Source organism: Dyella lipolytica (assembly GCF_030160075.1).
Taxonomy (GTDB): domain Bacteria; phylum Pseudomonadota; class Gammaproteobacteria; order Xanthomonadales; family Rhodanobacteraceae; genus Dyella_B; species Dyella_B lipolytica.
Genome location: NZ_BSNQ01000002.1, coordinates 57,672 through 173,014, shown reverse-complemented (window position 1 = coordinate 173,014; position 115,343 = coordinate 57,672). Strand labels below are relative to the sequence as shown.

Below are 115,343 nucleotides of genomic sequence, written 5' to 3'. Positions count from 1 at the left end.
ATCGCAGTATAGCCAAGCTGCCCAGATGCCAACGTCGTACCCGTTATCATGCGGGCCTTACCGCATAGGACGTGCGGCACGTGGAGTACCCGATGAACTGGAATGAACTACTGCGTTTGCCCACCACGCTGCTGGCCATTGCGGCCGCGGTGGTCCTGCTGCTTGCACTGATCCAGCTGGTGGCGGCGCGTCAGCATGTTCGCCATCGTCGTCACCTCGCTGCCAGTGGGCACGCCTTGCTGCTGTTGGTCTTTATGCTGCTGGGGTTGTTTCTGGCCGGCTTGGCCGTTTCGCTGCGCGGCTATCGTTTTCTCAGCGAGGAAGCACCGGTGGTGCAGGTCGACTCGCGCATTCTTGCTCCGCAGCGATGGGCCCTCGCGCTTACTTGGCCGGATGGCGACACCCGCATCGTGATGCTCGCGGGCGACGACTTCCAGATCGAGGCGGTCGTGCTCAAGTGGAAACTGCCCGCCATCCTCGCGGGGTTGCCGCCCTTGTATCGACTCGACCGGATTGCCGGGCGCTACGACGATGCAACCCAGGAAATGAGCGCACCTCGCACCGTGATCGATTTCAGCCACGCTGGCCGGGGTGATCTGCTGGACCTCAAAAAGCAATACCCGCGTTGGTTGCCTGGGGTCGACACGCTGTTCGGTAGCGGCGCCTATCTGCCGCTGGTCGACGGCGGCCATTACAGCGTGGATCTGATGCGCACCGGCGCACTGGTCGCGCGCCCGGACGAGGCGACCACCCAACGCATCGGGCAGCCGCTGGGCGGATGAGCGGTCACGCCTAACTGCGGATAAATCGCAAGAAATCTCTGTAGGCGCGCAGTCATTGCGCGCTGCTAGATTCGCGCCACCATCCACCCAATCATGAGAGACACGCATGAAGCGCATTGCAACTGCAGCAGTTATCGCCGGCCTTGCCATGACCACGGCTGCTATCGCTCAGCAGATGCCGGTCCGCGATGTCAGCGGCAGGCGTCATCCGAACATCGCCGCGGCACAGCGCCTTGTCGATCAGGCGTACAAGCGCATCACCGACGCGCAGCAGGCCAACGAATTCGACCTGGACGGTCATGCGCAGCGGGCGAAGGAACTGCTCGATCAGGCCAACCAAGAGCTCAAGCGGGCGGCCGAGGCTTCCAACGAAGACCACGACCACGATCGTCACTGAGTTTTTGCATCAGCGACGCGCAAGTCCAAAGGCCTCCCGATCAGGGAGGCCTTTTTTATGCCAGCGTCTTGGCGTACCGGAAGGCGTCCGAACCGTCCTCGTAGAACCCTTTTTCGACCGGACCGATGCGGCGATAGCCCAGCCGCTCGTAGAGACGGATCGCACTCTCGTTGTCGATGCGCACCTCCAGCCGCAGCGACTGGCAGCGCCTTTGCCGGGCGGCCGCCTCAGCGGCTTCGATCAACGCCGTACCTACGCCCTTGCCGCGCGCCTCGGGCAGGCTGGCGATCGAGTACAGCCGCGCCACCCGGCTGCCCTTGCGGAAAAACACCAGCGCCGTTCCAAGGAAGCGGCGATGGTTGGCGCTGGCCACCAGCACCCGCGCGCTGTCGCTGTCCAGATGGCGGCGGAATTGAGCGCGACTCACCAAATCGTGGTCGAAAGTGGCTTGCTCCAGCGCGACCAGATCATCGAGATCGGAAAGTTCGGCTCGGCGCACCCGCACGGCGGCGGTGGCTGGCGATGGGGTCATCAGGGGTTCTCGTCGGAACGCGCCGGTGGCGGGCCGGACGCGGGTGCTAAGGGTTTGAAGTAGCGCGGCACTCTAGTCCACTGCGCGCAGGAAAGCATCCCGCCAGGGTCACCGGCTGCACCTTTCGGAGCGAACGTGTTTAGTCCAGCTTCAGTGCTTGCCCTTGTGCACCTCGCCGAGGTGAAAGACACTGCCGCCTTGCGCTGCGCCGCCTCGTTCCCCTACGCGACGACGTCCTCTTCGTTGTTGGTCTACTGAGGTGTCATGACCCGACTCGTCATTGTCGTCGAGAAAGCTTCCGACTGGGGCTCCTACTATCCGTCCGTCGACGTGGTTACCGCGATGGACTACCTGCGCGAACCGGTGGGCGGCGACGATGAGCGCACCCATGTGATCAACCTGTGCCGCAGCTACAAGTACCTGGGTACGGGCTACTACGTGTCGCTGCTGGCCGAAGCGCGCGGGCACCGCGTGATGCCCTCGGTGCGCACGGTGAACGATCTGCGCCGCCGTTCGCTGTACGGCCTGGCGATCGACGATCTCAACGCCAAGCTCACCCACTTCCTGCCCGCTGGCGGGCGCGACACCACTGACTTCGGCACCCTCGTCTACTTCGGCGAGACCGCTTACCCGGCGCTGCAGGATCTGGCGCGGCAGCTGTTCGAAATGTATCCCTGCCCGCTGTTGCGCATCGAGTTCGAGCGCGAGCGCGTGTGGCAGATCGCCTCGATCAAGCCGGTAGGCCTGCACACATTGGACGACGCGCAGGAAGACGCCTTCGCCGCCGAGCTGGATCGCTTCTCCAAAAAGCTGTGGCGCAAACCGCGCACGCGCAAGCTGTATCGCTATGACGTGGCGATGCTGGTGGATCCGAACGAAGCCATGCCGCCTTCCAACAAGAAGGCGCTGAAGTCGTTTATCGCCGCCGGCAAGGAGCTGGGTATCGAAGTCGATCCCATCGGCAAGAACGACTACCAGCGCCTGGCCGAATACGACGGCCTGTTCATCCGCGAGACGACCGCGAGCGACAACCACACCTACAGCTTTGCGCATCGCGCCGAGCGTGAAGGCATGGTGGTGATGGACGATCCCAGTTCGATCCTGCGCTGCACGAACAAGATCTTCCTCAACGACTTGATGGTGTCGCGCAAACTTGCCGTGCCGCGTACCGAAATTCTTTATCGCGACGACACCAAGGGTCTGAAGGAAGTCGCCACCCGGCTTGGTTTCCCGCTGGTACTGAAGATCCCCGACGGATCGTTCTCGCGCGGCGTGGTCAAGGTGGAAAGCGAAGATCAGCTGGAAAAAGCCACCGGCGAACTGTTCCAACACAGCGCATTGCTGCTGGCGCAGGAATTCGTCTACACCGAATTCGACTGGCGCGTGGGCGTGTTGAATCGCGAGCCGTTGTACGCGTGCAAGTACTACATGTCGCGCGGTCACTGGCAGATCTACAACCATGGCGCGAAAGGCACCGCCAAATCCGGCGGATTCGAAACCATTCCGGCGCGCGACGCACCCGCTGAAGTCATCAAGCTGGCGCTCAAGGCCACCAGCGCTATCGGCGATGGCTTGTATGGCGTGGATCTCAAGCAGGTCGGCGAGAAGCCGGTGGTCATCGAAGTGAACGACAACCCGTCGATCGATGCCGGTGTGGAAGACGCTTATCTGGGCGAAGATCTTTATCGCCGCATCATGCAGGAGTTCCTGCGTCGGATGGAACGCAAGCGCCTAGGCATCATCACGTAAGGGTCGTTCCGGCCCACCCATCCATGGGTGGGCCGGAACCACTGCGCGATCCCTTGCGCTGGCCGCCGGCAAGCGACCGTTCCATACCGAGCCGGCGACGCCCACGTACGGCACTCCGGCCGTACCGACTCCACTGCCAAGCGGATTTCGTCGGTTTAGTTCCAGATCACATGCGATGCAGCCCGGCGGCGCGAACGGCGTAGCGCCAAAAGCTGTCGCGGCAACCTGGGCTCCAGCGTCAGCGTCACCGCGAGCGGCGCCCCCAACAACCAGAACATCGGCGCCCATCCAAATAATTCGGTATGCGCAGGCACCAGCGTGCTCAGCATCAGCAGGCTGCCGCCGAGCAGCCACAACAGGGACACGGCCAGCAGCCGCGAACGACGATCGGAATCATTGACCTGCGGACGCATGGGAAACTCCGGAAGAGGCGATGGACAAAGCCTGCGCGTCGGCGATCTCATAGGCTGCGATTGCATCGAGATCTGGTTCCATCAAGCACGCCGGAGCAAAGCCGATACGGCGCGAGCGCGATCGAGCACTTACACTAAACGGCTGAATGCAGGAGCTTGCACATGCCACGACCCGCCCAGTTCGCCGTGTTCGGTCATCCGATTGCGCATAGCCTTTCGCCGCAGATCCATCAGGCGTTTGCGCAACAGTTCGGCATCGCACTGGAATACCGCACGATCGATGCCGCACCCGCGGCATTCGCCGACGCCGTGCGGCGCTTCTTCGACGACGAAGACGGTCGCGGCGCGAATGTCACGCTGCCGCACAAAGCCGCCGCGTTCGCCTTGGCTGGCGAACGCACGCAAGCGGCCGCGCGCGTAGGTACTGCCAACGTGCTGACGCGTCTTGCCGACGGCCGCATCGCCGCACACAACACCGACGGCGCCGGTATGGTGCGCGACCTCACCGATCGTCACGGCATCGATCTTCGCGGTCACGATGCGTTGATGCTCGGCGCGGGCGGCGCCGCGCGCGGTGTGGCGTGGTCGCTGCTCGACGCGGGCGTAGCGACGCTCACTATCGTCAACCGTTCGCCCGAACCGGCCGATGCACTGGCCGACGCGATCGGCGAACCGTCACGCGTGCACACACGCTACTGGGAAGACCTCGACAACATCGGCAGTTACGATTTGATCGTCAACGCCACGTCGGCAGGCACCTTGGGGCAATCGCTCACGCTACCCTTTTCCCTCGCCGCGTCACGGGCGCTCTGCTACGACCTGGGCTATGGCAAATCCGCCATCGGCTTCCTCGCCTGGGCACAGGCAGCCGGTGCGCGCTACGCGTATGACGGCCTAGGCATGCTGGTGGAAACCGCGGCCGATGCGTTCGAACTGTGGCATGGCAAGCGACCCGATACCGAACCGGTGTACCGATCGTTGCGCGCTCGCAGCGTCTGAATGTGAACTGCTGCGCCATCCGAACCATTTGGCATCTCTAAATTTCGGGTCGTGCTAGCTTCAGCGGACAGGGGTAACACTTGCGGGGAGCTAGACATGTTACCGAAGGGCAGTTTCCGTCGTTGCCTGGTTGTGGCCGGGCTTGCACTGTGTTTCGCCGGCGTTGCGGAAGCCGCGCCGGATACGAGTAGTCCAGTCGGTTCGGCCAATGTCACCGTGGCCGACCCCACCGTGCCGCGCCCGCCGGGCCAGCCTTGTGTGGTGCAGCTTTTCAGCAATGACACATTCAATGACTACAGCCCACGACCTTTCAGCTATACGCCGCCGGCGAGCTGCGGTACGAGCTGGTCGAAAGTGGTGCTGGAGGGTGATTTCTCCGTTTCTGCCGGCGAGCAGTACGACCGTACCGCCACCATCTTCCTCGGCGGTGTGAATCTTTATTTCGGTACCACACAGGAACCCGCCTCCACCGAGGGACGGAGCTGGCATGTGGAACGCGATCTGACGGATTACAGCGCGCTGTTTCGCAACGCGGGTCAGGGCCAAGTGTTCATTGGCAATATCGTCAACAGCACCTATACAGGTGTGATCTATGGCAGCGCGCGTTTGCTGTTCTATCCGGCATCCGTCGTAGCACCTGCGGCGAAAGCACCGGATGCGGTGTACCCGCTGAGCAGCGATCCGATCGGCAGCACCGTGACCTTGAACAACTCCAGTAGTCAGATGGCCGCGACGTTGACGTTGCCGCGCAATGTCGAACGCGCGTATCTGGATGTGTTCACGCAAAGCCAGTATGCCGATGAGTTCTGGTACACCTGTGTGCCGGATCAATATGCCGCGGAGACCAGCGAATGCGGCGGCGGTAATTTCCGCGAGGCCGAGGTCAGCATCGATGGCCAGCCAGCCGGCGTGGCGCCGGTGTATCCATGGATCTACACCGGCGGCATCGATCTTTACATCTGGAAACCGACGCCCGGCGTGCAGGCGCTCAACTTCATGCCGTATCGCGTCGACCTCACGCCGTTCGCTGGCATCCTCAGCAATGGCTCGCCGCATACGGTCGCCGTCAACGTGCAAGGCGCGAACAACTACTTCTCGGCCACCGCGAGCTTGCTGGTTTATCAGGATGCCGGTGCCAAGCAAGTGAGCGGACAGCTTGTCAGCAATACCCTGGCAAATCAGCCGCCCACGCCAACCATCGGCAGCACGCTGAGCCAGGATGCGTCCGGCAATGTGACCGGCAACATCACCACGGATCTGAGTCGCCACTTCACGATCGAAGGTTACGTCGATACATCGCACGGCCGCGTGCATACCACGGTGGACCAGACGGTCGCTTTCGCCGATACGCAAGGCTTTACGATCCAGGGCAGCCTCTACGATCAGACCAGCGACCAGCTGACCAGCGTGGAAGGTGTGAGTCGCAGCCGAATCGGTACGTTTATCAGCGGCGAGTTCAAGGAGCGTTTCCGTTATCCCTTGCACGTGGACTACAACCAGACCACGTTGTCGAGCGGCGGTTACTCGATCCTGACCACCATTCGCCAGGGTTACGAGCAGCACTCGGGCGTGAGCATCGACGGTTTTCCGCTGTACTCGGCCGACGTGCATAACAAGGTGGAAGGTTCCGATACGCTGGTTCTGAACTCCGGCTTTCAGATCGTCAGCCATAGCGGCCAGCAGACCAAGCAAACCTATGCGTTTAGCGACTCCCTGGGTGGCTGCTATAGCGGCAGCGTGAGCTCGGCGAACGACGTCGTCACCGCCTACAGCAGTGGGCAGGGCTGCCCGGGCCAGCGCAACCGGGTGTTCTGGTTCACCCACCCGGACGGTTCGCCGTATCTCGGCGACGCCGCGCTGGGCTGGTAAGGAACGAGCGGTACCCCCTCATGGTCTGAGGGGGTACCGGCATGCTAGTTTTATCGGCTTATGACAGAGCACCCCGCTCCATGGAGTCCCTACCGATGCGTACCCGTCTGCTTGCACTTTCCATTCTTGGCGTGGCCGTCGCACTCGGCGGTTGCCATCACGGTACGCGTCCGGACGGTTCACGCATTTCCAAGGCTGGGGTGACCGACATGGCAGGCTTCGAGGCCTTCATCGCCACGCATCCTACGCAACAACAGTTCAAGGCGATGTATCCAGGCGTGCTGCTGATGCTGCCGGGGATGATCAGCACGATGGAAATACGCTACGACAACAGTCGCTTCTTTCCCCAGATGGACAAGGACGGCCGCATCATCGGCGGCGATTTTCATTAAGCGCATCACGGCACTGTCATAATCGACAGCCCAGGTCATTTTACTGACATGTTGCACGACTAATCTGGCGCGGTAGCGGCAGTCGCCTCGGTTCGAGAGCGGCTGCCTTCGATACCATTGCTAGCGCGCGGGTGCCATGTCCTCTTCAACTTCCACCGCACCGGATCGGCGCGGGTTGATTTTCGTTGTGTTGGCCGCCGTCGTGGCGATTGCCGGCGGCGGGTTTTGGTACGCGCATGCATCGATGAGCGCCAAACCTGTCGGCCATACGGCCAACGACGGCAGCGACGTAGGCATCCTGCTCGGGCTGGCTGACACGGCCTATCACGATAAGCAGCTGGTCGCGCCGGTCGGCAGCAATGTGTACGAGTTCTATTTCAGCGTGCTGCAGGCCGATCCGAACAACGCGATCGCGGTGCAGCGCATGCGCGATTCCTTCAAGCCTGCGTGCGACGTGGTTGAAAGCACCATCAACAGCGGCGATCTCGACGAGGCGCAGCGCGAGCTTTTGTTGCTGCGCATGTACGATCCGCACAACTACAAGCTAGCCCTGCTCGGCAGTGTGCTGGATGCGCAGCTCGTGATCGAACGTCGTCAGCATGAAGCCGAGGCTGCGCGTATTCAGGCGCAGCAGGCGTCGGGCGGGCAGAGCGCCAACTAAGCGCTCGCTATGTCGGCGAGGTAAGCGTCTTTCAGGCGCACGTAGTGATCGGCGGAGTAATGCAGCTGCTCGATCTGCTTGTCCGTAAGCAGTCGTATGCGCTGCGCCGGATTGCCCAGCCATAGCTCACGCTCGCCTACGATTTTGCCGGGCGGCACCACACTGCCCGCTCCGACGAAGCCGTACTTCTTCACTACTGCGCCATCGAGCACCGTGGCATGCATGCCGATCAGGCAGTAGTCCTCGATCGTGCAAGCGTGAATCACCGCGGCATGCCCAATAGTCACGCCTTCACCGACAAGGGTGGGGAAGCCGCCGGGCGAATATGGACCATCGTGCGTGACGTGGACGATGGTGCCGTCCTGCACATTGCTGCGCGCACCGATGCGGATGTAGTGCACATCGCCGCGCAACACGGCACCGGGCCAGATCGACACATCGTCGCCCAACACGACGTCGCCAATGACGGTAGCGGCAGGATCGACATAGGCGCGGGCGCCCAGCGTGGGCGCGATGCCCTTGTAACTGCGTAAATGGTTCATCGGCGTATTTTAGCCGGCAACCGTAATGTTCTCGTTGCCGGGCGGCAGACCGTCGCGTTCGCGCGCTTCCAGCACGCGCAGGGTTTCTTGGTAGCCGGAATCCACCGCAAGCTGCCAATCCTTCCAGTCGAGCATTCCCACATGCTCCAGCGGTGGCGTGATCAGCAGATGCGCGCGCTCCAGGCAGTGCAGGCTGGTTTCCTCGCTGTTGACCATCGCCGCGCGGGTCAGCGTGGACACCAGTCCCGGCCAGCCGGTGCCGCGGCGCTGGCGCATCCATAGCCGCCACCACGGCGGCGTGGCGAATTCCTCCGCCTGAGCGCGCAGTTCGATGTCGGCGCGGATGCTCACCGCGGTGATGTGCGCGATCCCGTCTTCGGCCATCACATCGGTGGGCAAGTTGTCGACCAGCGCACCGTCCACGAAGACATGTCCGTGATGCAAGACCGGCGGCAGGATGCCGGGGATCGAGCTACTCGCGCGCAGCCACAGCCACAACGGCCCGTGGCGATGCACCACCCTGCCCTCGCCGGAAAGATTCGTCGAAACGCAAAAGAAAGGGCGTTCCAGATCCTCGATGTCGAGCGCCCCGAACGCGCGCCGCAGCATCATCGCCGCACGTCGGCCACGCGTGAGGGCGACGAACGGTAGTGTCCAGTCCGACAGCGGTTTGCCGCGCACGAAGGCTTCGTAATAGATGCGCATCATGTCGTCGGTGTCCCACATGTTGGCGACGCCAGCACCGATGATCGCACCGATGCTGGTGCCACCCACCGCATCGAATGCGTGTCCGGCCTCACGCAACGCACGCAACGCGCCAAGATGGGCTAGCCCGCGTGCACCGCCTCCCGCGAGCACCAGCCCGTTGGCATGGCCGCTGATCAGCCGAGCGATGCGCGGGATATCGTTCTCGCCGCAAATGTGGTGATGCTGCAATTCGCCGCTGAATTGCGAGCGCCAGCGGCGCGCCGAACCGGATAAAACCCGATGTGCGGGATGTATCAGCAGCAGATGGCGCGGGCGATGACGCACGCGTGCTGGATGCCCAGGTGCTGCTTCGGGCCAAGGCCGGGCCTGTTGTGCGGCCAGCGCAGGCAGCAACAGCACATCAGCCTGACGCAGACAGCGCAGTCGCCACGAGGCATCGCCGGTGCTGTCCAGATAGATCACGAAGCGCGCCTGCGCTTCGCGTTCGGCAAACCAGTCGCTGCCGCGGTTGGCACCGTGCTCGGCATCGATCACTACGCAGTTGCCATAGGCTTCCAGCGCCTGCGCCAGCTGCATGGCCAGGCCGCGCACCGGCACGCCATTGTCGACGGGCAGGATCGCAAACGTACGCGGCTTGTCCGGCGCTTCCACATGGCGCTCGCGGCGCAGCAGTCGGTCCATCGCCTGCCGTGCCACGGCGAGCATGGCGCGCGGATGGCGTTCGATCAGGTGTTCGAACAGATCGCGATCCAGCCGCAGCAATTCCGAATCGCGCAGGGCGCGCACGCTATAGCGCAACGCTTCGCCGCTGAGCAGGCCGATCTCGCCCACGCAATCGTCCGCAGAAACCTGGCGAATTAGGCTGGTCGGGCCGTCAAACACGCCCAGACTTCCGCTGCGCAGTAAATACAGCGCCTCCGCGACCTCACCTGCTTTGAACAGGTACTGCCCGCCGGGCAGGCAGATCCAGCGCAGACTTCCGGCCAGCGCGGTTCGTTGCGCGTCGTTCAGATGCGCAAAAAGCGGAATGCGACCGATCAGGGCGGGGATATCGGTGGGCAGCATGCACGCGATGGTACGACGCCGGTGGTGACACGGTACGCGTCGTCTCCCAAACAGCCACCATCCCGCTTGATTTCGGTGCGGGGCGCCAGCACGCTGTCAGGCCTGAAGGAGTTTCCATGAACCAAGACAACCCGCTACTGGCCGACACCGCGCTCCCCGCGTTTTCGCAGATCGAGCCCGAGCAAGTGACGCCTGCCATCGATGCCCTGCTGGCCGACAGCCGTGCTGGCATTGCCGTATTGACCGCACCCGGCGCGCCACGCGATTTTGCCTCGGTGATGCTGCCCCAGGAACGGCTCGATCAGCGCATCGCGCAGGCCTGGTCGCCGGTGTCGCATCTGCACTCGGTGGCGGACAGCGAGGCACTGCGCAAGGTTTATGGTCCTGCCGAAGAAAAGCTCACCGACCACGCCATTGAAGTGGGTCAGAACCGCGACCTCTACGCTGTTGTACAGGCCGTGGCCGATGCACCTGAATTCGCCAGGCTGTCGCGCGCGCAACGCGCCCTGGTCGAGCACGCGCTGCGCGACTTCAAGCTCTCCGGCGTCGCACTGGAAGAACCCGCACGTTCGCGCTTCCGCGAAATCGGCGTGGAGCTGAGCAAACTATCGACCGAATTTTCCAATGCCGTGCTCGATGCCACCGATGCCTGGCGCCAACACATCACCGACGAACGCGATCTGGCCGGCATTCCCGAATCCGGCCGCGCCGTGTTGCACCAGTACGCCAAAGAGCAGGGTTTGGATGGCTATCTGGTGACGCTCAAACAACCGAGCGTGCAGGCGGTGATGACCTATGCCGACAATCGCCAACTGCGCGAGCGCGTCTACTGGGCATACCAGACGCGTGCTTCCGATCAGGGGCCGAACGCCGACAAATACGACAACACCGCGCGCATCGAGCGGATCATGGCATTGCGCCACGAAGCGGCACAGTTGCTTGGCTTCGCCAACGCTGCGGAAGAGTCGCTGGCCACCAAGATGGCTACTGCATCTTCCGACGTGCTGACCTTCCTGCGCGATCTCGCGGCGCGCGCCAAGCCGGTCGCGCAAAAGGAACTCGCCACGTTGCGCGACTTCGCGTCGACCGAACTCCAGCTCGACAACCTCGAATCCTGGGACGTCGCCTACGCCTCCGAAAAGCTGCGCCAGAAGCAATACGCACTCGACGAAGAACAGCTCAAGCCTTACTTCCCGCTGCCCGCAGTCATCGACGGTTTGTTCGGTTTGGTGCATCGGCTCTATGGCATCACGCTGAATCCTCGCGACGGTGTCGACGTGTGGCATCCGGATGTTCGCTACTACGACGTCACCGACGCCGACGGTCGCGTGTTCGCCGGCGCGTACATCGATCTCTATGCGCGCAGCGGCAAACGCGGCGGCGCGTGGATGGATGTTTGCCGCGCACGCTTCGATGACGGCGAGCAGTTGCAGTTGCCGGTGGCCTTCCTGACCTGCAACTTCGCACCGCCCACCGAAGGACGCCCGGCCCTGCTCACGCATGACGACGCGCTGACGCTGTTCCACGAATTCGGTCACGGCTTCCACCATCTACTCACCGAAGTCCCGTTGCCTTCCGTCGGCGGCATCGACGGCGTGGAATGGGATGCGGTGGAACTGCCCAGCCAATTCATGGAGAACTTTGGCTGGAACCGCGAAGCGCTGGATCTGTTCGCCAAGCATTGGGAAACCGGTGAGCCACTGCCCGAGGCGTTGTTCGACCGCATGTTGGCGGCGCGGCATTTCCACGCGGGTCTATTCCTGGTGCGTCAGCTCGAATTCGCGCTGTTCGATTTTCTATTGCACCTGGAATACGACCCGGCGAAGGGTGCGCGCACACTCGAAGTGCTGGAAGAAGCGCGACGCGAAGTAGCGGTGCTGCATCCGCCCGCCTGGCAGCGCTTCCCGCATGCGTTCAGCCATATTTTCGCGGGCGGGTACGCCGCGGGTTACTACAGCTATCTCTGGGCGGAGTTGCTCAGCGCGGATGCCTTCGGCGCCTTCGAAGAGCGAGCGGCCAGCGGCAACAGTGTGATCGACGCGGCCATCGGCGAGCGCTTCCGCCGCGAGATCCTGGCCGTGGGTGCCAGCCGTCCCGCGCTGGAAAGTTTTGTCGCCTTCCGCGGCCGAAAGCCGGAGCCGGAAGCGCTGCTGCGTAGCCACGGCCTGGCCTGAATGTATAGCGACCCTTCACCTCGGTGAGGGGTCGCACGCAGGTGGCAAACGGGATCACAATGGGGCGAGGTTCGCCCTGTCACCATCGTTGCCGGCAGTGCGGAAACCGCTACCGAAACGACAACAGTGTGGACTGGGGAGTCTGCAATGAACGGCATCACTAACCTGTCGCCCGAATGGCGCAACTGGATCCGCGAAAACCTGGCACGCGGCTGCGCGCCACAATCGCTGGTCGACGACATGGTGCGCAACCGCTTCGATCCCGTGTTCGCGCGGGCAGCGGTCAATGGCGTCATGACCAACAACGAACCCGTCGCGGCACCTTTTGAAGTGAAGCCGAAAGTCGGGACCGGTTACGTCTACGAAATGCCACGCTTACCCGCTGGAAATATCATTCGCACATCCGACCGCGACGTGCGCGTGGTGACACGCGTGAATCGTCCGATGATCGCCGTGCTCGAAGGCGTACTCAGCGACGAGGAGTGCGACCAGCTCATTCGTCTCTCCGCCGACAAGATGCATCGTTCCACCACGGTCGATCCCATCAGCGGCAAACATGAAGTGATCGCCGACCGCAGCAGCGAAGGTACCTTCTTCGCCCTCAACGCGGATCCTTTCATCACTCGCCTCGATCGCCGCATCGGCGAAGTCATGCACTGGCCGGTCGACCACGGCGAAGGCCTGCAGGTATTGCATTACGGCACCGGCGGTGAATACAAACCCCACTTCGATTATTTTCCGCCGGAAGAACCCGGCAGCCACGTGCAGATGACTATCGGTGGTCAGCGCGTCTCCACGCTCGTGATGTACTTGAATGACGTGGAAGAGGGCGGTACCACCATCTTCCCCGAGATCGGCCTGGAAGTCGTGCCGAAAAAAGGTTCGGCCGTCTATTTCGAATACACCAACAGCCAGAACCAGCTCGATCGCCTCACCTTGCATGGTGGCTCACCCGTGACGCGCGGCGAGAAGTGGATCGTCACCAAGTGGATGCGACAGCGGCGTTATGGAGAAGCACTGTCGCCTGCGACCGCAACGAGCTGAAGAGCCACCAAGCATTTTCGTCCCGGCTCGACCAGCTTCGCTGTCGCGAAGCGCCTCGCCGGGACGACGAACTCAGCTTTGCGCCCCGTCCGCTTCACGGTGGTAATGCGTGGCGATCTCGACTTCCTTTTTCGAGCCAAGAAACACCGGCACGCGCTGGTGCAGCCCGGTGGGTTGTAGCTCAAGAATGCGCTCGCGCCCCGTGGTCGCCGCGCCGCCGGCTTGTTCGATGATGAAGGCCATCGGATTGGCTTCGTACATCAGGCGCAGCTTGCCGCCCTTGCTCTTGATCTTTGCATCGAGCGGGTAGAAGAACACGCCGCCGCGAGTGACGATGCGGTGCACGTCGGCCACCATCGAAGCGACCCAACGCATGTTGAAGTCCTTGCCGCGCGGGCCGTCCGTGCCGGCCAGCAGTTCGCCGATGTAGCGCTGCATCGGCGCTTCCCAGTGGCGTTGGTTGGACATGTTGATGGCGAACTCGCCGGTTTCTTCCGGAACGCGCACGTCGCGGCGGCTGAGCAGGAAGCTGCCCACTTCGCGATCCAGCGTGAACTCATGCGTACCGTGGCCGAAGGTGAGCACCAGCACAGTCGCGGGGCCGTAGACCACATAGCCCGCGGCCAGCTGAGTGGTACCGGGTTGCAGGAAGTGTTCGACCTTGGGTTCGGTGATGCCGTCGGGGCAACGTAGTACGGAGAAGATGGTGCCCACCGAGATATTCACATCGATGTTCGAACTGCCGTCGAGCGGATCGAACATCAGTAAGTGATTGCCCTTCGGATACATATCGGGGATCGGCTGCGGATCTTCCATTTCCTCCGATGCGCACGCGGCAAGATGACCGCCCCAGGCGTTGGCTTCCAGCAGGATCTCGTTGGAGATCACGTCCAGCTTCTTTTGCGCCTCGCCTTGCACGTTGTCGCTGCCGGCATTCCCCAGCACCCCGCCCAACGCGCCCTTGTTCGTGGCCACCGCGATGCGCTTGCAGGCGCGCGCGACCACTTCGATTAGCAGGGAAAGTTCGGCGTTGATGCGGCCGGCACGGCGTTCCTCGATCAGGAACTGGATCAGCGAAATGGGCTTCATGGCGAATCTGCAGGCAAAGGGATAGCCATTTTCCCGGGTCTGCCCGCGGGATGCCAGCCGTAGGCCTGAATGGACCGCCAGGCTTCCTGCTGACAACACGCTGGCAGCAGGCGGGGCGCAAGCTCACATCATCGAAAGGGAGAAACGATCATGCGCGACACAGTTTATGTGCTGGTTTTTGACGGATTTGCGGATTGGCAGGTGGCATTGGCCTTGAGCGAGGTCCGCCGGCCCGGGGAGTGGGAAGTACGTACCGTCGGTTTCTCCCGCGAACCGGTGACATCGATGAGCGGGCTGCAGGTGTTGCCGGATGGCAGCGTGGATCAGCTCGATCTGGATGCCGCGGCGTTGCTCATTCTGCCCGGTGGCCACCTGTGGTTGCCCGCACAGGTCGATCAAGTCGCCGCACTTGCACGTCGCGTGCACGACGCTGGCGCTCCGGTCGCTGCCATCGATGAAGGCGTGCTGGCGGTGGCGCGTGCCGGGCTGATCAACCGCTGCCGCCATACGGGTAATTGGGCGAGCCAGATTGCCCGCGAAGTGCCGAGTTATGCCGGGCACGAGCAATACGACGCGAATGTGCTTGCCGTGAGTGACGGTGGCGTGACGACCGCCAGTCATCTGGGCAGCGTCGAGTTCGCGCGCGAAGTCATCCACACGCTGGAACTCTACAACGCCAGCGACCGCGAGCACTGGTACCGCCTGTTCAAGCACGCCATTCCCCCGCCGTGGTTTCCCGGTGTGGCTACTGAAATCGTTCGAGCTGCTTAGGGAGTTCGTTATGAACAACGTGATCGATCGTGTACTGGCCGCTTATCGCCCGCTCTATCTCCGTGGCTTGCTGATGGATGGCCAGTACCGTCTGCCCAAGCCGCCGCAAGCGCCGCCGACAAAGGGCAGCAAAGCCATCCATCTGACGCCCGCTTTCAAATCCGGCCCTCGACGCGTGTTGGTAACCACCACAAACACTCCCGCGGGTTTGCACGCGTTTTCGGTGACGGCCAAGTCGTTGGCGGAACGCGTACGTCGAACCGCCGCATCGCTGATTCATCCATCACGGAGGCATGCATCATGAGTCCGAGAATCACCTTCTATCACGCGCCGAACAGTCGCTCCGGCGGCACGTTTTCGCTGCTCGAAGAACTTGGCGTGGATTACGACTTGCATCTGGTCAACCTCAAATCCGGCGAACAACGTCAGTCGGCGTACCGGGCGATCAACCCGATGGGCAAGGTGCCGGCGATTCGTCACGGCGAGGCATTGATCACCGAACAGCCGGCGGTATTTCTGTATCTAGCCGATCTCTATCCGGAAGCAGGACTGGCACCGGCCATCGACGATCCACTGCGCGGTCCCTACCTGCGGTGGATGGTCTATTACGGTTCCTGTTTCGAGCCAGCAATCGTCGACCGCTCACAACAGCGTGATCCGGCGCCGCCTTCCACGTCGCCTTACGGCACTTGGGACGATGTGCTCAACACACTCGCACTGCAGCTTGCCAAGGGCCCGTATCTGCTCGGCGAACGATTCACCGCGGTAGATGTGTTGTGGGGTGGCGCCTTGCATTGGACCACGATGTTCCATCTCGTCCCGGAAACCCCGGAGATCCGCGCGTACATCGATCGTGTGATCACACGTCCCGCCATGCAGCGTGCCGCGGCCAAGGATGCCGAATTCGCCGCGCAGCAGGCGGCGTGAGCGCAGCGGGCGAGTCGAGACCATGCATCAACACGGCTCGCCCATGTCTGTCTCACGCATTGCGACTGCGGCGCATGACTTTGGGTGCTGGCCCGCCATGGCTGCGTGGGCGATCATGTACCCATGCGCCGAGCCGACCGTCTCTTCCTCATCATCAACGCCCTGCGCGGACGCCGCACAGCTTTGCAGGCGCGTCAGCTTGCGGAAACCTTGGGCGTATCGCTACGCACGGTCTACCGCGACGTGGCCGACCTGCAGTTGTCGGGCGTACCGATCGAAGGTGAGGCCGGCGTCGGCTACGTGCTGCGCAAGGGCTCGGACATACCGCCGCTGATGTTTACCGCCGACGAACTCGAATCGCTGGTGGTCGGCACGCGCTTCGTCCGCGCTTTTGCCGGCGAGAGACTGGCGGCTGGTGCCCAGGCGGCGCTGGTGAAAATCGAAGCGGTGCTGCCGCCCGAATTGCGCGAACGCTCGTCGCGTACGCGCATCTACGCGCCGATCTGGCGCGACGAGGAATCGGTCGCCTTCGCCGCCCGCATCGATCAACTGCATGCGGCGATCGAAGCGCAGAACGTATTGCGGCTGCTTTATCGCGACGAGGTAGGTCGCGAAAGCGAGCGTGAGGTGGAACCGCTGTGTCTGGCCTTCTGGGGCGGCAAGTGGACACTGGGCACCTGGTGTCGCTTGCGGCGGGATTTTCGCAACTTCCGCCCGGACCGCATCGAGCGGATCGAGCACACGGGCGAAATATTCGAGAGCGCCGCGGACCGCAACCTGGCTTCCTACCTGCAAGCCATGCGCGGCTATTACTCCGGATTGGAATAGGCGCGCCGTTTCTCCGCTTCGGGTACCCTGCGCAAACCAGAGCCACCGCAGGAGTCATGTCATGTCCACAGGCGTGCGTCATCCTCTGTTGTCGATTGCACCGGGTAAGTTGCGCCCCACCCAGATGACGGTGGGCAAGGCCGAAGTGGCGCAAAAACGCGTCCAGTGGGAAAAGCTCGGCAAAAAGAAGCGCAAGGAACTGCTTTCCCAGCACTGGTTCCCCGGCGTCTTGGGTCCGAAGAATCAGGTCTATATCGTCGACCACCATCACCTTGGGCTGGCCTTGTATGAAGAAGGCGTCAAAGCCGTACCGGTGATGATCCAGCGCGATTTCTCCTGGCTGGAAACGCCGGTGTTCTGGCACACCATGGAATTCAACCGCTGGGCGCATCCGTATAACGAGCACGGTCAACGGCAGGAATACGACGCGATTCCGCGCAGCCTCACCGGGATGGCGGACGATCCATTCCGCACACTCGCCGCGCGCGTGCGCATGGCTGGCGGTTATTCCAAGGACGCCACGCCGTACTCGGAATTCCTCTGGGCCGATTTCTTCCGGCGACATATGAAACTCAAGAACGGTCGCGTCACCGCCAAGCAATTCCAAGATGCCTTGCTATTGTCGCACTCGCATGAAACGGCTTATCTGCCGGGCTGGAGCGGCCACATCCAATGAGCGCGACGCCAGCGTCGTCGTCGGCACGCGTTGCCGACGTGCTGGCGGGTCTGGCGATCGCTGGCTTGCTAGTGCCCGAAGCGGTGGCGTATTCGGGCATCGCCGGCATGCCGCCGCAAGCGGGTGTGATCGCGCTGTTCATCGGTCTGATCTGCTACGGATTGCTGGGCCGCAGCCGTTTCGCCATCGTCTCGTCAACCTCCTCCTCGGCGGCCGTGTTGGCGGCGGGAACGATTGCGTTGGCGGGCGGTTCCATGGCTGCGCGCGTGGCTATCGCGGCCACGCTGGTGTTGTTCGGCGGCATCTGTTTTCTGATCGCGGGCTTTGCGCGGTTGGGCGGCCTGTCGCATCTCATCGCGCGCCCGGTGTTGCGCGGATACACCTTTGGCCTGGCCATCGTTATCGCGCTGAAGCAGCTGCCGCATCTGGGCGGCTGGCCTGAGTTGCATGGCGATTTCGTGCCGCTGCTGATCAAGGATCTGGTGCAGACGTCGAATCAGGTGCAGGTCGTTACGCTCGGTGCGGGTGTGTTGGCGTTGGCCTTGTTGTTCGTGTGCGAACGCATACCGCGGCTGCCTGGCAGTCTGCTGGTCATTGCCCTCGGTGTCATCGCCTCCGGCTGGCTGCAGGCGCGCGGCGTGCCGCTGACCGGCGCGATCAATCTGCATATGGATCTCGGCATGCCGACCTGGCCGGCGAGCGGCCAATGGATGCCCAGCGTGGAACTGGCAGCGGCGTTGCTGTTGATTCTGTACGCCGAGTCATACAGTTCCATCCGCGGCTTTGCGCTCAAACATAACGACCCGGTGGAACCGAACCGCGATCTGCTCGTGCTGGGTCTCGCCAATGTGTTGTGCGGCCTGTTGCATGGCATGCCGGTGGGTGCCGGTTATTCCGGCACGTCGGCCAACGAGGCGGCCGGTGCGCGCTCGCGTCTGGCGGGTTTGATCGCCGGTGCCAGCGTGTTGCTGATGGTCTTGCTGCTATTGCGCTGGATCGAACGCATCCCGCTCGCGGTGTTGGCCGCCATCGTGATTCATGCGGTGAGCAAATCGTGGCGGCTGTCGGTATTCCGGCCTTATCTGCAGTGGAAACGCGATCGCCTGCTGGCGCTGGCTGCGGTGGTGGCAGTGTTGTCACTGGGCATTCTCAACGGCCTGTTGGTCGCGATCGCCTTCAGCCTGATCCTGCTGCTGCGCCAGCTCGCCGTCGCGCGGCTCAGCGTGCTTGGCCGTCTCGCCAACGGTCATGATTTCGTCGATATCGCGCAGCATCCGGATGCCGTACAGCCGCCGGGCATCTTGATCTTGCGCCCGGAAGAGCCGCTGTTCTTCGCCAATGCGGAGTCCGTGCTGGCACTGGCGCGGCAGCAGGTGGAGCAACGTGCGGATCTCAAGCAGGTGGTTCTGAGTCTGGAGGAATCGCCGGATCTCGACGGTACCGCCCTGGAATCGCTCAGCGATTTTTCCAGTTGGCTGCAATCGCGCAGCGTGGGTTTGCGCGTCGCACGCTTGAAAGACGATACACGCGCCCTGCTGTTGCGCGCCGCGCTGCCCCAGCTTTCGCCACAGGCGCTCAACAACTGGAGCGTGGAAGATGCCGTGTCGGCATCCACCGCCGCGCTATCGTCCACGGGGAATCAAGCGCAGTGAACAACGCAACACGTAGGGGATGCATGGCCTTGGGCCTTGCTCTGGCGATGCCGGCATGGGCGCAACAGGATGCAGACTTGCATTTCAAGCAGATCTACCAGCAGGAGTGGGCGTGGCGTACCGGACAGGCCGGCGTCAGCGCATCGGGCGAGTCGCAGCCCAACAACGGCCGGCTGGATCAGGTCGATGCGAAGAGCCAGCAGGAGCGCCTCGATCTCTGGCGCAAGGTGATGAGCCAGCTCGATGCCATCGATACGAAGCAACTCACACCCGCCGATCAGGTGAACTACGCGGTGTATCGCGAGCAGATCCGCAACTTCATCGCCGATCAGCAATTCAAGCAGTGGCAGATGCCGTTCAATAGCGACTCGGCGTTCTGGAGCGAACTCGGCGATGATCTGAACAGTGAAGGATTACGCACCGAAAGCGACTATCGCCATTACGTGGATCGCCTCGGCCAGGTGCCGGCGTATTTCGACCAGCAGATCGACAACATGCGTGCCGGCTTGCAGCGCGGCTTCAGTGTGCCGCGTGCCGTGCTGACCGGGCGCGATGTATCCATTGCATCCGTAGCCAATGAAAAAGACCCCACGCAGACCAGCTTCTACGAGCCGCTGCAGCACATGCCGTCAACCATACCTGCGGCGACGGCGGCAGCAATACAGGCCGACGCACGCGAGAAAATCACCCACGAGGTGATTCCCGCCTACGCGAAGCTGCTCTCCTTCTTCCGCAATGAATATGTGCCGCATGCGCGCACCACGCTGGCGGCGGAGGCGCTACCGGACGGTAAGAACTACTACCGCCAGCAGATCCACGAATACACCACGCTCGATCTTGATCCCGACACCATTCACAAGATCGGGCTGGAGCAGGTGGCGAAGATCCACGCACAAATGCTGCAGACCATGCAGGAAACCGGCTTCAAGGGCAGCTTCACCGACTTCCTGCATTTCCTGCGCACCGATCGGCAGTTTTACGCCAAGACGCCACAGGAATTGCTCGATCGCACCGCTTGGGTCGCTAAGGAAGTGGATGGGCAAGTCGGCAAATTCTTTGGCCACCTGCCGCGCAAGCGCTTCACCATCGAGCCGGTGCCGGCGGATATCGCGCCGTACTACACCTCTGGCCGCGGCGGTCCGGACGTCTATCTGGTCAACACCTACGACCTACCCTCGCGTCCGCTCTACAACATGCCGGCGTTGACCTTGCATGAGTCGTATCCCGGCCATGCTTTGCAATTGGAACTGGCGGAAGAAGAACACGATCAACCCGCGTTCCGCCGCAACGGCTACATCTCCGCCTATGGCGAAGGCTGGGGCCTCTACTCGGAGTACCTGGGCAACGAGATGGGCATCTACAAGACGCCCTATCAGCGGTTCGGTTTTTTCACGTATCAGATGTGGCGCGCTTGCCGACTCGTGGTCGATACCGGTATCCATCACCTGGGTTGGACACGCCAGCAGGCGATCGACTACATGACGCAGAACACCGCGCTATCGGATCGCGAAATCGCCAATGAAATCGATCGCTACATCAGCTGGCCCGGCCAGGCGCTGTCGTACGAACTCGGGTATCTGAAGCTGCTCGATCTGCGCGCAAAAGCCGAGAAAGCGCTTGGACCGAAGTTCGACATTCGTGCATTCCACGACACCGTTCTCGCGACAGGGTCGGTGCCCTTGCCCGTGCTGGAGCAGCGGATCGACCGATTCATTGCGGAAGGCGGCCCGGAGCCGGATGTCGGCGATGACGCGGCGAAAGGCGGTAAGGCACCCTAGGGTCCGGTTGCTTAAAACTTCACCAATGAAGTAGAATGGCCTCAAGCTTTATTGGGAGAGTTAGCCATGACAGCCCATGCCCTATCCCTGACAGCACCCGCCGAAGACCTTGGCGGCCCTGCCCTGCGCACGTTCTTCAAGCTCGCCGAGCTCTGGAACCTGCGCATTGCCGAGCAGCGCAAGCTGCTGGGTGATCCGCCGGAATCCACCTTCTACAAATGGAAGCGCCAGCAGGATGGCGTGCTGGGGCGCGATACGCTGGAGCGCATCAGCTACCTGCTGGGTATCTACAAGGCACTGCAGATCCTCTTTCCGGATCCGGAGCAGGCCGATGCCTGGCTGCACAAACCCAATCAATCGGCGCTGTTCGGCGGACACTCCGCGCTGGAGCGCATGCTGTCGGGCAATGTCTCCGATCTCTACGTAGTGCGGCAGTATCTGGATGCACAGCGCGGCTGGAACTGAGTAAACGGTGCCGGCCGTCGCAGTCGGCGAGAACACGTTTCGGCAGACTCTGCAGGCAAACAGGGAAGAACAAAAAACGGCACGGCTTGTGCCGCGGGATACGCCCATGCCTATCGACATGCCCCCCATTCGACGGATCCGCTGGAGCCAGGCTTATCGCATCGTGCCGAGCCGGTTTCCGCCTGCCGGCTTGTTCGACCGCATCGCCGATCCCGCCGATCTGGATGCCGTGTTCGCGATCGAAGCGCTGACCAACCCGCGCCTGCGCGAAGAAGCCAACACCATGCAGCTGGTGCCGAAGGAGCGCCGCATCAGCGGCCCGGGTTCGACGCCGGTGATGGCCGCGTTCACGCATCTCAACCCGGAAGGCAGCCGATTTTCAGATGGCACGTGGGGCGTGTTCTATGCGGCGCGCAGCGTCATCACGGCCGTGGAGGAAACGGTCTATCACCGCGAGCGCTTTCTCGCCGCCACCGCCGAGCCGGCCTGCGATATCGAAATGCGCTGCTATCGCACCAGCGTCGACTGCAAGCTGCACGATCTGCGCAACGATTGGCACGAAGCCCATGATCCGGATAGCTACGTCGCAAGTGTCAAACTCGCCCGCGTGCTACGCGCCGACGGCTCCAACGGCATCGTCTACGACAGCGTGCGTCATCGCGGTGGCGAATGCCTGGCGGCGTTTTATCCCGATGTCGTCGCACCCTGCGTACAGGCCCAGCATCTGATCTACCGCTGGGATGGCAAACGCATAGCGAAAGTGCTGGAAGTGAGCGAGTTGAAGCGCAGCTGATGTCAGGCGCGGGCGTGTCGAACGCGAAGCGGGACTATCATGGCCATCATCTACGCCGGCTGTTGCTGGCTATAGAGCTATCCCCGGGAGCGTCATGAGAATTCTGTTATCGCTGTTGTTCGCACTGACATCGTGTCTTGTTTGCGCGACCGAAACCGGCCATGCGCAATGGAATTCAGCGATGGATGCCTTCGAGGCTGCCGATCGCGCTAACCCGCCGCCGCAAGCTGCGGTGTTGTTCATTGGTAGTTCGTCGATCGAGCATTGGAAATCCGTCGCGGAGGATTTTCCGGAAGTAAAGACGATCAATCGCGGCTTTGGCGGTTCGGAGCTGGGCGATTCCACGTATTTCGCCGACCGCATCGTGGCGCCCTATCATCCGCGCGCCATCGTCATGTATGCCGGCGACAACGATTTGCAGGATGGACATCGTCCGGAGCAGGTGCGCGACGACTTCGCCGCCTTTGTGCGTAAAGCGCGATCCGTCGATCCAGGTGTGCCGATCGCCTTCATCGCGATCAAACCAAGCATGGCGCGCAAGGTGTTGTTGCCGAAGATCAGGCAGGCCAACGATCTCGTTCGCAGCTATGCGGCGACTCAGAAAGAGGTTGCCTTCCTCGATGTGTTCACCCCGATGTTGGGCGCGGACGGTCAGCCGCAGCCCAAGTGGTTTGTCGAGGATGGCTTGCACATGAATCGCACGGGCTATGAACTGTGGATTGGCATCATCAAGCCGTGGGTCGATGCGCACGCGCGTTGACTGCTCGCGCGATATGTCCGCGCCGTCATTCCGGTCTTCGCCCGAATGACGGTCGGCTCGCTCACGTATCCGCGTTGCTGGCGAAGCCTTCGCGCGTGCCGCGATTGAACACGCGATCGCTGTCGAGCACATCGGCAGCGGTATGTGCGGGAAGCTGCTTAAGCTTTTCGTAGATCGGCGTGAAGTCAGGTCGAGTCGCATCGAACAGCTGCTCGAAACTGTCGATCACAAAGTAGGTCTGCTGGTAGGTGTCGATGCGGTAGCGCGTGCTCATCACGCGCTCCAACCCGAAACCGATGCGATTGGGCGCGGGCGAATCCAGGCAATAGATCGACTCGCCTTTGGAGCTGACGATGCCCGCACCATAAATGCGCATGCCTTCGTCGGTGTTGATCAGGCCGAATTCCACCGTGTACCAGTACAGGCGCGTGAGGTTCATCAGCGCCTCGGGCCCAATGGCGAACGCCTTCATGCCACCGCGGCCGTAAGCCTGCATGTAATCGGCAAAGATCGGATTGAGCAGCAGCGGCACATGGCCGAACAGGTCGTGGAACAGATCGGGCTCGCTGAGGTAATCCAGCTGCTCCGGCTTGCGGATCCACCAGCTGACCGGGAAGCGGCGATGGGCGAGATGATCGAAGAATACCTCGTCCGGAAGCAGACCTTCGACCGCGACCAGCTCCCAGCCGGTCGTCTCGCCAAGCACCTTGTTGAGGTCAGCGAACTTCGGAATGCCGCCGTCGCCGAGGCCGAAGCGCTCTACGCCGGCCAGGAATTCCTTGCAGGCCCGTCCGGGCAGCAGTTCGCGCTGGCGCTTGAACAGCGTGTCCCACACCTCGTGATCGGTGCGGCTGTAGTCGGCCCAGGGCTGCTCAACCACCCCGGTGGCATAGACCGGTACGTAGCCACGATCGGTCTGATGGTGCTCAACGCGGCGAGGGGTGTTGTTTTCCATGGAGGCTCCGGGCTACGCCATTCGATACCCGGCGAGGACCGGGCGGCAAGCAAAAGCATACGACGCAGACCATGCACAGTGGTTGTTTTATTGTTGACTTTACCCTCATGTGTGCAATATTCATTCAAAGATCAGAACATTTATAGAGGAATCGTGCATTGGCTGATCTAGATCGCACCGATCTGCGAATGCTGGCCGTGCTACAGGCCGAAGGGCGGGTCACCAACGCGGAACTGGCGGAGCGAGTCAATCTGTCGCCGTCGGCCTGTTTGCGCCGTCTGCAGCGGCTAGAAACCGAGGGAGTGATCAGCGGATACGCGGCCCAGATCGATCCCCAGGCGGTGGGCCTGGGCTTGCAGGCGTTCGTGCGGGTGCAGCTGGCTCGCCACGAAGGGGCGGCCATCGAGCGATTTGTGGAGCGCGTGGCCGGCTGGGACGAGGTGGTGGCCTGCCATGCCCTCACCGGCGATATGGACTACCTCATGCAGGTCTACGTGGCCGACCTGGAGCACTTCTCGCGCTTCCTGCTCGATCAGCTGTTGAACGACGCCGGGGTCGCCGATGTCAATTCCAGCTTTGTACTGCGCACCGTCAAGCGTTCGCCTTCGCTTCCTTTGGGCCAACTAGAGCGTTGAGCGGCGACTAACGTTAAAATGATGTGCTGATGAGTATAGAAGCCGTATCCGTCCCGGACCGAGACCTGCTGCGCCCGCTGCGTTACTTGTGGCGCGTTCCGTTGTTGCTGCTGCACATCGTGCTCGGCATTTTTTTGTGTGGATTCATCCTCACCTGGAACCGCCATGCGGTGATGAAGAACGGTCGTGAACCGTTTACGCATCGCATGATCCGCGCGTGGTCCACCGGATTGATGCGCGTGTTCGGCTTGCGGTCCGTGCGCGTCGGGCAACCATCGGCAGATCCGGTACTGTTCGTCGCCAATCACACGTCATGGATCGACATCGAGCTGCTGCACAGCCAGCGCGCCGCGTGCTTTGTGGCCAAGGCCGAGATCGCCAATTGGCCCCTGGTGGGCTGGCTGGCCGCCAGCGGCGGCACGATCTTCCATCGTCGCGGCAGCAACCATTCCCTCGCGGCGGTGATGCAGGTGATGGTGGAGCGTCTGCGTGAAGGCCGTTCCGTCGCCGTGTTTCCAGAAGGCGGCACCGGCCACAACGGTGTGCTGAAAGTGTTCCATGCGCGCATCTTCCAGGCCGCGGTAGATGCCGGGGTACCTGTGCAACCTGTCGCATTGCGCTTCGCGCGCGGCGGCAAGCGGGTGATCGATGCGGGTTTCCGCGAGCACGAAAACTTCATGCAGAACATCCTGCGCATGCTCGGCGGCGCGTCGATGGATGCCGAGGTGCACTTCCTCGAGCCGGTCCAGACTTCCGTAGATGGCCGGCGGCGAATGGCCGATCTGGCGCGCGAACGCATCGCTGCGGCGCTCGAGGATCGCGCGGCATGACCCTACCGCAAGGACGCGATTTCCGTCCTCCTTGGCCGCTCAAGAGCGGCCATATTCAAACCATGCTTTCCTCCAGCGGCATACGCCGCACGCTGCTTCCGCGCTACGCCTACAACGTGTTGGAAGGTGCGCAACCGGTGGTGGTCGATGGTGGCGAAGGCGTGCGTCTGACCGGCGCCTTCACCGCGCAGAAAGCGCAGGCCACCTCGCGCGGTCTGGCCGTGCTGTTCCATGGCTGGGAAGGCAGTGTGGATTCCACCTACGTGCTGCAAACGGGCAGCCGTTTGCTGGCGGACGGGTGGGATATCTTCCGGCTCAATTTCCGCGACCACGGCGACAGCCATGCGCTCAACGAAGCGCTGTTCCATTCGTGCCGCATCGATGAAGTCGTACATGCGGTAGGCGATATCGCGCGGCGCTGGCCGTCGCGCGCGATGGCCTTGGCAGGATTCTCGTTGGGCGGCAATTTTGCCTTGCGCGTTGCGCTTCGTGCGCCGGCGGTGGGCATTCCACTGAACTACGCATTGGCGGTGTGCCCCATCATTGATCCTAGCGAAGGCTTGTTTTCGCTGGAGGAATCCGCGCCGTGGTTCTACCAGGCGTATTTCATGAGCAAGTGGCGGCACTCGCTGCGCGCGAAGCAGGCGGCGTTCCCGCAACGCGAATACTTCGAGCTGCAGGAACTGAAACAAAGTCTGCGCGGACTTACCGAGGCGATGGTATTGCGCCATACCGATTTTGATTCGCTCGAAGCGTATCTGAACGGGTATTCGGTGGCCGGTCGCGCGCTGGCTGCCATGCAGATCCCAGCCACTATTCTTACCGCGCGCGATGACCCCGTGATTCCGGTAACCGCTTTTGAAAAGCTGGAGCTACCCGGTAGTGTCGAGCTCGATATCGCCGACTACGGCGGTCACTGCGGCTTTATCCGCGGCTGGGATATGACGAGTTTTTGCGACGACTACATCGCCGCGCGCTTCAACGCGAACGCCGGCGGCTGACGTTTTCTTTCTCCGTAGGGAGAGAAGTCAACGCGCACGCTATGCTTGAAAGATAGCCGTCCTGGCAAGGTCCAAGCATGCGATCCGCCCATATCGTCATCACCACCTTCGGCTCGCTTGGCGATCTGTTCCCGTTCCTGGCGGTAGGGCAAGTGCTGCAAGCACGCGGCCATCGCGTGACCATCGCCACGCACACGACGCATCGCGCGACGGTGGCACAGGCCGGTCTGCGCTTCGCCGATGCCAGCGGCATGCCGGAACCGGAAGATCGCGCGCAATTCACCGCGCGCGCGTTTGATCATCGTCGCGGCCCGCACTTCGTAGTGCACGACCTGGCGGCCGGCGACGTGCGCGCGAGCTACGCCAAGCTGAAGACGATCTGCGACGACGCGGATGTTCTCATCACCTCAAGCCTTGCCTTCGCCGGCCAGATACTCGGCGAAACTCTGAGCGCCGCGGGCAAGTTGCCATGGATCTCGGCGGTGCTGGCGCCCGCCAGTTTCGTTTCCGCGTATGACCCGCCCACGACCGGCATGGCCTGGGTCGATGCGCTGACGCGCGATGCGCCGCGACGCGTTCGCGTCATACGTCACTTATTCGAGTGGGGCACGCGGCACTGGACGGCGCCGGTGCGCGCACTGCGGCGAGAGCTCGGCCTGCGGGCTGTTTCCTCGGGCGGCGATCCGTTCCATCGCGGACAGCATTCGCCGGATGGCGTGTTGGCGCTGTTCTCCCCGTTGATCGGTAAGCCACAGTTGGATTGGCCAGCCAACACGCACGTCACGGGTTTCGCGCACTATGCGCAGCCGGGCGCAAAGCTCGACGCGGAGCTGGATAACTTTCTGCGTGAAGGGTCGCCACCGCTGGTGTTTACGCTGGGCTCGGCAGCGGTGCATATCGGTGCCGATTTTCTGCGTGCGAGCATCACCGTGGCCGAACGCCTGAATCGGCGCGCAGTGTTGTTCACCGGTACGCCCGCCGTGCGAGCGCAATTGCCGGCACCATTGCCGGCAACGATACGCGCCGTCGATTACGCGCCGCATGCGGCGGTATTCCCGCACGCCGCCGCCATCGTGCATCACGGCGGCATCGGCACGAGTACCGAAGCCTTGCGTGCCGGACGCCCCATGCTGGTCGTGCCGCACGGATTCGATCAGTTCGACAACGCCGCCAGGTTGCAACGCCTGGGCGTGGCGCATGTCCTGCACGCGAGCAGTTACAGCGTCGAAGCGGCGACGCCGTTGTTACGCGAGCTGCTCGACGACGCGCAGTACGGCCAGCACGCTTGGCGCTGCGCTGAAGCGGTGCGAGCCGAACACGGCGCGACAACTGCCGCCGACGTGATCGAAGCAACGTTGCGCCGCTTCTAAACGACACGTACGCGGCAACCCCTGCCAAGAGACACCCTCATGACGTGACTTCCTGCAGGTGGAGGTGACGAGTTACGCGCGTAACGTGCGCCGCATTGCCCAGGTATATCGCCGGGCGCTGTCAGGGAAGTCGAAATGGAACGTCGCATCGACCGCAGTATGTTTTCCGTGTTTCCGGTTCTGCTGGCGCTGGCATGGACGACGCCGGCACTTGCCGCGAACTTGCCGCAAGACGGTGACGCCGTGAGAGGAGGAGGGCGCCCGGGTTGCGATCACATCGACGCCAAAGCCTGCGTCGAACAAGCCATCGATGCCATGGGCGGGCAACAAAAACTGACCAACATTCGAAGCGCAAGCTACGAAACGATTGGCCACGCGCTGATGCCGGAGCAATCGTACCGACAACAGCCGTTCATTACGGCGTACGAGCGCGACAAGGTGACGGTGGACTTCGACAAGCAGCGCCTTGTCCGCGACGTACACATCACTTGGCCCGAAGCGGATCCGCATAGCTCAGATCTCGCTCTTACGCTGATCGCCACGCCGCAAGGTGGCGTCTATCAGAGCAAAGAGGGCGATTCGCCTTGTTCGCTATCGGACCTCGACGATACGCGCGACGCGTTGGCGCTTGGGCCGGAGCGTTTGCTGCTCAACGCAGCGGCCGCCACCGACCTGCATTACGCACCATCGCAATGGCTGCGCGCCACGCCGCACAGCGTGGTCGAATTCACGTGGCAGGGCGTGCCGGTGAAAGTGCTGCTCAACGCCTACAACCATCTGCCTGATGCGCTGCAACGCACGCGCCCCTTCGAGGATTACTGGTTCGTATGGGGCGACGTCGATCAGCGCATCTATTTCGACAACTGGCATGTGGTGCAAGGTGTGGTGTTTCCGACCAATCGCATCGATCAACGTAATGGCATGTGGTACGCCTCCACCCAGCTGCTCGATCCGGTTTTCAATGTCGCCGTCGACGAGAAAATGTTCGCGATGGATGCTGCCGTCGCCGCCAAGAGTGCGCAGTCGAAAGGCTGGAATCGCGTATTCAGCGACAAGCAGCACGTCGAGCTTGCACCCGGCGTTGAACTCTACCAAGGCGCGTGGAATACCACCCTGATCAAACAAGACGATGGCGTGCTGGTGCTGGAGGCGCCGATCTCCAGCAACTACGTGCAGGGCATACTCGCGAAGGTGCGCAACGACTATCCGGGTGTACCGATCAAAGGCGTGCTCAGCACCTCCGATTCCTGGCCGCATATGGCCGGCGTAAGGCAGGCGGTGGCCGAAGGTGTGCCGGTCTATGTGCTCGACCTCAACAAGCCGCTGCTTGACCACCTGGTAAGCGCGCCGCACCGCTTGCAGCCGGACGCGCTGCAGGCCAACCCCAAAGCAGCGCATTGGGTTGTCGTGGGCGATCGCGTGGAGGTGGGCCAAGGCGCAAATCGCGTGGTGCTGTATCCCTTGCGCGGCGCATCGACCGAGCGCCAGTACATGGTGTACTTCCCCCAATACAAACTGCTGTACGCCAGCGACACGCTGGCCAGAAACAGCGATCATTCGCTCTACGATCCTGACCTGATGTATGAAGTGATGCAAGCCGTGGCACGTGAGCACCTGCAGGTCGATACGGTGTATGCCATGCACGAAGGTCCGACGCCGTGGGTGGACGTGCAGCGTCTGGTCGATCAGGCGACGTCACCCACGACAGGCGGTAAACCAGCAGGTTGATAGGCGTGCCGGCGTTTAATCCGCCGGCACGCAACGTCCGTTCGCCCAGGCGCGCAACGCGGCAACCTGTTCATGCATAAGCACCGAAAGCGGCTTGGTCACCTGCAGTGCGTTGAGCAGAGTCGGCTGATCAAGCGCCGCACCGTTGCCGCCGGCATCGTAGAGCGCGCTGACGATCGCTTGTTCGATCTCAGCGCCCGAGAAACCGTCGCTCGCTTCCGCCAGCGCATTCAAATCGAATGACTCGACCTTGAGTTTGCGTCGCGCCAAATGCATGGAGAAGATCGCTGCGCGAACTTCCGTCCTGGGCAAGTCGACAAAGAAAATCTCATCGAAGCGCCCTTTGCGCAGCAACTCTGCGGGGAGTTCGTTCACCGCATTGGCGGTCGCGACAACGAACACCTTGGCCTTGCGTTCGGCCATCCAGGTCAGCAGATAACCCAGCACGCGTCGCGATACGCCACCATCGTCGCCGCCACCCGCCAAACCCTTTTCGATCTCGTCGATCCACAGCACGCACGGCGCCAGCACCTCGCAACTGGAAAGCGCTTCGCGCAGGTTCTTCTCCGTTTCGCCCTGGTATTTGTTGTACAGCGAACCGAAGTCCAGCCGTATCAAGGGCACACCGAAGCCACCGGCGATAGCCTTGGACGCCAGGCTTTTGCCGCATCCCTGCACGCCCAATAACAGCACGCCCTTGGGTGGGTCGAGTGCGGGCGACGGGTTGGGGTCGAGAAAGACCGCGCGCCGCCGTTGCACCCAATCGCGCACATGGCTGACGCCGGCCACGTCGGCAAAGCTGGCGGTAGCGTATTCGTAATGCAGCAGGCCCGAGCGGTTGAGCAGGTCGAACTTGGCTTGCATCAATTCGGGCAAGTCGTTGGCGTTGAGTGCGCCGTCGTTGTAGATCAGCTTGCGCACGATGCGTCGCGCGTCCTGCGCCGTCAGACCTACCAAGTTGCGCACGATGGTGCGCGCCGCATCGTTGTCCACTTCCAGCGGGCGATTGTTCTGGCGCTGCCACGCTGCGGCCTCGCCGCGCATGATACCGGCCAGTTCCTTGACGTCGGGTAGCGCAAGCGGCACGCGTGTGGCCAGCGCGTCCAGTTCCTGCGGAAGTTCCACTTTTGCGCCGATCAGCACCAACGTATGCGGTGCCGAGCGTTCCCGTTGCACGATCTCGCGCATTTGCCGCTGCGTCATCGCATATTGCAGGCAGGGCTGGAAATCGAACAGCAGGTAGATGCCGGGCTGCTCGGCCTCGCGAATGGCCGTCATCGTCGCGGTGGCGTCCGGTGCGATCTGCTGATCCCGCGGACCATTGAAATCGAGCCGCTCCAGCCCGTCGGTAAGCGTCCAGCGCCAGAGCGGATGGAGCGCCTGGGCGATCACATGCTGAAAGCAGTCGATCACCCGCTGTTCGTCCACCGTTTCGATCACTAGCAAGGGTGTTGCGGCCCGCACCAGCGTGTTCAGATCATCCAGTTCGCTCATGCATCCTCCTGCGAGATCGCTACGTTAGCAGAGCCGTTGCGAAAGGATCATGGCGATGGGCGTAAGCTAATCGTCTCAACTTGCGGCGCGTCCTGCGTGCCCCCAAGTGAAAGGCTTCCGATCCCGTCCCCAGGAGATTTTCATGCAGCTACGCAGCGATAACTTTCAGCACGGCAAGCCGATCCCGCCGGCGTGCGCGTTTGGTAAACCGGGCAAGCCTGTGGCGTTATCGGACAACCGCAATCCGCACCTGGCCTGGAAGAACGCACCGACCGGCACCCGTTCCTTCGTGCTCACCTGCATCGATCCCGACGTGCCGAGCAAGCCCGACGACGTCAACCAAGAAGGCCGCAAGGTTCCGGCCGACTTGCCGCGGATCGAATTCGCGCATTGGCTGATGGCGAACATTCCGGCCGAATGCGGTGAACTGTCTGAGGGTTCGTGCAGCGACGAAATCACTCCGCACGGCAAAAAGGAACCCTTTGGACCGCCCGGCAGCGTACAGGGCGTCAACAACTACACCGACTGGTTTGCCGGCGACGCGGACATGGGCGGTACCTACCTCGGTTACGACGGCCCCTGTCCGCCGTGGAACGACACGCTGGTGCATCACTATCATTTCCGTATCCATGCGCTGGACACAGAAAACCTATCGCTGAAACCGGGATTTACCCTCGCCGAGTTGCGCGCGGCGATGACGGGACATGTGCTGGCCGAGGCAACGCTTACCGGCACGTACAGTCTCAACCCCAGTGTGCCGGCCTGAAGGCGTCACCTTCACGCGCAGACGGCACGATATATGGCACATGCCGTGGTCTATGCTTCCGACGCATTGGCTGAACGACGCGGTCTCGGTTCAGCCAACGGCTCGTTAACCGGCTAGAGTGAATACCTCGCAATCGGAGAACGTCATGAACAAAGAAGTCCAGACGAACGAAAACGCTACGCATGGGCGTATCGAGCAGCATGCCGAACGCGTCAAGCAAGCCACATCCGAAGCCGTGGCCAGCAGCAAGGAAAAATTCGACCGTGCTGCCGACCATGTCGAAGAAGGTCTGCATCGTGCCACCGACAAGGCGGCGCATGCGGCCAACCGCACTACCGAAAAGGTGGCCGAGGCCAAAGAGCGCAGTCGTGCCGCTTACGATCAGGCCAAAGACCGCGCCGACGAATGGCTGGACGAAGTGCGCGAGTTCGTGCGCGAGAAACCCGTGCAGGCAGTCGCTATTGCGCTAGGTGCGGGCTGGTTGCTTGGCCGCATCCTGCGTCGCTGAAGTGCAGACCTTAGGCACGGAGGCGGGCGATGCACGATACCGTGCGCGATGACGAAACGGCCGGACCATCCGAGCCACCCACCGGGCCACCGCCGAGCGGCCTGCTCGACGAACTCGGCCAGCTTGCGCATGCGGTGCGCCACCTGTTCGGCGCGCAACTGCAGCTGCTTGCCGCCGAGCTGGGGCTGGCACGCAGCGCCGTATCGTGGATGCTGGTGGCCGGTCTCGCCGCCACCGTAACAGGCGTCGGTTTTGGCTTGACCTTGCTGGGCTTGATCGGGCTGCTGCTGGCGAAGTGGTTCAACTCCTGGATCCTGGCGTTCGTGGTGCTGGCGGTGCTGGAAGCGTTGTCGTTATTCGGCGCGATCCTGCTGTTCCGCCGCTGCATGCATTGGATGAGCCTGCCCGCCACGCGGCAGGAATGGCGTGCGATCATGCGTGACACACTGAAAAAAGCCGACGAGGATGTCGAGGCCAGCAAGGGGGAGGGCTAGATGAGCTTGCTCAGGCAACTGGAAAAGGTCCGCAAAGCACGCGAGCGCGTAGCGTCGCATCGAAACGAAATGGTAGTGCCCGCCGCGGCGCTGCTGGAGCGCGGCCATCGGCATCCGCTCACCACGGTGGGTACCGCCGCAGGCGCGGGTTTTGTGCTGGGTAGCCTCGGTGTGGGTGCGTTGCGCGTACCCGGATTAGCCTCGATGCTCAGCGGTGGTTTGGCGCAACTCGTGGCGGAAGGCACTCGGCTAATCGCCGAACTGGGCATGGACGACGGCAGCAACGACAACGACAGCAGCGATACATGACCGGTATCGAATCCGCGGCGCCGCCGAGCAGCGCGCCAGCAGCCGGAACATCGCCGGGTCCACCGGTCACCCCCCTCATATCCAAACAGGTCAAGCAAGCCACGCAAAGTGTGTATCGCCTGCGCGGGCATTTGCGCGCGATCCGCATGCTGCTCAGCGCCTTGCTGATATTGGCCTTGCTCTACACCATCACCATCGTGCGCGAGCTGGTGATCCCGCTGTTGCTGGCCGCGTTTATCGGGCTCGCGTTGAACCCGATCGTCGCCGCCGGTACGCGTCATCGCATCCCGCGCTGGCTCGGCGCCAGTGTGCTGATGATTTCGCTGATTGCCGCGATCTCCACCGGCATCAGCATGCTGACGCAACCCGCGGTGACGTGGCTGCACGATGCACCATCCGCCATTCGCAGCTTTATTCCGAAGCTCGAGCACTTTACCCGGCCGCTGGAGGCCGCGGGCCGCGCGACGCAGACGCTGGTCAACGGCCATCCGGCGCAGGCCAATGCCGGGCAGAATCCCGGCGATGTCGCGATCAGCGTGTGGGATGTGCTGGCCAACGCACCAAAAGCGCTCGCGGCGATACTCACCGTCCTGCTGCTGGTGTATTTCTTTCTCGTGTATGGCGACCTGATCTTGCGGCGCCTGGTCGAGATCGCGCCGAACTTCGGATACAAGCGCCATGCGGTGAGCATCGTGCGCAGTATTCAGACCGAAGTGTCGCGTTACATTCTCACTACCGTCGTGATCAACGCGACGCTGGGCCTGACGACGGCCTGCCTGCTGTTCCTGCTGCACATGCCCGATCCGCTGTTATGGGGAGCGGTCGCGATGTTCGCCAACTTCATTCCCTATCTTGGCGCCATCGTCACCACCACCACGTTGATGCTGGTCGGCTTGATTCATTTCGAAGATGTGCCGCACGCGCTACTGCCGGCATTGTGCTTTGCGTGCATCACCGCCTTCGAAGGCAACCTGATTACGCCAATGATCCTGGGGCGGCGCATGCGCATCAGCCCTATCGCCATTTTGATCTGGCTACTTATCTGGGGCTGGCTATGGGGCATTCCCGGTGCACTGCTGGCGGTGCCGATGCTGACCAGTGCCAAGCTGATTGCCGAGCGAGTACGTGGCTGGGGATGGTTTGCACGGATGGTGCAGCGCTAAGGCCGCCTGCTCTGGCTAGAAAAGAGTAACCAACGTCGTGTGATACAGCGCGCGCTTCCTTCAGTGGCAATAGAGAGAGGTGTTTCCTGCGCGAGCAAACGATGTGAATGTATCCTGGGACCTTTAATCGAGCACGCCCTGGAGTCTAAGCAGCTCAATTAGTTTCGCTTTACCCGTGCTAGGCGACCAACCCACATGCTTTCCAATAACGACCCCATCTCGATAGAAATAGAAAGTCGGGCTAAATGAGAAGTCCACACCCATCCAGGCAATGTTGTCGTAAGCAATGGCTATAGGTTGAGAAGGGAACGATTCACTCCACTCCTTCAATTTTTCGATATCAAGTTGCTCGCCTGCACTACTAAGCCATACAGCATTTCCCTTCTTGAAGGCGCCAGATAATGTTTCGTCGCCTAGAATTGCCGATGCCGCATCTCTTGCGACATGACATTGCGCTACTACAAGAATGAAATATCTCGAATTAACGTTTACATTGCGAAGCATCAGTCCATTCTTTTCGCCAGTTAAGCTATACAGACCTGGCTTGGAAGCATTGAAATCGCTTGCTATGTCGATTCGGGGGAGTTCCGGCAACTTGATGTTCGGATGCAATTGCCGGAGGTCCTCGGCGTCTTCGAATTGCCTGCCCGCGACAAGATTCAAGTACTGTTCGCTAACTTCGATGCTCGTCAATGCTTTTCTTTTATCAAGCTCTATTGAATACATCTTTAGATCATTTAGGTACATAAGCTTTTGCCCTTCATTTGCCGCCTGCGAATAAAAATAGGTCATACTTGATACGATAAATGCAGCATGTAAATCAGAGTTGCTGAGCCTAGATAAGTTTTCTCGAATCGGTGAAATGCGTTCACCGTATAACTTAGCAATCGCCCTTGCCTTTTGCTTTGCATCCATCACTCCATCGGAGCTGATTGCTGAGAAGTCTGATAAGGATGCAGCCGGTGAGAGCAGTGGACGCCCTGTCAGCGCGAAACTTAATACTGTAAGAGCCAGCATGGGCACGTGGTAATGATTAATAATGGTTGGAACTACTCGATGCATCAGCGTCATAGCAACGCTGATGCATGCTCGGCCTACGATCGCTTAGCAACCTTCCATGCTTAGCAACCGTCCATGCACAATGAACCGTACTTGCTCGCACACCCACTGCCATTAGGCCCAACGTGACACACCTGATCCTTGGGCTGTGCCATTGGATGAACGAAACCACTTGTCGATTCACTTTGTGCTCTATCGAGGATGGACTGATCTAGTGCGGAATCCGTCCGCAAGTCGGGGATGAAGCCAACCGTTGATTGCGCACCAAAAAGGCTCAATATGCTGTATGCATCGGATACTGGCAGTCCTGCCAGGTCGATATAAGAGTAGGAAGCAAGACCTCGCTGCGTGAAAACAAGCGAATTCAGAAAATTGAACCGTGCACTTGGAGACAGCTTATTGATGGGTGATGTTGGCGTCGAAGCCAAATGTGCCTGCAACTGTTCTTTGGATGCAATCGGGGCGGTAGCCAGGTCTATTTGACCGTTCGTCATTTTCGGTTCATCAACTACCGAGGTCTTCATATTGACACTATCTTGTGAAGTATTCGCTGCGACGCTTCCTGCTAGAGCAAAACTGATGCCGAAGATGGCATATGCCAGAGCTTTCATATCTGTTCCTCCGTTTATAGATTTTGGCTACTCCAATGAAGGTTGAATCGTATTTGGGCCAAGATAGACCTTTATGTAGGTACGCTGCGATTACTTGATCGGACATTGCCATAAGCTGCGTACGTGCCGCCTGACAAGAAAGCACTCGACATACATAACGAAACTGAAGGGGCACTCTGACTCTGGAACTTATGGGCGAATTTCATTTCGCACGTGAGCTCGATTTTCACCACTACGCTGTTGCTGGCAAGCCTGATGCATTTCCACGATATGCAGCACGCCTTGCTGCCGACGCCATGCTTCGAGGAGATCAACGCGGTCGAAGGCAACCTCACTCCCGATGATCTTTGGGCGGCGTATACGCATCAGTCCGATCAAGATCCCGATTGGTTGTTGATCAGGGCTAGCCGTGGGGTGGTTCTCGGCACACTGCTGGCGGTGCCGATGCTGACCAGTGCCAAGCTGATTGCCGAGCGGGTGCGAGGCTGGGGATGGTTTGCACGGATGGTGCAGCGTTGAGCCGCTACGTCGTCCCGGCTGGCGCCGGGACGACGTAACTTACGTTACGGTGCAGTGGCAACAGACTCCGCCACTTGCGTGCAGCGTGCATCGTTACACGCCTGCCAGCCACCGCCGAGCGCCTTGTACAAAGCCACGGCACGGGTGTCGATCGCGCTTTCCGATTGAGCCAGATCATCCTCGGCCGCCAATTGCACACGTTCGGCATCCAGCAGTTCGAGATAACCCGTAGCGCCTTCCTGATAGCGGATACGCGCCAGATCGGCAGCACGGCGGCTTTGCTCGCTCTGCGCGATCAACTGCTCGACGCGCGCGTGCTCGGCGTTGTAGCCGACCACGGCATTGTCGACATCCTCGATCGCCTGCAGCACGGTGCGCTGGTAATTCGCTTCGGCTGCATCGGCACGCGCTTCGCTCGCGTGCAAATTGGAACGCACGCGCTCCACATTGAGGCCGGACCAGGTGATGCTGGGTCCGAACGACCATGCGCGCGATGCGGGACCGCCGAAGTCGTTGCTTTGACCGGCCAGAAAGCCGAAGAAACCGCCCAGCGAGATATGCGGGAAGAAATCCGCCTTGGCGACGCCGATGCGCGCGTTAGCGGCGGCGTATTGCCGTTCCGCCACACGCACATCGGGACGACGCGACAATACATCGCCCGCGTCGCCGATCGGCAGCACCGCAGCGATCGGCTTGAATGACGTCGGCGACACATCGACATCCAGCTCACCGGGGCGCTCGCCGACCAGCACCGCAAGCCGGTACTCGTAGGCACGGGCCTGCGAATCCAGCACCGGCAGCTGCGCCTTGGCGGCGCTTAGCTGTGCGCTGGCGCTCGCTACGTCCTGTTCCGACGCCGTACCGATCTCGGCACGTGTCTGGATCAGTTTCAACGTATCGCCCTGATTGGCGATATTGCGCTGTGCAATGGCCAGCCGTTGCTGTGTACCGCGCAACTCGAAGTAATTGCGCGCCACCTCGGCAAACAGGCTCACTTGTGCATCGTGCAGCGAAGCTTCGCTGGCGCCGAGATCGGCGCGCGCCGCCTCGACGGAGCGCCGCACGCCGCCAAACAGATCCACTTCCCACGAAGCATCGAAGCCCGCTTCGTAAGTAGTGATGGCGACGCGTTGCTTAGTGAAGCCGGGTTGTTGCTCCATCGCGCGACTGTAAGCAAGGTCAGTGTCGATCGTCGGCAACTGATCGGACTTCGCGCTGCCGAGCAGCGCACGCGATTCGTGAAGGCGTGCCGCCGCAATGCGCAGATCAAGACTGCCCTTCGCAGCGTGCTGGATTAACGCATCCAGCACTGGATCATGGAATTGCTCCCACCACGTAGCTTGGAACTGCGCGGCGCTTTCGCGCGCCGCGTCGATACCCTGCACGTTTGCCGTTTGCGTCGCCGGCGCTTTGTAGTCCGGTCCCACGCTGACGCATCCGGCCAGCGCGAGTGCGGCGAACAGGGCGGTGTTACGAATAAAACGTGTCATCTCAATGGCCCTCCAAAGCGGGCAAGGCGGATGCATGCTGCTGCTTGCGTGCCTCGCGGCGTTCGACCACCGCGCGGATCAGCACGTAGAACAGCGGCGTGTAGATGAGACCGAAGATGGTGACGCCGAGCATGCCGGAGAACACCGCCACGCCCATCGCATGACGCATCTCTGCGCCCGCGCCGTGCGAGGTCACCAGCGGCACCACGCCCATGATGAAAGCGATCGAGGTCATCAGAATGGGGCGCAGTCGCAGGCGAGCCGCTTCCAGCACCGCGTCGTGACGGCTCATGCCTTCATGCTGGCGTTCGCGTGCGAACTCCACGATCAGGATAGCGTTCTTGCACGCTAGGCCGACGAGCACGATCAAGCCGATCTGGGTAAAGATGTTGTTGTCGCCACCGGACATCCACACGCCGGCAATCGCGGACAGCAACACCATCGGCACGATCAGGATGACCGCCAGCGGCAGCGACCAGCTTTCGTACAGCGACGACAGCACCAGGAACACCAGCAGCACGCACAGCGGGAACACCAGAATCGCCGTGTTGCCCGCCAGGATCTGCTGATAGGTCAGCTCGGTCCATTCGTAACTCATGCCGTTGGGCAGGTTGTCCGCCGCGAGCTTCTCCATCGCCGCTTGTGCCTGGCCGGAACTAAAGCCCGGTGCCGGACCGCCGTTGATTTCCGCCGTGGCGTAGCCGTTGTAGTGCATCACGCGCTCGAGGCCGGCCGTGCGCCGCACGGTAACGAACGAACCCAGCGGCACCATGTCGCCCTTCGCGTTACGCGTCTTGAGCTGCAGGATGTCCTGCGGTTCATGACGGGAACCCGGTTCGGCCGAAACGTTCACCTGATAGATGCGTCCGAAGCGGTTGAAGTCGTTGACGTACAACGAGCCCAGATAGGCCTGCATGGTTTCATCCACGTCGGCCAGATCCACGCCTTCCGCTTTCGCTTTTTCGCGATTCACATCGGCGTCGATCTGCGGCACGCTCACCTGGTAGCTGGAGAACAGGCCGGCCAACGCTGGCGTCTTCTGACTCTGCGCAATCAAGTTCTGCGTTTGCTTGAACAACTCATCGAAACCAAGCTGACCACGGTCTTCGATCTGGATACGGAAACCGCCGATCGTGCCCAGGCCCTGTACCGGCGGCGGTGGGAAGATCGCGATGTACGCATCCTGGATCGATGCAAACTTCTGGTTCAGCGCACCGGCAATCGCACCCGCCGACAAGGACGGATCACGCCGTTCCTCGAACGGCTTCAGCGTCACGAACACAATGCCCGCGTTGGTGCTGTTGGTGAAACCGTTGATCGACAGGCCGGGGAAGGCCACCGCGCTTTCCACACCCGGCTGCTTCAGTGCGATAGCCGACATGCGTTGGATCACGTCTTCCGTGCGATCCAGCGATGCTGCATCCGGCAGCTGCGCGAATGACACCAGGTACTGCTTGTCCTGCGCCGGCACGAAGCCCAGTGGCACATGGTTGAAGCCGAACCAGGTCAGGCCGATCAGGCCGGCATACACCACCAGGGCGACCGGACCCTTGCCAACGATGCGCCGCACGCCGCCGACGTAACGTTCCGAACCGCGATGGAACAGCTTGTTGAACGGACGGAACAGCCAGCCAAACGCGCGATCGATCAGCAGAGTGAAGCGATCCTTCGGCGCATCGTGGCCTTTCAGCAGCACAGCGGCGAGCGCCGGGCTAAGACTCAGCGAATTGAACGCCGAGATCACGGTGGAGATCGCAATCGTCAGCGCGAACTGGCGGTAGAACTCGCCGGTCAGGCCGCTGATGAAAGCGGTGGGGATGAACACCGCACACAACACCAGCGCGGTCGCAACGATGGGGCTAGTCACTTCATTCATCGCGCGTCGCGTTGCATCGCGCGGCGAATAGCCGAGTTCAATATTGCGTTCGACGTTTTCGACGACGACGATCGCATCGTCCACCACGATACCGATTGCCAGCACCAGGCCGAACAGCGACAGCGCGTTGAGCGAGAAGCCCACCAGGTACATCACCGCGAACGTGCCGATCAGCGACACCGGCACCGACACCAGCGGGATGACCGATGCGCGCCAGGTCTGCAGGAACAGGATCACCACCAGCACTACCAGGAAGATCGCTTCCAGCAGCGTGTGCGCCACTGCTTCGATCGAACCGCGCACGAACACGGTCGGGTCGTACACGATGCTGTAGTCGACGCCTTGCGGGAATTCCTTCTTCAGCTGCGCCATGGTGGCGCGCACTTCGTTGGAAATCTGGATCGCATTGGAACCAGGACGCGCAAAGATCGGCACCGCCACCGCCGGCTGGTTGTTGAGCAAGCTGCGCAGCGCGTACTGGTTGGAACCTAGTTCCACTCGCGCGAGATCACTCAAGTGCACGACGCTGCCGTTTGCGTCCGTGCGCACGATGATGTTGCGGAAATCCTCGACCGTGCTCAGACGTCCCTGCGTGTTGATGTTGAGCTGGAAGTCCGTGTTGCTCCGTACTGGCGGCGCATTCAGTGCACCGGCGGCCACGGCAACGTTCTGCTCCTGAATCGCATGCACCACATCGCCGGTGGTCATGTTGCGCTGGGCCAGCTTCTGCGGATCCAGCCACACGCGCATGCTGTATTCGCCTGCGCCGAAGATCTGCACGTCGCCGACGCCGTCGAGGCGGGCCAGCTGGTCTTTCACATGCAGACGCGCGTAGTTCGACAGATAGAGCATGTCGTAACGCTTATCGGGCGAGGTGAGATGTACCACCATGGTGAGATCAGGCGAACTCTTCTGCGTGGTCACGCCCAGCCGCTGCACTTCTTCGGGCAGCTTCGGCAAGGCCTGTGACACGCGGTTTTGCACTTCCACCTGCGCGTTGTTGAGATCGGTGCCCAGCGCGAAAGTCACGGTCAAGGTCATCGTGCCGTCGCTGGTGGCCTGCGAGGCGGTGTAGAGCATGCCTTCCACGCCGTTGATCTGTTCTTCCAGCGGCGTGGCGACGGTTTCGGCGATCACCTCGGGGTTGGCGCCGGGATAGCTGGCGTGCACCACGACGGTGGGCGGTACGACTTCGGGGTATTCGCTGATCGGCAGTTTGAACACCGCGATGCTGCCGGCGATCACGAAGATCAGCGAGAGCACCGCGGCCATGATTGGCCGGTCGACGAAAAACTGTGCAATGTTCTTCATGATTTAGCCTTGCGGGCGCTTCGGTGCAGTCGTAACGGCCTGCGCCGTGCGCGCGTCATTTCCATCGGGATCGGTCGCGGCGGCATCCACCAGCGCCTTGTCTTGCGGGTCGAGACGGGCATCCATCGCCACTTGTTGCGGTACCACTTCGGCGCCTGGGCGCACGTGTTGCAGACCGTTGATCACCACCACGTCACCAGGATTCAAGCCGCTGTCGATCACGCGCAGTCCGTGAAACAGCGGGCCGGTGTCGACCTTGCGGTACTGCACCTTGTGCTGCCCATCGACCACGTAGACGAACTGGTTGCTGAGATCGGTACCGACGGCGCGATCGTCGACCAGCAGACGCGGATGCGGCTGGCCGCTTTGCAGATGCACGTGCGCATAGAGACCTGGCGTCAACAACCCGCCTTCGTCGTCGAAGACGGCGCGCAGCCGCATCGTGCCGGAGCCGACGCGCAACTGGTTATCGACGAAGTCGATGCGCCCGGTGTGCGGATAGCCTTGCTCGTCCGACAACGCCATGGCCGCTTCGATGCGCGCGGTGTGACCGTTCTTCGTCGCCTCGCGGCGCAGGCGATCCAACTTGAGCCACGTCTGCTCGTCCACGTCGAAGTACACGTAGATCGGATTCACCGACACCACGCTGGTCAGCACGTCCGAGCTGGTGACCAGATTGCCTTGCATGATGCGGGCGTTGCTGACGCGACCGTCGATCGGCGCACGCACCTGGGTCCAGTCGAGATTGAGCTTGGCCGAGGCGAGTGCCGCCGTGGCGGCCGCCAGCGTAGCATTGGCGCTCTGCTCGCCCGTGCTCATGCTGTCGGCGTCTTCCTGTGAGATCGCATGCGCCGCAAGCAGACGCTTGGCGCGTGCCGCGTTGGCCTGGGCCAGCCCCAATTGCGCCTGCGCCTGGGCGCGGTTGGCGCTCAGTCGATCCACTTCGGCCTGGAACGGACGCGGGTCGATGCGGAACAGCACATCGCCCTGATGGACCTCGGCACCTTCCTTGAACTGCACGGATTCCACGTAGCCGCCGACCCGTGGCCGCACGTCGGCGGTGTCCACCGCCTGCAACTGGCCGGTGAATTCGGCGCTGTCGCTGATCGGCCGCAGCATGGCCTGGGCTACCGTGACTTCGAGCGGCCCGCCGCCTGGGGTGGCGGACTGCGCATGGGCGCCGTGGTTGCCCAACAACGCCCAACTGCCGGCAACCGCCGCAACGACGAGACCGGCCAAGATGGCTTTCTTCAACATTACTATTCGCTCCCTGGAGATGGTCGTGCCGCAATGCAGCACGATGGGGAAACGAATAATGGGTATACCGTACAGTTTAGAAAATCCGTTTCTTGCGCATGCCACTCATGACTCAGAATCACGAATGGGTGCATAATCGGTCCCATGGAAGACTTTTCAGCTATATCAGCCTTTGTCCGCGTCGTCGAAGCGAAAAGTTTTGCGAGCGCGGCCGCCCAACTGGGCATGACCCCCTCGGGCGTCAGCCGCGCCGTATCCCGCCTGGAAGAACACCTGGGCGCCCGGCTGCTGTTCCGCTCGACCCGTGCGTTGCGGTTAACGGACGATGGGGCCTCGTTCTATGCACGTTGCAAGGAGATCCTCGCCGATCTCACCGAAGCGACCGAGGCGCTGGGCTATGCCCACCGCAAGCCCAAGGGCAAATTGCGGGTCGGCATGTCGGTGTCCGTGGGCCGGGCGGCGATCATTCCCCAGCTCAACGAGTTCGAGCGCCGCTATCCGGATATCCGGCTCGAATTGATGATGTGCGACTTCCCCTACGACCTCAATGAGGAGGGGGTGGATTGCGCCATCCGCATGGGCGAGCTGGAGGATTCCAGCCTGATCGCACGCAAGATCGGTTATTTCCGCAACGTGCTGCTGGCTTCGCCGGAATATCTGCAACGCCACGGCGCGCCGACCAGCATCGAAGACCTCAAGAATCATCGCTGCATCAACTACGTCTACCCTAACGGCCGTCCACGGCAGTGGCAGTTCGACACGCCCAATGGCCGGCTAGAAGTGGACGTCAATGCGCACATGCTGATCAACGACGGCGAATCGGTGATCCAGGCGGCAGTGGCAGGGCTGGGCATCATCCAGGCACCGCATGTATTGGCAGCCTGCATGCTCGACCTGGGCAAACTCGAGCCGATCATGACCGACACCAACTCCACCGGTAAGTCGGTGTGGATCGTCTATCCGCAGAAGAAACATCTGTCCGCGCGCGTGCAAGCGTTTATCGAATGGGCGCGCGAGTTGTTCGAGCGTCCCTTCGAGTCGGTGTGTCATGTGGCGCCTGGGCCGGTGGTTGAAGCCTTCCGTCCACCTGCGCGCGCAAAGCCGGGTTCGCGAACCCAGTAACGTCTCAGAGCCAGGAGGACTGGCTCTCAGGCACCGGCCGGAATAAGCGCCAACAGCGCGATGCCCAGTGCAATGCGATACACCGCAAACCACGTGAAGCGGTGCGTGCGGATATAACTGAGCAGCCATTTCACCGCGACAAACGCCACGATCAACGACACCACGAAGCCGACGATCAGCGCGGTCCAATCCTCGTGCGCCGCGGCCCCGTGCTTAAGCACTTTCAGCAGCTCGTAGCCGGTGGCGGCATACATCGTCGGTATACCGACCAGAAACGAGAATTCGGTGGCGGCGGGGCGATTGCTGGTACCTGCCAGCATCGCCGTAAAAATCGTGGCGCCCGAACGCGACGTGCCGGGAAACACGCCCGCCACGATCTGCGCGATGCCGACCAGGATGGCCACGCGCCAGGTCACTTCCTTGCGGTCGGCTTGTCGTGCGGCGATCGCTTCGGCACCCAGTATCCAGAAGCCGCCGATCAGCAACGCCCATGCGATGGGCGTGATCGTTTCCGGCAATTTGAAGCCGTAGTGCGTGACGACAACGCCGAGCACGCACGTGATCGCAAAGGCGGTCACCAACTTGAAGAGATAATCGCGATTGCCGCGCTCCTGCCACTGTGTCAGCAACTGCCAAATACGCTTCCAATAAATCAGCGTAACCGCAAGGATGGCACCGGCCTGGATACCCACGTTGAAGAGTTCGGAGCGTGCGCCCAGGCCGAAGTCTTCGGCGATAAGCAGATGCCCCGTGCTGGAGATCGGCAGGAATTCGGTAACGCCTTCGATGATGCCCAGCACAATGACGCGGATCAGATCAGGCATGGCGCGATATCTCACGTAGGTTAGGTAGGGCGCAGGCTGGAGCTTACGTGCATTCGCTACCGCGGACATAGCGGCTATCGGCGCCGTGGTTGATAGACGGGAGTACCATCGCCGAGGCATCAAGGGCGATGGTCGCCGACGTACCAACGTGACCACCGCAGGCTATCGAGAACGACGTAACGTGCGCGTTGTACTTTCGGAGAGGGCCCCATGGTTCATCTGCTGATTGCAATGGCCGTTTTCATCTGGGTGTTCGCGATGGCCTTGCTTGGCCTGGAGCTGCACAAGCGGCTTCCGAAACATCATTTCAGCGACGAGTCCACCAGTTCGATCAAGCTTGCGACGGGTCTTATCGCGACCATCGCTGCGCTCGTGCTTGGACTGCTGATTTCGTCGGCAAAGAATTCCTTCGATACGGTCAACGCCGATCTCGTGCGCAATGCCGTCAACATCATTCGGCTCGATCGCACCCTGGAGCAGTACGGCCCAGAAACGCAAGGCCTGCGCGAACAGCTCAAACAAAGCTATGCGACATGGGTGGACATGCTTGGATCGGGCGATCCCAAAAAACTCGCGCAGCTTGAAAATCCAGAGCTGGTTGGCAAAATCGAAAGTTTTCAACGCGAGCTGGCGCAGCTCACGCCCAAGACGGCCATGCAGCAACAACTTCAGGCGCGCTGCATCTCCCTTGCGGATGACGTGTTCACCGCGCGCTGGCTTGCGCTGCTGCAGAGGCGAGGCTCGATTCCCGTGCCATTGCTGTTTGTACTGGTGGCTTGGCTGTCGATCATCTTCGGCGCTTTCGGATTATTTGCGCCTCACAACGGCACGGTGATCTTCTTCTTTCTGATGTGCGCGTTCTCGGCGGCGGGTGCGATTTTTGTCATCCTGGAGATGGATACTCCGTTGAACGGGTTCATCAATATTTCCGTGGCACCCTTACGGGAGGCTCTTGCGCATCTGAGGCCTTAACCCGTTCCGCACCAAAATATTGCATTTGGCGTTCCAAGTTGGTGCAATAAAGCATACTGTCAACCCGTAAGAGCGATTTAAACGATTGATTTTGTTTGGCTTGTGCAGTTGGTACGGAGCTTGCCAATATGCACGCGTGCCCGTTCAACCCATCTGAGGTTTTCCCATGTCCGCCGCCAAGAAAGTACTCGACCTAATCCAAGAACATGACGTCGAGTTCGTCGACCTGCGTTTCGCCGACATGCTCGGCAAGCACCATCACGTGACCTTCCCCTCGCACACCATCGACGAGTCGACCTTCGAGGACGGCAAGATGTTCGATGGTTCCTCGATCTCGGGCTGGAAGGGCATCAACGAGTCGGACATGGTGTTGCTGCCCGATCCGGCTACGGCCTACCTCGATCCGTTCAGCGGCCACACGCAGCTGATCCTGCATTGCGACGTGCTGGAACCGAGCACCATGCAGGCATACGGCCGCGACCCGCGCTCCATCGCGAAGCGCGCCGAGGCTTTCCTCAAGTCGACGGGTATTGCCGATACCGCTTTCTTCGGTCCGGAGCCAGAATTCTTCATCTTCGATTCCGTGCGCTGGCAGAACGACATGGGCCGCGTGTTCTACGAAATCGAATCGCAGGAAGCCGCGTGGAGTTCGCGCTTCAAGTACGACGAAGGTAACAGCGGCCATCGTCCGGGCGTGAAGGGCGGCTATTTCCCGGTCAGCCCGGTCGACTCGCTGGGCGACCTGCGCGCCGACATGTGCAAGGTGCTCGAATCGCTCGGCCAGAGCGTGGAAGTGCACCACCACGAAGTCGCCAACGCGGGCCAGTGCGAGATCGGCGTGAAATTCAACACGCTGGTGCAGAAGGCCGATGAGCTGATGACGATGAAGTACGTCGTTCGCAACGTCGCGCACCAGAACGGTAAGACCGTCACCTTCATGCCCAAGCCGATCGTCGGCGACAACGGCAGCGGCATGCACGTGCACCAGTCGCTCAGCAAGGACGGCAAGAATCTGTTTGCGGGCGATCTGTACGGCGGTCTGTCGCAGACGGCGCTGTGGTACATCGGCGGCATCTTCAAGCACGCCAAGGCCATCAACGCCTTCGCCAACTCCACCACCAACAGCTACAAGCGCCTGGTGCCGGGCTACGAAGCCCCGGTGATGCTGGCCTATTCGGCGCGCAACCGTTCGGCGAGCTGCCGCATTCCGTATGTGTCCAGCCCGAAGGGTCGCCGCATCGAAGTGCGCTTCCCCGATCCGATGCAGTCGGGTTACCTCACCTTCACCGCGCTGATGATGGCCGGCCTCGACGGCATCCTGAACAAGATCGATCCGGGTGCGCCGGCCGACAAGGATCTCTACGATCTGCCGCCGGAAGAAGAGAAGAACATCCCGCAGGTGTGCTCCAGTCTCGACGCCGCGCTGGAAGCGCTGGACAAGGACCGCGACTTCCTCAAGGCCGGCGGCGTGTTCAACGACGACTTCATCGACGCCTATATCGCGTTGAAGATGCAGGAAGTCACTCGCTACCGCGCCAGCACGCATCCGCTGGAATTCCAGATGTACTACGCGATCTGATCGCGTCTGCATACTGTGCGAAACAACGGGCGCTTCGGCGCCCGTTGTCTTTTCTGCTCACCGCGATTCACGCATCGCTGCCACAATTCTGTCATCCCCGCTGCTTAGGGTGACCGGGATGAGTCATTTATTTCACGATCGTCGCGGTCAGGCGGACCAGGCATGACGCTGACGCGGCGAGGCTTCTTGCGCAGCACCGGCAGCCTGTTAGGTGCCTATGCGCTTGCCGATGTTTGGCGTACGGCGAAGGCATTCGCTCCAGCGCAGATGAGCATGCCTATGCGTTCCAGCATGCCGAAGCTGGCGGCGCCCAAGGTTCCGCTGATCAATCCCACGTCGCTGGCGCGCTTCGTCGATCCGTTGCCCGTTCCGCCGATCGCGCGTTCCGTCGGGCATCGCGCACATCCGGCGTATCCAGGCCGCGAGCTGCCTTACTACCGCATGGAAATGCGCGCGTTCAAAGCACGTCTTCATCGTGACGTGCCACCCACGCCGCTGTGGGGCTACGACGGTTTGTTTCCTGGCCCGACGTTTGAAACTCGGCGCGGCGAGCCTTTGCTGATCGAATGGGTCAATGCGCTGCCGACGCAGCATTTCCTTCCCATCGACCACAACATCCACGGCGCCGAGCACGACAAACCCGACGTGCGCGTGGTCACGCATGTACACGGCGCACGTGTCCAAGCGGATGCCGATGGCTATCCGGAAGACTGGTACACACCCGGTCATTCGGCGCTCTATCACTATCCGAACGCGCAAGACGCGGCCACGCTCTGGTATCACGATCACGCGATGGGTATCACCCGGCTCAATATCTATGCCGGACTGGTCGGTACGTTCATCGTGCGCGATGCGGAAGAGCAGGCGCTGGGGTTGCCGACGGGTGAATACGACATACCGTTGGTCCTTTGCGATCGCCTGCTCGCGCAGGATGGCCAGCTCTATTACCCCGTGTCGGAAGATCCCTCCGCACCGTGGGTCATGCAGTGCAACGGCAATCTGCCGCTGTGCAACGGCAAGATCTTCCCGTATGTCGAGGTTGAGCCTAGGCCTTACCGTTTGCGACTGATCAACGTCGCCAACACCAGCTTCTTCGATCTCTCGCTATCGCACGATCACGTGTTCCAGCAGATCGGCAGCGATCAAGGATTGTTATCCGCACCGCTCGAGCGTGCGCGAATCGAGTTGTATCCGGCCGAACGTGCCGACGTCGTGATCGATTTCTCCGCCCTGGCCGGGAAATCCGTACAACTGCTTCATCAGGCGCAAGGCATTCTGGAATTTCGAGTGAAAAATAGCGGCCGCGGCACCACGGCCGCACTACCCGCGGCGCTGCGCAACATTCCACGCATCGATCCTGCCAGCGCTGTGCGCGATCGCGTATTGACGTTGAACGAAGTTGACGACGCCAACGGCAACGCCATGATGATGTTGCTCGACGGCAAGCACTGGTCCGATCCGATCACCGAAAACCCGCGACAGAACAGCATCGAGACCTGGAGCTTCGTCAATCTCACCGGCGATGCGCATCCGATCCATCTGCATCTGGTGCGTTTTCAGATCGTCGATCGGCGGCCGTTCGATCTGTTCGCATGGAACGCGCATCGCACACTGAAATACACCGGGCCTGCAGAACCGCCACCACCGCATGAAGCAGGCTGGAAAGATACCGTACGCGCCGACCCAGGCATGGTCACGCGCATCGCCATGCGTTTCGAAGGCGAGCCAGGCCGCTATGTGTGGCACTGCCATTTCCTCGAGCACGAAGACAACGACATGATGCGGCCGTACGTGGTCTTGCCCGCACATTCATAAAGAGTGCGTGAATGCGCCGTCGTGCGGATGTCACATTTGTCGCAACATTGTCATCACACGATGACGACATGTCGCGCCCCTGCCAACGTTACGTCATCTACGAGGACCACACTTCCTAGCGGACTACGAGTGGTCAACACGCGTAGACCGTAATCAGGGGGATTACTCGATTGCAGGCTCTGGTAGAACGCCAGCAGGAGAACCAGTCATGCTTACGAAGTTCAGCCGTACCCGGTTGAAAACTTTTGCCATAGGCGCGCTTGTCACCAGCCTCGCCGGCCTGGCCAACGCGCAGACCACCAGTCCAGATAACGACACTACTTTTCGCGCGAACATGCCAACGTCGGCGGCCATCCCACGGAGCGGGCAACCTGGCGGCGTCGTGACGCTGTATCGCCCCGGCTCGGACCGGGACAACAGCCACCACACCCGCACACCGATCAAGCACGTGATCCTGCTCATCGGTGAAAACCGCACGTTCGACCACGTATTCGCCACGTACACGCCGCCGGCCGGCCAGACGGTGAACAATCTGCTTTCCGAAGGCATCGTGAATGCGGATGGCACACCCGGCAAGAACATGGCCAAGGCGCAGCAGTGGCAGGCCACTCAATCCGGCGATTACACGGTTGCTCCTACGCATACCAGCGCTTACACCAACCTGCCGCCGATGAACACGGGCGGCGCACCGACCCAGCCGTATCTGCCTTCGACGGCGGCGGCGGAAGCCATCGAACCGGCGTTGCCCACGGCCTATTACCCGTATCTCGCCGAAGGCGGCACTGGATTGCCGAACGATGTACTCGATACGCGCTTCCCGGCCACGCTGCCGAACGTGCCGGTCGATATGCATGCCTCGATCAGCTACAACGACTACGCCAATAGTCCGGTGCATCGCTTCTTCCAGATGTGGCAGCAGCTCGATTGCAATGTCAGCAACGCCACGCGCGAAAATCCCAGCGGCTGCCTCGCCGATCTGTTCCCCTGGGTGGAAGTGACCATGGGCGCCGGCAACAACGGCAAGACGCAGCCCGCAGGTTTCACCGATGAAAGCACGGGCGAGGGTTCCACCTCGATGCAGTTCCTCAACATGGCCCAGGGCGACGCGCCCTACTTCAAGCAACTGGCCGAGCAGTATGCGTTGAGCGACAACTTCCACCAGTCGGTGATGGGCGGCACGGGTGCCAACCACATCATGCTGGGCTTCGGCGATGCGATCTATTACGCCGACGCGAATGGCAACCCTGCCGTTCCGCCGACCAACCAGATCGAAAATCCGAATTCGCAGTCGGGCACCAACAACTGGTGGGTGCAGGATGGTTACGGCGGCGGCTCCTACGTCAACTGCGCGGATGACACGCAGCCCGGCGTGGCCTCTGTGCGCAGCTATCTGAAGAGCCTGCCGTACCACACCTTCCACGGCACGGATTGCAAAGCGGGCGCGTACTACTTGGTGAACAACTACAACCCAGGCTATCTCGGCGATGGCACGCCTGCGCCGCTGGGTAGCACGCTGTTCACCATTCCGCCCACCAAGCAGCAGAACCTCGCGTTGCTGCTGACGCGTCACAACGTGAGCTGGAAGTACTACGGCGAAGGTTTTGCCAACGGCACGGAATCCGGCGAAGCCGGTACCTTCTGCAACATCTGCGATCCGTTCCTGTATTCCACGCAGGTCATGACCAACCCGACCTTGCGTGCGAACAACCAGGACATCAACAACCTGTACAGCGACATCCAGAACGGTACGCTGCCGGCGGTCTCCATCGCCAAGCCGGACGGGCTGCTGGACGGCCATCCGTCTTCGTCCAAGTTGGAACTGTTCGAAGGCTATGTGCAGAAGATCGTGCAGATGGTGAAGGCCAATCCGGAACTGTGGGATGACACCGCCATCATGGTGACGTTCGACGAAGGCGGCGGTTACTACGACTCCGGTTACGTGCAGCCGATCGATTTCTTCGGCGACGGTACACGCATTCCGCTGCTGGTGATCTCCAAGTACTCCACCGGCGGTCGCGTGGTGCACACGTACTACGATCACGTGTCGTTCGACAAATTCGTGGAAGCGAACTGGGATCTGGATGAGACCATCTCGCGTCGTAGCCGCGACAACCTGCCGAACCCGGTCGCATCCTGGAAAAACCCGTATGTACCGGTCAATGCACCGGCCATCGGCGACCTGATGGATATGTTCGACTTCCATCGCGGTTGGCGGTTTGGCGAAAACACTGCTGCAACACAGAACTAAGTATCCTGCTATGCATGCCCTGCCCGCTTCGGCGGGCGGGGCATGTCGTTTCTGGACCGGTCCAATCGGAAAATACCCACGATGAGCTTGTTCGCACGATCCGTCAGTCACCTGCACCGCTGGTCCAATCCCCTTGCTGCTATGTTGCTGCTCGGCGCGTCCAGCACCATCAGTTCCGGCGCGCATGCCGATCCGGCCGACTTTCAGGCCATGCCAGGCTTGTGGAAGATCACCTTGCACACGGTCAAGGACGGCCATCCAGGGCAGGCCAAGGTGACTTGGAAATGCCTGTATGACGGTGCCGATCCGTGGGCGACCTTTGTGGACGTCATGGCTCCCGATGCTGCGTGCGAGCGCCATGGCGAACATCGCACGAGCACGGCCTTGGCGTGGAACGTGAGTTGCGGCGCTACACCCAAGCGCGCGGGACGCGGGCACATCGATCTGGATTCGCCCGAGCATTACACCGGCGATGTCGCAGTGAATGGGCACGACGTTCTGCAGGTGGAAGGCAAGCGCTATGCCGCGTGCACTGGACCTAGCGATTGAAAACCTCGTCGAGGCAGGTCCGCGGCAAGACGGTCGCCTACACGCTTAGCTCGCGCGAATTTCACGCGCTCCCCACACCCCTACTGTGATGTTATGCGTCGCTGAATCGTGAATGGTCAGTCCTATCTACGTCGGACGAGCCATTTGCACAGGGGCGTAACACTCGTGTGAGGGATTCACACGTACAAACAGGGGATACATCATGCTTTTCGAAAAAAGCAGTATCATGAGTGCCGTCGCGGCGCTCGTGATGATGGCGGGTGCCGTTCATGCGGGCACCTTTCCGGACTACGGATACCAGCCGCCCGCGAGCTACACGGGGCCGATCTTCCAACTGAGCCAAAACTATCCGGCAACGCTGCCAAACGGTACGCCGGCGTTCTTCAAGCTGCTGCCAAAGCTGAGCAACGACTTCGAGCAATGGCGGCCGTACGTGGAAGCGGTGAAGAAGTACTGCCTGGAAGGCAACGTCGAAAACGATTGGTATGTGCAGAAGAACACCGTGCGCAAGTGGTACCACGCACCATGGCAGCACTACGGGCCGCTGGGGCGTGAAGGCATTCACGGTCTCACCAAGGAAGCGCAGATTCAGTCCAAGCAATTGGCGCCTACTCAGACAACCACCGGACAGACCTTCGCTGTCGGCATCTACAACGACATCGGCGGCTATACGATCGGTCGGGTATGGAAGGATCCGCAGAATCCCGATCCGTCCGTCACCTCGAAACCCAACAGCTTTCACAACGGCACCGTGGTATGCAAACCCTTGTTTGCCGATGTCGACCTGACGCAGGTGCCGTTCCTCGTGAATCCGGTGTTGTGGCAGGCCTATGTCACAGACAGCTTCAATTCGGCCAATCGCGAGATCAAGAACGTGGCGCTTATCCAGATGGATTTCGCCGTACGCGATACGCGTATTCCAGGTACGGGTTGGATCTTCGGCACCTTCCAGTACAACGGTGCAGTCACCGGCAAACCCGGCTGGGACAACCTGGTGCCGGTTGGCGTCATGTGGGGCAATGACCCCGAGAATACCGGCAACAACTACACCAACCCGCAGCCCACCGTCACCAAGATCAACCCGACCATCATGGAATCGGCGATCAATGCCAAGCCCGAATTGCCGCCGACGCATCTGGGATGGAACGGACGTCTAGACGGCCCGGTGGATAACCCGGTCAGCGCCTGCCTGAGTTGCCACATGACGGCGGAAAGTCCGCAGCTGTCGCCGATGAACCCCACCTTCCAGGCGCCCGACAAGGTGCCACCGGTCGGTTCGAAGGAGTGGATGCGCTGGTTCCAGAACGAAGAGGCCGGCGTGCCATTCGATGCAGCAGCATTAAGTACTGACTTCAGCCTGCAGCTCGCCGGTGGCATCCAGAACTTCTACGACTGGAAGTGCACGCAGGATGGTGTCTTTGTGTCAGGTGGCAATGCTTGCGAGCAGGGCAAAAAGCAGCTGAAACTTATGAAGTCGATCGCGCCGCCGGCCAAGGTGTTCAAGGTCGAGCGTGATCAGACACTCAATGAGCTGCACTGAGCTATCGGAGATCTAACGTAAACCGAGCCGGACTGGATTGCATGGCAACCAGTCCGGCTTTTTTTTGTAAACGACGGTTCCAGGTTTGCTCACCGACGTTTTCTTGCGGCAAACGGTGGACATCTCACGATGCCTCCGGCGGTAAACATCGTCCCTATCGACCGCACGCCGGCAGATGGTTTTGAAGGCATGGCAACGATATATTTGGCTTGGCTTGCATGCGTCTGCTCGCATGAAAACTGACCAAAAAGGGGAAAACATGATTCGCAAATTGATGGCCGCGGTCGCGCTGACCGCGGTGTTGCTCATGACTGGCTGTGCCAGCGTACCCATGGCCAATAAGGACGCCGACGCGAAGGCGAAGCAATTCGCTCCTTCGCAAGGTGGAATGGCCGATGTGTATATTTATCGGAACGAGATCATAGGCTCGGCGATCAAGATGCCTGTGCTCATCGATGGCGTCTCGGTCGGCGATACCGTCGCCAATGCCTACATCTTCAAGACCTTGCCTGCGGGTAGCCACACGATTATCTCAAAGGCCGAAAACGATGCCTCTCTCACGATCGATATGGTGGCCGGGCAAACCTACTTTGTGTGGCAGGAAGTGAAAATGGGTGTGCTTTACGCACGGTCCAAGCTGCATCAAGTGGACGAAGCGACAGGCGAGGCTGGCGTGAAAGAGTGTGGCCTGGTTAAAGGCGACGGCTCCTCCGAGGTAGCGCTAGCGGCAACTCCAGTAGCCACCCCAGTAGCCACCCCAGTAGCCACCCCAGTAGCCACCCCAGTAGCCACCCCAGTAGCGACGACGGACACGCCAACCCCTCAGGCTGTAACCCAGACCGCGCCGATCGTGGCAGATTCATCGCCTCAGCCTGATCCGCCTGCTGTCCCTGCGGAACCCGTTCAACAGTCTGCACCTGTCGCCTCAACGACGACTTCCTCAGCAGATTCTGTTGCCAGCGTCGCGCTTGCTCAGTCCGTTGCAACTGGCATGGGTTGCGGTAACGTTCAATCCAACGGAGCCTCGACGTTCATAGCACCGTGTGGCACCTACGGCGTATTGATCGACTGCGATGGCGATCAATGTCGTCCCATGCATACCGTCAAGATCAAGAACAACGAATAGCCAAGTCGCGTAGAAGCAGATTCCGTTGGAGGGCGCCCTTGGGGTGCCCTCGACGGTAAAAATTTCTCATAGCAGCATTAACGATGATCGGTTCCAGACGCCTACGGTCCGTTTAGGCGTATTCGGCGAGCGCAACCACCGACCTACCGGTTCCGCCTAAACGGCTGGAACCGGGTGTCGGTTAGAACTTCTTCTGCACGTTGATCAGTATCGACTGATCGTTCTGATCGCCGGCATTGATCTGGTTTTGATACTCGAAGCGCAGCAGCAATTGGTTGGTGAACTCCCAGTTCACGCCGATGCCAATCAGGAAGTGGTTCTGTGTGAGTGGGTCCACTTGTGCGCGATAGACCGGTCCGGCAAGCAGATCGGCGTAGGTCATGGTCGCTTCGCTGGAGCCTTGGAAGTCGTGCTCGTATTCCAGGCGAATCTGCGGCATCACCGTGCCGTAGTCTTCCTTGAACAGATAGTTCGCGCGTACACCCACGCTGGTCGTGGTCGTCTTGACCATCGCGCTGTCATAGCTCAACGCATAGGTGGCATCGCCTTGTTCGGTATAGCGATCCAGTCGCGCCGACGCAGCGTCTAGGCGACCGTAAGGCGAAATCAGCAGCAGGTCGCTGCGGTATTCGTAACCGGCCGAGATTGATGCAAACACCTGGCCGCCATCGCGATGGCCGCTAACGGTATTGCCGTCGGCCGTAACATAGCGCCGTGCATCGAACGACAACCACTGGTAGCTGACTAGCCCGTCGATAAAGGTCGACTGGCTTGGACTGAAGCTGCCGTACAGCGCAAGGTTGTAGCTGTCGGCATTGCTGCGACTGCCGTTATGGCCGATGTCGGTGTCGTTATGGCCATAACCCGCACCGACGCCTAGCGCGAACGACGAGGAGATCCGGCGATCGACACCGGCGCTGATGCCTGCGGTAGTGAAGTCGAAGCCGCTCGCACTCGCCGTCGTGTCGCGCGAACCGAAGTTCACCGCACCGCCTGTCCATAGCGTGTAGCCATCCGGCAGCGCGGAGAACGATGAAGGATTCGCAGGTGTCTGCGGATTCTCCAGGTAACGGCGGTTGAGATTGCCCGGCAGCGTTTGCGAAGCGTTGCCCTGCCACGTCGAGGGGGACAATCCGTTGTTGCCGGTGTCCGACATGAAGGTCAGTCCATTCTGGAAGCCCTGGCCGCCACCACCGCCATGCAGGTTTTCCAGGCGTTGCTGGAAGTTGTCGATCTGGCCTTGTGCGAACTGCCGCGTGGCGTCGGCCTGTGCACCCAGCACGCCGAGCACTTCGGCATCTTTGGATGGATCGGGCCGTGCCGTCACTGCAACCGTGACGATGCCGGGTAGCGACGTGGCGTAGGCGTTGCTCAGCGTAAACGTCACGATGGCGGCACCGCTGAACGTGGGCGCCGAGGTGAACGCGAGTTGATAACCACCCGATCCCTGCACGATCTGCGCATTGCCGGCTGAAGCAGGCGAAACGGACACCAGCGCTGCCGACGTAAACGGTCCGCCTGTGGCCCCTTGCGTGAGGTTCACCTGCACGGACTTGCCGGCAATCGCCGAAACATTTTGTGACACCACGATCGGACGTGGATCGACCGTGACCGTGACAGTGGCCGGCAGCGACACGCCGAACGCATTGGTCAGCGTATAGGTGAAGCTCACCTGGCCGGACGCAGTCGCTTCGGCGGCGTAGTTGATTGCACTGCCGCTAACAGTCGCACTGCCCGATGCCGGCGCCTTGACGATCGTCACGGCGGTGAAAGGCCCGCCGGTCGCACCGGATGTCGGATTGATGGCGACCGTATTGCCCGCCAATACCGTGACGTTTTGCGCAGCCGCGGTGGGCACGGACAATGGCGTGACCGTAATGGTCACGGTAGCTGCCGCAGACGTGCCTCCCGGACCGGTTGCGGTATAGGTCAGCGTATCGGTGCCGAAGAAATTGTGCGTCGGTGTGTAGACGATGGCCACGCCGCTCGTCACCGCGGTGCCGTGCGCCGGTGCCGTGCCGATGGCGATGCTGGTAATCGGGCCCGTATCGACCGACGTCACGTTAACCGTCACCGCTTGGTTGGCCAGTGTGCTCGCCGTGTCGTTGACCGCCACCGGCTTGGGCTGCGAGGTGGAGAGCGTATAGGACTGCGAGCCCGTGAAGTTCAGGCCGTCCTTCGCCGTAACCGTAAAGGTGTAGGTAGCCACGGCGGTGGGCGTGCCGGACAGCAAACCATTCGCGCCCAAGCTCAACCCGTTCGGCAATGTGCCTGCGCTGATGCTGAAGTTATAACTGCCATTGCCGCCGCTCGCTGCAAGTTGTTGGCTGTAGGCAGCGCCATCCTGCGCAGCGGGAAGGCTGGCCGGACTGATGGTTATGCCGGGCGCATTCACGATCAGCGAATAGGTGCGGATGGTGGAGAAAGGCGCGCCTGTGCCGGTGCTGCTGTCCGTACTACGCACCGTGACACTGAACGTACCTGCGACGGTCGGCGTTCCGCTCAACACGCCGGTCGACGCGTTGAGGCTAAGCCCCGCCGGCAAGGCGCCGGCACTCACCGCATAGCTATAAGGTGCATCACCGCCGGATGTGCTGAAGGTTTGGCTATAAGCCGTTTCGGCGGTAGCCGCGGGCAGGCTCGTCGGACTGAGCGCCAGCGTGGGTGGAGCGATCGTGACACTGTAAGACTGCGAACCGTTGAAGCTCGAACCGTCCACGACCTGTACGGTAAAGCTGAAAGTGCCAACCGTCGTGGGCGTACCGGATAGCAAACCATTCGCACCCAAGGTTAGACCGTTCGGCAATGCGCCTGCGGTGATGCTGAAGGTATAACCGCCGCTGCCACCGCTCGCCGTGAGTTGCTGGCTGTACGCAACGCCATCCAGCGGAGTCGGCAAGCTAGTGGGGCTGATGGTGATCGTGGGCGCATTCACGCTCAGCGAATACGAACGACTGGTGACGTAGGGAGCGCCCGTGCCGGTACTGCTGTCTGTACTGCGCACCGTGAAATTGAACGTGCCTGCGATGGTCGGTGTGCCACTCAACACACCGGTCGTTGAGTTCAAGCTGAGGCCTGCGGGCAATGCCCCGGCACTGACCGAATACGTGTATGGCGCCGTACCACCCGATGTGCTGAATGTCTGGCTGTACGCGACCTCTGCTGCCGCGGTGGGCAGAGTTGTGGGACTGAGTGCCAACGTCGGCGCACTGATCGTAAGGCTGTACGCCTGCGAGCCCGATGCATTATTGGCATCGGTAGCTTTGACCGTCACGCTAAATGTACCGGCTGCCGTGGGTGTGCCGCTGAGCTGGCCGGACGAACTCAGAGTGATGCCGGCGGGCAGGCTGCCGCTGGTGACGGCATATGTGTAAGGCGCCACGCCACCGCTGGCGGTGAGCGATGAGCCGTAGGCAACGCCGACCGTTCCTGTCGCCAACGTACTCGGACTGATCGAGATCGCCGCCGCGCTTACCGTCAACGTGTAGTTCTGCGCGACAGAGAAAGGCGCACCCGTTCCGGTGCTGTGATCGGTCGCAGTCACGGTGATGGGGAAGCTGCCCGATTGCGTAGGCGTTCCCGAGAGCGTGGCGGTTGCGGCGTTCCAAGTGACGCCGACCGGCAACGTGCCTGATTCGGTATACGTATAGGGAGCGACACCGCCGCTTGCGGTGAATGTCTGCGTGTAAGCCTGCGCATAAGACGCAGTCAGCGCCAGGCCCGCTGGCGCCAACGTCAGCGTGGGCGCGGCAATGGTGAAACTGTAAGCCCGCGATCCCGTATATGGACCGGTTCCGGTGCTGCTATCGGTGGCTGTGGTTGTGAAGTTGTAAGTTCCCGCGCCAGTGGGCGTGCCCGACAGCGTGCCGTTGCTGGCTAGTGTCATACCGGGCGGCAAACTGCCGGACGTCACCGCGAACGTATAGGGCGCGGTGCCGCCGGAGGCGCTGATGGCCTGTGAATAAGCCACGCCGTCGGTCGGTACCGGCAAGGTGGTCGGCGCGACGACGATGGTCGGCGCATTGATCGTGATGCTGTAGCTCTGTGTTCCCGTGTTGCTCGCGGCATCCGTTACGGTCACGCTGACGGAGAACGTACCGCCGGCGGTAGGCGTGCCCGATAGCACGCCGGTGCCGCTGTTGAGATGCAAGCCCGCGGGCAAGCTGCCAGATGTCACTGCGAACGTATACGGCGGATTGCCGCCGCTGACGACGATCGTCTGACTGTAAGCGATGCTCACGGTGCCCGCAGGCAAGCTGGTGGTGGTGATCACCGGCGCGGCGGAAACCACCGTCAACGCATAAGCGCGCGCAACGGTGTAAGGCCCCGTGCCGGTGCTGCTGTCCGTCGCCGTGATGCTGAAGGAGAACGAGCCGAACACGGTCGGCGTGCCGCTAAGCGTGCCCGCCGATGACAACGACACGCCTGCCGGCAAAGCCCCTGCCGTCACGGCATACGTGTACGGCGCCGTGCCGTTGCTGGCCGTAATGTTCTGGCTGTAGGCCACATTCTGCGTCGCGTTCGGTAGCGATGTCGGTGCAAGCGACATCGTCGGTGCGCTCACGGTCAGGCTGAAGCTGCCCGATGCCGTGGCACTGTTCGCATCGGTGGCGGTCACCGTGAAGTTGAACGTGCCGCCCGCTGTCGGCGTACCGGAGACTGCGCCCGTCGTCGTGTTGAGAGAAAGCCCTGCAGGCAACACACCGGATGTGACCGCATACGTATACGGCGCGCTTCCACCTGATGCGCTGATCGTGGTGTTGTAAGACGCGCCGACCGTTGCGGCGCTGAGCGTGGAACCGGCCAACGTGAGCGGCGGTGAGATGGTGAACGAGTAGGCTTGTGCCGTACTGGTGAAGCCATGCGTGTCCGTTGCGGTAACGCTGAAAGAGACCGCTCCGCTGGTCGTGGGCGTACCGCTGAGTACACCGCTGCTCGATAACGACAAACCGCTCGGTAACGCGCCCGATGTCACTGCGAACGTATAGGGCCCTGTCCCTCCGCTCGCTGTGAGTGTGTGCGTGGGATATGGCGAATTCTCGGTAGCGCCCGGCAGGCTGGTCGGCGACAGTGTGATCGTAGGCGCTACCACTTGCAGGGTGTAGCTCACCTGCTCCGACGTACCGACGCTGTCCGTGACCTTGACTGAAAAATTGGTGGAACCAAGACTGGTTGCAGTACCGGAAATACTGCCGCTGCTACCGATGGTGATGCCTGCAGGTGGTGCGGTTCCAGGTACTTGTGAAAATGTGTAAGGAGCCGTGCCGCCGCTGGCAGCTAACGTCTGATTGAAAGCTGCATAAGCCGTCGCATTCGGCAGGCTGGTCGGGCTCACGCTGATGCTGCCGCCGTTGATCGTCAGCGTAATGGCCTGCTGGCCGACATTCCCGCTGCTGTCCTGGGCCGTTTCGGTAAAGCTGAAAGTCCCGCTTTCCGTGGGTGTGCCCGAAATCAGTCCACTGGTGTTGTCGTTCAAGCCCGCTGGCAAATTGCCCGAGTTGATCACGAACGTGTACGGCCCTCCGTTGCCGCCCGACGCGGTGAACTGCAGGGAATATGCTTGTCCAAGCGTACCATTGGGCGCAGTTGTCGGGCTCAACGTAACTGGCGGAGTCGTCGATGCGCCGATGGTGACCGTTACAGTGATCGCTTCGCCGAGATCGTCAAACCAAGCGAAGGAATCCGTCGTCGCACTGTCGCCGTTGTTCGTATAGCTAATGTCCGCGTCGTTTGCGGAGATAGTGGCCGAACCATGTGCTGGTTGCTGCGCAATGCCGGCAGTGCCTGGGGCGTTTGCACCCGTGGGCGAGCAGGCGGGTACTGCGAAAGTATCCGTCGTACCCGATGGCACTGTGATCGACATATTCGGACATTCGTTCGCACGCGCGCTGGCAGGAACCAGACTCATGCAAACGAACGCCACACACAGTAGCAAGCAGCGCAACAAAAGCCCGCTGCCATGCACGCTCGCAAGCGTGCGCCGAAACGCCGCCTGATACAGACGAATGCTCATTCCTTTGTCCCCCTGTCGTTGCGCCTATTTACAAAAGGCGCGCTCCGCGCGATAAGTGTGAACCAGTCCGCAAAGCAGGACCGGACTGTAGCACCGTTCGCGATATGTTGTTGACAGGGCGTGAGCTATGTGACGCTCGCGTGAAGGCAGAAAAGGCGGCAGGCCGTCATTCATCGCCACAGGGGGTCAAAACGATGTCCGAGTACTTCATTGGGCAGATCATGCTCACCGGTTTCAATTTCGCTCAACGCGGGTTTGCGCTGTGCAACGGCCAAACCTTGCCGATCAACCAGAACGCGGCTTTGTTCTCGTTGATAGGTACGTATTACGGCGGCAATGGCGTATCCACGTTTTGCCTGCCTGATCTACGAGGCAGGACACCGATGGGTGCAGGCAATTCGGTCGATCCGGGTTGGCAGCCGCCGGGGTATCAGATCGGTCAGCAGTTCGGTGTGGAAAACGTGGTGCTCGACCCCACGACGCTGCCCCAGCACGCGCACATCATCAACGCCACCACCGTGGCAGGCAAAGACCGTAACCCGACCAACACGATCTACGGCGTGCCGTCGAGCGAGTCGATTTACGGAAATGGTGGCAGTGGTGTGACAGCGCTCGCCGCTTCGCAGCTCCAAGCGGCAGGCGGCAGTCAGCCACATTCCAACATGCAGCCGTATCGCGTTATCAATTTCAACATCGCATTGACCGGCGTTTTTCCGTCGCGCAACTGATCCGTTCGCGACCATCCAGGCATTCACGAGGAGCCTTTCATGAGTACCCCCTATGTGGGCGAAATCCGGCTGTTCGGCTTTTCGCGCGTTCCGACCGGCTGGTTGGCGTGCGACGGCAGCTTGCAACCCATTTCGGCATACCAAACGCTGTACACGTTGCTGGGCACGACCTACGGCGGCGACGGTGTCAATACGTTCGCCATGCCGGACATGCGTGGCCAGATACCGCTGCATCAAGGCACCGGCCTTGGCCTCACGCCGCGCGTAATAGGCGAAGTCGGTGGTACCGAAAGTGTCACATTGACGACACAGCAGATGCCGCTGCATACGCATACGCTCAATGCAACCACCAATAACGTCAGTACCGGCACGCCAGGCAACACGGTGATGCCGGGTGCGTTGACCAACACCGACACGATGTACGCCACGGATCTGACCGGTGCCACCAATTTCACGATGGCCGCCGCTGCCGTGAGCACTCAGGGTGGCAGTCTGCCGCACGAAAACACCATGCCAACGTTGACGGTGTCGTACTGCATCGCCTTTGCAGGCATTTTTCCCTCGCAAGGTTGATACCGAGCAAGGACATGCCGCAACTTCATCACCGCCCCCATCGCCGGAGCGCATCATGACAATGCCTTTTGTTGGTGAAATCCAATTATTCGGCTTCAACTTCGCCCCTTACCAATGGGCGCTATGCAACGGTGCTACCTTCAGCATCCAGCAGAACACCGCCTTGTTCTCGCTGCTCGGTACGACCTACGGCGGTAATGGCACATCGACGTTCCAGATACCCAACCTGGTAAGTCGCGCCGCATGCAACCAAGGCGCAGGTATTGGCCTGACGCAGCGCGATATCGGCGAGCCCTTTGGTGATCCCAGCGTCACCCTTACCGGCAACGAAATGCCGCGGCACAACCATGGGTTTCTGCTGTACAACCAAGCCGATGCAACCAAGCGCAGCAACAAGCCCTCGCCAGGCAACGCGCTGCTGATACCGCTTCAAGCCTCGCCTTTTCCAGCGGCCGGCACCAATCCCAACACCACCTTTTCGCCGAACATGTCGACGGCGACGGGACAAAACCAGCCGCATGAGAATCGTCAGCCAGCGCTGGCGATCACCTATGGCATCGCGTTGTACGGCGTCTATCCATCGTTCGGTTGATGCCAGCCATAGGCGAACCCCTCGCTTTTCCGCCGGCGCGTGCGGAGACTTCTTACAACGCGCCATGGCAGGCAGGCGGGTTGCGCTTGCGCGCAGCCCGCGACGATGACCTGCCCTATCTTCGAAAGCTTTACGGCACGGTGCGCGCCGCCGAGCTGGCGCAGGTCGACTGGCCGGATGGCTTCAAGCAGACGTTTCTGGATAGCCAGTTCGCGCTTCAGCACAGCCATTACGTTACGCATTACGCCTCGACGGATTTCTGGATCGTCGAGCACGACGGACGTACTGTCGGCCGTTATTACCTGTTACGCGGACTGCCGTATTACCGGATCATCGATATTGCGATGGAACCCGATTGGCGAGGCCGCGGCGTCGGCAGCGCCTTGCTCGACTGGACCCAGGCACAGGTGCGACAGACCGGTGCCGCAGGCATCGATTTGCACGTATACGAACACAACCACTCCGCGCACCGGCTCTACGTCAGGCACGGATTCGCCGACGTGGCGCGCGAAAACACGTACATCAGCATGCGCTGGACGAACGCGTCGGCGTGAGCGGGCTTAGTTGAAGACGGCCTGGTAAAGGAATCCATCCTGATTGCGTGCGACCGGCACCAGAAAAATGCCGAACTCGCCTATGCCCGGATTTCCCATCTGATAAATGCGCTGGGGAAACAGAACCGGCGATGCGTTGTGGAACAGCAGAGAAAAAGGTGCGCGCATCATGCCGTGAAATTCGTGAACCGGTAGTGGCTTTGCTTCTACCAGGGTGAACGGCGTCCGCCCTTGATCCACATCCACGGAGAAGTTCTCATTGAGTCGTGTCGCGAATTGCTCTAGCGTCAGAAACTGCATGTCGGTGTGCCCCTGTTCGCATCCTGCGGCAAGTGTCACATAACCGCGCGCGGCGCGCGACGCCCGCTAAGTCACGCTGATTTGTTTGCCGATCGCACGCAAGCGCTGTTTCTCGGCCTTGCGCAATTTACGCGCCGCTTTCCGTTCGCGGCGATCGTGTTGCCACAGATAAATAGCCGGGGTGCTCAGCAGCGTCAGCAACTGGGACACGAACAACCCGCCAAGAATCGCAATACCTAACGGCTGGCGCATTTCCGAGCCGATACCGAAACCGATCGCCAACGGCAGCGCAGCACCCATCGCCACTAGCGTTGTCATGGTGATGGGGCGAAAGCGCACCAGCGCTGCCTCGCGAATGGCATCCGGCGGCGCGCGGCCGTGTTCGCGCTCGGCGACCAGCGCAAAGTCCACCATCAGGATCGCGTTCTTCTTCACGATGCCGATCAGCATCAGTACCGCGATCACCGACATGGTGGTGAGCTGCGTATGCGTAATCAGCATGGCGAGAAAAGCGCCCATGCCCGCGGCGGGTAGCGTGGAGAGAATCGTCAGCGGATGGATCAGGCTCTCGTAAAGAATGCCGAGCACGACATACATCACAAGGATCACGGCGATGAACATGATGGCGGCATTGGTGGCTGCCTGAACCAGCTTCTGGTTGTCGCCGGTGAATTTCTTGCCCACGCCCGGCGGCAGCTGCGCAGCGAACATGGCTTGATCGATCAGCTTCAGGCCGTCTGCCTGCGTGACGCCATCGGCCAGGTTGTAGTTGAGCGCCGACGATTCGAGCTGATTGAAATGTTGCACCTCCACCGGTGCAATGAATGGTTTGATGTGCGCAATGGCCGACAGCGGCACCATCTTGTTCTGGGTATTGCGCACATACATGTTCAACAGCGTATCCGGACTGAGCGAGCCGGCGTTGTCGGCCGTCAGTATCACCTGGTACTGGTTGATGTCGGAATAGATCACCGAGACCGGCGTCTGGCCGTACGCATCGAATAAAACCTGGTCGACCTGTCCCATATTCACTTGCATACGGGCCGCAGCGTTGCGGTCGATCTCCAGCATCTGCTGCTTGCCGATGCTGTCGAAGCTGGTACTGACATCGCGGAATTGCTTCATCTTGCGCATCACTTGCGCCAGCCGCAGCGTGGGCTCCTGTAGCGAGCCGCCATTGGTGTCGGTCAGGTCGAAAGCGTATTGGCCTTTGGCCTTGGTGCCGCCGCCATCGTCGAAAAAGCCCAGGCTGGTGACGACGACATCCACGTCGGCCAGCTTTTTATATTGTTTGGTGAACCGCGCAATCACTTTATCCATCGAGTCATGCCGCTGGCCAGGTCCGCTGCCCAACGGTTTGAGGTCGACGAAGAACGACGCCTGATTGCCCACCGCGCCGTTGGTGTTATTGCCGCCGAGGAACGTGGCGACGTCGAGCACGGCGGGATCGGCCAGCATGACGGCGTAGACCGCTTGCGCACGCTTGGCGAGCAGATCCGGCGAGATGTTTGCATCGGCGGTCATGGTCGCCTGCAGCATGCCGGTGTCGCTCTTGGGCATCACCGCGCCGCCGGCTGTCTTGGCGACGGCCATCGCCACGGCGATGGTCAACACCAGCAGGATCAACGGCTGCCAGCGCATCACGCGGCGATGGTGCATGGCCCAATCCAGACCGCGTTCGTAGATATGCAGCAGCCAGCGGTCGAAGCGCGCGACGGTCGCTTCAAGCTTGCCCGGTTTGTTCACGCCAGGCTTTTCTTCGATGAGATAGTGACCGCAAAGCGCCGGCGTCAGCGTCAGCGAAACCACCGCGGAAATCACGATCGTCGCGATCAGCGTGACCGAGAACTCACGCATCAGCATCACCAGCGTGTTGTTGCCGAACACCATCGGCGCGAACACCGCGACCAGCGAAAGCGTGATCGAGATGACGGTAAAGCCGATCTCCCGCACGCCGACCAACGCGGCATCCAACCGACTGGCGCCCTGCTCCATGTGACGGAAAATGTTTTCGATCACCACGATGGCGTCGTCCACCACAAAGCCGATGCACAGCACCAGCGCGATCAACGACAGCGTATTGAGAGTGAAGCCCAAGGCATACATCAGCACGAACGCGCCGGCGAGCGAAAGCGGTACGCTGAACATCGCGATTATCGTGGGGCGCGTGCGACGCAGAAACACCAGCATCACCAGCGCCACCATCGCGATGCTGATCAACAGTGCGATTTCCACTTCGTGCAACGCCGACTTGGTGGACAGTGTCAGATCGAAGATCGGCGTGATCTGCACGTCGGCCGGCACCAGGGCGCGCAGCCGTGGAATGGTCTCGCGGATCTGTTGCACCAGTTGCACCGAGTTGGCCTCGGGGCGCTTGTTGACCGCCATGGTGACGGCGCGCTGATCGTTGAACCACGCCGCCTGATAGGTGTCCTGCTGACCGTTGGTGACCGTCGCCACGTCGGAGAGATAGACCGGTACGCCTTTCTTGTTGGCGATCACCAGCGAGCCAAAATCGTTCGCCGTATGCAGCGCATCGTTGGCCGTGACGGTCATCTGCGTGCGGCCGTCGCTCAATATGCCTTGCGGCGAGGTGACGTTCGCAGCGCGCAGCGCATTGGCTACATCGTTCGCCGTCAAACCCTTCGCAGTCAGCGCGCCATTGTTCAGCGACACGCGTATCGCATGCGGCGCACCTCCATTCAGCTGCACCTGCGCCACGCCGGTAATTTGCGATACCGCTGGCCTCACTAGTGTGTCGGCCAGATCGTAAAGTTTGTCCGGCGGCATGCTGGTGGAGGTCAGCGAAATCAGCAACACTGGAATCTGCGAGGTATCGAATTTGAAGTATTGCGGCGGCGACAGCGCCATTTCGGCCGGCAGATCCGGTGCCGCGGCATTGATCGCCGCCTGCACATCGCGTGCCGCCTTGTCGGGGTTGCGGCCGACGTCGAACAGGATCTGGATCTGCGTGCCGCCTTGCGTGGTGTCGGAGTCCATTTCCTGAATACCGGGAATGCGTCCGAGCTGACGCTCCAGCGGTGCGACCACCGTCGTTGCCATGGTCTGCGCGCTGGCGCCGGGAAGTTGCGCGAATACCGCCACGCCGGGAAATTCAATCGAGGGGAACGCCGCCAGACCAAGCAACAGATAGGCGCAGAACCCGGCAATGACCAGCCCGATCGCCAGCAACGAGGTTCCCACGGGGCGCCGGATGATGGGCTCGAAGATATTCATGCGATTACCCCCGCACCCTCGTCAGGTAGGCGCAAGCAAAGCCCCGTGGATTCCGGGCGCAGAGGCTGCATGAAAACGAGGGCATATCCATAAACACTTCATACGCGCACGGGCGCTCTCGCAAATGTGCCTGAAGTCCGCCCATGCCAGAAGGCATGTGGATAGGTAATGGTCCACAGACGGGCGTTTTGGTTCCCTTTGCACCCGCACTTCTTGCTCGTCATCCCAGCGTCGGCCGAGACGACGAGCATGTTCAGTTGGCAGCCGTGATCCGCTTGCCCAGCTGGCGTAAACGTCGCTTTTCCGCGCGCCGCGCCTTGCGTGCCGCCTTCCGTTCGCGACGATCGTGTTGCCACAAATAAATCGCCGGCGTACTCAGCAGCGTCAGCAGCTGCGACACGAACAAGCCGCCGAGAATCGCGATACCCAACGGCTGGCGCATTTCCGAACCGATGCCGAAACCAATCGCCAGCGGCAACGCGGCGCCCATCGCCACCAGCGTAGTCATGGTGATTGGGCGGAAACGCACCAGCGCCGCCTCGCGGATCGCTTCCGGCGGCGTAAGCCCGCCGTCGCGCTCGGCGACTAGCGCAAAGTCCACCATCAGGATCGCATTCTTCTTCACGATGCCGATCAGCATCAACACCGCGATCACCGACATGATGGTCAACTGCGTATGTGTGATCAGCATGGCGAGGAACGCGCCCATGCCCGCGGCGGGTAGGGTGGAAAGAATGGTAAGCGGATGAATCAGGCTCTCGTAAAGAATGCCGAGCACGATATACATCACCAAGATCACCGCGGCGAAAACAATCAGCGCGTTTTCCAGCGCCTCCATCAGCTTTTGGTTGTCACCCGTATAGCGTTTGGTTACACCCGACGGCAGCTGTGCGGCAAACATCGCCTGATCAATATATTTAAGACCGTCCGCCTGCGTGACACCCTCGGCCAGGTTGTAGCTGATCGTGGACGATTCCACCTGGTTGAAGTGCTGAACCTCGACCGGCGCGATATACGGTTTGATTCGCGCCATCGCCGACAGTGGGATCATTTTGCCCTGTGCATTGCGCACATAGGTGTTAAGTAAAGTGTCGGGGCTTAGCCGATCCGCATTGCCCGCCGTCAACACGACACGGTACTGATTGATATCCGAATAGATGACCGACACCGGAGCCTGGCTGAAAGCATTGGTAAGCGCTTGATCGATAGCACCCATGCCGACCTGCAATCGCGACGCGGCGTTGCGATCGACCTCCAGTAACTGTTGCTTGCCAATGCTGTCGTAACTGGTGGTGACGTCCTTGAACTGTTTCATCTTGCGCATCACCTGCGCCAGACGCAGCGTGGGCGGTTGCAGTAGGGTGCCCGTAGTGCTGTCAAGATCGAAGGCATATTCGCCGCCGCCCTTGTTGTTGCCGCCACCGAGGAACTGCAAGGCGCGCATAGTCACCTTCATATCCGGCAGATTCTTGTATTGCTTGTCCAGGCGTTCGATCACCTTTTCGAGAGAGTCGGGACGCTCGCCAGGGTGCCTGCCCAGTGGCTTGAGGTCGACGAACAGCGTGGATTCATTGCCGACCGCGCCATTGTTGTTGTTGCCGCCGAGAATCGTGGTCACATCCACCACCGCGGGATCGGCCTGCATGATCGCCGCAACGGCCTTGGTGCGCTCGGCCATCTTCGTGGGCGAGATATTCGCATCAGCCGTCATCTGCGCGATTAACATGCCGGTGTCCTCTTTCGGCATGATGCCGCCGCCGGCCGTCTTGGCGACGACCACCGCGAGCCCAACGGTAAGCAGCAGCAGAATCAGAGGCTGCCAGCGCATGATGCGACGGTGATGCATGGCCCAATCCAGGCCGCGCCGGTAAATATGCAGCATGCCGTTGTCGAATCGCTCGGCCAAGGCTTCGAGTCTGCTGGGCTTGCGCTCCGCCTTCTCCTCCAGAAGATAGCGGCCGCACAAGGCCGGCGTAAGCGTCAGCGACACCAGTGCGGAAATCACGATGGTGGCTATTAGCGTGACCGAAAACTCACGCATCAGCATCACCAGCGTGTTGTTGCCGAACACCATCGGCGCGAACACCGCCACCAGCGAGACGGTGATCGAAATCACCGTAAAACCAATCTCGCGTACGCCCAGCAGCGCGGCGTCTAACGACTGCATGCCGTGTTCCATATGGCGCACGATGTTCTCGATCACCACGATCGCATCGTCCACCACAAAGCCGATGCACAGCACCAACGCGATCAGCGACAACGTATTAAGCGTAAACCCCAGCGTATACATCACCACAAACGCGCCAGCCAGCGACAACGGCACGCTAAGCATGGCGATGAGCATGGGGCGCAGGCGGCGCAGGAACACCAGCATCACCAGCGCTACCATGACGATACTGAGCAGCAGCGCGATCTCCACTTCGTGCAATGCGGACTTGGTGCCTTGCGTGAGGTCGAAAATCGGGGTGATCTGCACATCCGCCGGCACCAGGTTGCGCAAGCCCGGCAGGCGATTGCGAATATCCTGCACCAATTGCACCGAGTTAGCCTCGGGGCGCTTGCTGATCTGCATGGATACTGCGCGCTGGCCGTTGAACCAGGCGGCTTGATACTCATCCTGCTGGCCGCTGGTGATGGTGGCCACGTCGGAAAGATGTACGGGCACGCCTTTCTTGTTGGCGATGACCAGCGCGCCGAAATCCTGAGGCGTATGCAGCGCATCGTTGGCCGTGACGGTCATCTGCGTGCGGCCGTCGCTAAGAATGCCCTGCGGCGACGTAACGTTTGCCGCACGCAACGTGTTGGCCACATCGTTCGCCGTCAAACCCTTGGCCGTCAGAGCGCCATTGTTCAGCGTCACGCGCACGGCATGCGGCGTGCCACCGAACACTTGCACCTGCGCCACGCCCGGAATCTGCGCCACCGCCGGCTTCAGCAACGTGTCCGTGAGATCGTAGAGCTTGTCCGGCGGCATGCCGGTCGAGGTCAGCGAGATCAGCAGCACCGGGATCGAAGCGGTATCGAACTTGAAATACTGCGGCGGCTGCATAGCGGCCGGCAGGTCCGGCTGGGCGGCATTGATGGCCGCCTGCACGTCGCGTGCCGCCTTGTCCGCATTGCGGCCAAAATCGAACAGGATCTGGATCTGGGTACCACCGGCGTTGCTGTCGGAGGTCATCTGCTGGATGCCCGGGATGCGGCCCAGCTGGCGCTCCAGCGGTGCCACCACGGTGGCCGCCATGGTTTGTGCATCGGCGCCGGGATATTGGGCGATCACCACCAGGCCGGGGAAGTCCAGCGACGGCAATGCGGCTACACCTAGCAGCAGATAGGCGCAGAAGCCGGCGATGGTCAGGCCGATCGCCAGCAGCGAGGTGCCAATCGGGCGGCGAATAATGGGCGCGAAGACGCTCATCGCGTCACCGGGGCGTCGCCGTCAGGCAAACGTAAGCCGCGCACGCACGCATCCAGCGCGTGCGGCGGCGCTTCAAAACAGCAGGGCATATCCATGGGCACCTTATGCCTTGTGGGGCTATCCCCGCGAATGTGCCTGAAGTCCGGCCGTGCCGGAAGACATGGAGCGGATTTTCCTATCGAGGTGATTTCCCGTCGTCCCGGCTTTCGCCGGGACGACGGGTTGAAGTCTTGCCTTAGCGATTGGCCGGGCTATAGCGCAGCGTCAGGTACCAGGTACGCCCCAGCTGGTTGAAGTAATAGGCCGTTTCGTAGTTGTGATCGAACGCGTTCGCCAGCCGCGCCTCGACGCGCCAAGCCGGCGCAAAGGCATAGCTGGCACGCAGATCGGTGGTGGCGTAACCGCCCATGCGGTACACATTGGCGGTGTCGTCATAGCGCGCGCCAGAAGCGAAGAACGTGGCGCCCACCGCGAACTTGCCGAAGCTGCGATCCACATCCACACGCGCCGTTTGTTTGGCACGTCGCGGCAGCAGCTTGCCGTTGTCGGGGCCGCCGTCATCGTTCTTCGGCTGCAGCAAGGTCAGGTAGCTCTGCACCCGCCAGTCGTCCAGATTGAAACCGAACTGACCTTCGATACCGCGAATCAGCGCGCGGCTGAGGTTCATCGGCACGAAGGCGGTATTCAGCGTAATCAGGTTGGAGATGCGGGTCTGGTATGCATTGACGCCCCAGTTCCAGCCGGTCAGCTGTTGCGTAAGTCCGATTTCGGCGCTGCGGGACGTTTCCGGCCGCAGGTCGGGGTTGGCCGTGGGCACACCGCCGAACGCCGGGAAGTACAGGTCGTCGAACGTCGGCGCGTGAAACGCGCTGCCATAACTCGCCGATAGCACCAGACCCTGGTCGAAGTGGTAACCCCACGCGGCAGCGCCGGTGTTGTGGTTGCCGAACTGGTCGTTGTGGTCATGGCGTGCCGACAGCTGCACTTCGTTCTGACCGAATGTGCCCTGGTATTGCGCAAACGTGCCGGTGTCGCCGCGAGTGGTCTCCTGGAAACCCGTGTCGCTGAAAATATGCTCTTGCTGATAATCGACACCGACACTCAGTAACTGGTTGGTGCTGAGCGTGATGTCGTTTTGCCACGACGCTTGGTTGCGGCGCGAATCGAAATAGCCGGTCGCCATGCGTGGGTAGTACGTACCGACATACGTGCCTTGATAAAAGGTGACATCGTCGTCCCTGCTCTGCCCGGCGTTCAACGTCACTTTCCAGATATCCAGCGGCGCGAAACTCAACCGCGCGCCGGCCACCTCTTGTTCTTCGATCGCATCGTTGCCGCCAAACGGACTGCCGGCGTATTCCACATCGCTCTTGCTGCGCAGCCAGTCAAAGGCCAGTTCGGTGCCGTTGTCCCAGCGGTAGCCAAAGTTGGCGAAGCCGTTCCAGTTGCGATACGCGTCATTGCGCGGATCATCCACGAAGCAGCCCACGCCGAGCTCTGCCGCACCCAAGCGACAGGCAGGAATGCCGCTGGTGTACTCGCCGCCCAGGCTGGCGTTGTACCAAAGGTGCGCATCGCCGCCGGAAATACCGGCCTGACTGTTGATATAGCCGTGGCTACCGCTCGTCACACTGAGCGAAGGCGCGATGCCGCCATTGGGCTGACCGTGACGCGTGAAGATCTGGATCACGCCGCCGATCGCATCGGCACCATAAAGACTGGAGCGCGGACCGCGCACGATCTCGATACGGTCGATCGCCTCCACCGGAATCTGTTCCAGCGCCGGCAGGCCGATACTCACCGAACCGATGCGCACGCCGTCGATCATCACCAGCGTATGCGTGGCGTTCGTACCGCGCACATACAGCCCAGTCAGCTGCCCGATACCGCCGCTCTGCGTGATCGACACGCCAGGCAGGCCGGTAAGCAAATCCACCAGTGACGTCGGTTGCAAACGATCGATATCTTCGCGCGTGATCACGGTCACCGAGGACAAGGAATTGTCCTCGGTGATCGCGGTACGCGTCGCGGTGACGATCACCGGCTCCAGCGTGCTGCTTTGATTGGTCGCAACGGTCTGGGCGTATGAGGCTGTAGTGGCCAATCCAAGGCTGAGCAGCGCGGCTGCCAGCGATGTTTTCTTCAACATGATGTCGGTTCCCCTGCCGCACGGCCCCGCGCGGCGTAGATAAATAAGCCGGCGACCATGCAATGCAAGAGGAACGGAATAGCGGGCGGGCGACAAAGGCCAAAGCACGCGATCCGAGCCTCGCCCGCCGCGAGTCGCCAGAACCATCGAATCAGGCCGGTCTCCGGACTCGCGAGTGGCATGCACGAAACGCATACCGTCGAACGATGCCTTCCCATGCGTTCAGCACAGTGGCGTGTAACCGTTCGTAAAACGCTCGCTTACCGTTGCGGGGGCAGCGCCGGCCTTGCTGTGCGAAACAGCGCACCGGCTTCCCGTTTCATCCCTTTTGGATAGACCTAAGGGACACCCGAAACGCGTGAACTGTAGCTGGTGGGGGCCTTCGGGGGCAAACGACGGGGGTCAGTCCGTCTGCAGTTCTGCCACGAAATCGTAGATATCGCCGCGATACCACGACGTAGTGAACTCCACCACGCGGCCATCATCGAGAAAGCCGCGGCGTTCGATGTGCAAACCCGCACTGCCGGTAGTCACGTGCAGCAGGCGGGCTTGCCGTGCCCCTAGCAGTACCGCGCGCAGACGTTGCAATGCACGGACGGGCCGGCAGTTGTGATGTTCCAGCGCTTCATAGAGCGAGTCGTGCACTTCGTGCGGATCGGGCAGCACGCTGGCGGGCACGACGCTGCGCTCGATCGCCAACGGTTCGTCTTCCGCGTAACGCACGCGATGTAGGCGCACGACGAGCACGCCGGGCGACAGGTTCAGCGCCATCGATTCTTCCGGCGTCACCTCGCCCACGCTGCGCTCGAAGAATTCCGAGCGCGGATGCAGGCCGCGGGCGCGCAGGTCTTCGGTAAAGCTGGTCAGCCGCGACATCGGTTTGACGATGCGTTCGGCGACGAAGGTGCCCGCGCCGTGGCGCTGGGTCAGCAGACCTTCCTCGACCAGGCCGGCAATGGCTTTGCGCACGGTCACGCGCGACAGGCCCAGCGCTTGCGATAAATCCCGCTCGCTCGGCAGGGTTTGACCCGGCTCGATGTCACGATGTTGGATCACATTGCGAATAGCCCGGCGCAGCCGCAGGTAGGCCAGCGGCTGGTGGGTGGTCGTATCGCGGCTAAGGCGCCGGTATTCGTCGGCCAGGGCATTTTGCATAGGTAGCGCACCATACCAATGCCGAACCACTTGTACAACAGGGGCTTGCGCCCAAGTCCCGGCCCCTTAGGAAAATTTTGCATACGATTGCACTGCACAAAGGACTGGTATTGCCTGGTATGTCATTGGTACGATCCAGATTCCCCCGGCGGCCGCACCCCCGTGGCCAGCCAGCATCAGTAAGAGGTGAGTTGTGACTGCACCTGCTCAACCGGTCGATACCTTCGATCTGGTGATTTTCGGCGGCACTGGCGATCTGGCCGTGCGCAAATTGCTCCCTGCCCTGTTCCATCGCTTCGTTGACGGCCAGATCCAGGCCGGCAGCCGCATCATTGGTGTGGCGCGCGAGGCGCTGGACGACGACGGTTATCGCGCGCAGATTCGCTCCGCGCTCAACGGTGCCGCCGACTCCCAGCCGGCCAAGCTCGATGCGTTCCTCAAGCTGGTGGGCTATCGCCCGCTGGACGCGCGCAAGGACGACGGCTGGGACGACTTCGCCAAGCTGATGGCCGAACAGCCCGACAACGTGCGCGTGTTCTATCTCTCCACGTCGCCGGAGTTGTTCGTCGACATCTGCCAGCGCCTGGGCCACTACGGCCTCAACAAGGGCGAGTCGCGCGTGGTGCTGGAAAAGCCGATCGGCCACGATCTGGCGAGCGCCAACCGCATCAATGACGACGTCGGCAGTGTGTTCGCGGAATCGCAGACCTTCCGCATCGATCACTACCTCGGCAAGGAAACCGTGCAGAACCTGCTGGCGCTGCGCTTCGGCAACGCCCTGTTCGAGCCGCTGTGGAATGCGGGACATATCGATCACGTGCAGATCACCGTCGCCGAAACGCTGGGCGTGGGCCGACGCGGTCCGTATTACGACCATGCGGGCGCGCTGCGCGACATGGTGCAGAACCATCTGTTGCAGCTGCTCTGTATGGTGGCCATGGAGCCGCCTGCATCGCTTTCGCCCAATGCGGTGCGCGACGAAAAGCTGAAAGTGCTGCACGCACTCAAGACCATCGACGACAGCAACGCCGCACAGCTCACCGTGCGCGGCCAATACCGCGCCGGTGTGGCCGAAGGGCAGAGCGTGCCGGGCTACATCGAGGACTTGAACAACGACAGCAAGACGAAAGTCCAGAAATCGAACACCGAAACCTTCGTCGCGCTGAAAGCCGAGATCGGCAACTGGCGATGGGCGGGCGTGCCGTTCTATCTGCGCACCGGCAAGCGACTGGCCGAACGGGTGTCGGAAATCGTGGTGGCCTTCAAGCCCGTGCCGCACTCGATTTTCAGCGCCTCTGCAGGTCCGCTGGCGCAAAATCGCCTGGTGTTGAGATTGCAGCCGGACGAAGGCGTCAAGCTATGGCTCACCATCAAGCACCCTGGGCCGGGCGGCTTGCGTCTGCGCCACGTGCCGTTGGATATGAGTTTTGCCGAGGCGTTCGGCGCACAACAATCGGATGCCTACGAGCGTCTGCTGCTCGATGTAGTGCGCGGCAACCCCACCCTGTTCATGCGCCGCGATGAAGTCGAAGCGGCATGGCGCTGGGCCGATCCGATCCTGGCCGCCTGGGCCGCCGGCGGTGAAGCGCCACGTCCATATACGGCTGGAACATGGGGCCCGAGTTCGGCGGTCGCGTTGATCGAACGCGACGGGCGCACCTGGGATGAGGACAACGAGTAGTGGCTGCACCATCATCCATCCACGCCTTCGAGGACGGCCATGCATTGGCTGCGTCGCTAGCCGTACGTATCGCCGAGGATCTGCGCGCGGCGATCGAAGCGCGTGGCGAGGCGTCGATCGCAGTATCGGGTGGCAGCACGCCCAAGCGTCTGTTCGAGCGTCTTTCGCATGAAACGCTGGATTGGTCGCGCGTCACGGTGACTCTGGTCGACGAACGCTGGGTGCCGGATACCGACGAGCGTTCCAACGCGCGCATGGTTGAAGCACTGTTGCTGCGACACAACGCGGCCGATGCGGAATTCGTGCCGCTGTATGTGGAAGCGGCCACGCCGGAAGCGGGCATCGGCGAAGTGCGCGCGCGTGTAGCGGCGATGAGGTTGCCGCTCGATGTGGTCGTACTCGGCATGGGTCCGGACGGTCACACCGCATCGTTCTTTCCTGGGGGCGACCGTCTTGCCGAAGCGCTGGATATCGCCAATACCGCGCAGGTCGTACCAATGCGCGCACCGGGCGCCGGCGAACCGCGCATCACCTTCACCTTGCCGGTGCTGTTGCAGGCACGCTCCTTGTATTTGCACATCGAAGGGCCCGATAAGCGCGTCGTGCTGGAGCAGGCCGAGCAAGCCGGTAGCCCACTGCCCATCGCCAGTGTGCTGCGTCGCGCGCAGCATTTGGAAATCTACTGGTGCCCGTGATGGAGGCTTTCCGCCCGCTCTTTTCAATCCTGCAAACGTGCCGGATTTCTTGATCGATCGCGCATCCGTTCGTGCGATCTGGAGTTGAACATGAGTTTGCATCCCGTTGTAGCCGAAGTCACCGAGCGCGTGCGCGAGCGCAGCCGCGACACACGCGGCGCCTATCTCGACCGTATCCATGATGCGTCCGTCGAAGGCACGCATCGTGCACGTCTTTCTTGCGGCAATCTCGCTCATGGATTCGCCGCCTGCGGCACGCAGGACAAAGCCGCGCTGCGCGAAGGCCATACGCCGAATATCGGCATCGTCACGGCTTACAACGACATGCTTTCTGCGCATCAGCCGTATGAGCGCTATCCCACCTTCATCCGTGAGGTCGCGCGCGATGCGGGTTTCACCGCGCAGGTAGCCGGCGGTGTGCCGGCGATGTGCGATGGTGTCACGCAAGGTCGCTCCGGCATGGAGCTGTCGTTGTTCTCGCGCGACCTGATCGCCATGGCTACCGCGGTGGCGTTGTCGCACGACATGTTCGACGGCGCGCTGTATTTGGGCATCTGCGACAAGATCGTGCCGGGCCTGCTGATTGGCGCGCTGAGCTTCGGCCATCTGCCTGGCATATTCGTGCCGAGCGGTCCCATGCCCAGCGGCATCAGCAACGAACAGAAATCCAAAGTGCGCCAGGCCTACGCGGAAGGCAAAGCCAACCGCGCCGAATTGCTGGAAGCCGAAGCGGGTTCCTATCACGCGCCCGGCACCTGCACCTTCTACGGCACCGCCAACTCCAACCAGATGCTGATGGAGATCATGGGCCTGCACTTGCCCGGCGCCAGCTTCGTCGCGCCCGACACGCCGTTGCGCGACGCGCTCACCGCGGAAGCGGTACGTCGCTGCGCAGCGCTGGGCAAGCGGGGCGAAAACCTGCCCATCGGTCACATCATCGACGAGCGCGCCATTATCAACGGCGTGATCGGTCTGCATGCTACTGGCGGTTCCACCAATCACTTGTTGCACTTGGTAGCGATCGCGCAGGCGGCCGGCATTGCGTTGCGCTGGGAAGATTTCGACGCGTTGTCGTCGGTGATACCGCTGCTTGCGCGCGTTTATCCCAATGGCTATGCCGACGTGAACCAGTTCCACGAAGCCGGCGGCATGGCATTCCTGATCGATCAACTGTTGAGCGCGGGCCTGTTGCATGGCGATGCGCTCACTATCGCCGGCACGAATCTGGCGGGCTACACGAAAGTGCCCACGCTCGCCGAATCCGGTGAGCTGATGTGGACGCCGGTGCTGAAGGAAAGCGGCAACCGCGGTGTGCTGCGCGGCGTCAGCGAGCCGTTCCGCGCCGACGGCGGTTTGCGCATGGTGCACGGAAATATCGGCCGCGCCGTGATCAAAGTGTCCTCGGTGCCGGATGACCGCCTGGTGATCGAAGCGCCTGCGGTGGTATTTCATGATCAGGACGAGATCAAGCGCGCATTCGACCGTGGTGAACTCAACCGCGACTTCATCGCCGTCGTGCGTTTCCAGGGCCCGCGTGCCATCGGCATGCCGGAACTGCACAAGCTCACACCCACGCTGGCCGTGTTGCAGGATCGTGGCCATCGCATCGCATTGGTGACCGACGGCCGCATGTCCGGTGCCAGCGGACGCGTGCCCGCGGCGATTCACGTCACACCAGAGGCGGACGACGGTGGTCCCATTGCAAAAATCCGCGACGGCGACATCATCCGTCTCGATGCCGAGCACGGAAAGCTCGATGTCTTGGTCGATGCCGCTGAATTCGCCGCACGCACGCCAGCCATCGAAGATCTTTCGAAACACCAGCACGGCATGGGCCGCGAACTGTTCGGTATGTTCCGCCGCAACGCCATGGCCGCCGATCTCGGCGCCGGTGTGCTGTGATCGCCACATCACGAGGAAGCTTGATGAACATCGAAGAAAAGCAGCGACACGTCGAAGCCACCATGCGCCTGGCACCGGTGATTCCGGTGGTCATCATCGATGACGCGAAACACGCCGTGCCGATGGCGCGCGCACTGGTAGCTGGCGGTATTCCCGCGATCGAGGTGACTTTGCGTACCGCGGCCGCACTCGATGCGATTCGCGCGATCGCTGCTGAAGTGGAAGGCGCCGTGGTCGGCGTCGGCACCGTACTCACGGCGAAAGATTTTCATGCCGCCGAGCAAGCCGGTGCGCGCTTTGCGGTCTCGCCGGGCGTATCGCCGAACCTGCTTGCAGCGGCAGACGACAGCGCATTGCCCCTGCTGCCGGGTGTTGCGACCGCGAGTGAAGCGATGAATCTGCTCGAACGCGGTTATCGCCATCTGAAATTTTTCCCCGCTGTACCGGCAGGTGGCGCGAAATTGCTGGGTGCCTGGGCCAGTCCGCTTCCGCAACTGCGCTTCTGCCCCACCGGCGGCATTACGCTCTCGAGCGCGCCGGATTTCCTCGCGTTGCCCAACGTGCTCTGCGTCGGTGGCTCATGGCTAACGCCGAACGACAAGCTCAACAGCGGCGATTGGGCAGGTATTGAACAGCTGGCGCGTGAGGCCGCGCATCTGCGCGGCGTGAAGGGTGGCTAGGACGTTGATCGATTTCGCGCGTCAGCTCGTTGCTGCAGCCTTTATCGTTACAGCGCTGTTGATCGGTGACGCAGCCGGGCATGACACATCCGACGCCGCCAGCGAAACTACTCACACTGCTGATGTTCGCAGTGCAACGTCGCTCCCAACGAATGATGGCACGGCCGCCACCAGTGGGCCGATCGTCGTGCTCATCACGATCGATGGATTCCCGGCGCGCGCGCTTCAGGATCCGCGATTGCCGATGCCCACGTTGCGCATGCTGGAGGCCAACGGCGCGCACGCCGAAGCGATGCAGCCGATCAACCCCACGGTGACCTGGCCGAACCACACGGCGCTGATCACCGGCGTCAACGCCAGTGGGCATCACGTGATGGCCAACGGGCTCATCACCGCACCTTCCGATGGCAGCGCGCTCGAAGTGAAGCCTTGGGTGCCCAAGGACGAACTCGTGCACGCGCGCACGCTGTACGACGCCCTCGCTGAAAAAGGCATGTCGACCGGACAAGTGGATTGGGTCGCGATCTACGGCGCGAATCACATCCGCTGGTCATTCGCCGAACGGCCCGACGTCGAGAGCCCGATCGCGCGGGACCTGGTGGCGCAGGGGCTCGTCACGCAGAACGACATCGCCACGTTTGGCAGCAACGACAGCCCGGCATGGCGAGACCAGATCTGGACCGATGCCGCGATCGATATCCTGACCCGGCATACGCCCAATCTGTTGCTGTTCCATCTGCTCCAGACCGACACGCTTCAACACGAATACGGCGCACTTTCACCGGCCGCCTATGCCGCTTTTGCTGCCGCCGATGCGTCTATCGCACGGCTGATCGACGCCGCGCGCGCTGCAGGGCTGCTCGATCGCATCACGTTTATCATTGCTTCCGATCACGGCTTCGCGAGCTACACGCATACGATTCGTCCCAACGTTGCCCTGGTGCAACAAGGACTACTGCGAATGCAGGGCGGTAGTTTCAAAGGCAAGGTGTGGTTTCTACCCGAAGGTGGCGAAGCCTCCTTGTTCATTCGCGATAAGGCCATGCGCGCAGCGCTGGTGCCGAAGCTGAAAGCCTACTTCGAGCGCGTGCCCGGCATTGCCCATGTCTATACCAACGAGGAGTCGCAACAGTTCGGCATTCCTTCGCTGAAGGCGACGGACCAGGCATCCGATGTGTACCTGGTCGCCAAGCCGGGCTACGCCTTTATAGACGGCACGGACGCGCCCATGATGCGCGACATCGCCCCAGCGCGGGGTGCGCACGGTTATCTCAATACCAACGCCGACATGGAGGCGCTCTTCATCGCTTCCGGTGCGCATATTCGCCGCGGTGTCGATCTCGGTGCCATCACCAACCTGCGCGTGGCGCCCACCATCGCCAAGATCCTCGACGTCTCCTTGCCGGACGCAAAGCAGGCACCGCTTACGGAAGCGTTGAAGTAGCGCTATCGAGTCTCCTTTTCTGGTCGCCGGCATCGAGGCTATAGCCGTGACTTCTGGGGTGTGAAACCCACCTACCATCTGCCTAAGCTGGGCGGTCGGCGCCTTGCGCCAGTCCCCGGGGAACGTCCGTCCATGCGCAAGCTTCCGCTCGCTATAGCCCTTGCCGTAATGCTGCTCGGCAACGCCGCCGCCGCCGACAAGAAAGACAAAACACCGCCGGACGAAGCAAAACCCGAAGCTGCGCTGTTGAAGCCGCAGGCCTCCACCAGCGAAGGCTCGGTTTCCGTCGAAGGCAAGCGCATCGCATACAAGGCCGTCGCCGGCACCATCGTGCTGCATGGCAAAGACGACAAAGAGAACGACCCCACCGTCAGCATGTTCTATGTCGCCTATTTCAAGAAAAGCGACGATGCAACCAAACGCCCCATTACCTTCATCTACAACGGTGGTCCGGGCTCAGCCACGGTGTGGCTGCACATGGGCGCGTTCGGTCCGCGCCGCGTGATCACCAAGGACGACAGCCACACGCCCGCAGCGCCTTACCAGCTCGTCAACAATGACTACAGCTTGTTAGACGCCTCCGACCTCGTCTTCATCGACGCGCCGGGTGCGGGTTTCAGCCGCCTGATTGCCAACGAATCGGACGCAAGCAAGCGCGAAGAGCAGATGAAGGATCGCCGCAAGGAAATCTACGGCGTCGACGGCGACGGGCACGCCTTCGCACAATTCATCACCCAGTTCCTGTCGCGCTACGGCCGCTGGAATTCGCCGAAATACCTGTTCGGCGAAAGCTACGGCACCACTCGCTCTGCCGTGGTGGCCAACGATCTGGAAAACGAAAACAGCGTCGATCTCAACGGCGTGATCTTGCTGTCGCAGATTCTCAACTTCGACACCAGCATCGACGGCCCCGACCAGAACCCCGGTGTCGACCTGCCCTACGAACTGGCGCTGCCCACCTACGCCGCCACGGCGTACTACCACCACAAGCTGCCACAGGCGCCGGCGGACCTGGAGCCTTTCTTGCAGGAAGTGGAACAGTTCGCGCTAGGCGATTACGCACAAGCGCTGATGGCCGGTTCGCGCCTCGATGACGCGCGCAAGCAAGCCGTTGCGGAAAAGCTGCATCAATACACCGGCCTACCGGTGGCTTATCTGATCAAAGCCAACCTGCGTGTCACCGGCGGCATGTTCGAGCACGAACTGCTGGGCGACACCAACGACACCACCGGCCGCCTGGATACGCGTTTCGCCGGCCCGTCGCTCGACCCGCTAAGCAAGGAAGCCGAATACGATCCGCAATCCTCATCGATCAGCTCCGCCTATATCGCCGCCTTCAACGACTATGTGCGCAAAGATCTCAAGTTCGGTCAGGAGCAGAATTACCGCGAATTCGCAGACATCAAGGAGTGGGACTTCAAGCACAACAACCACGACGGTGCCGTCAACGTGATGCCCGACCTGGCAATGGCCATGAAGACCAATCCGAATCTCAAGATTCTGCTCAACGGTGGCTACTACGATCTCGCCACCCCGTTCTACGCCGCCGACTACGAAATGCACCACATGCCCGTCCAGCCGGCGTTGATGAACAACGTCAGCTATGCCTGGTACCCGTCGGGCCACATGGTGTACGCGCACGAAGAGTCGCTGAAACTGCTGCACGACAACGTGGCGCGCTTCATCGAGCAGACCGATAACGTAAAACGCTGAGCGCAGCGACGTGTCCACGGGGAGGTTATGCTTGTCATACCTCCCCCGTGGCGAAGACCCTTATGCGTGCCCTGATCGACCGCTACATCGACGCTTACAACCGCATGGACGTCGCCGCCATGCTGACAACGATGCATCGCGAGGTCATCTTCGAAAACTACGCCGGTGGCACGCTGACCGTTCGCACCATAGGCATCGACGAACTTCGCCATCTGGCTGAGAGCTCGCGACATCTGTTTTCAGCACGCCGCCAAACCATTACCGGTTATAGCGAGGCAGTTGGCACAGCCCATGTGCAGATTCTGTTCGAAGGCACGTTCGCCATCGATCTTCCCAATGGCGTGCGGGCGGGGCAAAGCATCGTGATGAACGGTCGCAGCGAATTCCGGGAGCGCGACGGTTTGCTGATCCATATCGCCGATCACAGCGATTAGTTCAGACGATCACTTCATACTCGCTTTGCACAAGCCCGCTGGCGTATTGGCGCGTTCCAATATGTTTAAGCACGATGTCGCGCGCCGTTGCGCCAAAGAGTGGAATCCCGGTGCCAATGAGCACCGGTACGCGGGTGATAATCAGTCGCTGAATAAGTCCCGCTTCTAAAAACCCTTGAATGGTGATGCCACCATCCACGTAGATGTGTCGAATGCCTCGGGCTGCAAGCGCCGATGCGATGTCTTTCGGTGCTCCTGACATACGCTCCATGACAGCGCCAGCAGGCGGCGGCGCAAGCGCATGACTGCTGAGTACAAACACGGGCTTTTCCCCGTAGGGCCACGCATCAAAGCCCAGCACGGTCTCATAGGTCTTGCGGCCGATGACCAACGCATCTACCGATGCCATGAAAGCGTCATAGCCATGCGGTTCGCCTCCGCCCGGCGGCAGAAAGTCGAGGGCGCCATCGGCTCTGGCCATAAACCCGTCGACGCTGATTCCGACAAACACGGATGCTTTCATCGCACGGTCTCCTCAACGCGCATGCCGACGCATGAGCAACGCAGGGTACGCGCTACTAAGCGAAAGAATGGTTATGCCGATAGATCAATCAGAGAACGCCCGGAACCAGCCACCAGCTGCGCTTCTTATACGCGGCCCACTCCGGGTACCGCGACATGCTGGCTTCCTTCATGACCATGTTCACGGCGAACAGCCCCAGCCAAACCCAGGCCAGCACCAACACTGGCAGCCAATGCCAAACCATCAATGCAAAGCTGCCGTAGATCATCATTTCACCCAGATAATTCGGGTGGCGGATGTAACGATGCATGCCATCCGTGATCAGGCCACGCTTCACCCGCAGGGTGAAATACTTCTGCGCATCGGCAGCGATCATGATCACGCTGCCAAGCATGCATAGGCTGATGCAAAGGCAATACCACGCGTAGTCCGGCAATGGGTAATGCGGCTGCACGGTGCGCGAAATCAGCAGCCAGCCAAACACCCAGTACCAGCCGAGCACACCCACAAAGGCGTTGATACCGCCACCGATCGTGACCTTTTTCTGCCAGCCCGGATCGGGAAACGCGACGTCCTTGAGAATCCACACCAGACCATAGCTACCGTGCATGGCGAGATAGATCCAGGCTGCGGTGGAGGTGTTGTGGTAATACCAAATGAGCAGGCCGAGGAAGAAAAACGTACCGGCCTTCTGAAAATTGATCACCCAGGCCAACGTCCACGGCCGCGGTCCACCAAGGAAATCGCCGACCAGGTAGTCGGTAAACCGGCGCATCGTTGCCGCCCAGACCGGTGCTGGTGTCGGTACGGCTGGAATACCTGAAGAAGTGGCGTTCACGGAGGACCCCCTATGAATCGTGCGTCGCTGACGTTGGTCAGGCGACAGCATATCCCGCATTGCTACATGCCGGCATCACGCCGCCATGCCGACAAACATGCCAATGCAAGGCAAATACACATGGCAACGGTCAGAACGATCGGGACCACAAAAAAATATCTCAACGTAATCGCGCCCATAGCAAGATAGGAAACGAAGAACGTGACAATCAGCGGGCGAACGCGCTTCGCGTCCGATCTGGCCAGGCTGGCCATCTGCCAAAGCACAATGGCCTGTGTGAACAGGTAAACGCTAATGCTCACGCCGAAGCCAACGTAGAAATCCCAGTAGCTTCGGTCCGTGCCCATCACCGGGAAATGAAGAGATTTCATCGATGCGAGGAGGGCGCTCTCCGGTGCGTCGGTAGCGGGTGTCCATGGCACACCCATTGTATGGCCGATAGCAAACAAGAAGGCGATGGCGGATGCAATGCGAAGGAAAGTAGATGCTTTCATCGATCTCCCCCAAGTTGATGGATGCTGTCTAACACTTGAGCAAAGTCGCGCCACAAGATGGCATCGGCTTCTACGAATTGTCAGGTGGCCAGCTTGAGTGAATAAAAGCGAGTGCCGGGCAAATGTGCGCTGTTGTACGGTGGAATCTCAACGAATCCGAGCTGCCGATAAAGCGCTTGCGCCGATGCCATGCTGGGAAGCGTATCCAGGCGAAGCTCATGGTACCCGGCTTGTTGAGCGGCTTGAATCACGGCCTCGACCAGCTGCTTGCCCAAACCCAGGCCGCGATGAGCCGCACGGATGTACAAACGCTTCATTTCGGCGATGTCGCTATCAAGAGGTCGCATGGCGACGCAACCTGCTACCTCTGTACCGATAAACGCGATAAGTAGCGCGCCTCGTGATGGCACATAGGGTGCGGGCAGCCTCGCGAGCTCCGCCGAAAAGCCCTGGTATTCAAGATCTGTGGCGATGGCAGTGGCGTACTCATCGAAGAGTTGCCTAGCGATAGCGACAAGTTCCGGGCTGTCCGCTTGCCGCAACACAATGTCTGAAACGGTCATGGTGCCCAACGCCTGAGTTAAGCGGCGCAGACGCGCCCGCTTGGACAATTAGTTAGCCGCAACAACCCGCTGTCGAACCTGCAGCCTGGACCGGAGGGCACTTGATGCTGCCATAAGAACAAAACACACAGCAGTGACCGACCAGTGGGCTAAGCAGTTCTTTGCAATGCTCACACTCGTAAAAATAGATACACGCGTCGGTAGGCATCGTTTCGGTCTTGCAGTGACCGCAGACCGGACAAGTAAGCGTTGAGGAAAGAACGATGGCTTCTTGCATGAGTGAACACCGTACTTCCAAATGAACAGGCGTTGATCCTACCAATCCGCCACAACAGACGTTAGTCCCAACGGTTGGCATTCTTGGGGAATCCCGGACGCTGTACTCGAACCACACAGAACCGTTGCCCCGTGGGCGCCTGCATCACGACCCAACGCTCTAGGCGATTCACTACACGAGCACCTAACTTCTCCAAGCGGGCCACCTCGGCCGGGATGTCATCGGTCTCGATATCTATATGAACCCTGCTCTCGTGTTCAACGCGCTGAATTTGAACGATAGCTTCGTCCTCTGGCGTATCCAGCATCCGGTAATTGCCGCGAGTACCCGGATGGTCGACGTCGATCGCGCGCCCCAATGCGTCGGCCCAGAAGCTGGCGGCCTTGTCGATATCGGGCGTGTTGCAATCGATGAGTACTGCGCAAAGGCGGGAGTAATGCATAGCTTTCTCAGTTCAAGCCCAAGGCCGTAGGGTGCTTCGGCTGATAAAGCCCGACCTCGCCTCCACCCGGAAGCCGAATCTTCGTGATCGAACCCCATCGTGCCTCCTGCACTTCGGAGCATTCGACATTCTTTCTTGTAAGTGACGCTATTTCGGCTTTCAGATCGTCGCACATGAGATAAAGCTCATGCACGTCATTCTCATCGGACGGGTGCACTGCGACTTCCGCCGGCGGCAGCGCAAAGATCAGCCAGCCATGACCGGCGTCTACGGATTTGAACCCCAGGACATCTCGCAAAAACGCCCGATCCGCATCGGCGTTCTTGCTATAGACAATGACATGAGCACCAAGAATCATTTTTTGCCCTCTTCAGACAGTCCGTGCCGAATATTCTTGTGCGGAAGGAAGCGGCGACTTCATACGAATGCTCCAGTTACAGATGGAGAAAGTAGACGGGCGCAAGCGCGGCGAGGACAGCGATAACTTGAAGCGCCAATACTGGCAAAGCAGACCGCGGAGTCCGCGGTAGCCATCTGATTGCGAAGTACGCGACTAATGGTATCTGCCCGGCGACGAGCAACTGCCAAAGATGAGCAGCAGCACCCTCGTCGACGTCGTGGGGAACACCGAATAGAGCGACGTCACCAAGCACCACGACAATGGCGGCGATTGACATTGCTAGCGGGAGAAACGCGCTTGGCAGTTTGATCGTGGCTGGGAAGTTCATTTAGTGACCTCCGCTAGTTAAGGCCTAAATAAAGTGGCGCGCGGTGCACGAACTGCTATGCCGCACCCGGGACGCCACGATGGGGCCTGTCGTTGGCGTTTGTCTTACGCACGTCGAACTATCGGCGCACGTAACTTACATCGCTAGTGCCATCCGGTTCCGGACGACGCAGCAAGGCGTTGAACCAGCGTCGCTGTTGGGCGAGATCGCTTTCGATCAACCATTGCGGCTTGTTGGCGACCAGTGCGGCCACGGGTACGCCGTCTTCGTACAGCACGCGCGTTCCGGCCAGCGCGGGCAGTCGATCGCCGGCTAGCACGGTGCCGACCAGGTTCAGGGGATCGCTGCCGCTGAGGCAGATGCGTAGTTGCTCCGGCGGGCGTTGCCGCACGCTGCGCAGTTGGCCGATGGCTTCGGGCAGCGCGAATTGTTCGCCCACCAGGCCATCTACGAAGCGGCCGCCGCGAATTTCGCCCCGTGCTTCCAGTCGGTGATATACGCGCAGCAATTCGCGCCACGATGGTAGCCATGGGGCTTCGCGTTCCAGCAGTTTCCAGAACACCACGCCGTAGCGCCGCAGCAGGGTGCGTGCGATGTGTTCGATGGTGTCCGCCTGCCCTTCGCCCGCCGCTTGTGTGCTGGCGCGCACCATTGACCAGCGTCCTGCGTCTTCGATTTCGCTTAGCGCGTGGCGGCGCGCGCGGCGATGTCGGGGTGATTCGCGTTTGGCGGCGGGTGTAAGCAGCGCGCGCAAGCCGGCGAAGCTGTCGGCGGTCACGCGTCCGGCGGAGACGAGTTCGCCGAGGGCGTCTTCCAGTTCAGTGCGCAGCAGGCGTGCGGCATCGAGCAGTTCGTCGAAGAACAGCGCGCCCTGTGTGGTGAGTGCGTCGACGACGGCTTGTGCGCGCGAAGACAACAGCAGTTCTTGCTCCTGATTGCGATCGGCCATGGACGTCCAGATGCCAAGCTGGCGACGCGGCAGCAGCACGATGGGCGTGGCACGCACCGGGCCGCCGCTGCCGCCACCGCTGCGCAAGCGGTTCCAGCCGATGCGGCCGGCGCGGCAGAGTTCGTCGAGCCAGCGGCTGGAATAGTCCTCAATACGCGCGGCAAGCAGTTCGCTTTCCCAGGCGCCGGCGGCGGCTTCGTAGCCTTCGAGCTGACTGAGCACGGCACCGAGCGCATCGGGGCCGCTCAGTCGGGTGTTGGGTGTGATGTGTTGCCACTCCAGCAGGAAGCGCATCAGGTCGCGCCGACTCACCGGTTCGATTTCGCGGCGCAGGCGACCGATGGTGTAGCGATGAATACGCGCGAGCAGATGACGTTCGCACCATTCGGTGTCGACAGCGTTGGGAGTGAAGCGGCCTTGCATCACATACCCTTCCGATTGCAGGCGGATGAGTGCAAGGTCGATGTCGGCGGTTTCCACGCTGAGTGATGCGGCTAGTGAGGCTACGGTGGCAGGGCCTAGGCCGGTGAGCCGGCTGCGGACCAGTTCGAGCAAGGCGTCTTCGCGTGTCCACGTTTGCGCGGCGAATTCGGCGGGTGCGGCGATGGGTGGCTGCATCGATGCGTTGTCATGCACCGCCTGCCATAACGGCAGTTTTTCGGCGCAGATCCAAATTCCGTTGTCGTGTCCGTCGAGCACGGCTAATGGTACAAAGCATGTGGCGCGGTGCGCGATGGCAAGCTTGTGCAACTGATCCGGCCAGCCGGCGTTGACGTCAGCTTCGCGCGCCGTAACAAAGCCGAGCACATTGAGCGCCTCGTGCATTTCATCCGCGCTACGCACTTCGGGCCATGCTTCGGCACGCACGGCGGCGATCGCTTCAGGATCGAGCTTGGCCAGATCGTCGGTGTCTTCGATACCGTTCCAGTGGCGCGTTTGCACAGCACGTGTGCGGCGCTCTTCCAGCGGTGCGTCGTCGAGGAAGGCATACGGTGCGGCGTTGAGTACTTCGCTGGCGAGCGGACTGGGCGCGGTGAGATCGCGGGCCACCACGGTGATCGCGCCGGATTCCAGCCCTTTCAGAATGTTTAGCAGGCCATCCACGTCCATCGCTTCGCGCAGGCAGTCGTGCATGGTCTGGTTGACCAGCGGGTGATCGGGGATTTGCCGCTCGCCGACGATGTTCTCCTGGCACGCGACCTGATCGGGAAACACAGCCGCGAGCAGGTCTTCGCTTTTCATGCGTTGCAACGGCGCGGGCACTTTCTTACCACCTGCGTAACGCGGCAAGGCCAGCGCGGTGACGGCGTTCCAGCGCCAGCGCACCGGGAACAGCGGAGCATCGAGCAGTGCTTGTATCAGCACGTGTTCCGCGCTGCTGCTGTGCAGGTAACGCGACACTTCTTCCAGTGGGAAGCTGTGACTGGTGGAGAGCGACAGCACGATGGCGTTCTCGGTCGCCGCCGCTTGCAGCTCGAAGTTGAACTGGCGGCAGAAGCGCTTGCGCAGCGCCAAGCCCCAGGCGCGATTGATGCGGCTGCCCCACGGCGTGTGGATCACCAGCTGGGTGCCGCCGGATTCGTCGAAGAAACGCTCGAATACCAGCGTGGATTGCGTGGGCATGACGCCGAGCGCGGCTTTCGCCTTGGCCAGGTATTCCACGATCTGCTGCGAGGCAGATTCGCTTAGCACCAGGGTATCGCGCAGCCAGTCGAAGGCCGCTTGCACGCCGATGGCGTCGATGCGGGCAACAATCTCTTCGCGCAACCGCGAGACGCCCAGCGACAATTCCTTGCTGCGACCGGGCGCTTCGCCCAGCCAGAACGGAATGCTTGGCGGCGCGCCATGCGCATCCTCGACGCGCAGGCGGTCGCGCTCCACGCGCTGGATGCGATAGCTGGTGTTGCCGAGCTGGAAGATATCGCCGGCCATGCTTTCGATCGCGAAGTCTTCATTGACGGTACCGACGATCGTGGCTTGCGGTTCCAGTACCACCAGATAGTCGGCGGTATCGGGAATGGTGCCGCCGGATGTCACGGCAGTGAGTCGCGCGCCGCGACGTGCGCGCAGTTCGTGATGCACGGCATCGCGATGCACATAGGCGGCACGCGCACCGCGCCGCGTGGTGAAACCTTCGGCTAACATGCGCACGATCGCATTGAACTGTTCGCGCGGCAGCGTGCGATAGGGATAGGCGCGACGTATCAGCGCGAATAGCGCATCCTCGTCCCATTCCGCACAAGCCACTTCAGCGACGATCTGCTGGGCCAATACATCGAGTGGTTGCGGCGGCTGAACCAGTGTGTCGAGTTCGCCACGGCGCACACAGTCGAGCAACGCGGCGCATTCGATCAGGTCGTCGCGGCTGGTGGGAAAAAGCCGCGCTTTCGGCGTGCCGATCACCGCGTGCCCGGAGCGGCCGGCACGCTGCAAGAACGCTGCAATGGAGCGTGGCGACGAAAGCTGACAGACCAGATCCACATCGCCGATATCGATGCCCAGCTCCAGCGATGCAGTGGCGATCAGCACCTTCAGATCGCCACGCTTCAAGCGCTGCTCGGCATCCAGCCGCTGCTCCTTCGCCAGACTGCCGTGATGCGCGGCGACGGCTTCATGGCCCAGGCGTTCGGACAGATGCCGTGCTACACGTTCGGCCATGCGTCGTGTGTTGACGAATATGAGCGTGGTGCGGTGTTCTTCTACCAACTGCGTGATGCGGTTGTAGACCAGCTCCCAGGTGTCGTTGGACATCACCGCTTCCAGCGGTACGGGTGGCACTTCGATGGCGAGATCGCGGTTGCGGGTGTGGCCGACGTCGATGATGGTGCAGCCTTGCTCCTTCGCTATAGCCCTCTCCCCTTTGGGGAGAGGGTTGGGTGAGGGGTTGGGGCTCGCGAAGAGGTCTGCTGTCGTGGGGTGCGCTTTGGAAGGAGTTTCTCGCGAGGTTGGCCCCTCACCCCGACCCTCTCCTCGCTCCTCAAAGCCGGGCACATCCATGTGCCCTCCCCGCGTGCCCCGGAGGGGAGAGGGAGCAATACCGGTGCCCTGCCCTACCAGGAATCGCGCGACTTCTTCGATCGGTTTCTGCGTCGCCGAAAGACCGATGCGCAACAACGGCCGCTGACACAAGGCCTCGAGGCGTTCGAGCGTCAGCGACAGATGCGCACCGCGCTTGCTGGCCGCGACCGCGTGAATTTCATCGACGATTACGCTGCGTACGCTTTTAAGCATCTCGCGCCCGGACAGCGAGCCCATCAGCACGTACAGCGATTCCGGCGTGGTGACCAGAATGTGCGGCGGCGCCTTGCGCATCAGGTTGCGCTCGGCTTGCGGCGTGTCGCCGGTGCGCACGGCGGTGCGGATCGGCGCGTCGGGCAGGCCGAGCGTTTGCAGTTCCGTGCGAATGCCTTCCAGCGGCGCTTCGAGATTGATGTGGATGTCGTTCGACAACGCCTTCAGCGGCGACACATACACCACACGCGTTTCGTCCGGCAGCGTGCCGCCGCGCGCGACGCTTTCCTGCACCAGCGCGTCGATGGCGGCGAGGAAGGCAGTCAGCGTTTTGCCTGAGCCGGTCGGCGCGGCCACCAGCGTGTGTTTGCCCGAGCGAATCGCCGGCCATGCGGCGGATTGCGCGGTGGTTGGCGCGGGGAACGTGGCCTCAAACCACGCGGCAACGGCGGGATGGAAATCGTGCAGAGGCATCGTCGATGGCCCGCTTGGGCGCGGGAACGGTTCGTCGATCATACATAGGGCCCGGTTGCGGCGCGGTAAAGGCCTGCCCTGGCTAGCCGCGGTTTTACATCCTCGGGTGCAGTTGTCTCACGGGGCGAGACGCCCCACCGATCAGGCAGCCCGTTGCCCGAAGTAGCGTGCCGGCGAATGACCGAAGCTGCGCCGGAACATCGCGATAAAGGCGCTGGTGCTGGCATAACCCAGCCCATCGGCCACTGCAGCCACCGGCATGCCGTCGGCGAGCTGCTCGAGCCCCCGGCTGAGCCGCGCCTGCTGGCGCCATTGCGCAAAACTCAGTGCGGTTTCGGCGCGGAACAATCGGCTGAGGCTGCGCGGAGACAGGCCTGCCCACGCAGCCCACTCCTCCAGGCCGCGGTTATCCTGCGGGCGTTCCAGCACGGCGTGGGCGATGCGAAGCAGTCGCCGATCGATCGGCATCGGCAAGTGCAGTGGCTCGTGGGTGGCGTCGCGCATTTCGTCCAGTAGCACGGCCATGACGCGTTCTTGCTGGTCGTCCAGTTTTGCGTTCCAGGTCCAGGAGCTGGCGCGATGCACCAGTTCGCGCATCAGCGAGCTCACGCCGATCACGCAGGGGTGCGCCGGCAAGCAGCTGCTGATCTCCGGCGTCAGGAAAACGCCCCAGCCGCTCATCACGCCGCTGATGGTGACGGTGTGCATTTCACCCGGCGGCATCCAGCCCGCGCGATGCGGCGGCAGCAGCCACGAACCGCGTGCGGTGTGTACATGGACCAGGCCGCTTTCGACGCACCAAAACTGTCCACGCAGATGGCTGTGCCAGTCGTATTGCTGGGTCTCCTGGCTGTACTCGCTGGTCGCTTCGCCTTCATTCCAGTACGCAATAACGGGGGGGCCGTCGGTGGTCTCGATGAAGTCGTAGAACTCTTGCTTGGATCGCGGCATGGCCGGTTCTCGACACTATTTGACCAAATAACGTTATCAGGTTGACACGGGATTTGCCTAAGCTTTCCGGTACCTGGCCGTTACGCCGGGTTCCCCATGCCGCTGCCGCCGCCCGCGGTTCTCCACCCGACACCTGGCCGGTGCTCGCGTGCGCTTGTCCCATGTCACAACCCGAGCGGTTTGTTCGTCCATTTAGAGCGAGACCATTCGTCTAGTAAGTAAGAAGCTCATTCAGAGCCCCATAGCGACGCTGATTCAAAGGATTCCCCCATGTCTCCGATCCAGTTGCTTACCCTGAAATCCGAAGTGTCCAAGTCCCCGCTGGAGACCTTCGTCGCCTGCGCCCATCAGATGCTCGACCCCGCCACGCCGGAGGCCTTACGCCAGGCCATGGAACCCCGGTTGCTGGCGCAGCTGCCCGCGTTGCGGGCGTTGGGTGTGTTCGAACTGTTCGAATTGCGCGACCCGGCCCTGCGCACCTGGCTGGGCGACGAACTGGCCGAACTGACCGCCATGCCCCAGCGATAGCGCAGGGCTGACCATTTGCTGAAACAATAGGTGCGTAAACTATATTTGCCTTGACAAATATTTCGGGAGCAATAGAATAGGGCTCCCATGAATACCGGCCCCTTCATTACCCCTACCAGCCAGGAGAGTCTTGGCGTGTTGCTCGGCCTGGTCCGTGCGGAGTTGGTGCGCTCTCTGGAAGCGGAAATCGCCGCCAAGGGCCTGGATCTGCGCTTCACCCAGTTCCTTATTCTCAAGCGGCTCGCCTTGCTGGGCCCGATGTCGGCAACCGAGCTCGCTCGCGCCGTGGAACTGGATGGTGGCGCCATGACACGCCAGCTCGACCAACTGGAAGGCAAGGGTTATTTACGTCGCCGCCCGCACGAGCAAGATCGCCGCGCCTTGCGCATCGAGCTCACCGACGCCGGCACCGAGTTATGGCAGCAACTGACCGGCTGTAACGAGCGCGTCTTACAAGCAGCCCAGCGTTCCTTGACCGAAACCGAAAGCAAGCACCTGCACGACTACCTGGGGCGCGTGTTGCACGCGCTCCGCGACAAAAACTGACATACCCCTTTACTTCGAGACTTGAAAGCCATGCGTCTGCATATTCTTGCGGCTGCGGTCGGACTGACACTCGCGCTTGCTGGCTGCGCTAGCAGCGGCGGCATTCATCCGAACGGTAGCTCGATCGATCCGTCTTCGCTCAAGGCCGAACGCAGCTTGGCGAACGTGCAGGTGTCCGATGCGGCTTGGCCGAAGGACGATTGGTGGACCGGCCTGGGCGATCCCCAGCTCAATGCGTTGATCGCCGAAGCGCTGCACGATAACCCGAGCCTCGCTGTCGCCGATGCGCGCGCGCGCGCAGCGCAAGCCGAAGCCGGTTCGGCCGACGCAGCGCGTGAGCCGAGCGTCGGTGTGGGCGCCAGCGTGGCCGAAGCACGTATTCCCACGTCCATCCCGGTACTCGGTACCGGACACGTGGCGGCGGCCAAATATGTGTATGGCAGCTTCAAGTGGGATCTGGATTTGTGGGGCGGTCAGCGCGCTGCTTGGGAAGCTGCGCTGGGCCAGCTCCGTGCGGCAGAGGTGGATGCACAGGCCGCGCGCATCGAGCTATCGACCAATATTGCGCGCGCTTATGTGCAACTGGGCTACGCCTATGTGCAACAGGACGTGGCTACGGCCGAACTAAAGCGCGCCACCGAAGCGCGCGATTTGACGCGTCAGCGTGTCGCCGCCGGTATCGACAACCAAATACAGCTTAAGCAGAGCGATTCGGAAGTCGCCAGCGCGGAAGGGCAGACGGCGCTGGCCGATCGCTCCATCGACGCTGCGCGTTCGGCCTTGTCTGTACTGCTCGGCAAGGGCCCGGATCGCGGGTTGGATATCGGCCGGCCGCAATTGCTGACGCCGACTGCGTTGACTGTGCCGACCGATGTGCCGGTGGAGCTGGTCGGTCATCGAGCCGATCTGGTTGCAGCGCGCTGGCGTGTCGAAGCTGCGAGCAAAGACATCAAGTCGGCCAAGACCGAGTTCCTGCCGAACGTGAATATCGGCGCGATGGTCGGCCTGGTCGGCTTGGGTGGCGGCAATCTCTTCAAGCTGCCGAACCGCTTCTACGAAGTGGCGCCGGCGATCAGCCTGCCGATCTTCGACGGCGGCCGCCGCCGCGCGAACCTCAGCGGCAAGGATGCACAGTACGACATGGCCGTCGCGCAGTACAACCAGACGCTGGTGTCGGCAGTGAACGAAGTGTCCGACGACTACGATGCGCTGAATTCCGTGAAGCAACAGATCGACGCGCAGCAACGCGCGCTCGATGCTGCCAGCGATGCATGGAAACTCTCCGAGCAGCGTTACAAATCGGGCATCGGCAGTTACCTGGAAGCACTCAGCGTGCGTCAGGAACTGCTGGCGGCCGAGCAGCGCATGGCCACGCTGCATGCGCAACAAACGGATCTCAACGTACAACTGATCCAGGCACTCGGCGGCGGCTTCCGTCCGCAGGCCGATGCTGAACTTTCTTCCAATAATTCCAATCGTTCCTGAGGCAGCCCCATGTCCAGCCCGAATCCCAATACCGCCGACAGCTCGGTTGTGCAGGCGCCTCCGGCCAACAACCGGCGCAGCTTCCTGCTGCGTTTGCTCGCCGTCGTCATCGTGCTCGCCGTCATCGCATGGACGGTGTGGTACTTCCTTGAAGGCCGCTGGTACGAAAGTACCGACGACGCTTACGTCAATGGCAACATCGTGCAGATCACGCCACGCATCGCCGGTACCGTCATCAGCATCGGTGCCGATGACGGCGACCTGGTGAAGCAGGGCGACGTGATGGTGAAGCTCGACAAGTCGGACGCCGATGTCGGACTGCAGAGTGCCGCCGCGAATCTCGCCAACACCGTGCGCAAAGTGCGCGGCCTGTACAGCACCGTGACCGGTGCGCAAGCGCAGGTCGCCGTGGAGAAGGTAGCGTTGCAAAAGGCGCAAGCCGACTACAACCGCCGCCGTGATCTGGCCAAGAGCGGTGCGATCTCCTCGGAAGAGTTGTCGCATGCGCTGGATGCGTTGACCGCCGCGCAGAGTGCGTTGACGACCTCCGAGCAGCAACTGCAGACGAACAAGGTGCTGGTGGACGACACCATCGTTGCCTCGCACCCCGATGTGAAAGCTGCCGCCGCGCAGTACCGCGCCGCGTATCTTGACGATGTGCGCACCGTGATGGTCGCGCCGGTGACCGGCTACGTGGCCAAGCGCACGGTGCAGGTGGGCCAGCGCGTGCAGCCGGGCGCAGCGTTGATGGCGGTCGTGCCGCTGCACGAGGTGTGGATAGATGCCAACTTCAAGGAAACGCAGCTCACCCATATGCGCATCGGCCAGTCGGTGGAAATTTCCTCCGACGTCTATGGCAGCTCGGTGAAGTACAAGGGCCAGGTGGAGAGCCTGGGCGTAGGCACGGGTAGCGCGTTCTCGCTGCTGCCGGCGCAGAACGCCACCGGCAACTGGATCAAGATCGTGCAGCGTATTCCGGTGCGCGTCGTGTTCACCGATCCGACACAGTTCGATAAGTATCCGCTGCGCATCGGCATGTCGCTCGATACCGTAGTGAACCTGCACGATCAGAACGGCCCGGCGCTGTCGCAGACGCCGCGCACCGAAGCGCGTTTCAGCACCGACGTCTATCAGCAGCAATTGGTCAACGCCGACCAGCAGATCGAGCAGATCATTCACGCGAACATGGCGGGACAGCATTGATGGGCTAGGGATGAGCAAGCGGGTCACGGGCGCATGGATGAGCGCTTTAGCAGGCCCGCAGCACATTCCTCATCACGGCAACGTTTGCAGCGCATCATCATCTAGATCCGGATCTCATGAGCACCCACTTCCGTCCACCCAACCTGGTTCTTGCGACGATCGGTCTGTCGCTGGCCACGTTCATGCAGGTGCTGGACACCACGATCGCCAACGTGTCGCTGCCGACCATCGCCGGCAACCTCGGCGTGAGTCAGGATCAGAGCACCTGGGTGATCACCTCTTTCGCGGTGAGCAACGCCATCGCGCTGCCGCTCACCGGCTTCCTCACCCGTCGCTTCGGCGAGGTGAAGTTGTTCGTGTGGGCGACCATTCTGTTTTCGATGGCCTCGTTTTTATGTGGCATCGCTCAAAGCATGGGCATGCTGATCGGTTTCCGTGCCCTGCAGGGCGCGGTGGCCGGTCCGATGTATCCGATCACGCAGGCGTTGCTGATCTCGATCTATCCACCCGCCAAACGAAGCATGGCGCTCGCGTTGTTGGCGATGGTGACCGTGGTGGCGCCGATCGCCGGCCCCATCCTCGGCGGCTGGATTACCGACAATTATTCCTGGCCGTGGATCTTCTTCATCAACGTGCCGATCGGCATTTTTGCCAGCATGGTGGTGGCCAATCAGATGCGTCTGCGCGAAGTGGTCACCCAGATGCCGAAAATCGACTATGTGGGTTTGATCACCCTGGTCATCGGCGTCGGCGCGCTGCAGGTGGTGCTGGACAAGGGCAATGACGAGGACTGGTTCAACTCCACGTTCATCGTGATCACCTCGATCGTCTCGGCCATCGCGATCCTGATCTTCCTGATCTGGGAGTTGACCGACAAAGATCCGATCGTGGATCTCAAACTGTTCCGGCACCGCAACTTCCGCATGGGCACGATTGCGCTGGTGTTGGCGTACGCGGCGTTCTTCGCCATTGGCCTGCTCGTGCCGCAATGGTTGCAGCTGAATCTGGGCTACACCGCGACCTGGGCAGGTTTGGCGACGGCGCCGCTGGGCGTGATACCGGTGTTGCTTACCTTCATGGTGGGCAAATACGCGACACGATTCGATCTGCGTCTACTGACCAGCGGTGCCTTCGTGGTGATGGGCGTGACCTGCTTCCTGCGCTCGAATTTCTATATCGGAATCGACTTCGAACATGTTGCCCTGGTGCAGCTGCTGCAAGGTCTTGGCGTGGCGTTCTTCTTCATGCCGGTCACCACGATCCTGTTGTCGGACCTGCAGCCTCATGAAATCGCCGCGGGCGGTGGCCTGGCCACGTTCCTCCGCACTATGGGCGCCAGTTTCGCCGCATCGCTCACCACCTTCCTGTGGCAGCATCGCGGCATCCTGCATCACGCGCATTTGACTGAGCAGATCACGCCTTACAATCCCGACGTGCAACAAGCGATAGCGCAGACAGGTAATTCGCAGGCGGCAGTTGCCGTGTTGAACCAAACCATCACGCTGCAAGGTCTCCAGATTTCTTTCAATGAAGTCTTCCACATGCTGGGCTGGATCTTCCTGTCCCTGATCGTGGTGATCTGGATGGCAAAGCCGCCGTTTGCGGCCAAAGCCGGCGCCGGCGGTGGTGGACACTGAAACGTTGGCAGCTTCGCAAATAACAACGGCCCCATCGGGGCCGTTGTTTTGAGTGAAGCAGAAAGCTCGAATCAGAACGCGATGCCGACCAGCGCCATCGTTTCGCCGCGATTGGGTTCGTGGAAGCCGCCGTTGGAGATGTGACGCACCTCGACGCTCCAATGATTGCCCTGGTAGCCGACCGTGGTGGCGAACTCATACACACTGCTAAGCGCCTCGGTGCGACCTGTGTGCACGGTCGGCTGGAAGCTCAAGAACAACGGCTGATACCACGAACCGGCCGGCCCGTAGTGGAAGCGCACACCGCCTGAAACCAAGCCGATATCGTCGCGCGTGGTGTAACGGTAGTGGTTGTAGCGCGCAAGATCGCGACCTTCGATCCAGCCAGCGGTGACGTCGGGCGCCCAGGTGAAATTGCTGCTGCCGATCTGGTTCGCATCGAAGATCACTTCGCCGAATGCCGCGTTGGTGCCGTAGTTATCCATGTAGCTACGTCCAACTTGCAGTTCAAAACGTGCGGCCATAGCGGGCAGGGCTGGTAAAGCAAACATCAAGACAGCTGCCACGCCGCGGGTGAGAGGATGAATGCGCATTCGAGTACCTATGCGGATAGGGAATTTATTGTTTATGTACTCTTAAGTTTACTAATGTTTGGGGACTATGGCTAGCCACTTTTGAGTCATTTCCTGCAACTCGCTGTTGCTTGGAAAGGAGTACGCACGAGACGCGTTATATGGTGGGGAAAACCTGACACGCAAGGCTAGATCCGCGTCCGCGGATGCAAATAAACGGTGCCTTACGGGTGCCTTACGGATGCGGGTGGCGGTGGTGCAGATCCGGATAGTGCGGATGGCTGTGGCACAGCGGCTCGTGGGTGTGCGGATGGGTGTGGGGTTCCTTGCCGTCCCAGGGGAAATCGTGGTCGTGCTGATGATGCTCGTCGTGACGGTGGCGATGGTTGTGGGTCAGCGCCTCGTGCACGTGTTCATGCTCATGGCGTTCGCTGACGTGCAGCCATACACCGAGCAGCATCAAAGCACCCGCGAGCCAAAAAATCAGACCGGGATGTTCTGCGAAAAGCAGTAGGGACACGCACGCGCCGAGAAACGGCGCGGTGGAAAAATAGGCGCTGGTGCGCGCGGTGCCGAGCGAGCGCAGCGCCAGCACAAACAGCACGAGGCTTACGCCGTAACCGACAAACCCCAGCAATCCCGCAGCCACCAGCATGGAAGGGGCAGGGAAGCGATAACCCATCGTCAGTGCAATCAGCATATTGATGCAGCCGGCCACGCTGCCTTTGATGGCGGTGATCTGCAACGGATCGCTCCCCGAGATCGGCCGCGTAAAGTTGTTGTCGATCGCCCAGCATAGACAGGCACCCACGATCGCCAGCGCGCCTAGAGCAGAAGCGCCATAACCGGTCGGCTGCACCGACAGCAGCACGCCGCCGGCAACGATCGCCAGCATGCCCAGCAGGATGCGGCTGTCCACGTTTTCGCGAAATACGACCCAGGCCAGCGCAGCCGTAAGCACGCTTTCCATATTCAATAGCAACGACGCGCTGGAAGCGGGCGTATGTGTCAAACCGAACATCAGCAACAGTGGGCCGAGTACGCCGCCGAACAGCACGGCACCGGCCAGCCAGGGCAGGTCGCGCCGCACCAGCGGCGCCTCGTTCGACGCAGACGACCGGCGCCGCCACAGCATCCACAACATCAATCCGATGCCGGATCCGCCGTACAGCAAACCGGCAAGCATCCCTGGTGCGACAGTACCCAGCAGCAGTTTGGCCAAAGGCGTGCTGATCCCGAACAGGCCGGCAGCGGCCAGCGCCTGCAGAATGCCTTTGGAATGGCTGCGCCCGATCTCGTTCACATCACGCAACTTTCATTTTTTGGAAGCAAGACACTGCGCAATCTCCAGGAAGGCGCGCACCATCGGATCCTCGCCATTGCGGTAGATCGCCCACACGGCCGTAGCGGCCTCCATGCCTATCACTGGACGATACACCACGTTCTCCACCGTCATTCTCTGCACCGAGCCTGGCAATACGGCGACACCGAAGCCGCCGGAGATCAACCCGATGATGGTGGGAAGCTCGCGAACTTCATAAAGAATATGCGGATTGAATCCAGCCTTGGTGCATAACGCGATCACTTCGTCGTAGAGGCGCACCGCCAGGTTTCGCTGGTAGAAGATGAAATCTTCGTGCGCCAGTTCGGCGACATCGATCGGCCCGGGGATCGCTGCCAGCGGATTGCTGGAATGCATCACCACCGTCAGTGAGTCCTTGAACAGCTCGATGGACTTAATGCTGTCGGGCAGAGCATCCGGCCGGATCACGCCGACATCGAGTACTCCCTGTTCCAGCGCTTCGATCTGCTGCGAAGTCGCCATCTCGTGAATCACCAGGCGCACGTCGGGAAGGCGTTCGCGGAATCGCGCCAGCACGCGAGGCACCACAAAGGTGAACGGCCCGGACGACATCAGGCCCAGATGCAGCTCGCCCAGCTCACCGCGCTGCGAACGTGCCACCGATTCGGCAGCGCGCTCGGCTTGGATGAGTATGCCGCGTGCCCGCGGCAACAATGCGCTACCGGCGTTGCTCAGCACGATACCGCGGCCTTTGCGCTCGAACAGTTTGACGCCCAGGCGCAGCTCCAGCGCATGAATCTGCTGGCTGAGCGGCGGCTGCGAGATGCCAAGACGCTCCGCTGCGCGCCCGAAATGCAGTTCGTCGGCCACCGTCACGAAATATTTCAGGTGCCGCAGCTCCAGGTATTCATTCGTCATACGTATCGAGCCATTCGCGGTACTGTATCGATCTTAGCAAGTCGCACAACTAAGCTCCGCTATCGGCTGACGCCTTCCCCATGCGTCGGCCGACTTGTCATAAGCGGTTGTTGCATATAAGCGGAGCATGCGGCCGCTACCCCGGTTGCACCCAGAGCTTGGTTCGCTACATGGATGCCATCGAGCGGCATGCGACCTGGATTCTCCGTCCCCAATCCCTGGAGTCGTCCACATGTTGAGGATTGTACGGCTTGCGCTGGAGCGGCCTTATACATTCGTCGTTCTTGCGCTGCTGATCCTGATCGTCGGACCGCTGGCGGCGTTGCGCACGCCTACCGATATCTTCCCGGATATCAAGATTCCGGTGATCGCCGTGGTGTGGCAGTACACCGGCCTGCCGCCGGACCAGATGGCGGGGCGCATCGCCTCGCCGTTCGAGCGCGTGCTGACCACCACCGTCAACGACGTGGAACATATCGAGGCCAAATCGATCAATGGCTTCGGCATCATCAAGATCTTCTTTCAACCCACCGTCAACATCGCGACAGCCAACGCGCAGGTGACGGCGGTGTCGCAAACGCTGCTCAAGCAGCTGCCGCCCGGCATCACGCCGCCGTTGATCCTCAACTACAACGCCTCGACCGTGCCGATTCTGCAGCTGGCGCTGTCGGGCGATGGGCTGAGCGAACAGAATCTTGGCGATCTGGCTCTGAATATTTTGCGCCCGCAGCTGGTGTCGGTACCTGGCGCGGCCATTCCTTATCCGTACGGCGGCAAGACGCGTCAGGTGCAGATCGATGTGGACTCCGCCGCGCTGCAAGCGCGCGGCCTGTCCGCGCAGGACGTGGCCAACGCATTGGCGGCGCAGAACCTGATCATTCCGGTCGGCACGCAGAAGATCGGCAAGTTCGAATACACCTTGAACCTCAACAACTCGCCGGCCGACATCGACGAACTGGGCAACCTGCCGATCAAGGACGTCAACGGCACCACCATCTATATCCGCGACGTGGCGCATGTGCGCGACGGCGCGCCACCGCAGACCAACATCGTGCACGTGGACGGCCACCGCTCGGTGTTGCTCACGGTGCTGAAGAACGGCTCGGCCTCGACGCTCGCCATCGTGGCGGGTATCAAGCAGCGTTTAGCCGACAGCCGCGGCATCCTGCCGGACAACTTGAAGGTGGCGCCGATCGGCGACCAGTCGTTATTCGTGCGTGCGGCGATCACCGGTGTGGCGCGCGAAGGCGTGATTGCCGCGGCGCTTACCAGCCTGATGATTTTGCTGTTTCTCGGGAGCTGGCGTTCGACGGTGATCATTGCGGTGTCGATCCCGCTCGCCATTCTCGGTGCCATCGCGCTGCTTTCAGCATTCGGCGAAACGCTCAACATCATGACGCTCGGCGGCCTGGCGCTGGCGGTGGGCATCCTGGTGGACGACGCCACGGTGACCATCGAGAACATCAACTGGCATTTGGAACACGGCAAGGATGTAGAAACGTCGATCATGGACGGCGCGCGCCAGATCGTGACGCCGGCCTTCGTCTCGCTGCTGTGCATCTGTATCGTGTTCGTGCCGATGTTCTTCCTCGACGGTGTCGCGCGCTTCTTGTTCGTGCCGATGGCCGAAGCGGTGATGTTCGCCATGATCTGCTCCTTCATCCTCTCGCGCACCCTGGTGCCGACGATGGCGAAGTATCTGTTGAAGCCGCACGCGCCGCATGTGGGCGAACACGGTACGAATGACGTGCCGCCGTCGTCGCGCAATCCACTGGTACGTTTCCAGCGCGCATTCGAGGCGCGCTTCGAGCGCATTCGCGCGACGTATCACGGCGTGCTCGAACTGGCGCTGGGCCACCGCAAACCGTTCGTGATCGGCTTTCTCGCGTTTGTGCTGGTGTCGTTCCTGCTGGTGCCCTTCCTGGGCCGCAACTTCTTCCCGGATGTGGACGGCGGGCAGATCCTGATGCACGTGCGTGCACAGGTTGGCACGCGCGTGGAGGATACCGCCAACCTGTTTAACAGCATCGAGAAGACGGTGCGGCAGGTGATTCCCGCCAACGAACTGGGCACGGTGGTGGACAACATCGGCCTGTCGAACAGCGGTATCAACACCACTTATAACAACACTGGTCTGGTTGGCGAGCAGGATGGCGATATCCAGATCGCGCTCACCGAAGGCCATCGTCCGACCGCCGAGTACGTGCGCAAGCTACGCGAATTGCTGCCACGCGACTATCCCGGTGTCACCTTCTCGTTCCCGCCGGCGGATATCGTCAGCCAGATTCTCAACTTCGGTGCGCCGGCACCGGTCGATCTACAGATTCGCGGCCCCAATCTCGCCGCCAACTTTGCTTACGCCAATACCTTGCTGGGACGGATCAAGCTCATCCCCGGCGTCGTCGATGCGCGTATTCAGGAGTCGCAAGCCAACCCTGGCTTCGACATCAATGTCGATCGCACGCAAGCGCAGCTGCTGGGCATTACCGAGCGCGATATCACCAACAGCCTGGTGGTGAACCTTGCCGGTTCCAGTCAGGTGGCGCCGACGTTCTGGCTGAATCCGAAGAATGGCGTTTCGTATCCGATCGTCTTGCAGACCCCGCAATACGCCCTCGACAGCCTGGCAACCTTGCGCAACCTGCCAGTGAACAGCAGCAACAGTCAGGCGCAAGTACTGGGCGGTCTAGTGACTCTGAAGCGGCAAACCACCAATGCCGTAGTCGATCAATACGACATCCAGTCGGTCGTGCAGATCTATGCCGCCACGCAAGGCCGCGACCTCGGCGCCGTAGCAACCGATGTGCAGAAGCTGATCAATGCAACCACCGACCAGCAGCCCAAAGGTTCGCATGTCGTGTTGCTCGGTCAGGTGCAAACCATGAACAGCGCCTTTGGCGGCCTGCTGTTCGGTCTGCTCGGTGCGGTGGTGCTGATCTACCTGCTGATCGTGGTGAACTTCCAGTCGTGGAGCGATCCGTTCGTGATCATTACCGCGCTCCCTGCCGCACTCGCCGGCATCGTGTGGATGTTGTTCGCCACGCATACGCCGTTGTCGGTGCCCGCCTTGACGGGCGCGATCATGTGCATGGGCGTGGCGACGGCCAACTCGATTCTGGTCGTGAGCTTCTGCCGCGAGCGCCTGGCCGAACACGGCAATGCCGCCGTGGCCGCACTCGAAGCGGGCTTCACGCGCTTTCGTCCCGTCTGCATGACGGCACTGGCCATGATCATCGGCATGGCGCCGATGGCCTTGGGCCTGGGCGAGGGCGGTGAACAAAACGCTCCGCTCGGCCGCGCGGTGATCGGCGGCCTCATTTTCGCTACGGGCGCCACGCTGCTGTTTGTGCCCGTGGTGTTCAGCATCGTCCATGCGCGTCACAGCCATGCCCCGAAAGAAGCCAACGCTTCCGGAGAACCAAGCTATGTCGTCTGAAGTCATTACTACTCACTCCACTCAGAAGCCGTCGAAGCACGGATTGCGTCTGACCGGGCTCGTCGTTGGCGTCGTGCTGGTCGCTGTCGTGGTGATCGGCCTGATCACTCGCGCGACGCAGGCGAGCAGCCTGAAAACCTGGACTAACGAGCAGGCCGTACCTACGGTCAGTGTGATCGTTCCCGAGCCCGGCAAAACTGGTCCGGTGCTGGATCTGCCCGGGCGTCTGGAAGCGTTCACGCGCGCGCCGATCTACGCGCAAGTCAGCGGGTATCTGAAAGAGTGGAAGACCGATATCGGTGCGCCGGTGAAAGCCGGTCAGCTGCTCGGTGAAATTTCCACGCCGGAAATCGACCAGCAACTGTTGCAGGCGCGCGCCGATCTCGCCAGCGCCAAGGCCAACGCCGATCTCGCCGGGATTACTGCCAAGCGTTGGCAGGCGATGCTGGGCAGCGACTCCGTTGCGCAGCAAGACGTGGACCAACGCAGTGGCGATTACGCTGCCAAAGTGGCGTTGATGAAAGCTGCGCAAGCCAATGTCGATCGTCTCGTAGCGACCAAAGCATTCGCGCGCATCGTGGCACCGTTCGATGGCGTGGTCACGGCGCGCGATACCGACGTCGGCGCCTTGATCAACTCGGGCGGCGGCACCGGCCCAGAATTATTCGTGGTCTCGGACGTTCACAAGTTGCGCGTGTACGTGCAGGTGCCACAGAGCTACGGTCCATCCATCCATCCGGGCAGCGATGCCGTGCTAGTGGTACCGGAATATCCGGGGCGCGAATTCCACGCGCAGGTCGTCGCTTCGGCCAACGCCGTCAACGCCACCTCCGGCACGACGCTTGTGCAACTGCTGGTCGACAACACTGACAACAAACTAATACCAGGCAGCTTCGCCCACGTGCATTTCAACTTGCCGGTCGATGCCGCCGCATTGCGCGTGCCCGCCAGCTCGTTGATTTTCGACAATGCCGGGTTGCGCGTGGCCACGGTGGGCACGGGCGACAAAGTCGCCTTCAAGAACGTCAGCATTTTGTACGACTACGGCAAGACGGTCGAAATCGGTTCCGGCCTAACCGCGGGAGACCGTGTGATCGACAGCCCGCCCGACGGCATCAAGGACGGCGATGCTGTGAAGATCGCGAGCCAGGACACGGCGGCCAAGCCACATGAAAAAGCTTGAGTTAGCTCTCACTGTTGCTGTCGCTGCGGTGCTCGGCGGTTGTTCGCTGGCACCCGCGTACAAACCGCCGGCGACGCCCGTGGCGCAAGCCTATCGGGATGTCGGGCCGTGGGTCGCGGCGCAGCCGTCGGATCAACTGCCGCGCAATAACTGGTGGCAGCTCTACGGCGACGCCGAGCTTGATGCGCTGCAGACGAAACTGCTCGCGAACAATGCCGACCTTGCCGCCGCGTTGGCGCATTACACGCAAGCGCAGGCTTTCAGTAACGAGGCGCGCTCCGAACTGTTCCCGCAAGTGGGACTTGGCGCCAGCGCGCAGCGCCAGCGGCAATCCGATACCGCGCCGCCGCTGCGCAATCCTGCTGCACCCGCTGACTACAACACCTACACGGTCGGTGTGCAGGCCAGCTACGAAGTCGATCTATGGGGGCGCGTGCGCAATACGGTCGAAGCTGGTCGTGACAATGCGCTGGCTGCCGAAGCAGATCTCGCTTCTGCACAACTCAGCCTGCAAGCGCAGCTCGCAGATAGCTACATGCAGTTGCGCGGCCTCGATCAACAGATCGCACTGTTGCAGCAGACCATCCAAGCTTACGAGAGAGCATTGAAGCTAACGGAGACCCTGCATGCTGGTGGCATCGTCTCGGGTCTAGACGTATCTCGCGCCAAGACGCAGCTGTCCGATGCGCGCTCGCAGTGGTCGCAGACCGTCGCGCAACGCACCTTGATGCAAGACGCCATCGCCGTACTGGTCGGCGAAAATGCGTCCAACTTCAGCCTGCCCGAACAAACCGCCGCGATATCCGTGCCAGCGGTTCCACTCGCTGTGCCCTCGGCGTTGTTACAGCGCCGCCCCGATGTGGCAGCTGCGGAACGTCGCGTCGCCGCCGCCAATGCAGGCATCGGTGTGGCGCGCGCTGCATGGTTTCCGTCACTCACGCTCAATGCGCAGGGTGGTTACCAGAGCACCGGTTGGGCCAATTTGCTTACCGCGCCGAATCGGATCTGGGCGATCGGTCCCATGCTTGCCGCGGACCTGTTCGATGGTGGCTACCGCAAGGCCACCATCGTCGTGGCCAAGGCCCAGACAGACGAGGCCGGTGCCACTTACCGCGGCGTGGTACTAGGTGCGTTCCAACAGGTGCAGGACAACCTCGCATTGCTCGATCACTTGGGCACCGCCAGCACCGATCAGAAAGACGCATCGGATGCCGCACAACACGCGCTGGATCTGTCGATGACGCAATACAAGCACGGTGCGGTGAGCTATCTCGACGTCGTGCAGGCGCAAACCGTGGCGCTGCAGGAACAGCGCGGGTTGCTGCAACTGGATACCCAGCGGTTGCGCGCTAGCGTGCAGCTGATCCGTGCCCTCGGCGGCGGTTGGTCGTCGGACCAGCTTGCGCGCCGGTGAGACTCATGCGGAAATAGGTGAAACACCGAGGACCGCGCATGACCACGAAGCCCGTTGCGGACGTCAGCATCAACAAGGATGGAAGTTCCGACGTGCCGGCTTCCCCGGGCACCATGCATCGCCCGCATCATAGCGACCAGGACATGGCCGACATCGCGGCCCACGATGAAGTGCAGCACGACGCTGCACTGCGCGATTCGGCGCTGCGCACCCCGCGCTAAGACGCCCGAACCCATTCAGGACCGACGTCACATCACCGATCGTCGGCCGGCGATTCGCCCTATCTGTCATCAGATTGCCGCATAGCCGGGGCGAAACTCCGCGATACGCCGTGCGACATCCGGCTCTCGTGGCCGGCTGGACGATAGACGGCGGTCCTGATTGTCCCGGTCATGGCGGGAGGGCGCATGAAGATCCTGGTGGTGGAAGATGATGTCGAAACCGCGAGTTACCTGAAGACCAGCCTATCTGGCGCCGAGCACTACGTGGAATGCGCGCCCGACGGTTCTGCCGGCTGGAATATGGCCACGACGCGGGAATACGACTTGCTGGTCGTCGACCGCATGCTGCCGCATACGGATGGCATTTCCCTGATCCGGAATCTGCGCGCGAGGGGAAAGCAGATGCCCGTGCTGATGCTCTCGGCATTGGGCGAGGCCGACTCGCGTGTCGAGGGTCTCGATGCAGGCGCGGACGATTACCTCGGAAAGCCGTTCGCCATCAACGAACTCAAGGCGCGCGTCGGCGCGTTGGCGCGGCGACCGCCCATGGCGGAGCCACGCACCAGGCTGAGCGTGGGTGATCTGCATATGGATCTGATTGCTCGCGAAGTATGTCGCGGGGAGCACGTCATCGAGCTGCAACCGCGCGAATTTCGTCTGCTCGAATACTTGATGATGCAAGCCGGCAAAGTGGTGACGCGCTCGATGCTGTTGGAGCATGTCTGGGAATTCAATTTCGATCCGCAGACCAGCTTGGTCGAAACGCATATCAGCCGGCTACGCGCAAAAATCGATCGCGGCTATGGCATGGCACTGCTGCACACCGTGCGCGGGACAGGATATTGCCTGCGTGCGCCCGATTAATTTTCTGCAAACCGCAACGTTTCGCATGGCGGTGTTGCAGGCCATGCTTTTCGCCGTGATCGTCGCGGCGCTATTTGGCTTTGTATGGCGTGAGATTCACGAGTACGTGGCAGACCAGCTGCTCAACGCAGTGAAAGTGGAGACTGCCAGCCTGCTCGGTGCGGCGCATGCCGGTACGCTCGAGCCGCAGATACGCGAGCGCCTCGAGGTCCCGCAGGAAGGCGACGACTATTACCTTCTTTCCGATGCGGACGGGAGTCACATCGCCGGTAATCTGATTTATCGTCCGCAGGTCGAAGGTTGGCAGCGTGTGCCGATCAGCGGTGCCTATGGCCGGCACAAAGGACATGCGAATCAGGTCGATCTCTATGTCAGCCGACTCGACGGCGGAAAATGGTTGACCGTGGGGCGTGATAACCGCGACATCGGCGAGCTCGACGAAGATCTCTCGCGTTTCTTCTTCTTCAGCGTCGGCATAGCGATGCTCTTTGCCTTGTTGTCGGGCGGCATCGCCGGCCACATCTTCGTCAAATCGGTGGACCGCCTCAGTGCGCGCGCCGAGCGTATCGTCGCTGGCGAGGAATCCGGGCCTTTGCGGCTGGAGCGGGGCAGCGCCGAGTTTGTACGGCTTGCGGGACGCCTCAACCGCATCCTGGAGCGAATGCATGCGCTGATGGAAAACATGCGCCAGGTTTCCAACGATATAGCGCACGACCTGCGCACACCACTGACGCGATTACGCCAGCGATTGGAAACGGCAGCCACCATCGAGCAGGAGCCGGTCAGGCAGCGTATCGCCATCGAACAATCGATCGCCGAAGTCGATGGCGTGCTCGCGACTTTCGCCGCGCTGCTGCGTATTTCGCGCATCCAGGCGCGGGAACGGCAAGCAGGTTTTGCGCCAGTGGACCTATCCGAACTGTTTGCGTCGATGGCCGATACCTATGGCCCGGTGGCCGAAGATACGGGGCATTCCGTTAGCGCACGCGTGCAGCCCGGGCTTGCGTTCAAGGGAGATCGCGCGCTGCTGACGCAGATGTTGTCCAATCTCATCGAAAACGCGATTCATCACACGCCGGTGGGAACGCGTATCACGCTGTCACTCATTAACACCATCGAGGGCGTGATCGGCTGTGTCGAAGATAGCGGTCCAGGCATACCGACGGGCGAACGCCAACGCGTCTTTCAACGCTTCGTACGCTTGGACAGCAGTCGCACATCGCCCGGCAGCGGCCTGGGACTGGCATTGGTAGCGGCTATTGCCGATCTCCATCGCATACCGATCGTCCTGTTCGACCGCAGGCCGGGCCTGGCGATCGAGATGCGATTTACTTAGGGACGACACCCCACCGACGGCGGTGCGCCGCCGCCCACGAAGAAAGCTTACCGATTCGTATAGCAGCTGCATTCTCGCTGTCATCCCCTGCGCCTAGTTTCGATGGAGTACGCGCGGCATCGAGAACCTTGCCATCAGCGCGACACTTCATCGGATTCGAGGGCTCGGGACATGTCACTTGCACAGGCTTGTAGGATTGGATTGGGTTTGATGGTGCTGGCGATGCCTGCGTTGACCGTGGCTGCCGCGCCAACGGCGCTAAGTGGACATGTCGAGGTTGCCGCCAATCATCAACCCGTCGCGGGCGCCCGCGTCGTGGTTCGCGAAGCGAACCTGTCCACCATCACCGATGCAAACGGCGACTACATGCTGCCGAACGTCGCGCCCGGCGTTTATACCGTGATCGTAAATGTGAAAGGGCAGCACACTCTGCAGCGCAAAGTGACGGTCGATGAGACCAGCCCGGTCGTCGAGAACTTCGTGTTCGGCGCCGACGTCAAGTCGCTCGACTCGGTCAATGTCAATGCGCCGGTCACCGCCGATGTCGAGGCGCGAGCCTTGCAGCAGCAGGCACCAAACATGATCTTCGTACAGCCTGCCGCAGCGATCGAACGCCTGCCGGATGTCAACGCCGGCGAAGCCGTGCGACGTCTGCCGGGTATTTCGCTGGAAACCGATACTGGCGAAGGCCGCTTCGTCAACATTCGCGGTCTGGACGCCGATCTCAACAGCACCACGTTCGATGGTGTGCGCCTGATGCCAACCAATGTCTCCACACCTACGGGCGGTGGTCGTGCAGTGGCATTCGATTCAATCCCGGCGGGACTGGTCGGCGCGCTCACTGTCACCAACACCAATCTGCCCGAGCAGGATGCCGAAGCGCTCGGTGGCACCATCGAGATCAGCTCCAAGACCATACCCAAAGACCGCGATCAGTTCCTCGACGTGCAGCTCGGCACTGGCCTGGAAAACCTGCGCGATACACCGGTGAAGGATTACGAACTCACCGGTGGCTTTCGCTTCGGTCCCGACAAGAACTACAAACCCTTCTCCTTCATTGGCACGGTGGAGTATTACCAAGACCGGCGCGCTATCGACGACGTCGAGGCCGGTTACGTCGACCAACAGGGTGCAGGCGTGCCAGACAAGGCATTCACCGATATCGATCAGCGCTACTACAACTATCAGCGCACACGTCACGGTTACGGCTTCGAGTTCGATTTCCAGCCTGACGACAACGACAAGTGGTACGCACGCTACTTCGATGCGGGATATACCGAACTGAAAAGTCGCCAGAGCTTGACGCTGGAGTTCGCCGGGGCACCGGTGGCGGATCCGAACAATCCCAATGGCCTTGTCGATGACGCCAGTTACGTCAAATCGACGGAGCACGAGAAGGAGATGATCGACTCGCGTGTCGCCATCCTCGGCGGCCAGAACAACTTCGGCAGTTGGCGCACGGATTATCATCTGTCGCTGTCGATCGGCTCGTACAACAAGCCCTACGACTACGGCATCAATTTCGCCAATGGCGCGCCCAATCCGGCGAATCCCGATGGGTCAGGTCTCTCCGTCGTTTCCTACGACAACATCAGCAACCCAAACTATCCGAGTTATTCCGTCCTACAAGGCCAGAATCCGACCAATCCGAGTGGCTATACGCTGAATGATTTCAGCAACAGCAGCGAGCACGATCACGATCAGGAATACAGCTTCGGCGACAACGTTACCATTCCGACCAGCTTCTTCACGCAAAGCAGCGACGAATACCTCAAGTTCGGCGTCAGTTCGCGCTTGCGTACGCGCAACAACACCCAGCAAAACTTCGATTACAACCCGCCGGCGGCCCCGCTCTCTCAGTTAATGACGGGGCAACCCATCGTCTTTTACGACGGCCATTACAACAACGGTTACAACATCAATCCGCAAGCGGTCATCAATCTGTTCAACGCCAACCCCGGCGAGTTCGTCGAAAACAGCGCCAACGATTTCCTGGCCAATCTGCAATCCTTCGGCCACGACAGCGAAAACATCTATGCCGGTTATGGCGAATACGCATTCCAGCCGATGGACAAGCTGAGCCTGCTGGGCGGCGTGCGCTACGAACTGACCAATGCGCAATACGAAGGGCTGAATATCGTTACCAGCAACGGCACGCTGGTGAACTATTCACCCAATATCATCAACCGTAACTACGGCAATGTATTCCCATCGCTGCAGGCCAAATACAGTTTCGATACCGATCTGATCGGTCGCGCGGTTTACTCGAAAACCGTTGCGCGACCGGGCTTCCAGCAGGTCACGCCGTCGACACAGGTCGATGACGTGAACAACGTTGTGTCCCAGGGCAACCCAGCGCTCAAGCCGACCTACAGCGACAACTTCGACCTGTCGTTGGAGTACTACCTACCGGAAGGCGGTCTGGCGTACGCAGGCTTGTTCGACAAGCAGCTCACCAACTACATCGTGCAGACCGGCACCATCCAGACGGTCACCAATCCCACCGGCATCCTCGACGTCTTCGCACCTGGTACTCAGGTGACGTTTAGCAGCTACGAGAATATTTCTTCGGCCTGGGCGCGCGGCCTACAGCTGGTATACGTGGATCGATTCCGCTGGCTCCCTGGCGCGCTGAGTGGCCTTGGCGTAAATACCAACTTCACCTACGTGGATTCACGCATCCAGATTCATCCAGGGGTCTACTCCTCGCTGCCATCCACATCGCGCGATACCGCCAATTTCTCGCTGACCTACGATTACCTGGGTCTGCGTCTGGATCTCGGTGCCTATTACGAGAGCAAGAACATCTTCACCGTGGGTGGCCTGCTGTATACCAATGCAGATGGCACGAACGTCTATGCCGACCAGTATTCGTCAGCACGTACGTCGCTGGACTTCGGCGCAAGTTACGCCTTTAACGACATGGTGTCGGTGTACTTCGGCGCCAAGAACCTGACCAACACCAAGCTTCGGTTCACCGAAACGGCGGCCAACAACCGGCCGATCCAACGCGAGTTCTACGACCAAACCTTTACGGCCGGCGTTCGCATCCATTTGTAAACCGCTCCAATCAAAGACACGCCGTTCGCCACACGGGCCCATCGACCGTGCAGCGAACGGCAGTGCATTGACGTCGATCTAGATTCCACTGCATTTCAAAAAAACGAAAAGGAAAACGTATATGAAGCGAATTGCATTCACGCTGGTCGGCCTTCTGATGACCGCCGCCGCCTGCCTAGCCGTTGCGTCTTCGCCAAACTACACGGTGCTGCAGCGGCACGTGCTTGGCGGTTCGGGCAAATGGGATTATCTGACCCTTGATGCCGATGCACATCGACTCTACATAGCGCGCGCCAATCGCGTGATGGTGATGGACACACAAAGCGGCAAACTGGTCGGTGAGGTGCCCGGCGCCATCGGCGCGCATCGGGTCGTGATTCTTCCCGAACAGCATCGTGGTTACGTCAGCAACGGCCACGGCGACAGTGTGACGCCGTTCGACTTGGCGACGCTTAAACCCATGCTGGCCATTGCCGTGAGCGGCAAGGATCCCGATGCGATGCTGTACGACAAGGCGAGCGGCAAACTGTGGACCTTCAACGGACACAGCAACAGCTCCAGCGTGATCGATCCCGTTTCGGCCAAGGAAACCGCCAGCGTAACGTTGCCCGGCAAACCGGAGTTCGCCGTGACGGACGATAGCGGGCACATCTACGTCAATCTCGAAGACACTTCGCAAATCACCGAGATCGATGCGCGCGCCGGCAAGGTCATAGCGACGTGGCCGCTGACGCCTTGCGATGGCCCGACCGGTCTTGCCATTGACGTGCAGCACAAACGCCTGTTCTCCGCTTGCGCCAATCAGCATCTTGTCGTGCTGGATGCGACCGATGGCCATCGCGTAGCGGTACTGCCCATCGGCGACGATCCGGACGCGGCCGGCTACGACGCTGACACCGACATGGTGTTCAGCTCCAACTCCGATGGCACCTTGACGGTCATCCATCAGGACGATGCGGATCACTATACGGTCATCGGCAATGTCGTCACCGCCCATGGTGCGCGCACACTGGCCGTGGATCCTGGAACGCATCGCGTCTTCTTGGCCGCGCCGAGTGTCGCTGTGGCCGGGCAGGGTGGCGCGCAAGAATCTTTCGGCGTATTGGTAGTCGGTACGCACTGATGCGTGGCTGGTAAATCGGCAGGTCTGTTAAACCTTTCGGAGATGACGCAGATGAATCCCAGTGCACGTGTACAAAGTCGCGCGATCGGCTTCCTGCTATGCGTGTTGCTGGGTCTGTCCGGCACGGCAAAAGCGGTAGACACGCAAAATGCCGGTGACTTGCAGTTGGTAATCGTGCTCAGTCGCCATGGAGTGCGCTCGCCGACGGCCAAGCCCGGTTCGCTGGATGTTTTTTCCAGCAAACCCTGGCCGGCATGGCCGGTGCCGGCGGGCTATCTCACGCCACATGGCAAGCAACTGATGGCCATGATGGGAAGCTGGTATCGCGCCTACTATGCGAATGCCGGGCTGTTGCCACTCGACGGTTGCGTCGCGTCGCCATCCCTTTACGTAGTGGCCGACGATGAAGAGCGCACGCTGGAATCGGCGCATGGCCTGATGGATGGCTTCGATCCAAACTGTGCCATCGAGGTTCATCCGTCGCCAAAGAATGGTCCGGATGCCTTGTTCTCGCACGACTTCACCCATGCCAGCGATGCGGACCGCGCCGAAGCGATGGCGGCCGTGCTCGGACGTATAGGTGGTGATCCGAAACGGCTTGCGTTGGCAAACGCAGGTTTGCTGGATCAGATGCAGACCGTGTTGCTCGGCTGCCAATCCGGTACATGCACTCCGGCGCAGACGGCGGGCAAAAAAATCCTGCTGGATCAGGATTCGTCGATCGCTCCAGCACACGGCGATGGACTGCTGAGCATCAAGTCACCACTGCACAACGCAAGCACATTCGCTGAAAATTTCTTCCTCGAGTACGCGGAAGGCATGCCCATGTCCGATGTGGCATGGGGACGCATCTCATCGTTGCAACTCGGTCAGTTGCTCACCCTGCACGCGACTTACAGCGATATCGGATTGCGCACGCCGATCATCGCCAGATCCTACGCAGGTCATTTGGCCACACGCATCCTGGCTACGCTGCAACAACGCGCCGACGTCAAGCCTACGGCAGAAGCCATCGGCTCGAACAAGGCAAAGATCGTCTTCTTGGTTGGTCACGACACCAATATCGAAACCCTGGCAGGCCTGCTCGATCTTCATTGGATGCTGGCCGAACAGCCCGCCGACCCAACCTCAACAGGCGGTGCGCTGGTTTTTGAGCTGCGCCGCGAAAAGGGAACAGATCATTACAACGTACGTGCCTACTACGTCAGCCAAAGTATGGAGCAGATGAGAGAAAGTTCGATGTTGGATCTGAAGCACCCGCCGGAATTAGCGCCGATCTTTATTCCGGGATGTAGTCCGGCAACCCCTGGCTACGGGTGTCCGCTCAATCGATTCGCTGGGCTTGTGAAGCAAGCGAACCAATCGTCCGCGCACCAATAGATATCGGCCGCGTATGTAGTGCGACATCGTACCAAGGTGCCGCTAATGAAAGATCCGACTCAGCATCTATCAACGGAGACCGGTTTTAGTTCACCAATCCACTCGAAGAAGGCTGCGTAGGCAGCACAAATTGAAATCCGCGCTGCTCCAGATTGGTCAGTGCCTGATCGAGTACGGCAGCCGTCGTAGGTTTGTCATGCATGAGCAGAATAGATTCGTTTTCAATCTGTTCTGAAGTCCAATAAAGAATCTGATCTGGCCTGGTTAGCCAGCTATCTTCGCTATTAGCGTTCCACATCATTTGCTTCATGCCTGCAGCTTCTGCGGCTTGCTTGACGCTTGACGATGTCTCACCAAATGGCGGTCGGAAGTAATACGGACGATGTCCAGTCAGCTTCGCGATCCTTGAGCTGCAACCTTCGATCTGATGATGAAGTTCGGGGGCTTGCAATCGGTTGAGCTGTAAGTGGTCGTAGCTATGGTTGCCGATCATGTCACCGTTGCGCTCGAGATCACCAAGCACATGGCTCGTCGTTTCATCGATGTGACTGCAAACTAGGAAGAACACGGCGTGCGCATGGTGCCGATGTAAAACTTCCAGGATCTGCTCGTCTATACCATGGCCATACGGACCATCATCAAAGGTCAAGACGGCATATTTTCTCCTCGCCAACCAATCGCTCGCTCCGCGGAACATTTGCTTGTCGATGGAAGTGACAGCGCCACCCGTCTGATCTAGCACGAAACGCGACTGCGGCATTTCACTTCTGCTCACCAGCGATAGGCACGCGAGCAGCGCTACAAGCGCCGCAATAGATACGAGGCGGCGAGAAATGTGCAACGGCTTGGCAAGTGTTGTCTGCAAGTCCATTGTCTTCAGATCCAAGAAGGCAAATATCGCTCTTCGCGGCTCCCTGGAGGTAATTAGGAGACGCAAGAGTCCCGCCGGCTGCTCGATGAGGGTGTGCTGCGCCTCATTCATTTAATACTTAGGGCATTAACGTGATGCACACGTTGTGCCAACCGTGGATCACCCTGCCAAGGGCTTCGCAACTACGTGTATCGCCGATTGCCACGTGACAAAGTGACCAAAAGCGGCATGGTCATGTCGGCTTGGGACAGCCCTGAACGCACCGTGCGTCAGGCGGAAACGGAATTCTAGAGCCCTGGATTCATATTTAGCTTACGCGTAGCTTACGTCGTAAAACATGTTTCTGCCGTGAAAACTCGCTTGTGCTCGCGGATTCCGACCTAACAGCCGCGCTTGAACGCGTTATTCCACGAGGCTCAGGCACCGGGGCCGCAATGAACGTATCGAGCTGTCAATCAACGCGCTGCGGAACCAAACTTCAAATCAGCTTGCAACATGATCTCTCGACCGTAGACGTTGTAGTTCTCGTTATTGAAATAGGGATAGGAGACGTAAGTCGGATCGGACGGCGGCATCTTGTTCGCGATGTTGTTGACCAACAACGATAGCTCGAGATTGCGAACAGGCCGATAGCTCACGCTGCCGTTGAAGGTGATCCACGGTGATACGTGACCGGAACCCGGATAACCCGTGCCATTGTTGGCCGCCGTGAAGTTCGGCGACGGCCCGTAGCGGTGTCCGTACAGTGTGCTGGTCCATTGTCCGCCCGGGCTGGTCCAGGTCAGGCTGCCGCTGACGATGCTTTTGAATTCGTTGCTGTACTCCGGGTTTGCCAGACTGTCGATCGGCGGCTGACCGGCTGCCAATTGGTAGTCGTGCTTGAGCATGTCGTTGTAGTCGAGCTGCACACTGAAGCTGCCGACATGCGAGAGCACGAAGTGGTATCGCGCGCTGCCGATGATCGACTTGGTCACTTCGTTGGCGAGGTTGGCGTAGTACGTGGTGATACCGCTGACCGGACCATTGCCGCCGGCGCGCCGTACCTGACCGTTGACCGCATTGGTGATCGCCAGGCACTCCGCCGAGTCGGGATTCAGTTGACCCAGCAGACACTGCGCATCCACCTGAATCAGCATGTCGAGGCTTTGCTGTACAACCTCGTTCTGGATCGCGATGTGCAGATAGTCGAGGCTCAGGGAGAGATCGTCGCTAGGCGACCATACCGTGCCAAGCGTCCAGCTCTGCGACACCGTGGGTTGCAGTTTGCGGTTGGCCAGCGATGTGCCTTGTACGCCGTATTGATAGATGGGG

96 protein-coding genes and 1 riboswitch (1 of these 97 only partly in view) are annotated in these 115,343 nt (G+C 61.0%); of the genes, 63 read left to right on the top strand and 33 right to left on the bottom strand.

What is annotated here, in order from left to right; translation table 11 throughout:
• Positions 1 to 92 precede the first annotated feature (92 nt).
• Both QQL64_RS01345 and QQL64_RS01340 read left to right on the top strand, forming a co-directional pair.
• Entirely contained in the window at positions 93 to 782 is a 690-nt protein-coding gene (locus tag QQL64_RS01345; protein WP_284395260.1) for a hypothetical protein, read from the top strand.
• 106 nt (positions 783 to 888) lie between these two features.
• Complete coding sequence (locus QQL64_RS01340; protein ID WP_284395258.1) at positions 889 to 1,179, top strand: hypothetical protein; 291 nt, start codon at positions 889 to 891, stop codon at positions 1,177 to 1,179.
• 55 nt (positions 1,180 to 1,234) lie between these two features.
• Here the strand turns inward: QQL64_RS01340 and QQL64_RS01335 are convergent, their stop codons facing one another.
• Positions 1,235 to 1,711 carry a GNAT family N-acetyltransferase gene (locus tag QQL64_RS01335; RefSeq protein WP_284395256.1) on the bottom strand — a complete coding sequence of 159 codons (477 nt, stop codon included), beginning with the start codon at positions 1,709 to 1,711 and terminating at the stop codon, positions 1,235 to 1,237.
• 264 nt (positions 1,712 to 1,975) lie between these two features.
• Between QQL64_RS01335 and QQL64_RS01330 the strand changes: the two genes are divergently transcribed.
• Positions 1,976 to 3,460 carry a RimK family protein gene (locus tag QQL64_RS01330; RefSeq protein WP_284395254.1) on the top strand — a complete coding sequence of 495 codons (1,485 nt, stop codon included), beginning with the start codon at positions 1,976 to 1,978 and terminating at the stop codon, positions 3,458 to 3,460.
• Positions 3,461 to 3,615: 155 nt separating this feature from the next.
• Here the strand turns inward: QQL64_RS01330 and QQL64_RS01325 are convergent, their stop codons facing one another.
• Positions 3,616 to 3,873 carry a hypothetical protein gene (locus tag QQL64_RS01325; protein WP_284395252.1) on the bottom strand — a complete coding sequence of 86 codons (258 nt, stop codon included), beginning with the start codon at positions 3,871 to 3,873 and terminating at the stop codon, positions 3,616 to 3,618.
• Between the two features lie 162 nt (positions 3,874 to 4,035).
• On the opposite strand from QQL64_RS01325, the gene aroE reads away from it, so the two are divergent.
• From aroE to QQL64_RS01305, 4 genes are all read left to right on the top strand, one after another.
• Positions 4,036 to 4,872: a shikimate dehydrogenase gene (gene aroE, locus QQL64_RS01320; RefSeq protein WP_284395250.1), complete on the top strand. Its 837-nt coding sequence runs from the start codon at positions 4,036 to 4,038 to the stop codon at positions 4,870 to 4,872.
• Positions 4,873 to 4,968: 96 nt separating this feature from the next.
• Positions 4,969 to 6,741 (top strand): peptide-N4-asparagine amidase, encoded by a 1,773-nt coding sequence (locus tag QQL64_RS01315; protein ID WP_284395248.1) that lies wholly within the window; start codon positions 4,969 to 4,971, stop codon positions 6,739 to 6,741.
• A 95-nt stretch (positions 6,742 to 6,836) separates the two neighbouring features.
• Positions 6,837 to 7,133 (top strand): hypothetical protein, encoded by a 297-nt coding sequence (locus QQL64_RS01310; protein ID WP_284395246.1) that lies wholly within the window; start codon positions 6,837 to 6,839, stop codon positions 7,131 to 7,133.
• Between the two features lie 136 nt (positions 7,134 to 7,269).
• Entirely contained in the window at positions 7,270 to 7,794 is a 525-nt protein-coding gene (locus QQL64_RS01305) for a hypothetical protein (protein ID WP_284395244.1), read from the top strand.
• On the opposite strand, the gene QQL64_RS01300 is transcribed toward QQL64_RS01305, so the two are convergent.
• Complete coding sequence (locus tag QQL64_RS01300; RefSeq protein WP_284395242.1) at positions 7,791 to 8,336, bottom strand: gamma carbonic anhydrase family protein; 546 nt, start codon at positions 8,334 to 8,336, stop codon at positions 7,791 to 7,793. The genes QQL64_RS01305 and QQL64_RS01300 overlap by 4 nt on opposite strands.
• Positions 8,337 to 8,345: 9 nt before the next feature.
• Positions 8,346 to 10,109 (bottom strand): patatin-like phospholipase family protein, encoded by a 1,764-nt coding sequence (locus QQL64_RS01295; protein ID WP_284395240.1) that lies wholly within the window; start codon positions 10,107 to 10,109, stop codon positions 8,346 to 8,348.
• 116 nt (positions 10,110 to 10,225) lie between these two features.
• Here QQL64_RS01295 and QQL64_RS01290 point away from each other — a divergent pair, with 116 nt between their 5' ends.
• Together QQL64_RS01290 and QQL64_RS01285 are read left to right on the top strand one after the other, a co-directional pair.
• A complete protein-coding gene (locus QQL64_RS01290) occupies positions 10,226 to 12,283 on the top strand; it encodes a M3 family metallopeptidase (RefSeq protein WP_284395238.1) in 2,058 nt (685 codons plus the stop codon).
• 147 nt (positions 12,284 to 12,430) lie between these two features.
• The gene (locus QQL64_RS01285; protein WP_284395236.1) at positions 12,431 to 13,327 is read left to right on the top strand and encodes a 2OG-Fe(II) oxygenase; all 897 of its coding nucleotides are present in this window, start codon (positions 12,431 to 12,433) and stop codon (positions 13,325 to 13,327) included.
• Positions 13,328 to 13,399: 72 nt separating this feature from the next.
• Here QQL64_RS01285 and QQL64_RS01280 read toward each other — a convergent pair whose 3' ends face one another.
• Positions 13,400 to 14,416, bottom strand: a complete 1,017-nt coding sequence (locus QQL64_RS01280) for a class 1 fructose-bisphosphatase (protein WP_284395234.1) — start codon at positions 14,414 to 14,416, stop codon at positions 13,400 to 13,402.
• Positions 14,417 to 14,566: 150 nt separating this feature from the next.
• Here QQL64_RS01280 and QQL64_RS01275 point away from each other — a divergent pair, with 150 nt between their 5' ends.
• The 10 genes from QQL64_RS01275 to QQL64_RS01230 all read left to right on the top strand — a co-directional run bounded on the left by QQL64_RS01275 (position 14,567) and on the right by QQL64_RS01230 (position 23,066).
• On the top strand, positions 14,567 to 15,187 hold the full coding sequence (locus tag QQL64_RS01275) for a DJ-1/PfpI family protein (protein WP_284395233.1): 621 nt from the start codon (positions 14,567 to 14,569) through the stop codon (positions 15,185 to 15,187).
• A gap of 10 nt (positions 15,188 to 15,197) precedes the next feature.
• On the top strand, positions 15,198 to 15,491 hold the full coding sequence (locus QQL64_RS01270; RefSeq protein WP_284395231.1) for a hypothetical protein: 294 nt from the start codon (positions 15,198 to 15,200) through the stop codon (positions 15,489 to 15,491).
• On the top strand, positions 15,485 to 16,114 hold the full coding sequence (locus QQL64_RS01265; protein WP_284395312.1) for a glutathione S-transferase family protein: 630 nt from the start codon (positions 15,485 to 15,487) through the stop codon (positions 16,112 to 16,114). The genes QQL64_RS01270 and QQL64_RS01265 overlap by 7 nt, the downstream gene beginning before the upstream one ends.
• Before the next feature lie 123 nt (positions 16,115 to 16,237).
• Positions 16,238 to 16,942, top strand: coding sequence for a helix-turn-helix transcriptional regulator (locus QQL64_RS01260; protein ID WP_284395229.1), 705 nt, complete (start codon positions 16,238 to 16,240; stop codon positions 16,940 to 16,942).
• Between the two features lie 61 nt (positions 16,943 to 17,003).
• Positions 17,004 to 17,618 carry a ParB-like protein gene (locus tag QQL64_RS01255; protein ID WP_284395227.1) on the top strand — a complete coding sequence of 205 codons (615 nt, stop codon included), beginning with the start codon at positions 17,004 to 17,006 and terminating at the stop codon, positions 17,616 to 17,618.
• Complete coding sequence (locus tag QQL64_RS01250; RefSeq protein ID WP_284395225.1) at positions 17,615 to 19,270, top strand: SulP family inorganic anion transporter; 1,656 nt, start codon at positions 17,615 to 17,617, stop codon at positions 19,268 to 19,270. Before QQL64_RS01255 ends, QQL64_RS01250 begins: the two co-directional genes overlap by 4 nt.
• A 23-nt stretch (positions 19,271 to 19,293) precedes the next feature.
• Entirely contained in the window at positions 19,294 to 21,048 is a 1,755-nt protein-coding gene (locus tag QQL64_RS01245) for a DUF885 domain-containing protein (RefSeq protein ID WP_284395222.1), read from the top strand.
• A 66-nt stretch (positions 21,049 to 21,114) separates the two neighbouring features.
• Positions 21,115 to 21,513 (top strand): MbcA/ParS/Xre antitoxin family protein, encoded by a 399-nt coding sequence (locus QQL64_RS01240; RefSeq protein ID WP_284395220.1) that lies wholly within the window; start codon positions 21,115 to 21,117, stop codon positions 21,511 to 21,513.
• A gap of 106 nt (positions 21,514 to 21,619) precedes the next feature.
• Entirely contained in the window at positions 21,620 to 22,306 is a 687-nt protein-coding gene (locus QQL64_RS01235) for an RES family NAD+ phosphorylase (RefSeq protein ID WP_284395218.1), read from the top strand.
• Positions 22,307 to 22,400: 94 nt separating this feature from the next.
• Positions 22,401 to 23,066, top strand: a complete 666-nt coding sequence (locus tag QQL64_RS01230) for an SGNH/GDSL hydrolase family protein (RefSeq protein ID WP_284395217.1) — start codon at positions 22,401 to 22,403, stop codon at positions 23,064 to 23,066.
• Positions 23,067 to 23,127: 61 nt separating this feature from the next.
• Here QQL64_RS01230 and phhA read toward each other — a convergent pair whose 3' ends face one another.
• The gene (gene phhA, locus QQL64_RS01225; protein ID WP_284395215.1) at positions 23,128 to 24,021 is read right to left on the bottom strand and encodes a phenylalanine 4-monooxygenase; all 894 of its coding nucleotides are present in this window, start codon (positions 24,019 to 24,021) and stop codon (positions 23,128 to 23,130) included.
• A 158-nt stretch (positions 24,022 to 24,179) separates the two neighbouring features.
• Here phhA and QQL64_RS01220 point away from each other — a divergent pair, with 158 nt between their 5' ends.
• From QQL64_RS01220 to QQL64_RS01200, 5 genes are all read left to right on the top strand, one after another.
• Positions 24,180 to 24,656: an Lrp/AsnC family transcriptional regulator gene (locus QQL64_RS01220; protein WP_284395213.1), complete on the top strand. Its 477-nt coding sequence runs from the start codon at positions 24,180 to 24,182 to the stop codon at positions 24,654 to 24,656.
• Between the two features lie 29 nt (positions 24,657 to 24,685).
• Positions 24,686 to 25,486 (top strand): lysophospholipid acyltransferase family protein, encoded by an 801-nt coding sequence (locus tag QQL64_RS01215; protein ID WP_284395210.1) that lies wholly within the window; start codon positions 24,686 to 24,688, stop codon positions 25,484 to 25,486.
• On the top strand, positions 25,483 to 26,487 hold the full coding sequence (locus tag QQL64_RS01210) for a YheT family hydrolase (RefSeq protein WP_284395209.1): 1,005 nt from the start codon (positions 25,483 to 25,485) through the stop codon (positions 26,485 to 26,487). The genes QQL64_RS01215 and QQL64_RS01210 overlap by 4 nt, the downstream gene beginning before the upstream one ends.
• Positions 26,488 to 26,564: 77 nt before the next feature.
• Positions 26,565 to 27,857, top strand: coding sequence for a glycosyltransferase (locus QQL64_RS01205; RefSeq protein ID WP_284395207.1), 1,293 nt, complete (start codon positions 26,565 to 26,567; stop codon positions 27,855 to 27,857).
• Between the two features lie 135 nt (positions 27,858 to 27,992).
• Entirely contained in the window at positions 27,993 to 29,585 is a 1,593-nt protein-coding gene (locus QQL64_RS01200; protein WP_284395206.1) for an MBL fold metallo-hydrolase, read from the top strand.
• Between the two features lie 15 nt (positions 29,586 to 29,600).
• Here QQL64_RS01200 and QQL64_RS01195 read toward each other — a convergent pair whose 3' ends face one another.
• The gene (locus tag QQL64_RS01195; protein WP_284395205.1) at positions 29,601 to 31,079 is read right to left on the bottom strand and encodes an AAA family ATPase; all 1,479 of its coding nucleotides are present in this window, start codon (positions 31,077 to 31,079) and stop codon (positions 29,601 to 29,603) included.
• A gap of 142 nt (positions 31,080 to 31,221) precedes the next feature.
• Between QQL64_RS01195 and QQL64_RS01190 the strand changes: the two genes are divergently transcribed.
• From QQL64_RS01190 to QQL64_RS01170, 5 genes are all read left to right on the top strand, one after another.
• Positions 31,222 to 31,845, top strand: a complete 624-nt coding sequence (locus QQL64_RS01190; RefSeq protein ID WP_284395202.1) for a YbhB/YbcL family Raf kinase inhibitor-like protein — start codon at positions 31,222 to 31,224, stop codon at positions 31,843 to 31,845.
• A gap of 145 nt (positions 31,846 to 31,990) precedes the next feature.
• A complete protein-coding gene (locus tag QQL64_RS01185) occupies positions 31,991 to 32,353 on the top strand; it encodes an ElaB/YgaM/YqjD family protein (RefSeq protein WP_284395200.1) in 363 nt (120 codons plus the stop codon).
• A 29-nt stretch (positions 32,354 to 32,382) separates the two neighbouring features.
• Positions 32,383 to 32,847 (top strand): ABC transporter ATP-binding protein, encoded by a 465-nt coding sequence (locus QQL64_RS01180; protein ID WP_284395197.1) that lies wholly within the window; start codon positions 32,383 to 32,385, stop codon positions 32,845 to 32,847.
• Positions 32,848 to 33,156, top strand: coding sequence for a hypothetical protein (locus QQL64_RS01175; RefSeq protein ID WP_284395195.1), 309 nt, complete (start codon positions 32,848 to 32,850; stop codon positions 33,154 to 33,156).
• Positions 33,153 to 34,319 (top strand): AI-2E family transporter, encoded by a 1,167-nt coding sequence (locus QQL64_RS01170; RefSeq protein WP_284395193.1) that lies wholly within the window; start codon positions 33,153 to 33,155, stop codon positions 34,317 to 34,319. Before QQL64_RS01175 ends, QQL64_RS01170 begins: the two co-directional genes overlap by 4 nt.
• 123 nt (positions 34,320 to 34,442) lie before the next feature.
• Here QQL64_RS01170 and QQL64_RS01165 read toward each other — a convergent pair whose 3' ends face one another.
• Together QQL64_RS01165 and QQL64_RS01160 are read right to left on the bottom strand one after the other, a co-directional pair.
• Complete coding sequence (locus QQL64_RS01165; protein WP_284395191.1) at positions 34,443 to 35,390, bottom strand: hypothetical protein; 948 nt, start codon at positions 35,388 to 35,390, stop codon at positions 34,443 to 34,445.
• A 50-nt stretch (positions 35,391 to 35,440) separates the two neighbouring features.
• On the bottom strand, positions 35,441 to 35,989 hold the full coding sequence (locus QQL64_RS01160) for a hypothetical protein (RefSeq protein ID WP_284395189.1): 549 nt from the start codon (positions 35,987 to 35,989) through the stop codon (positions 35,441 to 35,443).
• Positions 35,990 to 36,202: 213 nt separating this feature from the next.
• On the opposite strand from QQL64_RS01160, the gene QQL64_RS01155 reads away from it, so the two are divergent.
• On the top strand, positions 36,203 to 36,508 hold the full coding sequence (locus QQL64_RS01155; RefSeq protein ID WP_284395187.1) for a hypothetical protein: 306 nt from the start codon (positions 36,203 to 36,205) through the stop codon (positions 36,506 to 36,508).
• A 44-nt stretch (positions 36,509 to 36,552) separates the two neighbouring features.
• Here the strand turns inward: QQL64_RS01155 and QQL64_RS01150 are convergent, their stop codons facing one another.
• Genes QQL64_RS01150 through QQL64_RS01140 form a run of 3 tightly spaced genes read right to left on the bottom strand, consistent with a single transcriptional unit; the run spans position 36,553 to position 42,442 of the window.
• Positions 36,553 to 37,998 carry an efflux transporter outer membrane subunit gene (locus QQL64_RS01150; protein WP_284395185.1) on the bottom strand — a complete coding sequence of 482 codons (1,446 nt, stop codon included), beginning with the start codon at positions 37,996 to 37,998 and terminating at the stop codon, positions 36,553 to 36,555.
• 1 nt (position 37,999) lies between these two features.
• A complete protein-coding gene (locus QQL64_RS01145; protein ID WP_284395184.1) occupies positions 38,000 to 41,185 on the bottom strand; it encodes an efflux RND transporter permease subunit in 3,186 nt (1,061 codons plus the stop codon).
• 3 nt (positions 41,186 to 41,188) lie between these two features.
• Positions 41,189 to 42,442 carry an efflux RND transporter periplasmic adaptor subunit gene (locus tag QQL64_RS01140; RefSeq protein WP_284395183.1) on the bottom strand — a complete coding sequence of 418 codons (1,254 nt, stop codon included), beginning with the start codon at positions 42,440 to 42,442 and terminating at the stop codon, positions 41,189 to 41,191.
• 144 nt (positions 42,443 to 42,586) lie between these two features.
• Between QQL64_RS01140 and QQL64_RS01135 the strand changes: the two genes are divergently transcribed.
• Positions 42,587 to 43,564: a LysR family transcriptional regulator gene (locus QQL64_RS01135; protein WP_284395182.1), complete on the top strand. Its 978-nt coding sequence runs from the start codon at positions 42,587 to 42,589 to the stop codon at positions 43,562 to 43,564.
• Between the two features lie 26 nt (positions 43,565 to 43,590).
• On the opposite strand, the gene QQL64_RS01130 is transcribed toward QQL64_RS01135, so the two are convergent.
• Positions 43,591 to 44,388, bottom strand: coding sequence for an undecaprenyl-diphosphate phosphatase (locus QQL64_RS01130; RefSeq protein ID WP_284395181.1), 798 nt, complete (start codon positions 44,386 to 44,388; stop codon positions 43,591 to 43,593).
• 210 nt (positions 44,389 to 44,598) lie between these two features.
• On the opposite strand from QQL64_RS01130, the gene QQL64_RS01125 reads away from it, so the two are divergent.
• From QQL64_RS01125 to QQL64_RS01095, 7 genes are all read left to right on the top strand, one after another.
• Positions 44,599 to 45,360, top strand: a complete 762-nt coding sequence (locus tag QQL64_RS01125) for a bestrophin-like domain (protein ID WP_284395180.1) — start codon at positions 44,599 to 44,601, stop codon at positions 45,358 to 45,360.
• Between the two features lie 166 nt (positions 45,361 to 45,526).
• Positions 45,527 to 46,939, top strand: coding sequence for a type I glutamate--ammonia ligase (glnA, locus tag QQL64_RS01120; RefSeq protein WP_284395179.1), 1,413 nt, complete (start codon positions 45,527 to 45,529; stop codon positions 46,937 to 46,939).
• A 162-nt stretch (positions 46,940 to 47,101) separates the two neighbouring features.
• Positions 47,102 to 48,754 carry a multicopper oxidase family protein gene (locus tag QQL64_RS01115; RefSeq protein WP_284395178.1) on the top strand — a complete coding sequence of 551 codons (1,653 nt, stop codon included), beginning with the start codon at positions 47,102 to 47,104 and terminating at the stop codon, positions 48,752 to 48,754.
• Positions 48,755 to 48,962: 208 nt separating this feature from the next.
• The gene (locus QQL64_RS01110) at positions 48,963 to 51,002 is read left to right on the top strand and encodes an alkaline phosphatase family protein (protein ID WP_284395177.1); all 2,040 of its coding nucleotides are present in this window, start codon (positions 48,963 to 48,965) and stop codon (positions 51,000 to 51,002) included.
• Between the two features lie 81 nt (positions 51,003 to 51,083).
• A complete protein-coding gene (locus tag QQL64_RS01105) occupies positions 51,084 to 51,551 on the top strand; it encodes a hypothetical protein (protein ID WP_284395176.1) in 468 nt (155 codons plus the stop codon).
• A 226-nt stretch (positions 51,552 to 51,777) separates the two neighbouring features.
• Positions 51,778 to 53,091 (top strand): hypothetical protein, encoded by a 1,314-nt coding sequence (locus QQL64_RS01100; protein WP_284395175.1) that lies wholly within the window; start codon positions 51,778 to 51,780, stop codon positions 53,089 to 53,091.
• Between the two features lie 232 nt (positions 53,092 to 53,323).
• Entirely contained in the window at positions 53,324 to 54,217 is an 894-nt protein-coding gene (locus QQL64_RS01095) for a DUF2846 domain-containing protein (protein ID WP_284395174.1), read from the top strand.
• Positions 54,218 to 54,398: 181 nt separating this feature from the next.
• Here QQL64_RS01095 and QQL64_RS01090 read toward each other — a convergent pair whose 3' ends face one another.
• Complete coding sequence (locus QQL64_RS01090) at positions 54,399 to 60,230, bottom strand: putative Ig domain-containing protein (protein ID WP_284395173.1); 5,832 nt, start codon at positions 60,228 to 60,230, stop codon at positions 54,399 to 54,401.
• Positions 60,231 to 60,424: 194 nt separating this feature from the next.
• On the opposite strand from QQL64_RS01090, the gene QQL64_RS01085 reads away from it, so the two are divergent.
• The 4 genes from QQL64_RS01085 to QQL64_RS01070 are packed head-to-tail and all read left to right on the top strand — an operon-like array spanning position 60,425 to position 62,677.
• Positions 60,425 to 60,958, top strand: coding sequence for a phage tail protein (locus QQL64_RS01085; protein WP_284395172.1), 534 nt, complete (start codon positions 60,425 to 60,427; stop codon positions 60,956 to 60,958).
• Positions 60,959 to 60,997: 39 nt separating this feature from the next.
• Positions 60,998 to 61,531, top strand: a complete 534-nt coding sequence (locus tag QQL64_RS01080; RefSeq protein ID WP_284395171.1) for a phage tail protein — start codon at positions 60,998 to 61,000, stop codon at positions 61,529 to 61,531.
• Between the two features lie 55 nt (positions 61,532 to 61,586).
• Positions 61,587 to 62,123: a phage tail protein gene (locus tag QQL64_RS01075; RefSeq protein WP_284395170.1), complete on the top strand. Its 537-nt coding sequence runs from the start codon at positions 61,587 to 61,589 to the stop codon at positions 62,121 to 62,123.
• Complete coding sequence (locus tag QQL64_RS01070) at positions 62,123 to 62,677, top strand: GNAT family N-acetyltransferase (RefSeq protein WP_284395169.1); 555 nt, start codon at positions 62,123 to 62,125, stop codon at positions 62,675 to 62,677. The genes QQL64_RS01075 and QQL64_RS01070 overlap by 1 nt, the downstream gene beginning before the upstream one ends.
• A gap of 6 nt (positions 62,678 to 62,683) precedes the next feature.
• Here the strand turns inward: QQL64_RS01070 and QQL64_RS01065 are convergent, their stop codons facing one another.
• From QQL64_RS01065 to QQL64_RS01045, 5 genes are all read right to left on the bottom strand, one after another.
• Complete coding sequence (locus QQL64_RS01065; protein WP_284395168.1) at positions 62,684 to 62,977, bottom strand: DUF6916 family protein; 294 nt, start codon at positions 62,975 to 62,977, stop codon at positions 62,684 to 62,686.
• 66 nt (positions 62,978 to 63,043) lie between these two features.
• Positions 63,044 to 66,214, bottom strand: a complete 3,171-nt coding sequence (locus tag QQL64_RS01060; protein WP_284395167.1) for an efflux RND transporter permease subunit — start codon at positions 66,212 to 66,214, stop codon at positions 63,044 to 63,046.
• Between the two features lie 253 nt (positions 66,215 to 66,467).
• Positions 66,468 to 69,629, bottom strand: a complete 3,162-nt coding sequence (locus tag QQL64_RS01055) for an efflux RND transporter permease subunit (protein ID WP_284395166.1) — start codon at positions 69,627 to 69,629, stop codon at positions 66,468 to 66,470.
• 235 nt (positions 69,630 to 69,864) lie between these two features.
• Positions 69,865 to 71,778: a TonB-dependent receptor domain-containing protein gene (locus QQL64_RS01050; protein ID WP_284395165.1), complete on the bottom strand. Its 1,914-nt coding sequence runs from the start codon at positions 71,776 to 71,778 to the stop codon at positions 69,865 to 69,867.
• Between the two features lie 137 nt (positions 71,779 to 71,915).
• Positions 71,916 to 72,146: riboswitch (cobalamin riboswitch) on the bottom strand.
• 34 nt (positions 72,147 to 72,180) lie between these two features.
• On the bottom strand, positions 72,181 to 72,933 hold the full coding sequence (locus QQL64_RS01045; RefSeq protein WP_284395164.1) for a GntR family transcriptional regulator: 753 nt from the start codon (positions 72,931 to 72,933) through the stop codon (positions 72,181 to 72,183).
• Positions 72,934 to 73,126: 193 nt separating this feature from the next.
• Here QQL64_RS01045 and zwf point away from each other — a divergent pair, with 193 nt between their 5' ends.
• The 7 genes from zwf to QQL64_RS01010 all read left to right on the top strand — a co-directional run bounded on the left by zwf (position 73,127) and on the right by QQL64_RS01010 (position 81,482).
• A complete protein-coding gene (gene zwf / locus QQL64_RS01040) occupies positions 73,127 to 74,614 on the top strand; it encodes a glucose-6-phosphate dehydrogenase (RefSeq protein ID WP_284395163.1) in 1,488 nt (495 codons plus the stop codon).
• Positions 74,614 to 75,309, top strand: a complete 696-nt coding sequence (pgl, locus tag QQL64_RS01035) for a 6-phosphogluconolactonase (protein WP_284395162.1) — start codon at positions 74,614 to 74,616, stop codon at positions 75,307 to 75,309. The genes zwf and pgl overlap by 1 nt, the downstream gene beginning before the upstream one ends.
• 90 nt (positions 75,310 to 75,399) lie before the next feature.
• Positions 75,400 to 77,211 (top strand): phosphogluconate dehydratase, encoded by a 1,812-nt coding sequence (gene edd, locus QQL64_RS01030; protein ID WP_284395161.1) that lies wholly within the window; start codon positions 75,400 to 75,402, stop codon positions 77,209 to 77,211.
• A 23-nt stretch (positions 77,212 to 77,234) separates the two neighbouring features.
• A complete protein-coding gene (locus QQL64_RS01025; RefSeq protein WP_284395160.1) occupies positions 77,235 to 77,891 on the top strand; it encodes a bifunctional 4-hydroxy-2-oxoglutarate aldolase/2-dehydro-3-deoxy-phosphogluconate aldolase in 657 nt (218 codons plus the stop codon).
• A complete protein-coding gene (locus QQL64_RS01020; protein ID WP_284395159.1) occupies positions 77,884 to 79,335 on the top strand; it encodes an alkaline phosphatase family protein in 1,452 nt (483 codons plus the stop codon). The genes QQL64_RS01025 and QQL64_RS01020 overlap by 8 nt, the downstream gene beginning before the upstream one ends.
• 132 nt (positions 79,336 to 79,467) lie before the next feature.
• A complete protein-coding gene (locus QQL64_RS01015) occupies positions 79,468 to 81,048 on the top strand; it encodes a S10 family peptidase (protein WP_284395158.1) in 1,581 nt (526 codons plus the stop codon).
• Positions 81,049 to 81,110: 62 nt separating this feature from the next.
• Complete coding sequence (locus QQL64_RS01010; RefSeq protein WP_284395157.1) at positions 81,111 to 81,482, top strand: nuclear transport factor 2 family protein; 372 nt, start codon at positions 81,111 to 81,113, stop codon at positions 81,480 to 81,482.
• Position 81,483: 1 nt separating this feature from the next.
• On the opposite strand, the gene QQL64_RS01005 is transcribed toward QQL64_RS01010, so the two are convergent.
• From QQL64_RS01005 to QQL64_RS00965, 9 genes are all read right to left on the bottom strand, one after another.
• Complete coding sequence (locus QQL64_RS01005) at positions 81,484 to 82,005, bottom strand: dihydrofolate reductase family protein (protein ID WP_284395156.1); 522 nt, start codon at positions 82,003 to 82,005, stop codon at positions 81,484 to 81,486.
• A gap of 88 nt (positions 82,006 to 82,093) precedes the next feature.
• The gene (locus tag QQL64_RS01000) at positions 82,094 to 82,843 is read right to left on the bottom strand and encodes a methyltransferase family protein (RefSeq protein WP_284395155.1); all 750 of its coding nucleotides are present in this window, start codon (positions 82,841 to 82,843) and stop codon (positions 82,094 to 82,096) included.
• 62 nt (positions 82,844 to 82,905) lie between these two features.
• Complete coding sequence (locus tag QQL64_RS00995; RefSeq protein WP_284395154.1) at positions 82,906 to 83,337, bottom strand: LIC_13387 family protein; 432 nt, start codon at positions 83,335 to 83,337, stop codon at positions 82,906 to 82,908.
• Between the two features lie 80 nt (positions 83,338 to 83,417).
• A complete protein-coding gene (locus QQL64_RS00990) occupies positions 83,418 to 83,900 on the bottom strand; it encodes a GNAT family N-acetyltransferase (RefSeq protein WP_284395153.1) in 483 nt (160 codons plus the stop codon).
• A gap of 52 nt (positions 83,901 to 83,952) precedes the next feature.
• On the bottom strand, positions 83,953 to 84,177 hold the full coding sequence (locus QQL64_RS00985; protein ID WP_284395152.1) for a GDCCVxC domain-containing (seleno)protein: 225 nt from the start codon (positions 84,175 to 84,177) through the stop codon (positions 83,953 to 83,955).
• Between the two features lie 61 nt (positions 84,178 to 84,238).
• Complete coding sequence (locus QQL64_RS00980) at positions 84,239 to 84,619, bottom strand: VOC family protein (protein ID WP_284395151.1); 381 nt, start codon at positions 84,617 to 84,619, stop codon at positions 84,239 to 84,241.
• 7 nt (positions 84,620 to 84,626) lie between these two features.
• Positions 84,627 to 84,977, bottom strand: coding sequence for a VOC family protein (locus QQL64_RS00975; protein ID WP_284395150.1), 351 nt, complete (start codon positions 84,975 to 84,977; stop codon positions 84,627 to 84,629).
• Positions 84,978 to 85,465: 488 nt separating this feature from the next.
• Entirely contained in the window at positions 85,466 to 90,001 is a 4,536-nt protein-coding gene (locus QQL64_RS00970; protein WP_284395311.1) for a DEAD/DEAH box helicase, read from the bottom strand.
• 141 nt (positions 90,002 to 90,142) lie between these two features.
• Positions 90,143 to 90,952, bottom strand: a complete 810-nt coding sequence (locus QQL64_RS00965; RefSeq protein ID WP_284395149.1) for an AraC family transcriptional regulator — start codon at positions 90,950 to 90,952, stop codon at positions 90,143 to 90,145.
• Between the two features lie 270 nt (positions 90,953 to 91,222).
• On the opposite strand from QQL64_RS00965, the gene QQL64_RS00960 reads away from it, so the two are divergent.
• From QQL64_RS00960 to QQL64_RS00940, 5 genes are all read left to right on the top strand, one after another.
• Positions 91,223 to 91,480, top strand: a complete 258-nt coding sequence (locus QQL64_RS00960) for a hypothetical protein (protein ID WP_284395148.1) — start codon at positions 91,223 to 91,225, stop codon at positions 91,478 to 91,480.
• Between the two features lie 87 nt (positions 91,481 to 91,567).
• Positions 91,568 to 92,026: a MarR family winged helix-turn-helix transcriptional regulator gene (locus QQL64_RS00955; RefSeq protein WP_284395147.1), complete on the top strand. Its 459-nt coding sequence runs from the start codon at positions 91,568 to 91,570 to the stop codon at positions 92,024 to 92,026.
• A 30-nt stretch (positions 92,027 to 92,056) separates the two neighbouring features.
• Positions 92,057 to 93,511, top strand: a complete 1,455-nt coding sequence (locus QQL64_RS00950) for an efflux transporter outer membrane subunit (RefSeq protein WP_284395146.1) — start codon at positions 92,057 to 92,059, stop codon at positions 93,509 to 93,511.
• A gap of 9 nt (positions 93,512 to 93,520) precedes the next feature.
• Positions 93,521 to 94,714 carry an HlyD/EmrA/EmrK family protein gene (locus tag QQL64_RS00945; protein WP_284395145.1) on the top strand — a complete coding sequence of 398 codons (1,194 nt, stop codon included), beginning with the start codon at positions 93,521 to 93,523 and terminating at the stop codon, positions 94,712 to 94,714.
• A gap of 116 nt (positions 94,715 to 94,830) precedes the next feature.
• Positions 94,831 to 96,351 (top strand): DHA2 family efflux MFS transporter permease subunit, encoded by a 1,521-nt coding sequence (locus QQL64_RS00940; RefSeq protein WP_284395144.1) that lies wholly within the window; start codon positions 94,831 to 94,833, stop codon positions 96,349 to 96,351.
• 71 nt (positions 96,352 to 96,422) lie between these two features.
• On the opposite strand, the gene QQL64_RS00935 is transcribed toward QQL64_RS00940, so the two are convergent.
• The 3 genes from QQL64_RS00935 to QQL64_RS00925 all read right to left on the bottom strand — a co-directional run bounded on the left by QQL64_RS00935 (position 96,423) and on the right by QQL64_RS00925 (position 99,144).
• Entirely contained in the window at positions 96,423 to 96,944 is a 522-nt protein-coding gene (locus QQL64_RS00935) for an acyloxyacyl hydrolase (RefSeq protein ID WP_284395143.1), read from the bottom strand.
• A gap of 214 nt (positions 96,945 to 97,158) precedes the next feature.
• A complete protein-coding gene (locus QQL64_RS00930; RefSeq protein ID WP_284395142.1) occupies positions 97,159 to 98,226 on the bottom strand; it encodes a DMT family transporter in 1,068 nt (355 codons plus the stop codon).
• 12 nt (positions 98,227 to 98,238) lie between these two features.
• Positions 98,239 to 99,144 carry a LysR substrate-binding domain-containing protein gene (locus QQL64_RS00925; RefSeq protein WP_284395141.1) on the bottom strand — a complete coding sequence of 302 codons (906 nt, stop codon included), beginning with the start codon at positions 99,142 to 99,144 and terminating at the stop codon, positions 98,239 to 98,241.
• 232 nt (positions 99,145 to 99,376) lie between these two features.
• On the opposite strand from QQL64_RS00925, the gene QQL64_RS00920 reads away from it, so the two are divergent.
• From QQL64_RS00920 to QQL64_RS00880, 9 genes are all read left to right on the top strand, one after another.
• On the top strand, positions 99,377 to 102,580 hold the full coding sequence (locus tag QQL64_RS00920) for an efflux RND transporter permease subunit (RefSeq protein WP_284395140.1): 3,204 nt from the start codon (positions 99,377 to 99,379) through the stop codon (positions 102,578 to 102,580).
• A complete protein-coding gene (locus QQL64_RS00915; protein ID WP_284395139.1) occupies positions 102,570 to 103,763 on the top strand; it encodes an efflux RND transporter periplasmic adaptor subunit in 1,194 nt (397 codons plus the stop codon). The genes QQL64_RS00920 and QQL64_RS00915 overlap by 11 nt, the downstream gene beginning before the upstream one ends.
• Positions 103,750 to 105,177: an efflux transporter outer membrane subunit gene (locus tag QQL64_RS00910; protein ID WP_284395138.1), complete on the top strand. Its 1,428-nt coding sequence runs from the start codon at positions 103,750 to 103,752 to the stop codon at positions 105,175 to 105,177. Before QQL64_RS00915 ends, QQL64_RS00910 begins: the two co-directional genes overlap by 14 nt.
• A 38-nt stretch (positions 105,178 to 105,215) precedes the next feature.
• On the top strand, positions 105,216 to 105,398 hold the full coding sequence (locus tag QQL64_RS00905; protein WP_284395137.1) for a hypothetical protein: 183 nt from the start codon (positions 105,216 to 105,218) through the stop codon (positions 105,396 to 105,398).
• Positions 105,399 to 105,584: 186 nt separating this feature from the next.
• Positions 105,585 to 106,262, top strand: coding sequence for a response regulator transcription factor (locus QQL64_RS00900; RefSeq protein ID WP_284395136.1), 678 nt, complete (start codon positions 105,585 to 105,587; stop codon positions 106,260 to 106,262).
• Positions 106,249 to 107,598, top strand: a complete 1,350-nt coding sequence (locus tag QQL64_RS00895) for a sensor histidine kinase (RefSeq protein WP_284395134.1) — start codon at positions 106,249 to 106,251, stop codon at positions 107,596 to 107,598. The genes QQL64_RS00900 and QQL64_RS00895 overlap by 14 nt, the downstream gene beginning before the upstream one ends.
• A gap of 171 nt (positions 107,599 to 107,769) precedes the next feature.
• A complete protein-coding gene (locus tag QQL64_RS00890) occupies positions 107,770 to 110,658 on the top strand; it encodes a TonB-dependent receptor (protein ID WP_284395133.1) in 2,889 nt (962 codons plus the stop codon).
• Positions 110,659 to 110,779: 121 nt separating this feature from the next.
• Positions 110,780 to 111,781: a YncE family protein gene (locus tag QQL64_RS00885; RefSeq protein ID WP_284395132.1), complete on the top strand. Its 1,002-nt coding sequence runs from the start codon at positions 110,780 to 110,782 to the stop codon at positions 111,779 to 111,781.
• A gap of 51 nt (positions 111,782 to 111,832) precedes the next feature.
• Positions 111,833 to 113,161, top strand: coding sequence for a histidine-type phosphatase (locus QQL64_RS00880; protein WP_284395129.1), 1,329 nt, complete (start codon positions 111,833 to 111,835; stop codon positions 113,159 to 113,161).
• Positions 113,162 to 113,246: 85 nt separating this feature from the next.
• Here QQL64_RS00880 and QQL64_RS00875 read toward each other — a convergent pair whose 3' ends face one another.
• Both QQL64_RS00875 and QQL64_RS00870 read right to left on the bottom strand, forming a co-directional pair.
• Positions 113,247 to 114,143, bottom strand: coding sequence for a polysaccharide deacetylase family protein (locus QQL64_RS00875; protein WP_284395127.1), 897 nt, complete (start codon positions 114,141 to 114,143; stop codon positions 113,247 to 113,249).
• A 344-nt stretch (positions 114,144 to 114,487) separates the two neighbouring features.
• Positions 114,488 to 115,343: the 3' portion of a TonB-dependent receptor gene (locus QQL64_RS00870; RefSeq protein ID WP_284395126.1), read on the bottom strand. Its footprint extends 2,168 nt past the window's final position; the window shows 856 of its 3,024 coding nt (coding positions 2,169-3,024); its start codon lies beyond the right edge, outside the window; the stop codon is at positions 114,488 to 114,490.

What these genes read in the sequence shown, in the direction of transcription:
- QQL64_RS01345 (WP_284395260.1), top strand. Translation starts at nt 93, where the DNA reads ATGAACTGGAATGAACTACTGCGTTTGCCCACCACGCTGCTGGCCATT.
- QQL64_RS01340 (WP_284395258.1), top strand. Translation starts at nt 889, where the DNA reads ATGAAGCGCATTGCAACTGCAGCAGTTATCGCCGGCCTTGCCATGACC.
- QQL64_RS01335 (WP_284395256.1), bottom strand. Translation starts at nt 1,711, where the DNA reads ATGACCCCATCGCCAGCCACCGCCGCCGTGCGGGTGCGCCGAGCCGAA.
- QQL64_RS01330 (WP_284395254.1), top strand. Translation starts at nt 1,976, where the DNA reads ATGACCCGACTCGTCATTGTCGTCGAGAAAGCTTCCGACTGGGGCTCC.
- QQL64_RS01325 (WP_284395252.1), bottom strand. Translation starts at nt 3,873, where the DNA reads ATGCGTCCGCAGGTCAATGATTCCGATCGTCGTTCGCGGCTGCTGGCC.
- aroE (WP_284395250.1), top strand. Translation starts at nt 4,036, where the DNA reads ATGCCACGACCCGCCCAGTTCGCCGTGTTCGGTCATCCGATTGCGCAT.
- QQL64_RS01315 (WP_284395248.1), top strand. Translation starts at nt 4,969, where the DNA reads ATGTTACCGAAGGGCAGTTTCCGTCGTTGCCTGGTTGTGGCCGGGCTT.
- QQL64_RS01310 (WP_284395246.1), top strand. Translation starts at nt 6,837, where the DNA reads ATGCGTACCCGTCTGCTTGCACTTTCCATTCTTGGCGTGGCCGTCGCA.
- QQL64_RS01305 (WP_284395244.1), top strand. Translation starts at nt 7,270, where the DNA reads ATGTCCTCTTCAACTTCCACCGCACCGGATCGGCGCGGGTTGATTTTC.
- QQL64_RS01300 (WP_284395242.1), bottom strand. Translation starts at nt 8,336, where the DNA reads ATGAACCATTTACGCAGTTACAAGGGCATCGCGCCCACGCTGGGCGCC.
- QQL64_RS01295 (WP_284395240.1), bottom strand. Translation starts at nt 10,109, where the DNA reads ATGCTGCCCACCGATATCCCCGCCCTGATCGGTCGCATTCCGCTTTTT.
- QQL64_RS01290 (WP_284395238.1), top strand. Translation starts at nt 10,226, where the DNA reads ATGAACCAAGACAACCCGCTACTGGCCGACACCGCGCTCCCCGCGTTT.
- QQL64_RS01285 (WP_284395236.1), top strand. Translation starts at nt 12,431, where the DNA reads ATGAACGGCATCACTAACCTGTCGCCCGAATGGCGCAACTGGATCCGC.
- QQL64_RS01280 (WP_284395234.1), bottom strand. Translation starts at nt 14,416, where the DNA reads ATGAAGCCCATTTCGCTGATCCAGTTCCTGATCGAGGAACGCCGTGCC.
- QQL64_RS01275 (WP_284395233.1), top strand. Translation starts at nt 14,567, where the DNA reads ATGCGCGACACAGTTTATGTGCTGGTTTTTGACGGATTTGCGGATTGG.
- QQL64_RS01270 (WP_284395231.1), top strand. Translation starts at nt 15,198, where the DNA reads ATGAACAACGTGATCGATCGTGTACTGGCCGCTTATCGCCCGCTCTAT.
- QQL64_RS01260 (WP_284395229.1), top strand. Translation starts at nt 16,238, where the DNA reads ATGCGCCGAGCCGACCGTCTCTTCCTCATCATCAACGCCCTGCGCGGA.
- QQL64_RS01255 (WP_284395227.1), top strand. Translation starts at nt 17,004, where the DNA reads ATGTCCACAGGCGTGCGTCATCCTCTGTTGTCGATTGCACCGGGTAAG.
- QQL64_RS01250 (WP_284395225.1), top strand. Translation starts at nt 17,615, where the DNA reads ATGAGCGCGACGCCAGCGTCGTCGTCGGCACGCGTTGCCGACGTGCTG.
- QQL64_RS01245 (WP_284395222.1), top strand. Translation starts at nt 19,294, where the DNA reads ATGGCCTTGGGCCTTGCTCTGGCGATGCCGGCATGGGCGCAACAGGAT.
- QQL64_RS01240 (WP_284395220.1), top strand. Translation starts at nt 21,115, where the DNA reads ATGACAGCCCATGCCCTATCCCTGACAGCACCCGCCGAAGACCTTGGC.
- QQL64_RS01235 (WP_284395218.1), top strand. Translation starts at nt 21,620, where the DNA reads ATGCCTATCGACATGCCCCCCATTCGACGGATCCGCTGGAGCCAGGCT.
- QQL64_RS01230 (WP_284395217.1), top strand. Translation starts at nt 22,401, where the DNA reads ATGAGAATTCTGTTATCGCTGTTGTTCGCACTGACATCGTGTCTTGTT.
- phhA (WP_284395215.1), bottom strand. Translation starts at nt 24,021, where the DNA reads ATGGAAAACAACACCCCTCGCCGCGTTGAGCACCATCAGACCGATCGT.
- QQL64_RS01215 (WP_284395210.1), top strand. Translation starts at nt 24,686, where the DNA reads ATGAGTATAGAAGCCGTATCCGTCCCGGACCGAGACCTGCTGCGCCCG.
- QQL64_RS01210 (WP_284395209.1), top strand. Translation starts at nt 25,483, where the DNA reads ATGACCCTACCGCAAGGACGCGATTTCCGTCCTCCTTGGCCGCTCAAG.
- QQL64_RS01205 (WP_284395207.1), top strand. Translation starts at nt 26,565, where the DNA reads ATGCGATCCGCCCATATCGTCATCACCACCTTCGGCTCGCTTGGCGAT.
- QQL64_RS01200 (WP_284395206.1), top strand. Translation starts at nt 27,993, where the DNA reads ATGGAACGTCGCATCGACCGCAGTATGTTTTCCGTGTTTCCGGTTCTG.
- QQL64_RS01195 (WP_284395205.1), bottom strand. Translation starts at nt 31,079, where the DNA reads ATGAGCGAACTGGATGATCTGAACACGCTGGTGCGGGCCGCAACACCC.
- QQL64_RS01190 (WP_284395202.1), top strand. Translation starts at nt 31,222, where the DNA reads ATGCAGCTACGCAGCGATAACTTTCAGCACGGCAAGCCGATCCCGCCG.
- QQL64_RS01185 (WP_284395200.1), top strand. Translation starts at nt 31,991, where the DNA reads ATGAACAAAGAAGTCCAGACGAACGAAAACGCTACGCATGGGCGTATC.
- QQL64_RS01180 (WP_284395197.1), top strand. Translation starts at nt 32,383, where the DNA reads ATGCACGATACCGTGCGCGATGACGAAACGGCCGGACCATCCGAGCCA.
- QQL64_RS01175 (WP_284395195.1), top strand. Translation starts at nt 32,848, where the DNA reads ATGAGCTTGCTCAGGCAACTGGAAAAGGTCCGCAAAGCACGCGAGCGC.
- QQL64_RS01170 (WP_284395193.1), top strand. Translation starts at nt 33,153, where the DNA reads ATGACCGGTATCGAATCCGCGGCGCCGCCGAGCAGCGCGCCAGCAGCC.
- QQL64_RS01165 (WP_284395191.1), bottom strand. Translation starts at nt 35,390, where the DNA reads ATGACGCTGATGCATCGAGTAGTTCCAACCATTATTAATCATTACCAC.
- QQL64_RS01160 (WP_284395189.1), bottom strand. Translation starts at nt 35,989, where the DNA reads ATGAAAGCTCTGGCATATGCCATCTTCGGCATCAGTTTTGCTCTAGCA.
- QQL64_RS01150 (WP_284395185.1), bottom strand. Translation starts at nt 37,998, where the DNA reads ATGACACGTTTTATTCGTAACACCGCCCTGTTCGCCGCACTCGCGCTG.
- QQL64_RS01145 (WP_284395184.1), bottom strand. Translation starts at nt 41,185, where the DNA reads ATGAAGAACATTGCACAGTTTTTCGTCGACCGGCCAATCATGGCCGCG.
- QQL64_RS01140 (WP_284395183.1), bottom strand. Translation starts at nt 42,442, where the DNA reads ATGTTGAAGAAAGCCATCTTGGCCGGTCTCGTCGTTGCGGCGGTTGCC.
- QQL64_RS01135 (WP_284395182.1), top strand. Translation starts at nt 42,587, where the DNA reads ATGGAAGACTTTTCAGCTATATCAGCCTTTGTCCGCGTCGTCGAAGCG.
- QQL64_RS01130 (WP_284395181.1), bottom strand. Translation starts at nt 44,388, where the DNA reads ATGCCTGATCTGATCCGCGTCATTGTGCTGGGCATCATCGAAGGCGTT.
- QQL64_RS01125 (WP_284395180.1), top strand. Translation starts at nt 44,599, where the DNA reads ATGGTTCATCTGCTGATTGCAATGGCCGTTTTCATCTGGGTGTTCGCG.
- glnA (WP_284395179.1), top strand. Translation starts at nt 45,527, where the DNA reads ATGTCCGCCGCCAAGAAAGTACTCGACCTAATCCAAGAACATGACGTC.
- QQL64_RS01115 (WP_284395178.1), top strand. Translation starts at nt 47,102, where the DNA reads ATGACGCTGACGCGGCGAGGCTTCTTGCGCAGCACCGGCAGCCTGTTA.
- QQL64_RS01110 (WP_284395177.1), top strand. Translation starts at nt 48,963, where the DNA reads ATGCTTACGAAGTTCAGCCGTACCCGGTTGAAAACTTTTGCCATAGGC.
- QQL64_RS01105 (WP_284395176.1), top strand. Translation starts at nt 51,084, where the DNA reads ATGAGCTTGTTCGCACGATCCGTCAGTCACCTGCACCGCTGGTCCAAT.
- QQL64_RS01100 (WP_284395175.1), top strand. Translation starts at nt 51,778, where the DNA reads ATGAGTGCCGTCGCGGCGCTCGTGATGATGGCGGGTGCCGTTCATGCG.
- QQL64_RS01095 (WP_284395174.1), top strand. Translation starts at nt 53,324, where the DNA reads ATGAAAACTGACCAAAAAGGGGAAAACATGATTCGCAAATTGATGGCC.
- QQL64_RS01090 (WP_284395173.1), bottom strand. Translation starts at nt 60,230, where the DNA reads ATGAGCATTCGTCTGTATCAGGCGGCGTTTCGGCGCACGCTTGCGAGC.
- QQL64_RS01085 (WP_284395172.1), top strand. Translation starts at nt 60,425, where the DNA reads ATGTCCGAGTACTTCATTGGGCAGATCATGCTCACCGGTTTCAATTTC.
- QQL64_RS01080 (WP_284395171.1), top strand. Translation starts at nt 60,998, where the DNA reads ATGAGTACCCCCTATGTGGGCGAAATCCGGCTGTTCGGCTTTTCGCGC.
- QQL64_RS01075 (WP_284395170.1), top strand. Translation starts at nt 61,587, where the DNA reads ATGACAATGCCTTTTGTTGGTGAAATCCAATTATTCGGCTTCAACTTC.
- QQL64_RS01070 (WP_284395169.1), top strand. Translation starts at nt 62,123, where the DNA reads ATGCCAGCCATAGGCGAACCCCTCGCTTTTCCGCCGGCGCGTGCGGAG.
- QQL64_RS01065 (WP_284395168.1), bottom strand. Translation starts at nt 62,977, where the DNA reads ATGCAGTTTCTGACGCTAGAGCAATTCGCGACACGACTCAATGAGAAC.
- QQL64_RS01060 (WP_284395167.1), bottom strand. Translation starts at nt 66,214, where the DNA reads ATGAATATCTTCGAGCCCATCATCCGGCGCCCCGTGGGAACCTCGTTG.
- QQL64_RS01055 (WP_284395166.1), bottom strand. Translation starts at nt 69,629, where the DNA reads ATGAGCGTCTTCGCGCCCATTATTCGCCGCCCGATTGGCACCTCGCTG.
- QQL64_RS01050 (WP_284395165.1), bottom strand. Translation starts at nt 71,778, where the DNA reads ATGTTGAAGAAAACATCGCTGGCAGCCGCGCTGCTCAGCCTTGGATTG.
- QQL64_RS01045 (WP_284395164.1), bottom strand. Translation starts at nt 72,933, where the DNA reads ATGCAAAATGCCCTGGCCGACGAATACCGGCGCCTTAGCCGCGATACG.
- edd (WP_284395161.1), top strand. Translation starts at nt 75,400, where the DNA reads ATGAGTTTGCATCCCGTTGTAGCCGAAGTCACCGAGCGCGTGCGCGAG.
- QQL64_RS01025 (WP_284395160.1), top strand. Translation starts at nt 77,235, where the DNA reads ATGAACATCGAAGAAAAGCAGCGACACGTCGAAGCCACCATGCGCCTG.
- QQL64_RS01015 (WP_284395158.1), top strand. Translation starts at nt 79,468, where the DNA reads ATGCGCAAGCTTCCGCTCGCTATAGCCCTTGCCGTAATGCTGCTCGGC.
- QQL64_RS01010 (WP_284395157.1), top strand. Translation starts at nt 81,111, where the DNA reads ATGCGTGCCCTGATCGACCGCTACATCGACGCTTACAACCGCATGGAC.
- QQL64_RS01005 (WP_284395156.1), bottom strand. Translation starts at nt 82,005, where the DNA reads ATGAAAGCATCCGTGTTTGTCGGAATCAGCGTCGACGGGTTTATGGCC.
- QQL64_RS00995 (WP_284395154.1), bottom strand. Translation starts at nt 83,337, where the DNA reads ATGAAAGCATCTACTTTCCTTCGCATTGCATCCGCCATCGCCTTCTTG.
- QQL64_RS00990 (WP_284395153.1), bottom strand. Translation starts at nt 83,900, where the DNA reads ATGACCGTTTCAGACATTGTGTTGCGGCAAGCGGACAGCCCGGAACTT.
- QQL64_RS00985 (WP_284395152.1), bottom strand. Translation starts at nt 84,177, where the DNA reads ATGCAAGAAGCCATCGTTCTTTCCTCAACGCTTACTTGTCCGGTCTGC.
- QQL64_RS00980 (WP_284395151.1), bottom strand. Translation starts at nt 84,619, where the DNA reads ATGCATTACTCCCGCCTTTGCGCAGTACTCATCGATTGCAACACGCCC.
- QQL64_RS00975 (WP_284395150.1), bottom strand. Translation starts at nt 84,977, where the DNA reads ATGATTCTTGGTGCTCATGTCATTGTCTATAGCAAGAACGCCGATGCG.
- QQL64_RS00970 (WP_284395311.1), bottom strand. Translation starts at nt 90,001, where the DNA reads ATGCCTCTGCACGATTTCCATCCCGCCGTTGCCGCGTGGTTTGAGGCC.
- QQL64_RS00965 (WP_284395149.1), bottom strand. Translation starts at nt 90,952, where the DNA reads ATGCCGCGATCCAAGCAAGAGTTCTACGACTTCATCGAGACCACCGAC.
- QQL64_RS00960 (WP_284395148.1), top strand. Translation starts at nt 91,223, where the DNA reads ATGTCTCCGATCCAGTTGCTTACCCTGAAATCCGAAGTGTCCAAGTCC.
- QQL64_RS00955 (WP_284395147.1), top strand. Translation starts at nt 91,568, where the DNA reads ATGAATACCGGCCCCTTCATTACCCCTACCAGCCAGGAGAGTCTTGGC.
- QQL64_RS00950 (WP_284395146.1), top strand. Translation starts at nt 92,057, where the DNA reads ATGCGTCTGCATATTCTTGCGGCTGCGGTCGGACTGACACTCGCGCTT.
- QQL64_RS00945 (WP_284395145.1), top strand. Translation starts at nt 93,521, where the DNA reads ATGTCCAGCCCGAATCCCAATACCGCCGACAGCTCGGTTGTGCAGGCG.
- QQL64_RS00940 (WP_284395144.1), top strand. Translation starts at nt 94,831, where the DNA reads ATGAGCACCCACTTCCGTCCACCCAACCTGGTTCTTGCGACGATCGGT.
- QQL64_RS00935 (WP_284395143.1), bottom strand. Translation starts at nt 96,944, where the DNA reads ATGCGCATTCATCCTCTCACCCGCGGCGTGGCAGCTGTCTTGATGTTT.
- QQL64_RS00925 (WP_284395141.1), bottom strand. Translation starts at nt 99,144, where the DNA reads ATGACGAATGAATACCTGGAGCTGCGGCACCTGAAATATTTCGTGACG.
- QQL64_RS00920 (WP_284395140.1), top strand. Translation starts at nt 99,377, where the DNA reads ATGTTGAGGATTGTACGGCTTGCGCTGGAGCGGCCTTATACATTCGTC.
- QQL64_RS00915 (WP_284395139.1), top strand. Translation starts at nt 102,570, where the DNA reads ATGTCGTCTGAAGTCATTACTACTCACTCCACTCAGAAGCCGTCGAAG.
- QQL64_RS00910 (WP_284395138.1), top strand. Translation starts at nt 103,750, where the DNA reads ATGAAAAAGCTTGAGTTAGCTCTCACTGTTGCTGTCGCTGCGGTGCTC.
- QQL64_RS00905 (WP_284395137.1), top strand. Translation starts at nt 105,216, where the DNA reads ATGACCACGAAGCCCGTTGCGGACGTCAGCATCAACAAGGATGGAAGT.
- QQL64_RS00900 (WP_284395136.1), top strand. Translation starts at nt 105,585, where the DNA reads ATGAAGATCCTGGTGGTGGAAGATGATGTCGAAACCGCGAGTTACCTG.
- QQL64_RS00890 (WP_284395133.1), top strand. Translation starts at nt 107,770, where the DNA reads ATGTCACTTGCACAGGCTTGTAGGATTGGATTGGGTTTGATGGTGCTG.
- QQL64_RS00885 (WP_284395132.1), top strand. Translation starts at nt 110,780, where the DNA reads ATGAAGCGAATTGCATTCACGCTGGTCGGCCTTCTGATGACCGCCGCC.
- QQL64_RS00880 (WP_284395129.1), top strand. Translation starts at nt 111,833, where the DNA reads ATGAATCCCAGTGCACGTGTACAAAGTCGCGCGATCGGCTTCCTGCTA.
- QQL64_RS00875 (WP_284395127.1), bottom strand. Translation starts at nt 114,143, where the DNA reads ATGAATGAGGCGCAGCACACCCTCATCGAGCAGCCGGCGGGACTCTTG.